Annotated in this window: 85 protein-coding genes (1 of these 85 running past the window's edge); 49 read left to right on the top strand and 36 right to left on the bottom strand. The window is 72.4% G+C overall.

From position 1 onward, the window contains the following. Together ACZ4Z5_RS08880 and ACZ4Z5_RS08875 are read left to right on the top strand one after the other, a co-directional pair. Positions 1-945 (top strand): cytochrome c oxidase subunit I (locus ACZ4Z5_RS08880; RefSeq protein WP_468258717.1); only part of this gene is annotated, 945 nt, incomplete at its 5' end. Beyond that, on the top strand, positions 942-1289 hold the full coding sequence (locus ACZ4Z5_RS08875) for a hypothetical protein (RefSeq protein ID WP_468258715.1): 348 nt from the start codon (positions 942-944) through the stop codon (positions 1287-1289). The genes ACZ4Z5_RS08880 and ACZ4Z5_RS08875, both read left to right, overlap by 4 nt. A gap of 81 nt (positions 1290-1370) precedes the next feature. Here ACZ4Z5_RS08875 and ACZ4Z5_RS08870 read toward each other — a convergent pair whose 3' ends face one another. Together ACZ4Z5_RS08870 and ACZ4Z5_RS08865 are read right to left on the bottom strand one after the other, a co-directional pair. Then, entirely contained in the window at positions 1371-1481 is a 111-nt protein-coding gene (locus tag ACZ4Z5_RS08870; RefSeq protein ID WP_468258769.1) for a universal stress protein, read from the bottom strand. A gap of 168 nt (positions 1482-1649) precedes the next feature. Continuing rightward, positions 1650-2639, bottom strand: coding sequence for a DUF6083 domain-containing protein (locus tag ACZ4Z5_RS08865; RefSeq protein ID WP_468258712.1), 990 nt, complete (start codon positions 2637-2639; stop codon positions 1650-1652). A 256-nt stretch (positions 2640-2895) separates the two neighbouring features. On the opposite strand from ACZ4Z5_RS08865, the gene ACZ4Z5_RS08860 reads away from it, so the two are divergent. Next, positions 2896-3351 (top strand): universal stress protein, encoded by a 456-nt coding sequence (locus ACZ4Z5_RS08860; RefSeq protein WP_468258709.1) that lies wholly within the window; start codon positions 2896-2898, stop codon positions 3349-3351. Between the two features lie 251 nt (positions 3352-3602). On the opposite strand, the gene ACZ4Z5_RS08855 is transcribed toward ACZ4Z5_RS08860, so the two are convergent. Both ACZ4Z5_RS08855 and ACZ4Z5_RS08850 read right to left on the bottom strand, forming a co-directional pair. Beyond that, the gene (locus ACZ4Z5_RS08855; protein WP_468258706.1) at positions 3603-4499 is read right to left on the bottom strand and encodes a universal stress protein; all 897 of its coding nucleotides are present in this window, start codon (positions 4497-4499) and stop codon (positions 3603-3605) included. Positions 4500-4550: 51 nt separating this feature from the next. Further along, entirely contained in the window at positions 4551-5060 is a 510-nt protein-coding gene (locus ACZ4Z5_RS08850) for a flavodoxin domain-containing protein (RefSeq protein WP_468258703.1), read from the bottom strand. Between the two features lie 404 nt (positions 5061-5464). Between ACZ4Z5_RS08850 and ACZ4Z5_RS08845 the strand changes: the two genes are divergently transcribed. Beyond that, on the top strand, positions 5465-5965 hold the full coding sequence (locus ACZ4Z5_RS08845; RefSeq protein ID WP_468258700.1) for a hypothetical protein: 501 nt from the start codon (positions 5465-5467) through the stop codon (positions 5963-5965). Between the two features lie 80 nt (positions 5966-6045). Here the strand turns inward: ACZ4Z5_RS08845 and ACZ4Z5_RS08840 are convergent, their stop codons facing one another. From ACZ4Z5_RS08840 to ACZ4Z5_RS08830, 3 genes are all read right to left on the bottom strand, one after another. Next, on the bottom strand, positions 6046-6471 hold the full coding sequence (locus ACZ4Z5_RS08840) for a DUF7144 family membrane protein (RefSeq protein ID WP_468258697.1): 426 nt from the start codon (positions 6469-6471) through the stop codon (positions 6046-6048). 227 nt (positions 6472-6698) lie between these two features. Further along, entirely contained in the window at positions 6699-7106 is a 408-nt protein-coding gene (locus ACZ4Z5_RS08835; RefSeq protein ID WP_468258695.1) for an SHOCT domain-containing protein, read from the bottom strand. 187 nt (positions 7107-7293) lie between these two features. Then, positions 7294-7491, bottom strand: a complete 198-nt coding sequence (locus tag ACZ4Z5_RS08830) for a hypothetical protein (protein ID WP_468258692.1) — start codon at positions 7489-7491, stop codon at positions 7294-7296. 180 nt (positions 7492-7671) lie between these two features. Between ACZ4Z5_RS08830 and ACZ4Z5_RS08825 the strand changes: the two genes are divergently transcribed. Both ACZ4Z5_RS08825 and ACZ4Z5_RS08820 read left to right on the top strand, forming a co-directional pair. Continuing rightward, positions 7672-8115, top strand: coding sequence for an RrF2 family transcriptional regulator (locus tag ACZ4Z5_RS08825; protein ID WP_468258690.1), 444 nt, complete (start codon positions 7672-7674; stop codon positions 8113-8115). 112 nt (positions 8116-8227) lie between these two features. After that, positions 8228-9442: a globin domain-containing protein gene (locus ACZ4Z5_RS08820; RefSeq protein WP_468258687.1), complete on the top strand. Its 1215-nt coding sequence runs from the start codon at positions 8228-8230 to the stop codon at positions 9440-9442. 124 nt (positions 9443-9566) lie between these two features. Here ACZ4Z5_RS08820 and ACZ4Z5_RS08815 read toward each other — a convergent pair whose 3' ends face one another. The 4 genes from ACZ4Z5_RS08815 to ACZ4Z5_RS08800 all read right to left on the bottom strand — a co-directional run bounded on the left by ACZ4Z5_RS08815 (position 9567) and on the right by ACZ4Z5_RS08800 (position 13596). Further along, positions 9567-10097, bottom strand: coding sequence for a GNAT family N-acetyltransferase (locus ACZ4Z5_RS08815; RefSeq protein ID WP_468258684.1), 531 nt, complete (start codon positions 10095-10097; stop codon positions 9567-9569). 96 nt (positions 10098-10193) lie between these two features. Further along, complete coding sequence (locus tag ACZ4Z5_RS08810; protein ID WP_468258681.1) at positions 10194-12281, bottom strand: SpoIIE family protein phosphatase; 2088 nt, start codon at positions 12279-12281, stop codon at positions 10194-10196. 385 nt (positions 12282-12666) lie between these two features. Continuing rightward, on the bottom strand, positions 12667-13020 hold the full coding sequence (locus ACZ4Z5_RS08805; protein ID WP_468258678.1) for an ArsR/SmtB family transcription factor: 354 nt from the start codon (positions 13018-13020) through the stop codon (positions 12667-12669). Between the two features lie 201 nt (positions 13021-13221). Continuing rightward, positions 13222-13596: a hypothetical protein gene (locus tag ACZ4Z5_RS08800; protein ID WP_468258675.1), complete on the bottom strand. Its 375-nt coding sequence runs from the start codon at positions 13594-13596 to the stop codon at positions 13222-13224. A 290-nt stretch (positions 13597-13886) separates the two neighbouring features. Here ACZ4Z5_RS08800 and ACZ4Z5_RS08795 point away from each other — a divergent pair, with 290 nt between their 5' ends. From ACZ4Z5_RS08795 to ACZ4Z5_RS08770, 6 genes are all read left to right on the top strand, one after another. Continuing rightward, on the top strand, positions 13887-16106 hold the full coding sequence (locus ACZ4Z5_RS08795) for an NADP-dependent isocitrate dehydrogenase (protein ID WP_468258672.1): 2220 nt from the start codon (positions 13887-13889) through the stop codon (positions 16104-16106). A gap of 203 nt (positions 16107-16309) precedes the next feature. After that, on the top strand, positions 16310-17035 hold the full coding sequence (locus ACZ4Z5_RS08790) for a FadR/GntR family transcriptional regulator (RefSeq protein ID WP_468258669.1): 726 nt from the start codon (positions 16310-16312) through the stop codon (positions 17033-17035). Further along, positions 17032-18414 (top strand): hypothetical protein, encoded by a 1383-nt coding sequence (locus tag ACZ4Z5_RS08785; RefSeq protein WP_468258666.1) that lies wholly within the window; start codon positions 17032-17034, stop codon positions 18412-18414. The genes ACZ4Z5_RS08790 and ACZ4Z5_RS08785 overlap by 4 nt, the downstream gene beginning before the upstream one ends. Then, complete coding sequence (locus ACZ4Z5_RS08780; RefSeq protein ID WP_468258663.1) at positions 18411-20297, top strand: GMC family oxidoreductase; 1887 nt, start codon at positions 18411-18413, stop codon at positions 20295-20297. Before ACZ4Z5_RS08785 ends, ACZ4Z5_RS08780 begins: the two co-directional genes overlap by 4 nt. Before the next feature lie 27 nt (positions 20298-20324). Then, on the top strand, positions 20325-21107 hold the full coding sequence (locus ACZ4Z5_RS08775; protein ID WP_468258660.1) for a DUF817 domain-containing protein: 783 nt from the start codon (positions 20325-20327) through the stop codon (positions 21105-21107). A gap of 157 nt (positions 21108-21264) precedes the next feature. Beyond that, positions 21265-22401: a phage baseplate protein gene (locus ACZ4Z5_RS08770; RefSeq protein ID WP_468258657.1), complete on the top strand. Its 1137-nt coding sequence runs from the start codon at positions 21265-21267 to the stop codon at positions 22399-22401. Positions 22402-22527: 126 nt separating this feature from the next. On the opposite strand, the gene ACZ4Z5_RS08765 is transcribed toward ACZ4Z5_RS08770, so the two are convergent. Beyond that, the gene (locus ACZ4Z5_RS08765) at positions 22528-23772 is read right to left on the bottom strand and encodes a glycosyltransferase (RefSeq protein ID WP_468258654.1); all 1245 of its coding nucleotides are present in this window, start codon (positions 23770-23772) and stop codon (positions 22528-22530) included. Further along, complete coding sequence (locus ACZ4Z5_RS08760) at positions 23769-24629, bottom strand: MerR family transcriptional regulator (RefSeq protein ID WP_468258652.1); 861 nt, start codon at positions 24627-24629, stop codon at positions 23769-23771. The genes ACZ4Z5_RS08765 and ACZ4Z5_RS08760 overlap by 4 nt, the downstream gene beginning before the upstream one ends. Before the next feature lie 306 nt (positions 24630-24935). On the opposite strand from ACZ4Z5_RS08760, the gene ACZ4Z5_RS08755 reads away from it, so the two are divergent. Both ACZ4Z5_RS08755 and hemC read left to right on the top strand, forming a co-directional pair. Continuing rightward, positions 24936-25223: a hypothetical protein gene (locus ACZ4Z5_RS08755; RefSeq protein ID WP_468258650.1), complete on the top strand. Its 288-nt coding sequence runs from the start codon at positions 24936-24938 to the stop codon at positions 25221-25223. 127 nt (positions 25224-25350) lie between these two features. After that, the gene (gene hemC / locus ACZ4Z5_RS08750) at positions 25351-26286 is read left to right on the top strand and encodes a hydroxymethylbilane synthase (protein ID WP_468258648.1); all 936 of its coding nucleotides are present in this window, start codon (positions 25351-25353) and stop codon (positions 26284-26286) included. 104 nt (positions 26287-26390) lie between these two features. Here the strand turns inward: hemC and ACZ4Z5_RS08745 are convergent, their stop codons facing one another. Genes ACZ4Z5_RS08745 through ACZ4Z5_RS08700 form a run of 10 tightly spaced genes read right to left on the bottom strand, consistent with a single transcriptional unit; the run spans position 26391 to position 35262 of the window. Then, the gene (locus ACZ4Z5_RS08745) at positions 26391-26522 is read right to left on the bottom strand and encodes a DUF6893 family small protein (protein ID WP_468258645.1); all 132 of its coding nucleotides are present in this window, start codon (positions 26520-26522) and stop codon (positions 26391-26393) included. Between the two features lie 5 nt (positions 26523-26527). Beyond that, positions 26528-27361 carry a hydrogenase maturation protease gene (locus tag ACZ4Z5_RS08740; RefSeq protein ID WP_468258643.1) on the bottom strand — a complete coding sequence of 278 codons (834 nt, stop codon included), beginning with the start codon at positions 27359-27361 and terminating at the stop codon, positions 26528-26530. Further along, the gene (locus ACZ4Z5_RS08735; protein ID WP_468258640.1) at positions 27358-28470 is read right to left on the bottom strand and encodes a hypothetical protein; all 1113 of its coding nucleotides are present in this window, start codon (positions 28468-28470) and stop codon (positions 27358-27360) included. Before ACZ4Z5_RS08735 ends, ACZ4Z5_RS08740 begins: the two co-directional genes overlap by 4 nt. Then, a complete protein-coding gene (locus ACZ4Z5_RS08730) occupies positions 28467-29192 on the bottom strand; it encodes a DUF6084 family protein (RefSeq protein WP_468258637.1) in 726 nt (241 codons plus the stop codon). The genes ACZ4Z5_RS08735 and ACZ4Z5_RS08730 overlap by 4 nt, the downstream gene beginning before the upstream one ends. Continuing rightward, entirely contained in the window at positions 29189-29395 is a 207-nt protein-coding gene (locus tag ACZ4Z5_RS08725) for a hypothetical protein (RefSeq protein ID WP_468258634.1), read from the bottom strand. Before ACZ4Z5_RS08725 ends, ACZ4Z5_RS08730 begins: the two co-directional genes overlap by 4 nt. Next, positions 29380-30057, bottom strand: a complete 678-nt coding sequence (locus ACZ4Z5_RS08720) for a DUF5947 family protein (RefSeq protein ID WP_468258632.1) — start codon at positions 30055-30057, stop codon at positions 29380-29382. The genes ACZ4Z5_RS08725 and ACZ4Z5_RS08720 overlap by 16 nt, the downstream gene beginning before the upstream one ends. Beyond that, positions 30054-30611, bottom strand: coding sequence for a NifU family protein (locus tag ACZ4Z5_RS08715; protein WP_468258628.1), 558 nt, complete (start codon positions 30609-30611; stop codon positions 30054-30056). Before ACZ4Z5_RS08715 ends, ACZ4Z5_RS08720 begins: the two co-directional genes overlap by 4 nt. An 11-nt stretch (positions 30612-30622) precedes the next feature. After that, the gene (locus ACZ4Z5_RS08710) at positions 30623-32407 is read right to left on the bottom strand and encodes a nickel-dependent hydrogenase large subunit (RefSeq protein ID WP_468258626.1); all 1785 of its coding nucleotides are present in this window, start codon (positions 32405-32407) and stop codon (positions 30623-30625) included. 33 nt (positions 32408-32440) lie between these two features. Next, positions 32441-33493, bottom strand: a complete 1053-nt coding sequence (locus ACZ4Z5_RS08705) for an NADH-quinone oxidoreductase subunit B family protein (protein ID WP_468258623.1) — start codon at positions 33491-33493, stop codon at positions 32441-32443. Continuing rightward, on the bottom strand, positions 33490-35262 hold the full coding sequence (locus ACZ4Z5_RS08700; protein ID WP_468258621.1) for a hydrogenase maturation protein: 1773 nt from the start codon (positions 35260-35262) through the stop codon (positions 33490-33492). The genes ACZ4Z5_RS08705 and ACZ4Z5_RS08700 overlap by 4 nt, the downstream gene beginning before the upstream one ends. Before the next feature lie 158 nt (positions 35263-35420). Between ACZ4Z5_RS08700 and ACZ4Z5_RS08695 the strand changes: the two genes are divergently transcribed. The 13 genes from ACZ4Z5_RS08695 to ACZ4Z5_RS08635 all read left to right on the top strand — a co-directional run bounded on the left by ACZ4Z5_RS08695 (position 35421) and on the right by ACZ4Z5_RS08635 (position 52593). Then, on the top strand, positions 35421-35819 hold the full coding sequence (locus ACZ4Z5_RS08695; protein ID WP_468258619.1) for a hydrogenase maturation nickel metallochaperone HypA/HybF: 399 nt from the start codon (positions 35421-35423) through the stop codon (positions 35817-35819). Continuing rightward, positions 35819-36766, top strand: a complete 948-nt coding sequence (gene hypB / locus ACZ4Z5_RS08690; RefSeq protein ID WP_468258616.1) for a hydrogenase nickel incorporation protein HypB — start codon at positions 35819-35821, stop codon at positions 36764-36766. The genes ACZ4Z5_RS08695 and hypB overlap by 1 nt, the downstream gene beginning before the upstream one ends. Beyond that, positions 36763-39138, top strand: a complete 2376-nt coding sequence (gene hypF, locus ACZ4Z5_RS08685) for a carbamoyltransferase HypF (RefSeq protein ID WP_468258614.1) — start codon at positions 36763-36765, stop codon at positions 39136-39138. The genes hypB and hypF overlap by 4 nt, the downstream gene beginning before the upstream one ends. Before the next feature lie 110 nt (positions 39139-39248). Continuing rightward, the gene (locus tag ACZ4Z5_RS08680; RefSeq protein ID WP_468258613.1) at positions 39249-39560 is read left to right on the top strand and encodes a HypC/HybG/HupF family hydrogenase formation chaperone; all 312 of its coding nucleotides are present in this window, start codon (positions 39249-39251) and stop codon (positions 39558-39560) included. Next, positions 39557-40690, top strand: coding sequence for a hydrogenase formation protein HypD (gene hypD / locus ACZ4Z5_RS08675; protein ID WP_468258612.1), 1134 nt, complete (start codon positions 39557-39559; stop codon positions 40688-40690). The genes ACZ4Z5_RS08680 and hypD overlap by 4 nt, the downstream gene beginning before the upstream one ends. A 97-nt stretch (positions 40691-40787) precedes the next feature. Then, a complete protein-coding gene (gene hypE / locus ACZ4Z5_RS08670) occupies positions 40788-41777 on the top strand; it encodes a hydrogenase expression/formation protein HypE (RefSeq protein ID WP_468258767.1) in 990 nt (329 codons plus the stop codon). A 329-nt stretch (positions 41778-42106) separates the two neighbouring features. After that, on the top strand, positions 42107-43240 hold the full coding sequence (locus tag ACZ4Z5_RS08665) for a leucine-rich repeat domain-containing protein (RefSeq protein WP_468258609.1): 1134 nt from the start codon (positions 42107-42109) through the stop codon (positions 43238-43240). Continuing rightward, complete coding sequence (locus ACZ4Z5_RS08660) at positions 43237-45030, top strand: ankyrin repeat domain-containing protein (RefSeq protein WP_468258607.1); 1794 nt, start codon at positions 43237-43239, stop codon at positions 45028-45030. Before ACZ4Z5_RS08665 ends, ACZ4Z5_RS08660 begins: the two co-directional genes overlap by 4 nt. Beyond that, the gene (locus tag ACZ4Z5_RS08655; RefSeq protein ID WP_468258604.1) at positions 45027-46223 is read left to right on the top strand and encodes an AAA family ATPase; all 1197 of its coding nucleotides are present in this window, start codon (positions 45027-45029) and stop codon (positions 46221-46223) included. The genes ACZ4Z5_RS08660 and ACZ4Z5_RS08655 overlap by 4 nt, the downstream gene beginning before the upstream one ends. Positions 46224-46233: 10 nt before the next feature. After that, positions 46234-47418: a vWA domain-containing protein gene (locus tag ACZ4Z5_RS08650; RefSeq protein ID WP_468258601.1), complete on the top strand. Its 1185-nt coding sequence runs from the start codon at positions 46234-46236 to the stop codon at positions 47416-47418. A 127-nt stretch (positions 47419-47545) separates the two neighbouring features. After that, positions 47546-47845, top strand: coding sequence for a hypothetical protein (locus tag ACZ4Z5_RS08645; protein ID WP_468258599.1), 300 nt, complete (start codon positions 47546-47548; stop codon positions 47843-47845). Positions 47846-48004: 159 nt separating this feature from the next. Beyond that, positions 48005-50140 carry a SpoIIE family protein phosphatase gene (locus ACZ4Z5_RS08640; protein WP_468258596.1) on the top strand — a complete coding sequence of 712 codons (2136 nt, stop codon included), beginning with the start codon at positions 48005-48007 and terminating at the stop codon, positions 50138-50140. Between the two features lie 2 nt (positions 50141-50142). Beyond that, complete coding sequence (locus ACZ4Z5_RS08635; protein ID WP_468258593.1) at positions 50143-52593, top strand: SpoIIE family protein phosphatase; 2451 nt, start codon at positions 50143-50145, stop codon at positions 52591-52593. Positions 52594-52695: 102 nt separating this feature from the next. Here ACZ4Z5_RS08635 and ACZ4Z5_RS08630 read toward each other — a convergent pair whose 3' ends face one another. Continuing rightward, on the bottom strand, positions 52696-53790 hold the full coding sequence (locus tag ACZ4Z5_RS08630; protein WP_468258591.1) for a hypothetical protein: 1095 nt from the start codon (positions 53788-53790) through the stop codon (positions 52696-52698). 116 nt (positions 53791-53906) lie between these two features. Between ACZ4Z5_RS08630 and ACZ4Z5_RS08625 the strand changes: the two genes are divergently transcribed. From ACZ4Z5_RS08625 to ACZ4Z5_RS08585, 9 genes are all read left to right on the top strand, one after another. Continuing rightward, on the top strand, positions 53907-56147 hold the full coding sequence (locus ACZ4Z5_RS08625) for a HAMP domain-containing protein (protein WP_468258588.1): 2241 nt from the start codon (positions 53907-53909) through the stop codon (positions 56145-56147). A gap of 6 nt (positions 56148-56153) precedes the next feature. Further along, on the top strand, positions 56154-57869 hold the full coding sequence (gene pgsB / locus ACZ4Z5_RS08620; protein WP_468258586.1) for a poly-gamma-glutamate synthase PgsB: 1716 nt from the start codon (positions 56154-56156) through the stop codon (positions 57867-57869). Further along, positions 57866-58348, top strand: a complete 483-nt coding sequence (locus ACZ4Z5_RS08615) for a poly-gamma-glutamate biosynthesis protein PgsC/CapC (protein ID WP_468258584.1) — start codon at positions 57866-57868, stop codon at positions 58346-58348. The genes pgsB and ACZ4Z5_RS08615 overlap by 4 nt, the downstream gene beginning before the upstream one ends. A 25-nt stretch (positions 58349-58373) precedes the next feature. Next, positions 58374-59456, top strand: a complete 1083-nt coding sequence (locus ACZ4Z5_RS08610) for an NlpC/P60 family protein (protein ID WP_468258582.1) — start codon at positions 58374-58376, stop codon at positions 59454-59456. Positions 59457-59784: 328 nt separating this feature from the next. Then, positions 59785-60714 (top strand): hypothetical protein, encoded by a 930-nt coding sequence (locus tag ACZ4Z5_RS08605; RefSeq protein ID WP_468258579.1) that lies wholly within the window; start codon positions 59785-59787, stop codon positions 60712-60714. Between the two features lie 97 nt (positions 60715-60811). Further along, on the top strand, positions 60812-61513 hold the full coding sequence (locus ACZ4Z5_RS08600) for a class F sortase (protein WP_468258576.1): 702 nt from the start codon (positions 60812-60814) through the stop codon (positions 61511-61513). 159 nt (positions 61514-61672) lie between these two features. Beyond that, positions 61673-62329 (top strand): lysophospholipid acyltransferase family protein, encoded by a 657-nt coding sequence (locus ACZ4Z5_RS08595; RefSeq protein ID WP_468258573.1) that lies wholly within the window; start codon positions 61673-61675, stop codon positions 62327-62329. A 124-nt stretch (positions 62330-62453) separates the two neighbouring features. Then, the gene (locus ACZ4Z5_RS08590) at positions 62454-63179 is read left to right on the top strand and encodes a molybdopterin-dependent oxidoreductase (RefSeq protein WP_468258570.1); all 726 of its coding nucleotides are present in this window, start codon (positions 62454-62456) and stop codon (positions 63177-63179) included. Then, positions 63163-63786 (top strand): cytochrome b/b6 domain-containing protein, encoded by a 624-nt coding sequence (locus ACZ4Z5_RS08585; RefSeq protein WP_468258568.1) that lies wholly within the window; start codon positions 63163-63165, stop codon positions 63784-63786. The genes ACZ4Z5_RS08590 and ACZ4Z5_RS08585 overlap by 17 nt, the downstream gene beginning before the upstream one ends. 124 nt (positions 63787-63910) lie before the next feature. Here ACZ4Z5_RS08585 and ACZ4Z5_RS08580 read toward each other — a convergent pair whose 3' ends face one another. Further along, the gene (locus ACZ4Z5_RS08580; protein WP_468258565.1) at positions 63911-65689 is read right to left on the bottom strand and encodes a S8 family peptidase; all 1779 of its coding nucleotides are present in this window, start codon (positions 65687-65689) and stop codon (positions 63911-63913) included. Positions 65690-65902: 213 nt separating this feature from the next. On the opposite strand from ACZ4Z5_RS08580, the gene ACZ4Z5_RS08575 reads away from it, so the two are divergent. The 6 genes from ACZ4Z5_RS08575 to ACZ4Z5_RS08550 all read left to right on the top strand — a co-directional run bounded on the left by ACZ4Z5_RS08575 (position 65903) and on the right by ACZ4Z5_RS08550 (position 74978). Continuing rightward, positions 65903-67336, top strand: coding sequence for an amidase (locus ACZ4Z5_RS08575; RefSeq protein ID WP_468258563.1), 1434 nt, complete (start codon positions 65903-65905; stop codon positions 67334-67336). Positions 67337-67994: 658 nt separating this feature from the next. After that, positions 67995-68897: a DMT family transporter gene (locus tag ACZ4Z5_RS08570; protein WP_468258561.1), complete on the top strand. Its 903-nt coding sequence runs from the start codon at positions 67995-67997 to the stop codon at positions 68895-68897. Between the two features lie 402 nt (positions 68898-69299). Beyond that, complete coding sequence (locus ACZ4Z5_RS08565; protein WP_468258559.1) at positions 69300-72701, top strand: winged helix-turn-helix domain-containing protein; 3402 nt, start codon at positions 69300-69302, stop codon at positions 72699-72701. A 102-nt stretch (positions 72702-72803) separates the two neighbouring features. After that, entirely contained in the window at positions 72804-73037 is a 234-nt protein-coding gene (locus ACZ4Z5_RS08560; protein ID WP_468258556.1) for a hypothetical protein, read from the top strand. Next, entirely contained in the window at positions 73034-74494 is a 1461-nt protein-coding gene (locus tag ACZ4Z5_RS08555) for a DUF2252 domain-containing protein (RefSeq protein WP_468258553.1), read from the top strand. The genes ACZ4Z5_RS08560 and ACZ4Z5_RS08555 overlap by 4 nt, the downstream gene beginning before the upstream one ends. Positions 74495-74567: 73 nt before the next feature. Then, positions 74568-74978, top strand: coding sequence for an SHOCT domain-containing protein (locus ACZ4Z5_RS08550; protein WP_468258550.1), 411 nt, complete (start codon positions 74568-74570; stop codon positions 74976-74978). A gap of 138 nt (positions 74979-75116) precedes the next feature. Here the strand turns inward: ACZ4Z5_RS08550 and ACZ4Z5_RS08545 are convergent, their stop codons facing one another. Beyond that, positions 75117-75734: a TetR family transcriptional regulator gene (locus tag ACZ4Z5_RS08545; RefSeq protein WP_468258547.1), complete on the bottom strand. Its 618-nt coding sequence runs from the start codon at positions 75732-75734 to the stop codon at positions 75117-75119. Between the two features lie 103 nt (positions 75735-75837). On the opposite strand from ACZ4Z5_RS08545, the gene ACZ4Z5_RS08540 reads away from it, so the two are divergent. After that, positions 75838-75999 (top strand): hypothetical protein, encoded by a 162-nt coding sequence (locus tag ACZ4Z5_RS08540; RefSeq protein ID WP_468258544.1) that lies wholly within the window; start codon positions 75838-75840, stop codon positions 75997-75999. 22 nt (positions 76000-76021) lie between these two features. Next, positions 76022-76303, top strand: coding sequence for a DUF4190 domain-containing protein (locus ACZ4Z5_RS08535; RefSeq protein ID WP_468258541.1), 282 nt, complete (start codon positions 76022-76024; stop codon positions 76301-76303). 15 nt (positions 76304-76318) lie between these two features. On the opposite strand, the gene ACZ4Z5_RS08530 is transcribed toward ACZ4Z5_RS08535, so the two are convergent. The 8 genes from ACZ4Z5_RS08530 to ACZ4Z5_RS08495 all read right to left on the bottom strand — a co-directional run bounded on the left by ACZ4Z5_RS08530 (position 76319) and on the right by ACZ4Z5_RS08495 (position 88394). Continuing rightward, positions 76319-78775, bottom strand: coding sequence for a SpoIIE family protein phosphatase (locus tag ACZ4Z5_RS08530; RefSeq protein WP_468258538.1), 2457 nt, complete (start codon positions 78773-78775; stop codon positions 76319-76321). A gap of 302 nt (positions 78776-79077) precedes the next feature. Then, positions 79078-79740 (bottom strand): response regulator transcription factor, encoded by a 663-nt coding sequence (locus ACZ4Z5_RS08525; protein ID WP_468258536.1) that lies wholly within the window; start codon positions 79738-79740, stop codon positions 79078-79080. Continuing rightward, the gene (locus ACZ4Z5_RS08520) at positions 79728-80858 is read right to left on the bottom strand and encodes a sensor histidine kinase (RefSeq protein ID WP_468258533.1); all 1131 of its coding nucleotides are present in this window, start codon (positions 80856-80858) and stop codon (positions 79728-79730) included. Before ACZ4Z5_RS08520 ends, ACZ4Z5_RS08525 begins: the two co-directional genes overlap by 13 nt. A 680-nt stretch (positions 80859-81538) precedes the next feature. Further along, positions 81539-82459, bottom strand: a complete 921-nt coding sequence (locus tag ACZ4Z5_RS08515) for a carbohydrate ABC transporter permease (protein ID WP_468258531.1) — start codon at positions 82457-82459, stop codon at positions 81539-81541. Next, the gene (locus ACZ4Z5_RS08510; protein WP_468258529.1) at positions 82456-83817 is read right to left on the bottom strand and encodes an ABC transporter permease subunit; all 1362 of its coding nucleotides are present in this window, start codon (positions 83815-83817) and stop codon (positions 82456-82458) included. The genes ACZ4Z5_RS08515 and ACZ4Z5_RS08510 overlap by 4 nt, the downstream gene beginning before the upstream one ends. A 10-nt stretch (positions 83818-83827) precedes the next feature. Then, the gene (locus tag ACZ4Z5_RS08505; protein WP_468258526.1) at positions 83828-85156 is read right to left on the bottom strand and encodes an ABC transporter substrate-binding protein; all 1329 of its coding nucleotides are present in this window, start codon (positions 85154-85156) and stop codon (positions 83828-83830) included. 77 nt (positions 85157-85233) lie between these two features. Beyond that, complete coding sequence (locus ACZ4Z5_RS08500) at positions 85234-86901, bottom strand: glycoside hydrolase family 13 protein (RefSeq protein WP_468258523.1); 1668 nt, start codon at positions 86899-86901, stop codon at positions 85234-85236. Positions 86902-87122: 221 nt separating this feature from the next. Then, positions 87123-88394 carry an ABC transporter substrate-binding protein gene (locus tag ACZ4Z5_RS08495; protein ID WP_468258520.1) on the bottom strand — a complete coding sequence of 424 codons (1272 nt, stop codon included), beginning with the start codon at positions 88392-88394 and terminating at the stop codon, positions 87123-87125. A 184-nt stretch (positions 88395-88578) separates the two neighbouring features. Between ACZ4Z5_RS08495 and ACZ4Z5_RS08490 the strand changes: the two genes are divergently transcribed. From ACZ4Z5_RS08490 to ACZ4Z5_RS08480, 3 genes are read left to right on the top strand one after another with little or no spacing between them, the layout of a single operon-like run. Then, complete coding sequence (locus ACZ4Z5_RS08490; RefSeq protein WP_468258517.1) at positions 88579-89094, top strand: PadR family transcriptional regulator; 516 nt, start codon at positions 88579-88581, stop codon at positions 89092-89094. Then, positions 89091-89846, top strand: a complete 756-nt coding sequence (locus tag ACZ4Z5_RS08485; protein WP_468258513.1) for an ABC transporter ATP-binding protein — start codon at positions 89091-89093, stop codon at positions 89844-89846. The genes ACZ4Z5_RS08490 and ACZ4Z5_RS08485 overlap by 4 nt, the downstream gene beginning before the upstream one ends. 3 nt (positions 89847-89849) lie before the next feature. Further along, positions 89850-92144: an ABC transporter permease gene (locus tag ACZ4Z5_RS08480; RefSeq protein WP_468258509.1), complete on the top strand. Its 2295-nt coding sequence runs from the start codon at positions 89850-89852 to the stop codon at positions 92142-92144. A 45-nt stretch (positions 92145-92189) separates the two neighbouring features. On the opposite strand, the gene ACZ4Z5_RS08475 is transcribed toward ACZ4Z5_RS08480, so the two are convergent. Beyond that, positions 92190-92753: a histidine phosphatase family protein gene (locus tag ACZ4Z5_RS08475; RefSeq protein WP_468258506.1), complete on the bottom strand. Its 564-nt coding sequence runs from the start codon at positions 92751-92753 to the stop codon at positions 92190-92192. Between the two features lie 310 nt (positions 92754-93063). Here ACZ4Z5_RS08475 and ACZ4Z5_RS08470 point away from each other — a divergent pair, with 310 nt between their 5' ends. Then, complete coding sequence (locus tag ACZ4Z5_RS08470) at positions 93064-93288, top strand: CbtB domain-containing protein (protein ID WP_468258503.1); 225 nt, start codon at positions 93064-93066, stop codon at positions 93286-93288. Between the two features lie 17 nt (positions 93289-93305). Next, positions 93306-94064, top strand: coding sequence for a CbtA family protein (locus tag ACZ4Z5_RS08465; RefSeq protein ID WP_468258500.1), 759 nt, complete (start codon positions 93306-93308; stop codon positions 94062-94064). A 120-nt stretch (positions 94065-94184) separates the two neighbouring features. On the opposite strand, the gene ACZ4Z5_RS08460 is transcribed toward ACZ4Z5_RS08465, so the two are convergent. Next, positions 94185-95453, bottom strand: the 3' portion of a protein-coding gene (locus ACZ4Z5_RS08460; RefSeq protein WP_468258764.1) for a SpoIIE family protein phosphatase. The gene runs 1431 nt beyond the window's last position; the window shows 1269 of its 2700 coding nt (coding positions 1432-2700); its start codon lies off the right edge, out of view; it ends in the stop codon at positions 94185-94187.

The following is a 95453-nucleotide window of genomic DNA, read 5'->3' as shown; positions in this document are numbered from 1 at the left end:
AAGTTCGGTGCGCACGTCTTCGACGCGGCCAACGGCGGTGCGCTGCTGTGGCAGCACCTGTTCTGGTTCTTCGGGCATCCCGAGGTGTACATCATTGCGCTGCCGTTCTTCGGCATCATCTCCGAGGTCGTTCCGGTCTTCAGCCGTAAGCCGATGTTCGGTTACATGGGTCTGGTCGGTGCGACGATCGCGATCGCGGGTCTGTCGGTGACGGTGTGGGCGCACCACATGTACGTGACCGGTGGTGTGCTGCTGCCGTTCTTCTCGTTCATGACGTTCCTGATCGCGGTGCCGACCGGTGTGAAGTTCTTCAACTGGATCGGCACGATGTGGAAGGGCTCGCTGTCCTTCGAGACGCCGATGCTGTGGGCGGTCGGCTTCCTGATCACGTTCCTCTTCGGTGGTCTGACCGGTGTCATCCTGGCGTCGCCGCCGATGGACTTCCAGATATCCGACACCTATTTCGTGGTGGCGCACTTCCACTACGTGGTGTTCGGAACGGTCGTGTTCGCGATGTTCTCCGGCTTCCACTTCTGGTGGCCGAAGATGACGGGCAAGATGCTGGACGAGCGTCTGGGCAAGATCACCTTCTGGACCCTGTTCGTGGGCTTCCACGGCACCTTCCTCGTCCAGCACTGGCTCGGCCCGCAGGGAATGCTCCGTCGCATCCCCGACTACCTGGCCTCCGAGGGGTTCACCGGACTCAACACCGTGTCCACGATCTTCTCGTTCCTGCTCGGCATGTCGATCCTGCCGTTCTTCTACAACGTCTGGAAGACCGCCAAGTACGGCAAGAAGGTCGAGGCCGACGACCCGTGGGGCTACGGCCGTTCGCTCGAATGGGCGACGTCCTGCCCGCCGCCGCGGCACAACTTCCTCACCCTGCCGCGGATCCGTTCCGAATCCCCGGCGTTCGACGTGCACCACCCTGAGGTCAGGTCGTGAACGCCGGGCCGCGGGAGACGGAGGCAGCAGTCAACGAGATCGAGGGATACCTCCTGTGGGAGGCGGAGAAGAGCCAGGCCGCGGCGCAGGCCCGCGACTTCACCGCACGACTGCCGTGGCTGTCCGGTGCCGAGCGGACCGAGGTGGAACGCCTCTACACCGAGGACCGGCTGCGGACGGCCAGAGAGTCCCTGGAACGCACAGCCGCCCGCAGTGTGGAGCTGCGCACCGAGTACCGCGCCCTCTACGGGCGGCTGCGCCGCCGGCTCGTCACGTCCTGCGCGCTCGGGGCCGCCGCGGCGACGGTACTCACGGTCTCGGCCCTCGTGAGCGGCGCACGATGAGGACACACGATGAGGACACGATGAGGAACCTCCTGTCCGCGTCGTTGTCGCGCATCGGTTCCCGTGGGTGAGTGCCGCCGCTCAGGCGTGCGAGACGACGGCCACGGGGCAGGGCGCGTGGTGCAGGGCCGCATGGGCCACGGACCCGACGCGGGTGATACGGACGGGGGAGCGGCGGGCCCGGCGGCCCACCACGAGCGGCCGCGCGCGACGCCGCGGACAGCAGCACCTGCCCGGCACTGCCGATCTCCACGTGCTCGATCACGCTCATGTCGTGGCACCGCATTCTCGTCGCGGGCTTCCCTATGGGCGCTGCCCGTCCGAGGCTTCCCCGTGAGTACTGCCCGCAAGCAGGTGCGATCAACGGTCGGGCCCCGGCGCCGGGGGCCGTCCGTGGCGGCGCCGGACCTGCTCGCGGCGCCTGCGCAGCTTCTCGCAGCGCCAGCACACCCAGCCTGCCGGCGCCTCGGTGAGCGTGGCGTTGGAGCAGTCGGCGGTGGCGCACACGGTGCGTGTCCCGGGCCCGTCGTGCACCACCATGACACCTTCCGGCCTGGGGCGTTCATACCCCGCCGGCTTCTCCGAGAGGATGAAGTCACCGTGCCGAAGCGGATGGAAGAGCACCAGCTCGTTCTTGACGTGGTCCGGCTCCGGGGAGGCGAAATGGGCGTGGCAGCGCTGCGCCCACCATCGTCTGAGCGCGTTGAAGTCACGGATGCACCATGCCCACATCGCACCGCCGGTCGCCGAGAGGATCGTCTGCCCCTGCCGGCCGGGGGCGTGCGGAACGTCGACGACCTCCCAAGCGCCCTCGTCGAGGTCGAAGACGCCGTTCTCGCAGCGCTGCCCGGTCTCGCGCTCGGTCGCGATGCACTGGAGCCGGTCGATCTCGCAGGGTGCGATGCGCAGCGTGCCGTGATACGCGATGACGTGCCGGGCCTCCTCCGCCTCCTCGGGGTCGGGGCCGCTGACCTCCTCCTCGCTGGCCGGCTCCACGTACGGGACGAACGCGCCCTGCTCGATCAGGGCGCGCATCCGCACGGCCAGCACCTGCACGACCTCCTGGAGTTCGTACGGCAGGTCCGGATGCTCGGCGGCCGGGCACACCGCGGGGTGGGGGATCCGGCAGTAGCCGCTGGCCGTGTCGGATCCCGGGTAGGCCACCCCGCTGTTCACGTGCCACTGCATCGTGGCCGGGATGCGCCGACCCGGGAATTCGGGGGTCAGCGGGATCCGCAGCGCGTCGTACCGCTCGAACCACTCGATCGGCGTGCCGCAGTACTTGCACCTGGCGGTGGCCCTGTGGCGCAGCAGCTTGGTCTGATTGGAGCGGTGCAGGTGCAGCGTCACGACGGCCCCCCTACGTCCACGGGGCCGCAGGCGCGCCCGGAGTGGTGCGAGAACTTTGGGGACACACTAGCGAGTTGGGGTCTCCGGTGTGGGATCGACGGAGGACCGTGCCGGTGGTGAACCGCATCGTGACGTGTGCGAACGGCCGTACGGGCCGTCGGTCGGCCGCGGCCCTTCGGTCCCCGTGCTGTGTGGCGGTTTGCGGGTGCGTGGCGCAGCGTGGTGGGGAGGAGTATCCGAGAAAGGGTGGTTGGGCATGGACGGGCAGGGTTCGGGTGGACGGGTGGTGGTGGGTGTCGACGGATCGCCGTCGTCGGACGCGGCGCTGCGGTGGGCGGTGCGGCAGGCACGACTCATCGGCGGCACGGTGGAAGCGGTGGGGGCGTGGGACCTGCCCGGCGCGCACGCCTGGTCGGCTCCCTCGGTGGACGTGGAATTCGACCGGGAGACCGCCGACCAGGCCATGACGGAGGAGATCGTCAGGGTGCTGGGCGAGGCCGGTGCCGCCGAGATCCATAAGCGCCTGGTCCGGGGCAATCCGGCGGACGCACTGCTGGAGGCGGCCGAGGGAGCGGAGGCGGTCGTGGTCGGCAGCCGCGGACGCGGCGGGTTCGCCCGTACGCTCCTGGGCTCGGTGAGCCAGCAGGTCGCGCTGCACGCGGCCTGCCCGGTGGTCATCGTCCGCCCGGAGGTCACCGTGAAGGACGCCTGAACCGGGCGCTTCCGGTTCGGCGGGGCCGAATCCCGCCGGCCTCGGCCATCGCGGGCGTCGTGCCGTGGGACCGTGCGCGGGCCGCCGGGTGCCCGGGACACGCAGGCCGCAGGTGGGACGGGACAGCGGCGAGCTCGTGCGGGCGCCCGCACGGATGCGGATGACCCGGACGGCCGGGACTCCGTCCGGTCCGCCGTCATTCCGCGCCCGTCATTCCGCGCCCGTCATTCCGCGCCCGTCATCTCCGCCCGTCATTCGTGGGCGACGACGGCGACGGGGACGGTCGCGTGGTGCATCACCGCATGGCTCACATGGCCGATGCGAGCCCCCGCCGCGGTGCGGCGGATGTGGCGGCCGACGACGACCAGGTCCGCGCCGACGGCGGAGTGCAGCACCTGCTGTGCGGGTGTGCCGTGGACGGACTGCTCGGTCACCGTCACCGACGGGTACTGCTGCCGCCACGGCCGCAACAGGTCGCCGAGGGCACGCGCGACCTCCTGTTCCACGGCGGTCCGGGCAGCGGGGTCCGAGGCGGCCTTCCTGAAGGAGAGCGGCAGCGTCCAGCCGTGCACGGCCCGCACACCGGTGCCGCGGCGGGCGGCCTCGTCGAAGGCGAAGGCCAGCACCTTGTCGCAGTTCTCGTGGATGTCCACCCCGACGACCACGTCCCGGTACGGCTCGTCGCCGGTGCCGCCCGTGTCTCCGCTGTGCGGGGGAGCGGACGACACATGGGCCCGTACCAGCACCACCGGCCGCTCCGTGGCGCGGATCGTGGCCATGCCGACCGAGCCGACGAGGAAACCCATGACGCTGCTCAGGCCGCGCGACCCCAGGACGAGCATCTCCGCCTCGGCAGCCTCGACCGCCAGCGCGGCGGCCGGCCGCCCGGAGAGCCGGCGGACGGCGATGTCCAGCCCGGGACGACTGCCCCGCAGCTCCCCGGCGGCCTCCTCGAGGAGCCTGTCGGCCCAGTGGCGGTGGTCCTCCCGGTCGATGGTCGGAGCGGCCACCGCCACCGTGAGCGGCCACTCCTCGACGTGGACGAGGCGCAGCTGCGCATCGTGCAGCACCGCCTCACGGGCTGCCCAGTCCGCGGCGGCCCGGCTCTCGGGATGGCCGTCCAGGCCGACGGTCACATGACGGCTCATGGTGCTGACCTCCTCGGCGCCGCTCCTCCGATACGGCAGGCGATTGGGCGCTCAGTGGTGCTCCGGTTCGATCGACAGGTCGGCGGCGATCCCCCGGGCCCAGGCGGCGATCCGCTCGAAGTCGCGGAAGTCGCCGCCGCGTCCCTGTTCGAGGAGCATGCGGGCGACCCGTCCCCGTGTCCCCGGCCTCAGCCGCCCGCCGAAAGTGACGTGCTCCTCCGCGCCGAGACGGCGTTCGGCGCGGTGGGCTGTGCGCACGGGCGGGATGTCCCGTTCCGACGCCGAGGAGTCGAGCGGGCCGCTGCTGAACAGCCACACACGGAGCTTCTTCAGAGCATGGTGGTGCCGGCGCGCGAAGCGCCGCGCGTCGCGGTGCCAGCGCCCCATGTAGAGCGCGCCGCCGAGGACGACGACGTCGTACGGCACGACGTCGTGGACCTCCGCGGCCGACCGCGCCTCGGCGTTCAGGCCCTTGTCGCGAAGGACGGACGCGATGAACTCGGCGATCTCCGCCGTCGAGCCGTTCTTGGAGCCATAGGCGACAAGCGCTGTGCGCGTCATGCGATCCCTCCTCGTCCCCGTCGCCCCTGTCGTGCCGTCCGTCTCCGCCGCCGTCCGTCTCCGCCGCCGTCCGTCTCCGTCCCTGTCCTGAGTCCCGCCTCCGCCGCTGTCCCTCCCGCTGCCGTCGCCGGTGGCAGAGAGACCGGCGCGGAGCCGGCCGTCGGCCGACTGCTGAGGACCGCGACCGGCGCGCGCCTGTGCGGCCTTCCGTTTCCAGCTTCGGTGTTCACGGCCGGAGCTGCATGTGACGGCGGGTTCGGCCGGGACGCCGCCTCCGGTCCGGGCCATCCGCTGCCGTGGCGGGGCAGGCGCTCCGGCCACCCGAATGCCGTAGCCGGACGGGCGCTCCGCCCGGGTCGCCGCCTTGACTGAGGTGACGGTGACCTTACGGAACAGGAGTCACGATGGCAGGGATATCCAGGCGCGGGGCTGCCGCGGCGATGGCTGCCGCGATCGTCGCCGGCGGTGCGGCGGGGTGCTCGAACGGCGGCGGTGACCGTGAACCCGGTTCCATCGCCTCGGCCGCCGAGTCTGCGAAGGCGGCGATCACGTCCGCCGCCGCCGAGGCCACGGGTGCCATCGCTTCCGCGACGGCAGAGGCGAAGCGGAAGATCGACGAGATCAAGGGAGGGGTGAACGCCAAGGACCAGGTGAAGCTCGGCAGCACGACGACGGGTAGCGACGGCAAGGCCACGACCCCGCTCTCCGTGACGAACACGGCCGACTCGCCGAAGTCGTTCCTGGTGCAGGTGAACTACAAGAATCCACAAGGGGAACTGCAGGACACGGTCGTCGTGACCGTCGAGAACGTCCCGGCGGGCGGTACGGGCGAGGCCACCGCCCGCAGCACGTTCAAGCTGTCGGGTGACATCACCGCCGAGGTCGGCACGGCCCTCCGGTACTGAGCGGCCGGTCCGCCGCCGGGCCACGGGTGTTGCCGGGCATCGGATGCCCGGCAACACCGGTCGGTCCCCGTACCCCGTCGTCAGCCGGTCATGTCCTCGGGCCGTACGACGCAGAGGGCCCAGATACAGAATCCGCACAGCGCGATGACGATGATCGACCAGAGCGGGTAGTACGGCAGGGCCAGGAAGTTGACGATGATGATCAGCGCGGCGATCGCCACCCCGGCCACCCGCGCCCACGTCGGTGCCTTGAAGAGGAACACTCCGACGACCACGGCCACGACTCCGAGGATCAGATGGAGCCAGCCCCATCCGGTCAGGTCGAACTCGAAGACGTAGTTCGGGGTGTGGATGAACACCTCGTCCTCGGCGATGGCCATGATGCCGCGGAAGATGTCGAGCACACCGATGATGACGAGCATCACCGCGGCGAAGACCACGAGCCCACTCGCCATCTGCAGGGTTCCCTCGGAGTGGCGACGCGGTGTCGACGATGTCTGTGCCATGACGATCTCTGCTCCCTCTGTATGCGCCGGGGATTCCGACGGCCGTTCTGCGCCGGGGATTCCGACGGCTGTTCTGCCTCGGGGGTTCGACGGCTGTGCTGCGCCGGGTGCCGAGCCGACGGTTGTTCGCGACGTTGTCCGCCAAGGTCCCGTTGCCGGACCGCTCCCGGGGCGTGCCCGTGGGACCGGACGGCCGCGGGCGTGCCCGTGGGACCGGGCGCCTCGGGTCAGCGCAGGAGCTTCTCCTTGGCCTTCTGGAACTCCTCCTCGGAGATGTCGCCCTTGGCCTTGAGCTCGGAGAGCCTGGTCAGCTCGTCCACGCTGCTCCCGGTGCCGGCCGTTGCGCGGATGTAGGAGTCCATGGCGGCCCGCTGCTCACGTGCGTGCTGGATCTCGCGCTTCCCCATGCCGGAGCCCCGGACGATCACATAGACCAGTGCGCCGAGGAACGGAACGATCAGCACGAGGATCAGCCAGCCGGTCTTGGCCCATCCGTTCAGGTCGTGATCGCGGAAGAGGTCGGTGAAGATGCGGATCAGAATCATGATCCACAACACCCACAGGAAGATCCACATCACGGTCCAGAAGGCGCCCAGAACGGGATAGTCGTACGCGAGGAGCGGGTTGTTCCCCATCGCTGTTCCTCCTGCCATTCACGGTGCCGTTCACGGCCGGCTGTCCGGCGTCCCTCTCGTGGCCGGGCGGGCCGGGTGTCCGGCGGTTCCCGATCTTTCCCAGGATTGGCACGTTCCCCCTCGGGGGCCATCACCCGCGACGGGTGATTCGTCTGTCCGCCGGGCGGTCCCGGGGCCGCGGCGCCGGTCAGTCCGGCAGTCTGCGCATCTCGACGACGTGCAGGCCCAGGTCCTGGAAGCGGGCGAGCAGTCCGTGCAGATGCGCCTCGTCGACGACCGCGCCGAAGAGCAGTGTCTGCGTCGGGGCGGACTCCCGCTCCAGCTCGGGGAAGGCCTTGGCGACGGCCCTGGAGAGACGGCCGGTGATGCAGAACTCGTATCGCATGTCGCACTTCCCATGCGCCGGGGGCCTCTCTTGCAGTGCTTGCCATGCTGGCCCGCGCGGGAGGGGACGGCATCACCCGGTTCAGGTGAATCGCCGCTGCCGTGCCCTGAGCCACCGGCTCGGGCGGAGAGGGGGACCCTGAATGTGCATTCGGGATGCATATTTTGATAGCCTGCGGTCGTGCGTTTGACGAGGTTCAGTGATCTGTCCCTGCGTGCGGTCATGCGGCTCGCTGTCCTGGGTGAGGGCGAGTCCCTGACGACACGCGAGGTGGCCGAGGCGATGGCCGTGCCGTATGCCCATATGGCCAAGGCCGTGGCCCGGCTGCAGCACCTCGGCGTGCTGGAGGCCCGCCGGGGCCGTGGTGGCGGCCTGGAGTTGACGGGTCTCGGCCGGGGGGCCTCGATCGGCTGGCTCCTTCGTGAGCTGGAGGGGGACGAGGAGGTCGTCACCTGCGAGGGTGAGGCCCCCTGCCCGCTGCGCGGTGCGTGTCGCCTCCGTGGCGCCCTGCGGGCCGCCCAGCAGGCGTTCTATGCATCGCTCGACCCGCTGACCGTGTCGGATGTGGTGACGTCCCCCACAGGGCCGGTGCTGCTGTCGCTCGCCGGGCGGGGTGAGGCCTGAGGTTCCGGGCCCGGGTGTCGGCTCCCGTCGCGCCTGTCCCGGCTTCCGTTTCCCGTTCGCGGGCAACGTACGCGCAAAAATACGAAGATCATCTACCAATTAGGAGGCAGGTGTGCTCTCAGAGCAGTCCGTACCCGTCGTCCGTGCCACCCTGCCCGTCGTCGGCGGGGCGATAGGCGACATCACCGACCGTTTCTACGCCAGGCTCTTCGCGGCCCACCCGGAACTGCTCCGCGACCTGTTCAACAGGGGCAACCAGGCCAGCGGAGCCCAGAAGCAGGCCCTCGCCGGAGCCATAGCGGGATTCGCCACCCTGCTGGTGGAACGGCCCGACGCCCGGCCGGACGTGCTGCTGTCCCGCATCGCCCACAAACACGCGGCGCTCGGCATCACCTCCGAGCAGTACAAGACCGTCCACGAGCACCTCTTCGCGGCGATCGTGGAAGTGCTCGGCGACGCCGTCACGCCCGAGGTGGCCGCCGCGTGGGACGAGGTCTACTGGCTGATGGCGAACGCCCTGATCGCGCTGGAGGCGCAGCTCTACGAGCAGGCCGGAGTCGCCGAGGGTGACGTCTGGATGCCGATGCTGGTGGTCCGGCGGCACGAGGAGACGGCCGACGTGGTCTCCTTCGGGCTTCGCAGGGCCGACGGCCGCCCCAACGGACGCTTCCTGCCAGGGCAGTACATCAGCGTGCAGGCCGAACTTCCGGACGGCGCACGGCAGATCCGCCAGTACAGCCTCTCCCGGGGCCCGGAGCACGAGGAATGGCGGATCAGCGTCAAGAAGGCCGACGGCGGCATCGCGGACGGGGCCGCCGCACCCGACGGCGAGGTCTCCGGCTGGCTGCACGAGCACCTGCGGCCCGGTGACACCGTCATGACGTCCGCGCCCTTCGGCGGGCTGACCCTGCCCGAGGGCGACCGGCCCCTGCTGCTGGCCTCCGCGGGGATCGGCAGCACCCCGATGCTGTCCATGCTCGACGCCCTCGCGGCCACCGGATCCACCCGCAGGGTGCTCGTCGCCCACGCCGACCGTTCCCCGGCGGACCACGCCCACCGCGAGGAACTGGCCCGGCTCGTGGCGGCACTGCCGAACGCGGAATCCCACATCTGGTACGAGACACCGGACGCCACGGCCCCCGACGCCCGCACCGGACACACGGACCTCGCAGAGCTGGACCTCCCCGACGGCCTGACCGCCTACCTGTGCGGCCCGCTGCCGCATCTGCGTGCCGTCCGCGGGGACTTGCTGCGCCGCGGCGTGCCGGCCGCGCACATCCACTACGAGGTCTTCGGCCCCGACCTCTGGTTCGGCCGGGACCAGTAGTGCTGTGTCAGGGGCGTCCGGCGGATCACCGCCAGGCTCCCCGGAGGCGTCCGGCGGGACCCGTGGCCCCGCCGGTCGAGCCCGTGGCAGAGTGCCCTGCCCTGCCATGGGCTCGTCCGTGCCGTCAGCCGACCCGCCGGGCCGGCACCTGTCCCGGCCAGTCCTCGGACAGGGAACGTTCGGTGGGGGTGAAGCCGTTGCGCTCGTAGTACGCGACCGGTTCGCCCCCGCCGCCCGCCCAGCAGTCGACCCGCAGAAGGTCCACGCCGGCCCGCCGGCTCTCCTCGACGGCGTGCCCCAGCAGCGCCGCGCCGATGCCCGGGCCGGCGTACCGGCGGTCGGTGACCAGCAGCCGGACGTACCGCTCGGGTTCCTCGGCCGGCGCGATCGGCAGCTGCGGGCCGGGCCCGGAGTCCAGCACGACGGCTCCGACAGGCGTTCCGTCCGACTCCGCGATGTACGGCGCGTTCTCGGTGGTGTACCGCTCGACCCGCTCCGGCCCACCGGGCCTCCGCGAATACGGTGTCGTGCCCCACTGCCCGGTGCTGCCGCGATCGTTCATCCAGACCACGGACGAGTCGAGCATGTCCGGAATGGCCGGTGCGCCGGCCGGGCCGCCGGGTCTGATCCGTATGCCAGGTGTGTTGTCGTTCACGGCAGAAGCCTGGGCACCGGCTGCGCCGGCCCGGCGCTTCGGCCCGGCCCTTCGCCCTGGTCGTCACCGGTGGCGACGCCGACGGCCGCACCCATGTCACCGCCGTCGGCGGACGGCTCGGGCGACCAGCAGGGCCACGTCGTCGTAGTCGCCCGGATGACGCATCGCGCGGAGCAGGCGCTCGCAGGTCTCGTCCAGCGTCCGGTCGGAAACGCGCAGGAGCTCCAGAAGGGCGTTGATGCCGACGTCGATGTCCTCGTCCCGCCGCTCGACAAGGCCGTCGGTGTAGAGGACGAGGCGGTCGCCCGGGGCGAGATCGACGCTCACTGCGCGGAACGGCACGCCCCCCACGCCCAGCGGGGCGCCGGAGGGCAGATCGAGAAGGTGCGGCCCGGAGCCGTCCCGGACCACGACCGGGGGCAGATGACCGGCCGCCGCGATGCGGCACTGCTCGCGCCGGGGGTCGTGGACGGCATAGACGCAGGTGGCGATGTACGGGTCCAGGCCGGCCGTGATCTCGTCCAGGTGCTGCAGCACGAGCGCGGGGTCGAGCCCGAGTCCGGCCAGGGTCTGCGTGGCGGTGCGCAGGCGTCCCATCGCGGTGGCCGCGTTGATGCCGCTGCCCATCACGTCGCCGACCACCAGGGCGGTCCGGTCCTCGGCCATCGGGATGGTGTCGAACCAGTCGCCCCCGACCTCCGTGAGCTCTCCGGCGGGCTGGTAGCGGGTGGCGACCTCCAGGCCCGGCAACGGGCCGGGCGGCTCCGGGAGCAGACTGCGCTGGAGGGTCAGGGCGACGTCCCGCTGCTGCCGGTACCAGCGGGCGTTGTCGATGTACACCGCGGCACGGGTGGCCAGCTCGGACGCGAGGAGCGTGTCGTCGTCGCCGAAGGGCACCGGATTGCGGGAGCGGAGGAGTTCGAGCGCGCCCAGGACCTCGCCGCGCGCGATCAGCGGGACCACCAGGCAGGAGTGCACCCCGGCCCGTTCCAGGAGCTCGGCCGTCTCGCCGTCGCGGGCGATGCGTGCCAGGTCGTCATGGACGGCGTGGTCGAGACGCAGTGGTTTGCGGCTGTTGATGCTCTCGGTGACGAGCCGGTCGGCCTCGTACCGGACGGGGCCGCCCGAGGGGTCCGCGGCCCGGACCGCGACGCCCGGATGCACGGCGGCCACGGCCAGGACGCGGAACAGCGCGGCCCCGTCGGGCGGGGGGACGGGACGGCCCTCCACCACGGCGTCCAGCACGTCCACCGAGGCCATGTCGGCGAGCTCGGGCACCGCGATACCGGCCAGTTCGCGGGCCGTCTGCTCCAGGTCCAGCGTGGTGCCTACCCGCACCGACGCGTCGGCCACCACGGCCAGGCGGTGCCGTGCCTGCTCGGCCTCGATGGCCGCACGGTGCCGGTCGGTGACGTCGATCGTGGAAGCGGCTATCCCTAGGACCCGGCCGCCCACGTCCTCCAGCCGGTACAGCGACACCGACCAGGCGTGCTCGACGTCCGGGTCGGCGGGGGTACGGCCGACCATTTCACGGTCCAGGACGGGCTCGCCGGTCGCGAGGACCTGCCGCATCAGGGCGTCCGCCTCCTCGACGTCCACGCCTGGCAGCACCTCGCCCACCCGCCGGCCGAGGTGCTCCTCGGCGGGAACGCCGTCGATGCGCTCCAGTGCCGGGTTCACCGCCACGTACCGCAGCTCCGTGTCCAGGACCGCGATCCCGATCGGGGACTGCCGCACCAGCCGCACCGACAGGGCGAGGTCGCGCTCGACCTCGGACAGCGTCGCCTCGTCCGTCGCGAGACCCAGGGCGAAGTGGTCGCCGACGTCGTCGAGCAGCCGCATGTTGCGGAATTCGATCAGCCGTGTGCTGCCGTCCTTGCGGAGTACCGGGAAGACCCCGGCCCAGCTCTGCCCCGTGGCCATGACCTGCTCGAACAGGTGCAGTACGAGGTCGAAGTGCTTCTCGGGGACCATCAGCTGGGCCGCGTACCGGCCGAGGGCCTCGTCCGCGGTGTACCCGAAGAGCTCCTCCGCCTGGGGGCTCCACAGGACTATCCGTCCGTGGGCGTCGAGCAGCACAGCGGCGACTCCCAGCACGTCCAGCAGCCCGCCCGGCGGGGACGGTCCCGCCGCCGGACGGCCGGAGGCGCCGGCAGGGGCCCGGAATGCCTCGGTGCCGCCCATCCCAGCTGCTCCTTCCCGCTCCGGGTGCGCTGCCTCACCGGCCGCCGGTGTCCGTCCCGCCCGCCGCTGGGCAGCGGACTCGCGGCCACGGGGGCGTCTCCATCGTCTCTCCCCGCCCGACAGCTCCGCAGCTCGCGACGGAACGGCTGCCGCGGTGCCGACGACGCGATGCCCGGCCGCAGGGGCCGGCGTCGACGAGCTGCCGCGGCCGCCGGGGGAGTGCGATGGAGTGCGATGGAGGTGCGATGACCGGCTGACTTCTCCCGGCGACGGGTCCCCACCGGGCGCTCCACGGGGAGGACTGCCCGGGGTTGCGCGCAGGATGCCTCCGTCCGCGGCCGCCCTCCGGCAGGCCGGCGACCGCCCTGCCGCAGGACGGCGCGGGTCATCGCGACGCGGCGCCCGACTTCACGTCCGCCTGCCGCAGTTCGGCGAGCAACTCGCTCTGGCCTACGAGGAGTTCGGTGAGGATCCGGCGCGCCGCGCGCAGCAGGTCGGCGACGTCGCCGCCCGCCAGGGCGTAGCTGACCGTGGAGCCGTCGCGAATGGACACCACGATCCCCGAGCGTCGCAGCACCGCCAGTTGCTGGGAGAGGCTGGAGGGCTCGATCTCGATCTCGCTGAGCAGATCCCGCACGGATACGGGGCCGTTCTGAAGGAGCTCCAACACACGGATGCGGACGGGGTGTCCGAGCATCCGGAAGAACTCCGCCTTGGCCTGGTACAGCGGTACCTGCATGGTCAACGCTCCTGCTGGGTTCGACGGCCGGCCGAATCTCTCGGCCTCGACTGCTGCCGCCGTGCCGGGGCGGTGCAGCACACACCGATCCTCCCGCCTCCGGGTGCCATGCTCCCAGGGGGTTCATCGCATCGGGATCTCACCAATTGAAGAAATCTTTAATTGGTGGGCGCACGGAGACGAGAGGACAGGGTTCGAGTGCTAGAGCTCCAGGTCGGACTCGATGCGCCTCAGTTGGTGCCGTGCCATGGCCAGGTTCGCATTGGCCTTGTCGAGCACCAGGTAGAGGAAGAGGCCGTTCCCGCCGCGGCCCTTGAGGAGCCGGATGAGGTGGTACTGATTCCCCAGCGTGATCAGGATGTCCTCGATCTCGTCCTTGAGATTGAGATGGTCCATGGTGCGGGTCTTGGCGCGGATCACATCGGTGTTGCCGGCCGCGGCCACGGACAGGTCGAGGTCCTTCCCGCCGCCGATGGTGCCCAGCGCCATTCCGCTGGTGTAGTCCACGAGTGCGGCTCCGACGCTCCCCTCGATCGATGTCATCGTCTCCTTGAGGGAGGTCTCCACGTTCGCCATGCCGGCGCTCACTCCTCTGTAGCTCTGCAGGGTCGGTTCAGGGCCCGCGACCGTTCGGGTTCTGCGGACCGTGAGGGCGAAGCTACCGATCGTGAACACATTCCAGATGAGTATGCCGATAATCGAACGGCGGACCGCCGGTTACTCGTAGGATGCGCGCCCGCACGGAGCGTGCCGCCGTCGTATTCCGTGCCGCCGCCGCATTCACGGGGCAGGGCCCTGTCGTGACGGGGACGATCACGAGATATCTTGATGTCGAGCAATGTTGCAGACGTGGAGCGGAGCACCCGGTGACTGACTCGACCATCATCTATACGCACACCGACGAGGCGCCGGCGCTGGCGACCTACTCGTTCCTGCCTGTCGTCCAGGCGTACGCCTCGGCGGCCGGGGTCACTGTCGAGACCCGCGACATCTCCCTGGCTGGCCGGATCATCGCGAGCTTCCCCGAGTACCTGGAGGAGGGCCAGCGCATCGGTGACGCCCTCGCCGAGCTCGGCGAGCTCGCGAAGCGGCCCGAGGCGAACATCATCAAGCTGCCGAACGTCTCGGCCTCGATCCCGCAGCTGAGGGCCGCCGTCGCCGAGCTCCAGGGACAGGGCTACGCGCTGCCGGACTACCCGGACGACCCGAGGACCGACGAGGAGCGCGACATCCGCGCCCGCTACGACAAGATCAAGGGCAGCGCCGTGAACCCGGTCCTGCGCGAGGGCAACTCCGACCGCCGCGCCCCCGCGTCGGTCAAGAACTACGCCAAGACCCACCCCCACCGCATGGGCGCCTGGACCCCGGAGTCCAAGACCGACGTCGCCACCATGGGCGTGGACGACTTCTGCTCCACCGAGAAGTCCGTGGTGATCTCCGAGGCGGGCTCCCTGCGCATCGAGCTGAAGGGTGACGACGGCTCCACCACCGTGCTGCGCGAGTCCGTGCCGGTCCAGGCGGGCGAGGTCGTCGACGCCTCCGTGATGCGCGTCGCCGCGCTGCGCGAGTTCCTGACCGCGCAGATCGCCCGCGCCAAGGCCGAGGGCGTGCTGTTCTCCGTGCACCTCAAGGCCACGATGATGAAGGTCTCCGACCCGATCGTCTTCGGTCACGTCGTGCGGGCGTTCTTCCCGAAGACCTTCGCGAAGTACGGCGACGTGCTCGCCGCGGCCGGTCTCACCCCGAACGACGGTCTCGGCGGCATCCTCAAGGGTCTGGAGTCGCTCCCCGAGGGCGCCGAGATCAAGGCATCCTTCGACGCCGAGCTGGCCGAGGGCCCGGAGCTCGCCATGGTCGACTCCGACCGCGGCATCACCAACCTGCACGTCCCGTCCGACGTGATCGTGGATGCCTCCATGCCCGCCATGATCCGCACCTCCGGCCACATGTGGGGTCCGGACGGCCAGGAGCACGACACCCTCGCCGTCCTCCCGGACAGCAGCTACGCGGGCGTCTACCAGGCCGTCATCGACGACTGCCGCGCCAACGGCGCCTACGACCCGTCGACCATGGGCACGGTCCCGAACGTCGGTCTGATGGCGCAGAAGGCCGAGGAGTACGGCAGCCACGACAAGACCTTCGAGATCCCCGTGACCGGCACCGTCCGCCTGGTCGACGAGGCGGGCAACGCCGTCGTCGAGCAGACGGTCTCCGCGGGCGACATCTTCCGCGCCTGCCAGACCAAGGACGCCCCGATCAGGGACTGGGTGAAGCTGGCCGTCACCCGCGCCCGCGCCACCGGCGACCCGGCCGTGTTCTGGCTGGACCGGAACCGCGCGCACGACGCCCGCCTGATCGCCAAGGTCGACGAGTACCTGTCGGAGCACGACACCGAGGGCCTGGACATCAGGGTCCTGTCCCCGGTCGAGGCGACCAAGCTGTCCGTGGAGCGCATCCGCCGCGGCGAGAACACCATCTCGGTCACCGGCAACGTCCTGCGCGACTACCTCACCGACCTGTTCCCGATCCTGGAGCTGGGCACCAGCGCCAAGATGCTGTCGGTCGTCCCGCTGATGGCGGGCGGCGGCCTCTTCGAGACGGGCGCCGGCGGCTCCGCCCCGAAGCACGTCCAGCAGCTGGTCAAGGAGAACTACCTCCGCTGGGACAGCCTCGGCGAGTTCTTCGCCCTGGTCCCGTCCCTGGAGCAGTACGCGAAGACCACCGGCAACGCCCGCGCCCAGGTGCTCGCCGACACCCTCGACCGTGCCACCGGCACCTTCCTCAACGAGGACAAGTCGCCGAGCCGCCGCCTCGGCGGCATCGACAACCGCGGCAGCCACTTCTTCCTGTCCCTCTACTGGGCCCAGGAGCTGGCCGGGCAGACGGACGACGCGGAGCTCGCCAAGGCGTTCGCCCCGCTCGCCCAGACGCTGGCCGAGAAGGAGCAGACGATCGTCGACGAGCTGATCGCGGTCCAGGGCTCGCCGGTCGATATCGGCGGCTACTACCAGCCCGACCCGGCGAAGGCCGCAGCCGTCATGCGCCCCTCCGCCACCTTCAACGAGGCCCTCGCGACCCTCGTCTGACACCCGGCAGGGACGTCACCGCACCGGTGACGTCCCTGGTCACCACCCGTTCCGCCCCGTCCGGACCTCGTCCGGCCGGGGCGGTTCCGTCTCCGCGGCCGCCGGTGTCGGCCGGATACGGGCCCCTGCAGGGTCTCTTGACGCGGCATCAGGCCAGTGGTTCCGTGGCTGAGCCACTGAACCACTGCCGTTGGAGCCCACGGATGACCCGGGTGGAAGCACTGCCGCGCGAGACGATCGTCGACGTCCTGGAGAACCGGCTGCGCGAGGACATCCTCGCCGGGCGCCATCCCGCCGGGAGCTATCTGCCGCCCGAACGCGAACTCGCCCACGGCTTCGGCGTCACCCGCACCACCCTCAAACACGCCTTCGGCCGACTGGTGCACGCCGGCCTGCTGGAGACCCGCCACGGAGTCGGCACCCGGGTACGCGACTTCGTCCGGCTCGGCGGCGCCGACCTGCTGCCCGTGCTCGTCCGGCACAGCCCGGACTGGATGGGCGAGATCTTCGAAGTGCGGCGCAGTATCGGTGCGCTGATCGCGGAACGCGCCGCGGACCGGGCCACGGCCGACCAGATCACCGAGCTCCGCACCCTGCTGGCCGCCGTACGGGCCGCCGACGGTGGCGACCCCGCGCAGCTCGCCGACGCAGAGGTGCACCGCGCCCTCGCCCGCGCCACCGGCAACCGCGTCTACGTCCTGCTCACCAACACCCTCTTCAACGCCTACCTGCCGGTGCGCGCCGCGCTCGCCGGACCGTTCCGGGACCCGCGGACCGCCCACGACCGGCTGGCCCCCGTGGTCGCGGCCGTCGCCGCCGGCGACGCGCAGGCCGCCCGGGCCGCCGCCGACGACTACCTGTCCACGACCGAACGCATCATGCTCGAAGGCCTCGCCCGCTCCAGCGGCCGCGGGGAGCACGACCGGTGAGCGCCCGGGGCACCGTATTCGAGGAGACCATGACCGGCCGCGTACGGCTGGCCGGCGAGGACCGCGACCGGGCCGTACGCCTCGACCTGCGGGTCCGCGCCGACCGGGTGATGCTGCCCCACCGCACCACCCCGGCACGGCTGACCGGCCGGGTGCGCATCGCGGGACGGGCCGACGACACCGCGGCGGAGGGCGAGCTCGAGATCTCGCCGCTCGCCCGCCGCAGGATCCGCTACCGGCTCGCCTTCCTCCTGGACGGACGGCGCGTCACCCTCGACGGCTGGAAGTCCGTGTCCCCGAAACGCCCGCTGTCCTCGACGACCGTCCTGCCGTACTCCCTCCACGAGAACGGCGAGCGGATCGGCGAGGGCACCCTGCGCTTCCCCCTCGCCACCGGCCTGCTGCCCTTCCTGGCCAGCTTCCGCTTCCCCAGGACCGCCGAAGGGCACCACACCCCGCGCTGGAGCGGGGCACCCGGGCGGACCGAGGTCTGGTACACCACCCTGACCGACCCGGCCACCGGCAGCGGAGTCTGGCTGCACCACGAACTGGTCGCACCCGCCGACGGCACGCCGCCCCATGCCCACGGCTGGGTGGCCGTCTTCCCGAAGGACGGACCCGTCGAGCACGCCCGCTTCGGCCCCGAACCCTGGCAGGGCGGATCCGAGGGCTACGACGCCGGGGGAGTCTCCGTCGCGCCGGGCCGGCTCACCGGCACCGCGGGCCCCTTCACCTGGTCGCTCACCGAGAAGCCCGAGGACGGACCCCTCTACACCTTCCCCCGCTGGTCCTGGCGCCGCCCCTGGCTCCCCGCCGCGCAGATGCTGCCCGCGTCCCGCGCCCTCTACAGCGGCATCCTGCGGCACGGCACGCACGAACTGCGGCTCGACCGGGCCCCCGGCGCCGGCGCCCGCATCTACGGCCACGGCAACGCCCGCCGCTGGGCCTGGCTGCACGCCGACCTCGGAGGCGGCGACGTACTGGAGGTCGTCGCTGCCGTGTCCATGCGCCCCGGACTCGACAGGCTTCCGCCCCTCGTCTTCCTGCGGCTGCGGAGGAACGGCCGCACCTGGCCGCGCCGCGCCGAGCGCACGGCCGTCGGCTGGGCGGGGCTCGGCCGGTTCCGCGCGGACATCGGACTGCCGGAGTGGCGGGTGCACGGTCGCGCGGGCCTCCGCCGGATCCGGGTGACGGTGACCCAGCCGGACGAGCGGACCCTGGCGCTCGACTACGCCGACCCCGACGGCACCCCCGCGGTCTGCCGCAACAGCGAGACCGCGGACGCGGTGGTCCGGCTGGAACGCTGGTGGGGCACCTGGCGCCCGGAGGCCGAATGGCGGCTGGCGGGCACCGCCCACGCCGAGGTCGGCCACCGGTGAGCGCGCGAACCGCCTCCGGTCTGGAGGGACTGGCCGCGGCCCTGCTCGCGGACGACGGGACGGCGCCCTGGACCGCCGCGGTGCCCCGCCGCCTGCAGACGGTCCTCGACTCGATGCCCGCCCCCGCGCGGGCCGCGGTGCGCGGCGCGGCCGCGGCACTCGACGCCTACGCTTTGGTGCGCACCGGCCGGAGGCTCCGAGCCCTCCACCCCGACGAGCGCGAGGGACTCATGGTCTCGCTCTCCTCCCGCCCCGCGCTCGCCCCCGTCCTGGACGCCCTGAAGGTGCCGCTGCTGCTCGCCGCCGGCACCGAGAGGATGCTCCACCTCGGCAGCCGGCCGGCCGTACACCCGCCCGACGACCCGCCACTGGACTGCACCCCCGCGCAGGACTGGCCCACCCGCTCCACCGCCGACGCCGTGATCGTCGGATCGGGGGCCGGCGGGGCCATGGCCGCCAGGACCCTCGCCCGCGCCGGGATGCGCGTGGTCGTCCTGGAGGAAGGGGACCACCACACCACCGCGTCCTTCGGACGCCGGGCCCCACTGGACCGCTTCGCCGAGATGTACCGGGACGGCGGGGCGACCCTCGCCGTCGGCAACCCCCCACTGGTCCTGCCCGTGGGCCGTGCGGTCGGCGGCACCACCGTCGTCAACTCCGGCACCTGCTACCGGACACCCGCACACGTCCTGGCCCGCTGGCGGGAGCGCTTCGGGTTCGAGGCCGCGGCGGACCTCGGTCCGTACCTCGACGAAGTCGAGCGCACCCTGCGGGTGGCGACCCAGCCCCTCGACGTCCTCGGCGAGAACGGGCTGCTCGCGCTCGCCGGAGCCGGGAAGCTCGGCTGGGCCGCTGCGCCGCTGCGCCGCAACGCACCCGGCTGCAAGGGGGCATGCCAGTGCGTCGTCGGCTGCCCCACCGGCGCCAAACAGAGCGTCCAGCTGTCCGTCCTGCCCGATGCGTGCGCCGCCGGGGCCCGTATCGTGACGGGCGCCCGGGTGCACCGGATCCTCACCGACCCGGACCGGCCCGGAGGCCCCCGCGCCGCGGGGGTCCTCGCCAGGCGACCGGACGGAAGCGAACTGGAGATCCTCGGCCCACTGGTGGTCGTCGCCGCCGGAGCACTGGAGTCCCCGCCCCTGCTGCGCCGCTCCGGCCTCGGCGGACACCCGCGCCTCGGCCACAATCTGAGCGTGCATCCGGCAACCAGTGTCGCGGGGCGCTTCAGCCGGACCGTCACCGCGTGGGAAGGCGTCCTGCAGAGCGTCGGAGTGGAGGAACTGCACTCCGACGGAATCCTCATCGAAGCCACCGCGACACCCCCCGGCATGAGTTCCTTCGTGCCACCGGGCATCGGACGCGAACTGCGCCGCGAACTGGAGGGAGCGGACCGGCTGGCGACCCTCGGCGCGATGATCGCCGACCGTCCGTCCGGCCGTGTCGTCGGCCGCGACCGCACCCTGCTGCGCTACGACCTCGCACCGCGCGACGCCCGCCGGCTGCTGCGCGCCGTGCGCGCCATGGGCCGGCTGCTATTCGCGGCGGGCGCGGAGGAGGTCCTCACCGGCATCCCGGCCGCTCCGCGCGTTCGCTCTCCCGAAGGCCTGGACGAGCTGCTGGGGAGGGTCACCGCGCGGCAGCTCCATGTGTCCGCCTTCCACCCCACCGGTACGGTCGCCGCCGGCGCGGACCCCCAGCGCGCGCCGGCCCACCCCGACGGACGGCTGCGCGGCGTGCACGGCGTGCTCGTCGTCGACGGCTCGGTCCTGCCCGGCTGCCCGGAGGTGAACCCGCAGCTGAGCATCATGGCGGCGGCGCTGGCCATCACCGAGCGCTTCGTGGAGGACCCCGGCCGCGGCACCGGCCCGGCACGCAAACCGTGACGGGGGTCTGCTGCGTCTGTCACGGGTATGGCGACGATCACGAGCGGGATACGGCAGCTGGTCCTCTTCGGCTGGCTGGAGGTGCGGTGCTGCGCGTTCGCGGTGGCACTGGTCGGCGGGATCGCCGTGTCGAGCCGGCTGCCGGACCTGCCGGTCGCCCGGTACGACCTGCTGCTGGTGTACGGGATCGGGCTCGCGGTACTGGCGAGGAAGGCCGGTTGGGACACCGCCCGGGACACCTGGGTCATCGCGGCCTGCCACCTCGTCGGCCTGCTCTTCGAGCTGGTCAAGGTGCGGCTCGGGTCGTGGAGCTATCCGGAGGAGGCGCTCACGAAGGTCGCCGGGGTGCCGCTGTACGGCGGATTCATGTATGCGGCCGTGGGGAGCTACGTGTGCCGTGCGTGGCGCCTGCTCGATCTGGGGCTCACCGGATACCGTCCGCGGGCGATGGCTGCGGTGGCTGCGGCCGTGTACCTGAACTTCTTCAGCCACCACTGGCTTCCGGACGCCCGCTGGGTGCTCGCGGCACTGCTGGTGTGCGTGACCGCCGGCACCTGGGTCGGGTTCACGGTGGGGAGCCGACGCTACCGGATGCCGCTCGCGGTCTCGTTCGCACTGATCGGGTTCTTCCTCTGGGTCGCGGAGAACGCCGCCACCTACGTGGGCGCCTGGAGCTATCCGCACCAGCTGGACGGCTGGGAGCCCGTGTCGATCGCCAAGGCAGTCGCCTGGGCAATGCTGATCAGCGTCACGTTCGTGCTGGTCGCGAGGCCGAGAGGACCGGGTGGCGGCACTCCGGAGACCGGCTGACACCGCCGGCGCGTCTCCGAGTGGTTGCGGAGCCGACGACGTTTCCAGGTGGGTGCGGCCGGTGTCCCGCCGTGCGGCGGCCCGGGGCGCCTGCACAGCCGTCGCCGGGCAACGGCATGATCGTGAACAGTCCCGTACCACCGCGGAAAGGAAGCACATGACTCCGAGCCGAGCGCCCCGGCCGTCCCGCCGTTCCCTGCTCTCCTGGACCGGAGCCGCGGCCCTCACCGCGGGAACCACGGCAGCCGGGACGGGCACGGCCGCGGCCGCGGCACAGCCGGCTCCCGGTGCGTCCCTGCTCGTCCCCTCGCCCCGCATCGACCTCACGGACGGCTCCGACCAGTACATCCGGGAGAAATACGCGCAGGACCGGACCGTGCTGCAGTCGTTCGGCTTCGACAACGTGAACGGCCGCATCTACATCGCCCAGGTCATGGAGGGCGGCCGGAAACTCGCCGGCGAGGCAGCGGCCGTCAGCAGCGCCGACCGCAGCGCACGGGGTGATCTGACCGTCACCCAGTGGGACACGGCGGGCGCCATCACGGGCCATATGTATCTGCGCGGCTTCGGGCACGGCGTCAACATCGGTGTGGAGCCCGTCGGTTCGGAGACCTGGCTGTGGACGGAGACGGACGCCGTACGGCAGTCGGACGGCACCAGCCGCGGCTCCCGGCTGTGCCGCTTCCGGTTCCGCAACTCCGACGTCCCGCTGGACAGCACCGACCCGGCCCTGCAGAAGTTCACGCCGGTGCCGGGCAGCACCATCAACACCGCCTGTGTGGACCCGGTGTACGGACGTCTCGTCCACCGGTACGCACTCGGCGGCAGGATGCACTACCGCGTCCACGATCTGGACCTCGCCCGCCTCGGTGTGTGGGACGCCCACCTCGCCGAGGTCGACGAGCCCGCCATCACCGTCGACACCGCCGTCCACGGCCGGCCGGTGTTCCAGGGCTACGCCGTCGCCGGGCGCCACCTCTACATGCTGCACGGCAACGCCTACGACACCTACCAGGACCTGGACGGGGACGGCACCGCCGAGACCGATGTGTCCAAGCCGGGCGAGGGCAACACCCATGTCACCTCCGTCGACCTGACGACCGGTGCGGTCATCGAGACCCGGCACACCAAGGCCGCCTATTCACTGGCCTACCGGGAACCCGAGGGGCTCGCCGTCCACATCCCGGACCCCACCGCGCCGGGCGTCTTCCGGCTCGCGATGGGCTTCGCCTCCGGCGCCTCCGGTGACCGGAAGGTCTCCCTCTACGGCAAGGATCTGCTCATCCAGCCCTGAGTCCGTCATCCTCGACGAGGAAGCGGCGTCGGCGCCGATGCGCGCGGAGGACGGGGTGGGGCATGAGGGCGATCGCGGGCGGACCCCAGGCGTGGCACCCGGCTCCTCCCCCATGCGAGGGTGCCGTCACACCGCCCCCGCGGCCCATGCCCGTCCGTCGGTCGTCAGCCGTTCCACCGCCTTCGCGACCTCGCCTGCGCCGTCCTCCCCGGCGATACGGCGGGCCGCCGCCCTCGCGGCACCGGCATGGGAGTGGTCCCGGACCCCGCGGCCCAGGGCCTCGGCGAGGCGTGCCGGGGTGAGCTCGCCGAACGGAATCGGGGCGGTCGCCGCGCCCAGCGCGGCGAGCCGGGCGGCCCAGAACGGCTGGTCCGCGGTCACCGGCACGGGGACGGACGGCACGCCGGCGCGCAGCGTCGCCGCGGCGGTCCCGGCGCCCGCGTGGTGGACCACCGCTGCCGTCCGTGGGAAGAGCAGGGCGTGCGGCAGCTCGCCGACCGTGAGGATCCCGTCGGCCTCCGCCTCCATCCCCGCCCTGCCGGACTGGAGGATCCCGCGGAGTCCCGCCGTGCGCAGGGCCGCCACGGCGAGCTCACCGAGGCGCCCGCCCTGCCCGGTCGCCATGCTGCCGAAACCGATGAACACGGGAGGTGGGCCGGCCGCCAGGAAGTCCTCCACGGCGGGCGGCAGCGGGCGGTCCGGGGCGTGATGGGGCCACCAGTTGCCCACGACCTCCAGCCCGGGCCGCCAGTCGGAGGGGCGGCGTACCAGAGTCGGGCTGAAGCCGAACAGCACCGCCCTGCCCTCCTCCTCGTGGCGTCGGCGCAGCACGGCTCCGGAGGCCGCGGGCAGTCCCAGCCGGCTGCGCAGTTCCGCCTCGGCCGCCGCGAAGATCCGGTCCACCATCCGCAGTGACATCCGGCCCGCCACGAGGTTCCCCCAGCGGCCAAGCGAGCGGGCGCCGCCGACCGGCGGCGGGAAGTCGCGGGTCGGCAGGTTCGGCTGCAGGCGGACGTCGAGACAGGGGATGCCCCGGGCCTCGGCCAGGTGGCGGGCCAGCGGTGCCGTGGTGGTCGACATCAGGAGCAGTTCCGTGCCGTCGGGCACTGCCTCGGCCAGGGCAGGACCGAGTGCCTCGGCGAACTCCCTTGCTTTGTCCATCAGTTGACGTCTTCCGTCGGTCGGGCCGCTCCGGGCGTGCGGATCCGCCGACAGTCCGCGGTACCCGAGTCCCGCCTCTCGTACGAGAGGGGCGAAGGAGTCGGGCGCCGCGACGACCACGTCGTGGCCCTCTTCCCGGAGCCGGGATCCCAGGCCCGTGTACGGCGCGACATCGCCGTAGGACCCCGCGGTGGTGATGACGATCTTCATCGGTCTGCTGCTCCTCGTGGTGAAGGGGGTGCACCGGGCCCGGGAGCCTCCGGTCCGGTAGCCGGGGCCGGGCTCGCGGGCCCGGCCCCGGTGAGAGCCGCGGCATTGGCGCGGACGGCGGTCCGCAGGTACGCCGCGAGTCCCGGCCGCTGCTGGGACGGAGGTACGACCAGCGCGAACGCACGCGGACCGGCCGCGAAGTCGTCGGCGATCCTCATGTGCATGTCCGGCGGACACGGAGTGAACCAGCGGGAGACGTGCCGGCGGTGTTCCTCGGCGAGCTCCCGCGCCCGCTCGCCGTCCGCTGGCTCCCCGTCGTCGAACGCGGCCAGCAGGTCCTTCCGCCAGGCCGCCGCCTCACCCATGAGCCGGGCCCAGTCCTCCTTGCTATGGGCGGCGGCGCTCGCCATCGCCTGCCTGTGGCCCTCGCTGTCACGCCACTTGAGCTGGGCCTCGGTGGCGTAACCGAGGTCGAAGGCGATCTCGCCGAACACCTCGAACCGTTCCTCCGGCGTCAGCCGCACTCCGGTCTGCTGGACCTCCATGGCCGCCTCGGCGACCTCCGTCAGCCGCTGGAGCCTGGAGATCTGTTCGACCAGCACCCTGTGCCGGGCGCGCAACTGCTCCAGGACGTCGGCCTCCGGGTCCTCGACCAGTGCCGCGATCTCGTCGAGGGAGAAACCCAGCTCGCGGTAGAACAGGATCTGCTGGAGCCTGCCCAGGTCGGCGTCGCTGTACAGGCGGTAGCCCGCGGCACTGCGCTGGGTGGGCGTGAGCAGCCCGGTCCTGTCGTAGTGGTGCAGCGTACGCACCGTGACCCCGGCGAAGCCGGAGACCTGGCCGACGGAATAACTCATGGATCTGCCTTTCGCTGCGGCGGCTACAGCCTGAAGCCTGACGTCAGGTCAGGGTCAAGCGGACACCGGGACCGGGGGAGCGGCGCGCGGGACGAGGCGAGCGGGCCGGCGAACGCGCCCGCGGACACGGTTGAAGGCGAAACCACCAACTCCGTCGGCGGTGTTCCCCGGTGCGGGGACGGGGATCGGAGCGGCCGCGACGGCCCCGGCATGCGGCATGCCCGCCTTCGGGGCACGCTGGTCGGTGGACAGGTCGGCCGTCCCGGCCGAGCGCCGCGAGGAAGGGGTGCTGCGATGTTCGCGAGGATGAGCACCTACCAGGGATCGCCCGTGCCCGCCCAGGGCGACGTGTCGCGCAGTTCTGAAGCGGTTGTCCAGCAGGTGAAGGGCGTGCCCGGTTTCCTGGGCGTCTACTACCTCGTCGACCGGGTCTCCGGGAAGGCCGTGTCGCTCACCCTGTGGGAGGACGAGCAGACCATGTGGGCCAGCGAGGACCATGCGAGCGTCATCCGCGAGCAGACCGCGCACCGTGAAGGCCAGCGGATCCTCTCCGTCGAACGCTTCGAGGTCGGATTCCGCCACCTCCGCCAGTGACGGGCCGCAGCCCCGCCCCCAATGATCCGTACGCCTGTCCGATCATTCCAACTTGCTGTCGACCAGGGCGAGATGGGAATCGCCTCAATGGACGGACGTACGGATCCGAAGGTCTATCGTGGGGCCCATGTCCACCCCTGAACTGATCCGTATCGTCTCCCGCGACTCGCCCATGGCCCTCGCCCAGGTGGAGCGTGTACGCACCGAACTGGCCGCGCTCCACCCCGGAATCGTCACCGAGGTCATCGGGGTCAGGACCACGGGCGACAAGTGGATGGGGGACCTCTCCCAGGTCGAGGGGAAGGGCGCCTTCACCAAGGAGGTCGACGCGGCCCTGCTGGCCGGAGAGGCGGATCTGGCGGTCCACTGCGTCAAGGACGTCCCGGCCGACCGGCCGCTCCCCGCGGGGACGACGTTCGCCGCCTTCCTCAAGCGGGACGACATCCGTGACGCCCTGGTCCACCCCGGCGGACTCACCCTCGACGAGCTGCCGGCCGGCACCAGGATCGGCACGTCGTCCGTGCGCCGCAGCGCCCAACTCGCCGCGTCCCACCCGCACCTGGAGTGCGTACCGATGCGGGGCAACGTCAACCGGCGGCTGGAGAAGCTCGCCGCGGGAGAGGCCGACGCGCTGCTCCTGGCGGCCTCCGGGCTGGAACGCATCGGCCGCACCGATGTGATCAGCGAGATCCTGCCGCTGGACGTCATGTGCCCGCCCATCGGAGCCGGCATCCTCGCCCTGCAGTGCCGCGAGGGCGACACCGACGTCATCGACGCCGTCAGCGGCCTCGGAGACCCCGGCGCCCATCGCGAGGCCACCGCGGAACGCATGTTCCTGCATGTCCTGCAGGGCCACTGCAACAGCCCGATCGCCGGGTACGCGAGGGCCGGACGCGGCGGCGAACTGTCGCTGCGGGCCTGTGTGTTCACACCCGACGGCAAGACCGTACTGAACGCACACGAGTGGGCCGGACCGCTCGACCCCGCCACCCTCGGCACGTCCGTGGCCGTCGCGCTGCTCCGGCAGGGCGCACGCGAGCTGATCGACTCCATCGCCCACTGACCGGGGAATCCCGGGCCCCGGCCCGGGAGTTCCACCCGCCGTGACCGGGCCGGCCACCTTTGGGTCACCACCGAATGCGCCGCGACCACACGGTCTTGCCGGGGTTACATGGTCTCCATCTTGTAGTAGCGCCAGGCTTCCGGCAGTTCCGTGATGACGACCGCGGCGACCGCCACGGCCAGTGCCCCGAGAGCGAGGCGCACCACGCGTGCCGGGATGAAGATGCCGTTGTTCATGGGAATCACCCTTTCTCGACCGAGCCGCCGCCCGGTGCGGCGGCGGGTTCCCGAGCCATGTCCAGCAGGTCGGCGACGACGGACTCGACGAGCGGCACGGCCCGGCCGACGGCCTCGCGCACCGGTTCGCTGAGTCCCACCACCACGTCCGGCTCCTCACCGGTCATCCGCACCTGCGGCTCACAGCCCAGCACCAGGACGCGCGGCAGCCGCCCGTCGCCCAGGCGCCGGGCCAGCGCAAGGACCTTCAGCGGGTCCATGGCGTGCGCCTCGGGCAGCGCGGACTCCGTGGGCAGGTCCGGTTCGATCACCGTGAGCGTGCCCGGGGCCTCGCCGCGCGGCGCCGCGTCCACGAACAGCGCGGCGTCGTACCCGTCCAGCAGGCGGTAGGCCAGGTCCATGCCGCGGATGCCGAAGTCCACCACATGGACCCCGGCCGGCATCGGGCGGTCGCGCAGCGCCGCGATCACCTCGGGCCCGAAACCGTCGTCGGCGAGGAAGAGGTTGCCGATCCCGGCGACCAGCACCCGGGGGCGCTCCGCCGCCGTCCGCTCGCCCGGCTCCACGGGCTCCACCTCCTCGGGGGAGAAGTAGAAGCGATGGCCGATCTTTCTGCTGGCGCCCAGATCCCGCCCGGGGTCGTCCTCCACGAGCACGGCGATGTGGATCTGCCCTTCGAAGTCCTCCTCGACGCCGTCCACTTCGGCGACCCGGCCGGCCAGGGCGAGGTCGAGGATGTCTGCCCTGCGCGACGGCCGCAGCCGGACCCTGCTGCCCCGTCCGACCACGACCCCGCCCACCAGGACGGTCGACACGGTGGGGGACGACTGCTCGTTCACGCGCCCTCCAAGGTGGTGCGGGGCGGCCGGAATTCACGCACCGCACCGTGCAGGGCGGCCATCTCGTCGAGGCCGAGCCCGGCGCAGCGGTCCAGGATCTCGCGGGCCCTGGGATCGCAGGCGCGGGCCTCGGCCTGCTCCTCCTCGGTCATGCTGAGCACGCTGAGCACGAGCAACTGGTCGATCTCCGTGCCGTCGAACAGGTCCCCGGGGCTCTCCGGCGCCACGGCCGGGAAGTCGTAGAGGGTGATCGGCGAGGCGAGCACCGTGTGCGCCCGCTGCTCGTCCCCGCCCTCGGCGGGGTCCCCGGCGAGGACCGGCAGTACCCCGCGGCTGACGCAGCCCGCCGCCGCGTCGCGCAGATGCTCCGGCGGGTCGAGCAGCGACACGAACAGCCCGTCGTCGCTGTCGAGGATCAGATGGGTGGACGCGAAGGCGTACGGGGCGGCGCGCTCGCGGGCCTGCCGGTCGTCCGGCCGCGGCGCGGGGCAAGGGGTGGTGTTCCGTACCCGCACGGTCAGCCGGGACACCCCGTCGGCCGCCGGCTCGGCCGCGCACTCCAGAACGCCGGTCAGCCTGCGCCGGCTCCGCACGATGCTCCCGACGCGGCGCCCCGAGGAGTCGACGAGGGCTTCGGTGTCCGAGCCCTCGGGAACGTCGACGGCTGTCGTACGCGGGGTGCCGGGGACGGTGGTCCTCAGCAGCACCTCACGCTCGGTCGCCTCCTGCCAGGCGAGATGGCGCTCACCGTCGACGGTCAGTTCGTCCACCGGCTCCGGTCCGCCCGGCCCGTCCCGCAGCAGCGACCGGTCCACGATCTGGAGGAACCGCAGCCGCACGGTCGCTTCGCACGGTGCGCCCGAGTGCTCCAGCAGCACCTGGGCCGTCACCGACTCCGGTTCGCCGAGCGTGTCCGCACAGTCGCCCCCGGGGAACACCCCGCCGAAGGTCCACCGTCTGGTGTTCTTCAGCGCCGATCTGCGGTAGGGCCACAGCAGATAGCCCTCGTACAGGCAGGTGCGCGCGATGGTGTCGACGGCGGTGGTGCGGGGGCTGCTCACGGCGCTGGTGCGGGGGGTGGTCGCGGTGGTCGTTCGGGCGGTGCTCATCGGGCTCCCGGTCGGTCGAGCGGGCGGGAAGGTTCGGGGCGATCGGAACGGCCGTACCGGTCGAGGAGACTGCGGACGGCCTCGTCCGGGCGGGCCAGGACGTTCCGGACGCGGTAGTCGTCGAGCAGGTCGTAGGTCTCCTGCGGCAGGCGCACCCAGGGCCCGGTGCCGTGGTAGCGCCCGATCAGTTCGTGCCAGAGGCCGGCGGGCAGAGGGTGGAAGGCCTCGGCGGACCAGGGCAGGTGCGCCGTGCGCAGGGGGCCGCCGGGATCCTGGTAGAAGACCGTGCCGTTGAAGAGGAATCCGAGCGGCACGTCCCCGTCCCGGACGGCACGCAGGTACCGGGTCACCGCCAGTTCCGCGTCGGTGCCGCAGGGCACCCGCACCGGGACGGTCGTACGGCCGTCGAACGGCGGCACCTGCACGGTCGCCTGGGCCCATGTGAGCGGCCGCAGCGTGCGGCCCCAGTCCTCGGGGAGCCCGAAGATCTCGGCCAGCGCCCGGTGCGTGCCGGGGCCGTAGCGGCGCCGGGCGACGTCGATCCGGACCGTGGTGGTCAGCGAGACCGCCCGGACCGGCCCGCCGTCCCCGCGTACCAGCTCCACGTCGAAGCGGAGCGTGGGGACGGCGGCGTGCGGCTCCGCGGCCGCCCCCGTGACCGCGAAGGTCAGCTCGGGGGCGGTGTCGGCGGGCACGGCGGGCTGCTCGCGCGGAACGGTCATGCGGGCGACAGGTTCGGCATGTCGGGCATGATCGGATCGCGATGGCCGGCGTTGATGCCGGTGGAGCGACGGGCCGTCGACGTGTCGTCGTTGCGGTGGCCGGGGTGGTGTTTCACGAGCCCCATGTGGCCGCCCCTGCGCACTCCTGGGATGTGCGAGGGCTTGTCGGGACGGACATCGGGCTTTCCTACGGTGATACCCATGACGCCTCCTCGGTGTCGGGTGCCTGGCCGGCGGCCAGTGCGCGGAAGAAGCTGTCGACCTGCTCCCACACCTCGTCGCCGCCGCCCAGTCCCTTCCAGTGTGCGCGCACCAGGGCGGCGAGGCGGTAGCAGTCGTCCAGCGGTACGAGCCAGTACCGGGGGTCGCCGTGGGCTCGGTTGACCAGCAGCGCCTGCACCTCGGGGGCCATGGCCGGCAGAGCCGGATGGGCGGCCTCGACGAGGGACCAGCTCTCCGGGTCGACGACGGAGCGCATGAGTCCGAGGGGGCTCGGATAGGCCGCGTTCACCTCGGACGTCGCCTCGGACCGGGTGAAGAACGCGAGACCGACCGGGACACCGAGCCCGGCCCACGTCATGTCGTCGACGGCGCAGCCGTCGAGACGACGTCTTTCGGACGGCAGCAGCCGGTAGTGGGCGCCGCCGGCGTCCTGGTGGTCGAACAGCAGCGAGCAGGCCGGGCAGGCGCAGGCGACCGCGCCTTTGCGCAGGTCCAGCAGATGTCGGTGCCCCGGCGCGAGCGGCTCGGCGCACAGATCGCACCGCTCGGCGTCCGTCGGCCCGTCCGCCGGGCCGGCACCGGCCGGGGAGCCGCGCCGTGCGAGGCTCCTCAACCGGTGGGCCGCGAATCCCGCCGTCGTCACCCCGCCCCCCGGCCGGCCGGTACGGGGCCGCGGAAGAGGGAGTCCACCGGGATGAGGGCCTGCGGCGGTGCAGCCGTCACGGTCTCGGTCCGGACCTGCTCGATCTCCGGGGCCCGCGCCAGGACGGCTTCCCGCACCACGGTGTCCGGTGTCTCCGGGGAGCAGCCGCAGCCACCGCCGCCCCCGGTGAGCCGGACCCGGACCACCGGTCCGTCGACGGCGAGCAGTTCGACGTCGGCGCCCTGCCGCCGGAGCAGCGGACGCGCCTCGTCCAGAGCCGCGGCGACCCGGGTCTCCACCGGGTCGGGATGCAGGTCGTGCACCAGCAGCAGATGTCCGACGAGTTCGTCGGCGGCGAGCCGCCGGACCACCTCGTCCTGGTCCGCGAGGTGGTCCATCACCCGCTGGAGGCATTCCCCGTAGAGGTCCACGAGGGCGTGCACGGCCTCGTCCGCGCGGGCCGCCGAGGTGTGGTCGGGCAGGCCGTCCAGCGCGGCGAGCAGTTCCTCGGCCCGCACCACGTGACGGCGGGCGAGTTCGTCGTCCCAGGGCACGTCCCGCCGCCTCAGTGGAGGGCGCCGAAGGTCGGCGAGTGTGACTGCGTGAGGGTGCGGCCGCCGCCCAGGTACATGTGGACGCCACAGGGCAGGCACGGGTCGAAGCTCCGCACCGTGCGCATGATGTCGATGCCCTTGAAGTCGTCCGGCCCGTTCTCCTCGAAGATGGGGCAGCCCTGCACGGCGTCCTCGTACGGACCGGGAGTGCCGTACATGTCCCGGGGGCTGGCGTTCCACGGGGTCGGCGGGTACGGGTGGTAGTTGGCGATCTTGCCGTCGCGGATCACCAGATGGTGCGAGAGCACCCCGCGGACCGCCTCGTGGAAGCCGCAGCCGATGCCCTCCTTGGGGACGGTGAAGTCCTGGAAGACCTTGGTGCGCCCGGCCCGTACCTCGTTCAGGGCTTGGTCCACGAAGTGCAGGGCCATGCCGGCGGCGTAGGCGACGAAGTACATGCGCGCGCGGTTGCGCTCGATGGTGTTGGGGAAGGCGGGCGGCTTCCACTCCAGCCGCACTTCCGGGCTGTTGGGCGTCTTCGGCAGGTCGATCTCGACGCTGCGCCCGGTGGAACGGACGTACGGGGTACGGACCTTGTTCGCCAGCGCGGTCGCCCACAGGCGTGCGATGGGACCGCCGCCGGTGTCCAGGGCGAGATGGTCGCCGGTCCGCTGGTCGTACCAGCGCGGGCTCATCACCCAGCTGTAGTTGCCGCCGTCCAGGTCGCGTTTCTGCGGCGCGGGCAGGGTGGTCTGGTTCCACGGGTGCCGCTTGTCGACCGCGTTGCCCAGCGGGTCCTTCTCGACGAAGGTCTCCTCGTTCGTCCAGTCCTCGTAGTACGAGCTGCCGAGCAGGATGCGCATGCCGAGGTTGATGTCGACCAGGTCGGTGGTGACCAGTTCGTTGTCGACGACGATGCCCGGGGTGACGAACATGGCGTTGCCCCAGACGTTCATCTTCTTGTAGTCGTAGTCGACGACCTCGGGGTCCTGGAAGGACCCCCAGCATCCCAGCAGCGTCCTGCGGCGTCCGACCTCCTCGTAGCCGGGGAGGGCCTCGTAGAAGAAGTCGAAGACGTCGTCGTTCATGGCGACGGCCCGCTTGACGAAGTCGAGGCAGCGGGTGAGGCGTACGAGGTAGTCCGTGAACAGCTGCGGGGTGGCCACCGTGCCCACACCGCCCGGGTAGAGCGTCGACGGGTGGACGTGCCGCCCCTCCATCAGACAGATCATCTCGCGGGTGAGCCGGCTCATCACGAGCGCCTCTTTGTACGTCGCCCCCTCGAAGGGGTTGTACGAGGTCATGATGTCGCCGATGGTGCGGTGTCCGTGCTGTTCGGCGTGCGGCGCCGGGGTGCGCTGGGCGCGCTCCCACACGCTGGGGTTGGTCTCCCTGACCATGCGTTCGCAGTAGTCGACGAAGACCATGTTGTCCTGGAAGATCGTGTGGTCGAACATGTACTCGGCGGCCTCGCCGAGGTTGATGATCCAGTCCGCGAGCGGCGGGGGCTTGACCCCGTAGGCCATGTTCTGCGCGTACACCGAGCAGGTCGCGTGGTTGTCGCCGCAGATGCCGCAGATGCGGCTGGTGATGAAGTGGGCGTCCCGTGGGTCCTTGCCCCTCATGAAGACGCTGTAGCCACGGAAGATGGACGAGGTGCTGCGGCACTCGACCACCTCGCGGCGAGGGAAGTCGATCTTCGTGTAGATGCCCAGGTTGCCGACGATCCTGGTGATGGGGTCGAACGCGACCTCGGTGAGGTCACGCTGCTCAGGCGGAATGGTCTCGCTCGACAAGGCGCGGTCCTTTCAGGGCGTCGGCTTCGGGTGTCAGCGGCGGGGCCAGCGAGGGGCGTAGCCGGTCGTCACTTCGGCGCGGTTGTGGCGCCACTTCGGTTCACGGTTCGCAGCCCGGTTGGTGATGGCCCGCAGCGAGCGGACGAGCGGGCCGTACGTGGAGCTGAGGATTCCGGACGAGAGGCCGCCACCGGGCGGCTCGTCCATGAAGGGCATGAACTTGTCGGGGAAGCCCGGCATGGTGCACCCGATGCAGATGCCGCCGACATTGGGGCACCCGCCGAGGCCGTCCATCCAGCCCCGCTTGGTCACGTTGCAGTTGACGACCGGGCCCCAGCAGCCGAGCTTCACCTGGCACTTGGGGGAGTTGTAGTCCTTGGCGAAGTCGCCCTGCTCGTAATAGGCGGCCCGGTCGCAGCCCTCGTGCACGGTCTTGCCGAACAGCCAGGTCGGGCGCAGCTGTTCGTCCAGCGGGATGGGCGGGGCCATTCCGGCGGCCTGGTACAGCAGCCAGGTCACGGTCTCCATGAAGTTGTCCGGCTGCACGGGGCAGCCCGGCACGTTCACGATCGGCATCCCGCCCGCCGACCGGAAGTCCCAGCCCAGGTAGTCGGCCAGGCCCATGGAGCCGGTGGGGTTGCCCGCCATCGCGTGGATACCGCCGTAGGTCGCGCAGGTGCCCACGGCCACGACGGCGAACGCCTTCGGGGCGAGCCGGTCGATCCACTCGTTGAAGGTGATGGGCTCGCCCGTCTCCGGGTCGTTGCCCATCGACGTCCAGTACCCGTCGCCGTTGATGCGTTCGTTGGGGATGGACCCCTCCACGACGAGCACGAACGGTCCCAGTTCGTCGCGCGCCGCCTGGCGGTACGGCCGCATGAAGTCCTCGGCGGTCTCGTAGGCCAGGACCTTGTTGTGCAGCACGACTTTCGGAAGGCCGGGGATCGCGCCCAGAACGACGTCCTCCAGGGCGGGGAGCGAGGCGGCCGTGACCGAGACCGAGTCCCCGTCGCAGCTCATGCCCTCCGAGGTCCAGAGGATGTGCACCTCGTCGACGGTGCCGGGAGCCTGGGCTTCCGTGGTCATGGCGCCTTCCTTCCTGCCGCCGGTAGCTGTGATGAAAGGCTGGCATAGAGATCGGAAATCCACATGTCGGACATTTTCCTGCTGCGGGTCACGGCGGAGACCGGCGGCTGCTGCTTGTGGACGAACGCCGACCGCAGAGCGTGATAGGGGGCCCGTGCATCGGTGAAGATCAGCCGCATCCGCTCCAGTTCCGCCGTCCGGTGGGCGCGCAGCGGCCTCAGGGCCTCGTCTTGCTCCCGAGCCGCCTTCTTCCGGCCCACCAGCGTCCGCAGCCGCCCGGACGAGGCGAGGGACTGAGCCGAACGGGCGACCTCGCTCGCGAAGTCCGCCGGAGGGCAGTCCAGCACCCGGTCGGCGAGTCCGAGGCGCAGGGCCGCCGCGGCACCCACCGGCGCTGCCTCGGCCATCAGCCGCCGCGCCTCCTCGGCACCCACCCGCCGCGGCAGGGTGTACGTCCAGTACTCCGACCCGGACAGCCCCATCAGCCGGTAGTGCGGGTTGAGCACCGCTCCCGCCCTGCACCACACCTCGTCCGCCGCCAGCGCCAGCATGACCCCGCCCGCCGCCGCGTTCCCCGCCAGGGCGGCGACGACCAGCCGGTCGGTGGTGGTGAGGACGGCCTCCACCAGGTCGTCCATCGCCCGGATGTTGGCCCACGACTCGGCGGCCGGATCCACGGACGCCTCGATCACCCCCAGATGGATGCCGTTCGAGAAGAAGTCCCTGGCCCCGCCCAGCACCAGGACGTCCACCGGCCGGGAGCAGGCGAACCGGTACGCGTCGAGCAGACGCCGGCAGTGATCGGTGCTCATGGCGCCGCCGGGGAACGAGAACCGCAGGAGGCCGACGGCTCCCTCCTCCTCGTAGCGGATGTCCGTCCAGGTGCTCCGGCCGGCCCGGGCGCCCTCGCCGACGGGCGGACACAGCGGCGCGGGCAGTTCCGGCACGTTCGGCAGCCGGTCGCCGAGGGCGAGGGCCGCGGGCAGCGGGTACGTCCGGCGCCCGCCGGGCCGCCCGCGCCGCCGCAACTGCGGGATCCACACCGCGCCGTCGGCTGTCGCGCGGCAGACCGCGCCGTGCCGGGTGGCCAGTACCCTGCCCGCCGGTCCGGTCAGCCCGTACTCCTCGTGCCCTCCGTGCAGGTACCACTCGCCGCCCAGGAAGGAGTCCAGGACCCCCGGACGGGAGTCCGCCGCGCGCAGTTTCCGCACCACGTCGGCGGTCGTGTCGCGATGCCAGTCGATCCGCCGCTCCTCCTGCCGCAGGAACGGGCGCAGCGGGGCCGGGCCGTCCTGTCCCTGCGGGACGAACGTCCCCGAGGCGAAACGTTCCACGGCCCGCAGGACCGCCCGTACCGCGGCGTCGGCGACCTCCCCGCGGTACACGTCGCTCTTGCCCGCCGACGGGACGTCGAAGTCCTCGGACGCCCAGACGGGCCCCGCGTCCATCGCGGCGACGGCCTGAAGGACCGTCACCCCCCACCGCCGTACGCCGTCCTGCACCGCCCGGTCGAGCGACGACGGGCCCCGGTCGCCGGGCGGCCCCGGGTGCACCACCAGACAGGTACGGGCCGCCCAGACCTCCTCGGGGATCGCGGTGGTCAGCATCGGCGCGACGACCAGGTCCGGCTCGTGGGCGGCCACCGCCTCCGGTTCGAGGCCACCGGCGGTCACCAGTTCGACCGTGACGGTGTGCCCGTACTCCCGCAGCTCGCACATGACCCGCTGCGACAGGCTGTTGAACGCGTTGGCGACCAGCAGAACACGCATGGACGTCTCCTCCGGGACCGGTTCCCCTGGCGATGGTCGCCCGTGCGCCACCGGGGCCCCGCCCGGCGCGCCGGGCTTGGGCCGGAGGAGGGAATTGGGCTCCGCCCCGCGTCCGCCGACCCGGGACGGCCCGTGTGACGTGCCTAGCGTGGTGAGCCATGCACGAACTGTCGATCGCCGCCGCCGTCGTCGAGAAGGCCGGGCACACCGCCCGCGCCCACGGGGCGGAGACCGTGGAGGCGGTCCGGGTCCGGATCGGCGAGCTGTCCGGGGTGGTCGCCGACGCCCTGCACTTCTCCTTCGGGCTGGTGGCGGAGGGCACCCCGGTGGCCGGCGCCCGGCTGATCACCGAGCATGTGCCCGCCCAGGCCAGGTGCGACGGCTGCGGCATCGACTTCCGTGTCGGGGCACCACCCCACCTGTGGTGCCCCCGGTGCGACCGCCCCGCCGCGGAACTGCTGACCGGGCGCGAGCTGGAACTGGTCGAAGTACGGCTGCCGGACGCCGGGACCTGCCCGGCCGCCCCCCACCGAGCGGGGCGAGGAGAGGACGAGTGATGTGCCGGAGCGTCGATGTGCGCCACGCCGTGCTGGCGAAGAACGACGGCCTGGCGGCCGCCCTGCGGGCCGATCTGGCCGCCGCGGGCGTGACCGTCGTCAACATGATGTCCAGCCCGGGCAGCGGCAAGACCGCACTGCTCGAACAGGTCCTGCGGCGGGCCGCCGCCCGCGGCGTCCCGGTCGCCGCGCTCACCGCGGACCTCGCGACCGAGAACGACGCCCGCAGACTCGCCCGGTCGGGCGTGCCGGTCAAGCAGGTACTCACCGGCGGGCTGTGCCACATGGAAGCCGCGCAGATGCGCTCCCACCTCGACGGATGGCTGCCGGACGGGGTCCGGGTGCTCTTCGTCGAAAACGTCGGCAATCTGGTCTGCCCCGCCTCCTACGATCTCGGTGAGACGCTGCGGGTGGTCCTGATGTCGGTCACCGAGGGCGAGGACAAGCCGGTCAAGTACCCCACGGCGTTCGGCCTGGCGAACCTCGTCGTCCTCACCAAGACGGATCTGGCGACCGCCGTGGACTTCGACGGGGCGCAGTTCACGGCCCACGTCGAAGGGATCAACCCCGGTGTGGAGGTGCTGCGCACCAGCGCCCGCACCGGGAACGGCGCCGACGCCTTCCTGGACCGGGTGCTGGCGGTGTGCGACGGGACGGAACCGCATCGCCCCCTGCTGGCGGCCCGGCACCTGAGTTCCCACGGGCACACGCACGACGACGACCCCGGGCACGCGCACGACGGCCACGGGCACAGGCATGACGGCCTCGGGCACGCGCCAGACGACCCCGGGCACAGCCATGACGACCCGGGGTACACGCACGACGGCCAGGCGCACGGGCACGCCGCCGCTCACGGGCACGGTGACCGTGCCGGGCATGGGCACCGTCACCACGTCGCGCACAGGCCCGACGACGCCGACGCAGTCAGCGTCGCCCCGGTGCGATGACCAGCATCGTCACCGGACCCCCGGAACAGGGGGAACTGCGTCGCCGGATCACGGTGCGCGGCACTGTGCAGGGCGTGGGCTTCCGCCCCTTCGTGCACCGGCTGGCCTCCGAACTGTCCCTCACCGGCTTCGTGCGCAACGGCGCGGACGGAGTCGTCGCCGAGGTCGAGGGCGCCTCTGCGGCCGTCGAGGAGTTCTGCCGTCGCGTACGGGAGCAGTCCCCACCGCTGGCGGACGTCCGCGAACTCGCCTACGAGACGGTGGACCTCCTCGGCGGGCGGGAGTTCACCATCGTGGCGTCGTGCACCGGGGGCGAGGGCGAGGGTGGCAGCGCCGCCATCCCGCCGGACACCGCGACCTGCCCCGACTGCCTTCGGGAGCTCACCGACCCGGCGGACCGCAGACACCGCCACCCCTTCATCACCTGCACCCACTGCGGACCCCGCTTCACCATCGCCACCGGCCTTCCCTACGACCGGGCCGGCACCACCATGGCGGACTTCCCCCTGTGCCCCCCGTGCGGCCACGAGTACGCGGACCCGGCGGACCGCCGCTTCCACGCGCAGCCGGTCGCCTGCCCCGACTGCGGGCCCCGGCTTCGCCTCAGCCGGGCCGGTGACACCGAGGAGGCGTCGGCGGAGGGCGAGGACGCCCTGGCCGAGGCCCGGGAACTGCTCGCCGAGGGGGCGGTCCTGGCGGTCAAGGGCATCGGCGGGTACCACCTGGCCTGCGCCGCGGACGACCCCGCGGCCGTGGCCACCCTGCGCGCCCGGAAGGACCGAGGCGGCAAACCCTTCGCCGTGATGTGCGCGGACCTGGCCGCCGCCGAACGGATCGCCGACGTCGGAGCGGCGGAACGCACGCTGCTGACCGGCCATCGCCGCCCCATCGTGCTGCTGCGCCGCCGTCCCGGCAGCGAGTCCGTCGGACTCGCCGAAGCGGTGTGCCCCGGCAGCCCCGACGTGGGCGTGATGCTGCCGTACACCCCCCTGCACCAGCTGCTGTTCGGCCTGCACGGCGATCGCCCGGGCCCCCGTGTGCTCGTGATGACCAGCGGGAACCGCTCGGGCGAGCCGATCGTCACGGACGACGCCGACGCGCGGTCACGGCTCGCCGGTCTCGCGGACGCCTGGCTCTGGCACGACCGGGCCATCGTCACGCCCTGCGACGACTCTGTGGCGAGGGTCCGTCCGGACGGCTCCGAACTGGTGCTGCGACGGTCCCGCGGCTACGTGCCCGCGTCCGTGCCGCTGCCGGTCCCCGTCCGTCCCGTCCTCGCCGTGGGAGGGGACCTGAAGAACACCATCTGTCTCGGCGACGGCCACGACGCCTGGTTCTCCCCCCACATCGGCGACATGGAGGACCTGGCGACCGTCCGGGCGTCCGGGCAGATCGAGCACCATCTGCGGACGCTCACCGGAGTCACCCCCGAACTGCTCGCAGCCGACCGGCATCCCGGCTACCGCTCCGCCCGCCGGGCCCGCGGCCGAGCGGCCGACGCGGGCGTGCCCCTGCGGCTGGTCCAGCACCACCACGCCCATGTGGCCTCCCTCATGGCGGAGAGCGGCCTCGACGGGGACACTCCCGTGATCGGTGTCGCCTTCGACGGCACCGGCTACGGTGACGACGGGGCGGTCTGGGGCGGCGAGGTACTGCTCGCCGACTACCGGAGGTACCGGCGCCTGGCCCATCTCGCGTACGCGCCCCTGCCCGGCGGCGACGCGGGCGTCGGCAACCCCTGCCGCACCGCGCTGGCCCGACTGCGGACGTCGGGGATCCCATGGGACCCGGACCTGCCGTGCGTCGCGGCCTGCGGCCCCGGCGAACTCGGTCTCCTCGGACAGCAGTTGGAGCGCAGCTTCGCCACCGTGCGCACCTCCAGCATGGGCCGGCTGTTCGACGCGGTGTCCTCGCTGCTGGGCATCTGCCACCGCGCGGAGTACGAAGCCCAGGCCGCCCTCGAACTGGAGGCGGCCGCGCTGCCGGCCTGGACCGGGGACCGGGAGGCGTACTCCTTCGGCGTGCGGCCCCCCGACGGTGACCGGTCCGGGGTGTTCGACCCGGCCCCCGCCCTGCGGGAGATGGTGACGGACCTCCGCGGCGCCGTCCCCGTCCCGGTCGTCGCGGCCAGGTTCCACCGGGCGGTGGCCGCCGCGGTCACCGACGTCTGTCTAGTGGCCCGCCGGGAGACCGGGGTGGGCACGGTCGGACTGACCGGGGGAGTGTTCGCCAACGCACTGCTGGACGAGGAGTGCACCGTGCGTCTGACGGCCGTCGGCTTCACCGTGCTGCGCCACCGCCGGGTGCCGCCGGGCGACGGGGGCCTCGCCCTCGGACAGCTGCTCGTGGCGGAGCACGCGCGCGACCGGTAGCCGGCCGGGACGGAGGACCACGGGCGGACGGCAGACGCAGCGGCGGACGAACGCACCTACGGACGAACGCACCCAGGACCAACGGACCTACGGACGAACGGAGAAGCACCATGTGCCTGGCGGTGCCCGGCAAGGTGGTCGAGGTAGGAGACCGGGACGGCACGCGCATGGCGCGCGTCGACTTCGGCGGGGTGGTGAAGGACGTCTGCCTCGCCTATGTGCCGGAGGCGGAGGTGGGCGAGTACGTGATCGTCCATGTCGGTTTCGCCCTGCAACGCCTCGACGAGGAGTCGGCCATGGCGTCGCTCCGCCTGTTCGAGGAACTGGGGCTGCTGGAGGAGGAGTTCGGCGACCCCTGGAGCCGCGCCGCCGCGGAGGCGGGCGTCGGCGCGGTGACGGACCCACAGGAGGGACCGCGGTGAAGTACATCGACGAGTTCAACGACCCCGCACTCGCCCGCAGACTGCTCGACGACATCCACGCCACGGCCACCCGCCCCTGGGCGATGATGGAGGTCTGCGGCGGCCAGACCCACTCGATCATCCGGCACGGCATCGACCAGCTGCTGCCCGAGACCATCGAACTGATCCACGGCCCCGGCTGCCCGGTGTGCGTCACCCCCCTGGAGATGATCGACAAGGCTCTGGAGATCGCCGCCCGGCCGGACGTGGTCTTCTGCTCGTTCGGCGACATGCTGCGGGTGCCCGGCACCGGCCGCGACCTGTTCCGGGTGCGCAGCGAGGGCGGGGACGTACGGGTGGTGTACTCGCCGATGGACGCCCTCGACATCGCACGCCGCCATCCCGAACGCCAGGTCGTGTTCTTCGGCATCGGGTTCGAGACGACCGCCCCGGCCAACGCGATGACCGTGCACGAGGCACGCCGCCTCGGCGTCCGCAACTTCAGCCTGCTCGTCTCGCACGTCCGGGTCCCGCCCGCCATCGAGGCCATCATGAGCGCTCCGCACTGCCGGGTGCAGGCGTTCCTCGCGGCGGGCCACGTGTGCAGTGTGATGGGCACGTCCGAGTACCCCGAGCTGGCCGAACGGCACCGGGTCCCGATCGTGGTGACCGGCTTCGAACCGCTGGACATCCTGGAGGGCATCCGCCGCACCGTCCACCAGCTGGAACGCGGCGAGCACCGGGTCGACAACGCCTACCGGCGTGCCGTGCGCGAGGACGGCAACCCGATGGCCCTGCGCATGATCGAGGAGGTCTTCGAGGTCACCGACCGCGCCTGGCGCGGCATCGGGGTCATCCCGGACAGCGGTTGGCGACTCTCGGAGGCGTTCCGGGAGTTCGACGCCGAGCAGCGCTTCGACGTGTCCTGGATGCGTACCTGCGAACCGGGTGCCTGCCGCAGCGGCGAGGTGCTCCAGGGACTGATCAAGCCGCACGAGTGCGAGGCCTTCGGCACCGTTTGCACTCCGCGCACCCCGCTCGGCGCCACCATGGTGTCCAGCGAGGGCGCCTGCGCGGCCTACTACCTCTACCGGCGCCTGGAAGCCCCGGCGCGGCCCGTACCCGCCGAGGAGGCGACCACCGTTGGCTGAGACCCTGACGGAAACGCGCATCGGGCAGCCGCCCGCCCCGGTGGATCCCGCGGCCTGGTCCTGTCCCGCGCCGCTGCGCGACCATCCGGTGATCGTGATGGGTCACGGCGGGGGAGGGGCGCTGTCCGCCGAACTCACCCGCCACGTCTTCGCCCCCGCCTACGGCAACGAGACCCTGGCGGGCCTCGGCGACTCGGCCGTGGTGCCGCTGGCCGGCGCACGGCTCGCGTTCTCCACCGACTCGTACGTGGTGCAGCCGCTGTTCTTCCCCGGTGGCAGCATCGGGGACCTGGCGGTCAACGGGACGGTGAACGACCTCGCGATGAGCGGTGCCCGTGCCGCCTACCTCTCCTGCGCCTTCATCCTCGAGGAGGGCGTCGACCTCTCCGTCGTGGGCACGGTGGCGGAGGCCATGGGGACCGCCGCAGCGGCCGCGGGCGTCTCCGTCGTCACCGGCGACACCAAGGTCGTGGAGTCTGGACACGGCGACGGCGTCTATGTGAACACCTCGGGGATCGGGATCGTCCCGGACGGCGTCGACATCCGTCCCCAACGGGCCGTACCGGGAGACGTGGTCATCGTCAGCGGCCCCATCGGCATGCACGGCGTCGCCGTCATGAGCGTGCGCGAGGGCCTGGAGTTCGGGGTGGACGTGGTCAGCGACACCGCGCCGCTGGCCGGCCTGGTGGAGGCGATGCTGGCCGTCACCCGCGATCTGCACGTGCTGCGCGACCCCACGCGCGGCGGGCTCGGCACCGCGCTCAACGAGATCGCGGCCGCCTCGGGCGCCGGCGTCGTACTCGTCGAACGGAACGTGCCCGTACCCGAAGCGGTCGCCAACGCCTGCGGGTTCCTGGGCCTCGACCCGCTGTACGTGGCCAACGAGGGCCGGCTGGTCGCCTTCGTCCCGAGGGCGGAGGCCGACGCGGTCCTGGCCGCGATGCGGGCCCACACCCTGGGCGCCGGCGCCGCGGTGATCGGGGAGTGCGTGGCCGAACACCCCGGAATGGTGGTGGCCCGGACGGGCCTGGGCGGCACCCGTGTCGTCGACCTTCCGCTCGGCGAGCAGCTGCCGCGGATCTGCTGAGCCGCCGTCAACCGGCGGCGGTCGCGAGCCGGCCGCCGCGGGACGCCTCGTCTTCCCGACACGCTCCTCCGCTTCCCGGACCCCCTGCCTCCATTTCCGGGAACAAGTGATCGACAACCGGGCGGGAGGCGCTATGATCTCGTGCGGCAAGGCTGTAGCGCAGAGGTCGTCGCGCCCTAGCATCAAGCTGGAGGACGTCGGTTCGAATCCGACCGGCCTTGCCACTTCTTGTCGTGAGGAGAGTCGGTGGCGTCGATTCGGCCTGGACGGGCGGGGGCCGAGGCCGCACCCGGCAGACCGGCCACCGGCGCAGGACCGGTGGAGTGGTGATGACGCAGCCGACGCCCGTACGCTGCCCCGCGATCGAGCACCCGGACATCCCGGCCGTCGACCCCGCGGGCCTGGACCCGTTGGTGACCCGGCTCGGGTCCGCGGCGCCCGTCGAGGCCGACGAGACCTTCCCGGTCGGCACCCTCCGCGCGGACGGCCGGGTCGACCTGTGCAAGCAGGGCCTCGGCCCGGCGGGAGCCGCAAGGCTGATGCCGGCCGCCGCCGCGTCCCCGCACGCCGTGCACGTGCTGCTCGGCACCAACGCCATCGGGGACGACGGAGCCCGGACCGTCGCCGACGCCCTCGTGGCGGGCCACGGCCTGCACACCCTCTACCTCGGCTGCAACCGCATCGGCCCCGGCGGCGCCGCCGCGCTCGCCGAGTCACTCGCGTCGGACGACACCGTTCGCGCCGTGTGGCTCAAGCGGAACCCCGTCGGTGACGAGGGCGTCCGTGCCCTGGCCGTGATGCTCCGCCACAACACCGCGCTCCGCACGCTCGATCTGGTGAACAGCGGGATCACCGCCGACGGCATCGACGCGCTGCTCGCCGTGCTCACCCGGCGGACCCGGCCGGTGGAACGCCTCTTCCTCGGCGGCAACGGCCTGGGCGCCGACGCCGCGCCCCTCCTCGCCGCCCTGATCCGGGAGGCGGGCGTGCGGGAGCTGTACCTCCCCGCGAACCACCTGGGGGACGAGGGCGCCGCCGTCCTCGCGGCCGCCGCGGACCCCGCGCGCCCGGTGCGCCTCGGACTGGGAGGCAACGGCATCGGCCCCGCCGGCGCACGCGCGCTGGCCGGTGCCCTCCACGGCATCGAGTCGCTCGACCTGGGACGCCCGCCCTCCGAGCGCAGCCTCGGAGCCCCGGCCAACGTCACCGGCGACGCCGGAGCCCTCGCACTGGCCGAGGCACTGCCCGGCAGCCCGCTGCGCCGCCTGGAGCTGTGCCACACCGGCCTCACCGGGCGCGGCGCCAAGACCCTCCTGGCGGCCGTCGGGAACGACTCGCACCTGGAGTACGTGGGACTGGGGCCGGGCCTGCCCCGCAAGGTCAAGCGGTCCTTCGCCCTGCGGCTGCGCCCGGCCGGCCGGACGCACACCGATCTGCGCGCGATAGGAAGTGTCTACCGTTGAGAACCCGGACCGGGCTTCGCAGCCTCCCGCCGGACGAGGCGGCGAGCCTGCGGCGGATCCGCCGTTACGCCGTCCCCCGGTGGATGATCGAGCGGGCGACCGCGCACCGGCTGGCCGGGGACTGGCGTGCTGCCTGCGCCACCGCGAACGTCGACGTCGACTTCGAACTCCGGGAACTCTCCGTGCGGTACGGCACGGAGGTCGCCGCCGCCGTCGAGGACGACCTGCGCCATCTCGCCCCGGATCTGGTGCGCTGGCACCTGCCCCGGATCCTGGGCGGGCGGACGACCCTCGCCACCGACCGCACCGTCGTCCTCGCCGACTACGGACCCCCGGGCCGGGCAGCCGGCCGCCCCGGTGCGCCGTACCTCTACGTCACCACGCCCCCGATGACCGACGGACCGCAGCGGATCACCCTGTCGTGCGGACCGCTCGCCGATGACCATCTGCCCGAGGGCTGGGCGATGCTGCGGCACCTCTGGGACGCCCGGCGGGCCGGTGAGCTGCGCGAACGGTGCGGCGGCGGGGCGAGGGCGCCGTTCTTCCACGCCGACGGCACCCCGCGGGCACCGCACGAACTGCCCACGGCCCGTCCCGGCGAGGACGACCCGGCCGCGCACGCCGAATGGGTCACGCTGCTCCAGGAGAAGGGCGAGACGGCGGAGGCCTTCGCTGCCGCCGGCATCGAACTGGACCTGACCATCACGGAGGACTCGGGGTGGTACCGGGTGGATCCGGAGGAGGTCCTCGAGGGACTCCCCCTGGACCTCCCGTGCCTGGAGGCGGAGATCGGACGCCTCGTGGAGGCCGGCGTCGCCGACCGGTTCCGGATCCCGCGTGGTTGGCGGAGCTCCGTGCTCCTGGAGCCGGCCGGCCGCGGTCCGCGCGGCGGGCTGCGGGCCCGCGTCGTCACGGGCGAGCAGGCGAAGGGCGCCGTCGTACTGCCCGAGGCCCTGTGGCGCCGCCTTCCGGACCTCGACCTGCTGCGGGCCGGCGGCGTCGCGCCGGAGCATCTGCACCCGCTGGTGACCGCGGCGCTGTTCCCCGCCCTCACGGTCGCCGACGGCTCCGCGGGGCCGCCCGGCCCGGCGGCCCCGGTGCCCGTCCCGGTCAGGTGCCGCGGCGAGTGGCACGAGGTGGTCTTCCGGGGCGGCACGCTCCACATGCCCCACAGCGAGGAGGAGCAGCAGCGCGAGCGCGCCATGCGCGCCTTCGGCGGAGCCGTCGCGGGCTGCTTCGCCGTGCAGCAGAGCTGCACCTCGGGAACCGGCAGACTGCCGAGGGCGCTGCGCGAGCAGCGGCAGGAGGTGTTCCTGCGGGCGCAGCACGGCGACACCCCGGGAGTGCTGGACCTGCTGGACGCGGGCGTCGACCCGCATGTCCGGGACGGCGGCCGGCGCACCCTGCTGCACGTCCTGCATCTGCTCGACCACGAGCTGCTGCTGCCCCGGCTCCTGACGGCGGGACCGGACATCGAGGCCCGGGACCACCGCGATCGCACCCCGCTGTACGTGGCGGTGCACGACGGCGGCTCCACGGCCCTCGTGGAGGCGCTGATCGAGGCGGGTGCCCGGATCGACGTGGTCGACGGGATGGAACTGTCCCTGGCACAGGTGATCCGCAAGTACAAGCGGACCGACCTGGCCTTCCTCGCGGAGCGGGTACGGACGGAGCATCCGGACGTCGGCGCCGACTGGTGGGACGAATGGATGGAGGAACTGGAGGAGGACGAAGCGGACGACGGCTGGTCGGAAGCCGGGAACGGCGAGGGGGAGGACGAGGACAAATGAGCGCCATGCACGGCGTCCCCGCGCCGCTGGCCGCGGCGGACGACCTCAACGGCAGACTCAGGGCCTTCCGCACGGAGCATGCCGCGAACCCCCGGCTGGCGGCGCTGGCCCTCGCCGTGACGGCCAATCAGCCCGTCCTGCTCTGGGGCGAGCCGGGCATCGGCAAGTCGGCCGGCATGGAGCAGCTCGCCGCCGGCCTCGGCCTCACGCTGGAGACCGTCATCGCCAGCGTGCACGAGCCGTCCGACTTCGCGGGCCTGCCGATCGTCGGTGACGACCCGGCCACCACAGGGGTGCCGATGGCGCCGCCGGACTGGGCCGTGCGGCTCGCCCGCACCGGACACGGCCTGCTCTTCTTCGACGAGCTGTCCTCGGCCCCGCCCGCGGTGCAGGCGGCGCTGCTGCGTGTGGTGCTGGAACGCAGGGTGGGCAGCCTGGTGCTGCCGGAGGCGGTGCGTATCGTCGCCGCCGCCAACCCCCCGTCGAGCGCCGCCGACGGCTGGCACCTCAGCCCGCCGCTGGCCAACCGTTTCGTCCATCTCCACTGGACGCACGACCCCCGGACGGTCGCGCGCGGTATGGCCGGCACCTGGCCGACGATGACCGTGCCGGTCGTCGATCCCGGCAAGGTGCCCGGCGCGGTCGCCCGGGCCCGTGGCGCGATCTCCGGCTTCCTCACCGCCAGGCCCGGTCTGGTGCACCACATCCCGGCCGACGCGGAGAGCCGCGGCCGGGCCTGGCCCTCGCCGCGGACCTGGGAGATGGCGCTGCGTCTGCTCGCGGCCGGATACGCCACCGGCGCCGGACCCGAGGCGCTGGCCTCTGCGCTGACCGGCGCCGTCGGCGACGGCGCGGGCATCGAGCTGGTCTCCTACCTGGAGCACCTCGATCTGCCGGACCCCGACCGGGTCCTCGCCGACCCGGACGCCTTCGCGCTCCCCGAACGGGGCGACCGGCAGCTGGCGTTCCTCATCGCGGTGGTCTCCGCGATACAGAGCGACCTCACCCGGAGCCGCTGGGAGGCCGGCTGGGCCGTGCTCGCGAAGGCCGTCGACGCGGGCGTCCCCGATGTGGCGGCCCGTGCGGCCGTGGACCTCGCATCCCTGCGCGACACCGACTGGCCCGTGCCGAGCGGCATCGACGGCTTCCTGGACCTGCTGCAGCTGTCCGGGGCCCTGCCCGGCGGCGGTTGAGGTTCCCGGCATGGCCGAATCCCGGGACGCCCTGGACATGACCAAGCTGCTCGCCGCCCGGTACCGGGCGGCGAGCGACCGGCCCTATCTCGCATCCGCGCTGTACGCGCTGACGGTCGTACCGTCGTCCGGCGTCCCCACCATGGGCGTCGACAGGCACTGGCGCTGCTATGTTTCGCCCGCGTTCGTCGACGCGACGCCCGTCGCGGAACTCGCCGGAGTCTGGGTGCACGAGGCCGCGCACCTGCTGCGCGACCACCACGGACGGGCCGGCCGGCTGCCCGCCGCGGACCAGCGGGACCCGCACCGGGTCAACGTCGCCCAGGACTGCGAGATCAACGACGATCTGCTCGCCGACGGACTGCTGCTGCCCTCCGGCCGGATGGAGCCCCGCCTGTTCGGACTGGAGACCGGGCAGCTCTTCGAGACGTACCTCGCCCAACTGCCGCCGCACGTACGGTCACACGACTGCGGCTCCGGCGCCCACGGCGGACCGGCGCCCTGGGAACTCGGCGATTCCACCGGTGCCTCGCGGCTCGGACCGGTCGAGGCGGAGGCGCTGCGGCGGCAGACCGCCGAGGCTATGCGCGCCCACCGGCGCATGCGCGGCACCCTCCCCGCGGGCTGGCAGCGCTGGGCGGACGAGACCCTGGAGCCCACGGTGGACTGGCGGCAGGCGCTCTCCGGCGCGGTCCGGGAAGCCGCCGCATGGGCCGGCGGTGCGATCGACTACACCTACCGCCGTCCCTCCCGCCGCACCCCGGCGCTGCGCGGAGTGGTGCTGCCGTCCCTGCGCCGGCCGCTGCCGCGGGTGGCCGTGGTCGTCGACACCTCGGGGTCGATGGGCGAGGCGGAGCTCGCGGCGGCCCTGGGCGAGGTCACCGGGGTGCTGCGCGAGGTCGGGGTGCGCGGGAACCGCGTGTCCGTGCTGGCCTGTGACGCCGACGTGCACGCGGTCTCCCGGGTGACGGCCGCCGGGCAGATCGAGCTGGCCGGCGGTGGCGGCACCGACATGCGCGTCGGCATCGACGCCGCGCTCGCGTCGCACGACCGTCCGAACATCGTCATCGTCCTCACCGACGGATACACCCCGTGGCCGGACGAGACACCGTCCTGCCGGCTCATCGCCGCCCTGATCGGTGCCCAGGCCCCGGCGCCGCCGAACTGGGTCGAGACGGTGCACATCGACGCCTGAGGGCCGCCGCCCCACCCGCGGCGGCGACCGGCACCGGCGTCGATATGCGGCCCGCGCCCCGCCGGGGCACGCTGGGCCATGGGCACATCCACCGTCCGGCCCAGCGCCGCGAGGAAGGGGTGCTGCGATGTTCGCGAGACTGAGCGTCTACCAGGGGTCGCCCGTGCCGGCGCACGGTGATCTTTCCCGCATCTCCGAAGCGGTCGTCCGGCAGGTCCAGGGCGCCCCCGGATTCATGGGCGTCTACTACCTCGTCGACCGCGCCTCGGGAAAGGCCGTGTCGCTGACCCTGTGGGAGGACGAGGAGACGATGCGGGCCAGCGAGGAACAGGCCGGCCGCATCCGCGAGGAGACCGCGCGCAGGGAGGGTCAGCGGATCGTCTCCGTGGAACGCTTCGAGGTCGGATTCAGCCACCTCCAGCAGTGACGGCGCCACCCGCACCCCCTCTCCGACGGCTGCCGGGGGAGGGCGGTGACGGCGGAGTCCCCTCCGCTCGCCCGTGCCAGTACGCCTCGGATAGTGTGATTTGTCAGGTATTCCAGCGGAACAGTCCGGATCCACCGGCCCCAGGGTGAGGTCGTTGCCTTGGACACGCACGAGTCGACGAGCCATGCGCCGGACCAGCCCCTCTCGGCGGTCGGGTACGCGGGTGTGCTCCGGGAACTGCTGCCCATCGCCCTGTGGAGGTCGGACGCCGCGGGGAACATCATCGAATGGTCGCTCGCCGCCCAGGACCTGCTCGGCTACCTCCCGGAGCAGGTCCTCGGCCGGGACGGCGTCCCGCTCCTGGTCCCCGAACGCAACTGGGAACTGGCCCGTCAGCTGTCGGAGAAGGTGGCCGCGGGCGAGGCGGTCGTCGGGACCCTCCCGGTCCGGCACCGCGACGGGCACCTGGTGCACATGGAGATGTGGATCTGCCCGGCACTGGACCACCTCGGCCGGCCGGGCCACCTGGTCATCGCCGTGGAGACCTCGGCGGTCCTGCGCATGCGGGACTCGCTGGCAGCCCTCGAAGGCCTGTTCGCCCAGTCCCCGATCGGCCTGGCCATGCTCGGCCCCGACCTGCGCTACCTGCGGGTCAACGACGCACTGGCGCAGATGAACGGCGTCGCCGCCGAGGACCACACGGGACGGCGGCCCACCGAGGTCCTGCCGGGGGTGAACGCCACGGTGCTGGAGACGGTGATGCAGCATGTGCTGGACCGCGGCAGGGCGGTGGTCGACATCCGGGGCGTCGGCCGCACCCCGGCCGACCCGGACCACGACCGGACCTGGTCCTGCTCCTTCGCCCCGCTGGTCGACAGCGCGGGCGGCAGCCTGGGCCTGGTCGCCTCCCTGATCGACATCACCGACGGCCAGCAGGCGCAGGTCCAGGTCGAGCGGGCACGGCAGCGCTTCGCACTGCTGGCCGAGGCCGGCACCCGCATCGGGACCACCCTCGACCTGCGGCGGACCGCCGAGGAAGTGGTGCAGGTGCTGGTGCCCCGGCTCGCCGACTCGGCCGACGTACAGCTGCTGGAGGAAGTGCTCGGCCCGGACGAGGCCACGGCCTCCACCCAGGGCGTGGTACGCCGCATGGCGGCCGCGTTCCCCGATCCGTCCGCCCCCACCGCGAAGCTGGCGGCGGGACAGACCTTCCAGATCCCGATCGGTTCGGTGTACGAGCGCGTCGTCACCGAAGGGCGCCCGATGAACCTCTACCGGTCCGACATCCCGGCGCTGATCACCGCACCGGAGGCGGAACCGCTGCGCCGGTACCTCAGCAGCCGCATCGGATCCGCGCGACTGGTCCCGCTGGTCGCCCGCGGCACGGTGCTGGGAGCCGTCGCCCTGACCCGGCTCCGCGGCCGCGAGCCCTTCGACGAACAGGACTGCGTGCTCATCGACGAACTGCTCGCCCGCGCCGCCCTGAACATCGACAACGCCCGTATGTACACCAGCCAGCGCGAGGCCGCCCTCACCCTGCAGCGCAGCCTCACCAACAACATGCTGCCCGAGGTGACGGGTCTGGAACTCACCGGACGCTACCTGCCGGCCAGCGACCACGAGGTCGGCGGCGACTGGTTCGACGTCATCGCTCTCCCCGGGGGCAGGACCGGACTGGTCATCGGGGACGTCATGGGACACGGCGTCCACGCGGCGGCCGTGATGGGCCAGCTGCGCACGGCCGTGCGCACCCTCGCCAGGCACGACGTGCCGCCCGACCGGATGCTCTGCTCCCTCGACGCCGCGGTAGCCGACCTGGGGGAGAACGAGATGGCAACCTGCGTCTACGCGGTCCACGACCCGGACAGCGGCGGCTGCGTGGTCGCCCGGGCCGGCCATCCGCCCCCGGCACTCGCCGACGCCACCGGAGCGATCGGCTTCCTGGACGGCCCGCCGGGGACGCCGCTCGGCGCGGGCGGCCAGGACTTCCCGACCGAGTACGTGCCGCTGCCCCCGGGCAGCCTGCTGGTCCTGTACACCGACGGCCTCATCGAGGCCCGCGACCGGGACCTCGACCAGGGCATGCATCAGCTCGCCCAGGCGCTGCGGCACCTGGACGACCCGCTCGAGGAGATCTGTGACGGCATTCTCGGCCGGCTGCTGCCGTCCGTGGCCCAGGACGACGTCGCCGTGCTCCTCGCCCGAACCCGGCGTCCACTGGATACGGTGGAAGAACGTTCCCGACGACGCCGTCTGCACCGTCCGACCGGGACCTTGCAGGGCCAGGGCTGGTAGCGATGGACACACCGGTGACAACCTTCAGCGAGGGACCGGACGACCCGTTCGCGCTGCGGAACGCGGCCTCGGCGGTGCTCGACGACCACGGGAGGATCGTCGGCTGGAGCGAGCGGGCCGAGAGACTGCTCGGCTACCCGGCCGAGGAGATCGTCGGCCGGCCGGCAGTGGGTGTCCTGGTCGCTCCCGGTGACTACGACGTCGTGATGGAAGCGGTCGACGCGTGCGTGCACGAGCAGGGATGGTTCGGGATCGTACCGCTGCGGAGCCGCACCGGGGACCGGGTGGAGCTGGGGTGCCGGGCCCGGGAGATCGTCAGGGGCGGGCCCCACACCGAGTGGTTCGTCGTCGGAGCCCCCGCGGAACAGGTCGTCCAGTGGGAGACCGACCGGTCCGTCCTCGACGGGCTGTTCCGCCGCTCCCCGATCGGACTGTCCGTCTTCGGGCCCGACCTGCGCATCCTTCGGGTGAACCGGGCGATCGCCAAGTGGAGCCAGATCCCGGCCGAACTCCACCGCGGCTTCCGTGCAGGGGACTTCCTCATCCAGCACGACTCCGACACCGTGGACCGCCAGCTGCGGGAGGTACTGGACACCGGCCGGTCCTCGTTCCTCGCCGAGCAGCTGTGCCGGCTGCGGCGGGACCCCGGCCAGGAACTCGTCGTCACCGCGTCGGCGTTCCGTATCGAGGACGCCGCCGGGCGGGTGCTCGGGGTGGCCCAGACAGTCGAGGACGTGACCGACCGCTACCGTGCCCGCCGTCGGCTGGCCCTGCTCAACGAGGCCAGCGCGCACATCGGGACCACGCTCGACGTGGCCACCACGGCGCGTGAGCTGGCCGAGGTCGCGGTCCCCGACCTCGCCGACTGCGTCTCCGTCGACCTCCTGGAACCGGTCGCACGCGGCGAGGAACCCACCGGGGAGACCCTGGGCACCGTACGCCGGGCGGCCCTCCGCAGCATCCTGCCGGACAGGACGGAGATGATGTACGAGGTGGGCCGGACGATCGAGGTCCCGCCGGAGAGCCTCCAGGCCCGGTGCCTCGCCGAACGCCGCCCCGTCTACGACATGGAGGGGAAGGGCCTCATCGGCTGGCTCGCCCGCGATCCGGAACGCGCCGAACGCGTTCTCAGCCTGGGCAGTCCCGCGCTGATGGTGGCCCCCCTCGTCGCCCGGGGCCTGGTGCTCGGCCTGCTCAGTCTCTGGCGCTGGCAGCGGAACGAGCCGTTCGAGGAGGACGACCTCACCCTCGCCGAGGAGTTCGCCTCCCGCGCCGCGGTCTGCATCGACAACGCCCGCCGCTACACCCAGCAGCACGGCACCGCGCTCACCCTCCAGCACAGCCTGCTGCCACACGATGTCCCCACGCACCCGGCGGTCGACATCGCCCACCGCTACCTGCCGGCCGACAGCACGGCCGGTGTGGGCGGCGACTGGTTCGACGTCATTCCGCTCTCCGGGCTGCGCGTCGCCCTCGTCGTCGGCGACGTGGTCGGCCGGGGCATCCACGCCGCGGCGACCATGGGCCGGCTGCGCACGGCCGTGCACACCCTGGCCAACCTCGACCTCACCCCGGACGAGGTCCTCTCCCACCTCGACGACCTCGTGGACCGGCTGGCCGCCGAACAGGAGTCGACCGGCGAGTGGCTGTCCCAGGTCGTCGGAGCCACCTGCCTGTACGCGGTCTACGACCCGGCGTCGCGGCTCTGCTCCTTCGCCCGGGCCGGGCATCCGCCCCCCGCCCTGGTGACCCCCGGCGGACAGGTGGAGCTCCTCGACGAGGTGCCCGCAGGACCGCCCCTCGGCCTGGGCGGGCTGCCCTTCGAGTCGGCCGAGCTGGAGCTGGCCGAGGGCAGCGTCCTCGCCCTGTACACCGACGGCCTCGTCCGGGCCCGGAAGCGGGACGTCGACGAGAACCTGGCGGATCTGTGCGCCGCGCTGGGCCACTCCTCCGGCTCACCGGAGGCGACCTGCGTCGCGGTGGCCCACGCGCTGCTGGAGAACCGGCCGACCGACGACGTCGCCGACGACGTGGCGCTGCTCGTCGCCCGCACCAGGGTGCTGGAAGCGGAGAAGGTGGCGGCGTGGGAGCTGCCCGCGGAGCCCACCGCCGCCGCGCGGGCCCGGACGCTGACGGCGGAGCGGCTCGCCGAATGGGGTCTCGACGAGATGGCGTTCACCACGGAACTGATCGTCAGCGAACTGGTCACCAACGCCTACCGGTACGGCGGCGGCCCGGTCGGCCTCCGCCTCATCCGCGACCGTCACCTCATCTGCGAGGTGTCCGACGGCAGCAGCACCTCGCCGCACCTGCGCCGGGCCCGCACCACCGACGAGGGCGGCCGCGGACTGTTCCTGGTGGCCCAGCTGACCGAGCGCTGGGGCACCCGCTACGGCCGCGAGGGCAAGACCATCTGGACCGAGCAACCGTTGCCGCGCTCAAGGCTGTTGTGAATGCGGCGCCTTTCCGTATCCGGGCAACTGCACTTCTTCCGAAGGGACCTGAAGCGCCATCCGAAGCGCCGTCAGGGTGCCTCGGAGGAAAGAGCTCTGAATTCACCGGCCCGTTGCCCCGATCCATTTTCGCGTCGCTTCTCCGATCGCGTCCACAGCCAATGCGAGACGTTTCCCATCGGCGCGGACACTACGGCTCAATTCAATGTGCAGGAAAGGGATCCGGAGTTCCTCGGCCGCCATTCCCTGCACATTGCTGCGACCTTCCAGCGGGCAGGCCCCGACCCACCCGCGGCACACGTCGAGGCCCCCGTCGCGCAGTGCGTCCGCCACCCCGCGGGCCTCCGGGGTGCCCCGGCTGCCCTTTCCGGTCGAGACGATCGCGTCGAAGCGGGGAGCGCTGTCGTCGGCGAAGCCGTGCACCTGGACGCCGGGCATCCGTCGTTCCAGGAGCTCCGCGGTGATCGCGTGGAAGACCGTGTCCTTCCGGTGCGCCACGTCGGCGGCGTCGCCCCCGCCCGCGTCCCGGCGGGCTCCGGCCAGCACCAGCACCCCGCCGCGAGCGGCCCGCAGCACACCCACGCCGACCCTCTCGCTGTCCTCGTCCGAGACCGGGTGGGGCACCTGCACCGTCCAGCGCGGCGTGCTGTCGAGGTCCACGTAGACGCGTCCCCACCCCCGTGACGCGGCCCCGCCGGCCTCGGCCACCTCCGCGAACCGTCGGCCGCCCGCTCGGTCGACGACCGTCCGCACGGTGAACCCGGCGTCGGCGAGCAGCCGCTCGGCCTCCCTCCGGCGGCCGTCGACGAGCAGCCCCACCCCCTCGGCCACCGCCCGGCGGTCGGCGCGCGACGGCTTCGCATACCCGTCGCGGGAGAAACCCGAAGTGAATTCGGTGACATTCTCGAGAAGATCGAATTTCTGCGGTGCGGTCGACGTGCGGACGTCCCGGGCCGCCGGACCAGGCTCTTCTCGCATGGTGCAGCCGGCCGCAACAACTGCCGGAAATGCTGCGACCAGCATTGTTGCCGCAATCGTTACCTGCATGGTGCGAACCGTCGTCATGGCTGTATGAAAATATCGCAGTGACTCCTCGCTCCCGCCATTGGTGCCCCCGCCGAGCCGCCGTCCGGTGCTTTCCCGGACCCGGCTCTCGTTCCGTGTGCCGGGGCGCGGCCCCCATGGCCGGCTGATCACCGCCCATGCACACGTACGCCGGGCCGCCGGCCTTGTCCCAGCCCGCGCCGGGAGCGGAGCCGCCTTCGGCCGCACCGCCGTCGAAGCGTCGGCACAAGGCCCGCCGCAGAGCCGACATGTCGCTCCTGGGCGGCATACGCCCGCCCATCGCCGTGCTCTCGGCGTGCCTTCTCGCCGTCGCCGCCCTGACCGCCCTCACCACCGGCCGTGTCTCCGACGAGGCCGTCCCCGAGGCGGTGCTGACCTCCCAGCAGCACTTCGCCGAGGACGGCGCCATCGCGCTGCGGGCGTCCATGGACGAGAGCGTCACCGACCTCAACCGGGCCGCAAGCCTGTTCAACGCCTCCGAGCCCGTCTCCGCCGACACCGTCCTCGACAAACTGGGCACGGTCTACCAGAAGTGGACGGGCACCGCCGTCGTCGAGGTCTCGTCGGGCCGGCTCCTCGCCGCCCGCGGCGAGAGCGTTCCCCTGCACACGATCGACCGCGCGAAACTGTCCGGCAAGGACGGACTGGCTCCCCGCATGGTCCGCTCCGCCGAGGGGGAGACCCGTCTCCTCTCCTTCGCGGTCCTTTCCTGGAAGGGCCGCCCGCAGCAGCTGCTCGTCACCTCCAGCGGTCTCTCCGTCCCCGGCATCAGCCTCGGCAAGGGCCGCGCCCTCGCCGTCGTCGACGACAAGGGGACCGTGCTCAGCAGCGACGGGGTCCCGGACACCGCGGGATCCGGCTCGGAGCGGCGCCGCGCGGACACCACCCGTTCCGCGGCCCAGCTGAAGACCTTCGCCACGACCGCCGCGCAGAAGGCACGTCGGCACCCCCTGAAGACCAAGGAGCCCGGCTCCGGCGGCTACCCCGGCGTCAGCGGCAGCCTCGTCGGCGACCGGGACCACGACGGCCGTGCGGTCGCCGGCTACGCGGAACTCGCAGCCCCCGAGCCCGACGGGGCGACCGTCGCGACGGGACTCGGACTCACCGTCGTCGCCATGGTCGAGGTCGCCCACCAGCCCTTCACCGCCGGGAACGCCGTCTTCGGCCTCGCCGCCGCCGGCGCACTCCTCGGCATCGGGGCCCTCGCGATCGCGGTGCTCGTCGGCACCCTGCAGCGGCCGCTGATCACTCTGTTCCTGGAGAGCCGCAGACTCACCCGCGGAGACCTGGCCCGGCCGGTCGGCACACCGAAGTTCGGTGAGCCCGCGCGCATCGGCACCGCTCTGGAACGGCTGCGCCGGCAGCTCCTCGAAGACCACGCGGACAGCGCACCCGACACCACCCGGACCGGCCGCCGCCGCGGACCCGGTTCCCGTTTCCTGCTCGGAGTCTGCGCCGTCCTGCTGCTCGCCTGGTCCGTCCCGCTGGTCCTGGTCCTGAACCGGGCCGAGGCGGCCGGCGCCGTACCGCGGCAGCTCGTCGACGACCAGCGGGAACGCACCGAGACCCTCAGCGACCGGGTCAGGCGTGCCCTCAACGAGGGTCACGCGGACCTGACCTCGGTCGCCTCCCTGATCGGAGAACGCACGCCTGCCGAACGGGTGACGCCCGTGCTGGAGCAGACACTCGTCCAGCACCCGCGCTACCAGTCGCTGTACCTCCTCGACGCGCGTGGCCGCATCGTCGCCCGCGCCGGCGGCGACCCCCGGCACCCGGAGGGCCGCCGCCCCGGCACCGCACCGGTCGAAGTCCTGGGCCGTGGCGGTACCGAACCCGTCGTCGCCGCCTACGCCGACGCCCCGGGACGCGAGGGCGCAGCCCTGGTCGGAGAGTTCCGCATCGACTTCCTGAACTCGCTGCTCAAGCGCCCGGGCCTCGGAGAGGTCCGGATCGTCGACGGCGGGCGCCGGGTGATCGCGGGCAACAGCGGGTACCAGGCCTTCCAGCCGCTGCCCACCCGCCGGCTCGACTCCCTCGTCCGGAACACCCAGCGCAAGGGCGGCGCCGTCCCCCGCCCCGTCGGCGTCGTGCACCGCGACGGGGGCGACCGGCGGATCGTGGCCGTCGCGCCCTTCGACGGGGGCGGTGCGGCGCAGCGGCTCGGCTGGACGGTCGTCAGCCGACAGCCGGTCTCGCACCTCGCGATCCCCGAGTACACCTTGCAGAACCGCACCGTCCTCGCCGGTCTGCTGGGTGTGACGGCAGCCGGGGCCTGTCTGGGCTGGCTCTACATCGTCGTCGTGCGTCCGTTGCGCGAGCTGGCCGTCCAGGCCGAGACGCTGGCCGGCGGCGACCTGCGCACCGTGCTCTACCCCCGCCATCACGACGAGGTCGGTGCCGTGGCCCGCAGTCTCGAGCTGCTGCGACAGAGGCTGCAGGAGCAGCGGCGGCGCGACGGCGCGGCACCCCGACCGGCTGGAAGGAACTGATCGGCTGTGCTCTTCCTGTACGCGGTGCTGATGGTGTGCAGTGCGGTGCTGCTCGTGGCGGGCATCGTCGAGCAGCGCCGGCATTTCGCGAACCTCCGGCGGATCCCGGCCAGGGTGCTTGTCAACGGGATCCGGGGCAAGTCCTCGATCACCCGCCTGTGCGCGGGTGCGCTGCGCGGCGGTGGCCTGGTGACGGTCGCCAAGACCACCGGCACCGCGGCGCGGTTCATCCATCCCGACGCGACCGAGGAGCCGGTCCACCGGAAGTTCGGGCTCGCCAATGTCGTGGAGCAGATCGGCATCGTGCGCCGCGCCGCCTCCTACGGCCCGGACGCCCTGGTCATCGAATGCATGGCGGTGATGCCGGCCCTGCAGGAGATCAACCAGTCCAAGCTCATCCGTTCCACGATCGGTGTGCTGTGCAACGTCCGCGAGGACCATCTGGCGGAGATGGGGCCGACGCTGGACGACGTGGCGCGGTCGCTGTCGAGGTCGATGCCGGTCGGCGGCATCTGCGTGACCGCGGAGAAGGAGCGCTTCGCGATCCTGCGGGAGGAGGCCGAGGCCAGGGACTGCGAGCTGGTCTACGCCGATCCGGAAACCGTCACCGACGAGGAGCTCCGGGGTTTCAGCTGGTTCACCTTCAAGGAGAACGTGGCGATCGCCCTGACCGTCGCCGGGCTGCTGGGCATCGACCGCGACACGGCGCTGCGCGGGATGTACGACGCGCCTCCGGACCCGGGTGTGCTGTCCGTCGAGCGCTACCGCACGCCGGACGGCAAGCGGCTGCGGTTCGCGAACGTCTTCGCGGCGAACGACCCGGCGTCGACGCTGATGAACATCCATCAGCTGCTGGACCTCGGAGCCGTCCACCGGCCGCTGAACGTCGTGATCAACTGCCGTCCCGACCGGGTGGAGCGCAACGGGCAGATGGGCGCCCTGATCGCCGAGCTGCAGCCGGAGCAGGTCTTCGTGATCGGCCATCCTGCCAAGAGCGCCATCGACGCCATCCCGGCGCAGTGGCGGCACACCGCGGTCGACCTGGGCGGGGATCGCCGTGACCCCGAGGAGTTCATGCAGGAACTCCTCGGCCGGCTCGGCCCCGACTCCTCCCTCGTCGCCATCGGCAACATCCACGGCCAGGGCGAACTCCTCCTGGAACACCTCGCCGACCTGGTACCCGACGACATCCCCGAACCGGGACCCGAGCCCGGCGCTGGCACCCGCGCAACCCCCGTCGTACCGGGCCAGTGGCGGGGACCGGACGAGGACACCCTCCGGCACGGGACCCCGGAGGCGGAGACCTTGCTGCTCCCGCACCCCGGACCCCGGATCGATCCCTACCGGGTGTACGCGTACACCCCGCCTGCGGGGTACCGGCCGTACCCCGGCACCGCGGCCGACGCGCCCCGGCACCCTGCGAACGCCCGGGACGAGGCGTACGGGACCCCTGCGTACCCGACCGGTCAGGAGCGCTCGTACCCGGAGCCGGTGTATGCGGTACCGCCGTATCCGGTGCCGTCGTACCCGGAGTCGCTGCATCCGGTACCGCCGCCCCTACCGCCGTACCAGCAGCCGCCGTACCCGGTGCCGCCGTACCCCGGCCCGCCGTATCCGGATGTCTCCGGGGAGCACCGCCCCCTGTGGCCGCCGCAGGGTTTCCCGGACATCCCGTACGACGACCGCGTGCAGAGTCAGTACCGACCAGGAGAGAACCGTTGATCCCCGCAGTCCTCACGCCCGAGATCGCCGCCATCGGCATCGCGCTCGGGCTGGTGTTCTCCCTGGTCTGCTATCTGACCACCAATCTCTCCCCGGGCGGCATGATCACCCCCGGCTGGCTGGCGCTGACACTGGTGGAGGACCTCCAGCGCGCCGCCATCGTGCTGGGTGTCACCGTCCTGACCTACCTCACCACCCTGCTCGTCCAGAGGCTGGTCATCCTGTACGGCAAGCGCCTGTTCTCCGCGGTCGTGCTGATCGGCGTGCTCCTCCAGGCCACCGTCATGATCGTGCTCCAGCTGGAGTTCCCGCTGATGTACTCCAACCAGACCCTGGGCTTCATCGTCCCCGGTCTGATCGCGTACCAGCTGGTCCGGCAGCCCAAGGGCGCCACCATCCTGTCCACCGGCACCGTGACCCTCACGGCCTACGTCGTCCTCACCGCCGGCATCCTGCTCGGCGCCCTGCCGTCCGCCTGACCCGTCCCCGACGAGGAGCCCAAGGATGACCGCCAAGACCACCCGCGGACCGCACCGGGTCCTGCACGCCCTCACCGTCCTCGTCATGCTGGCCGCGAGCGTCTACCTCACCGTGGAACTCCGCACGGAACAGCAGGCCAAGGCCCCCGTGGTGAAGACCGTCACCGACACCCCGGCGCTGACGTCGTCCGGCGCGGACCTCACGTCCGGTGAGCAGAGCTGGGAACGGCTTGAGCGCCCTGCCCGTACGGTCCTGCGCGGCGGGGACGGCGAGGTGCTCGCCACGTTCACCGACGGGGCCCGCACGGCGACCCTGAAGGGCCCCAGCCGAACCTTCGCCGAGTCGGCCGACACCAAATCCCGCGTCATCACCGACAGTTGGGTTCGGCTCCTGCCCGAGCGATGGACCAAGGGCGCCGAGAAGGAACAGTGGTTCAAGGAGTGGTTCCGTGAGTTCCACGGCAGCGAAGAGGACGACCTCTTCGCGATCGCCTTCCAGTACGTCGACCGGGCGGCGGTCAAGCGTGACGACGAAGGCGTCGCCTATGCGGGAGACGCGAACTTCGGCCCCCTGAACCCGAACGGCAGCGTCGGCGCGGACCTGCGGCTGGAGGAGTCCGACTTCTACGACTACCTCGGCATCTCCTACACCTTCCGCAACGGCACCACCCTCCACCCCGAGAGCATCCGCGCCCGCTCCATCGACTGCTCCGGCTACATCCGCACCGTCTTCGGCTACCGCCTCCGCTACCCGCTCAGGCCCACCGACGACACCGGCGACGGCCTGCCGCGCACCGCAAACGCCATGGCCCGGTCCGCGCTCGGCGCGGAGGTGATCCCCTTGACCGGTGTCGCGGCAGCGGACCGCCCGGCCGGCATCGACGTGCTCCAGCCCGGCGACCTGGTCTTCTTCAAACTCGACAGCCGCACCGGCGAGCGCCTCGACCACACCGGCATCTACCTCGGTCACGACACCGAGGGCCACAAGATCTTCATCTCCAGCCGCGAAGAGGCCAACGGCCCGACCATCGGCGACACGGGCGGCGTATCCCGTCTCGACGGCAACGGCTACTACGCGACGGCCCTGCGCAGCGCCAGGCGCCTCTGAACCCGTCGGCTCCGGTACGAACCCGTCGGCTCGGCTCCCCTCCCAGCCGGGGCCGACGCCGGTGCGCGTCGCCGGAGCCGCACCCCGCCGGAACCGAGTCGGACGGGAGCCGCACCGCGGCCGGGGCGCGTCCGGGGCGCCGTCAGAGTGCCGCCGGGCGGGTGATCGTAGGCTTATAAGCCACTCTAAGGGCCCAGTGTGTCCCCCCAATGCGACGTTCCCGAGTGGTGGCGAGTGTCGAATCGCCTGACGGTGGATCACGTCGCCACTGCGATTCGTTGAGCGGACGATGTGTCAGCCAGCGCAGTGCGGCGAAAGGAACGTATCCATGCGCTCTGCTCGCACCCTGATCGCCGCTGCGGCCGCGGCCTTCCTGGTCATCTCGGCCCCCGTCGCGAATGCCATCACCGTGACCGAGGACTGGGGGAACAGCTCCTCCAGCAGCGACTCCGGCCAGTCCGAGAAGGACCAGACCGCCAAGTCCGAGGGCTACGGCAAGCCCGCAGCCGACCCGAACGCCAAGTCCGAGAGCTCCGCCAAGTCCGAGTCCGGCCAGACCGCCAAGTCCGAGGAGTACGGCAGCAAGTCCGAGAAGGACGACAGCAGCAAGTCCGAGGACTACGGCAGCAAGTCCGAGAAGGACGGCAGCAGCAAGTCCGAGGACTACGGCAGCAAGTCCGAGGACTACGGCAAGGACGACAAGGAAGACAAGGGCGACGACAAGGAGGACAAGGACTACGGCAAGAAGGACGACCACGACAAGGGTCACCACCACAAGCACTGGGACAAGAAGGGTGACCACGACAAGGACGACTACGACAAGGACGACGACGACTACGACAAGCCCAAGGGCGGCGTTCACACCGGTGGTGGCGCCCTCGCCCTGAACCCGGTCGAGGACTACGACAAGTCGGACAAGGACGACTCCGACAAGGGTGACAAGGGCGACAAGGACTACGGCAAGAAGGACGACCACGACAAGGGCGACCACGACAAGGGCGACCACGACAAGGGCGACCACGACAAGGGCGACAAGGACTGGGGCGGCAAGAAGGGCGACTACGACAAGGACGACAAGGACGACTACGACAAGGACGACGACGACTACGACAAGCCCGACGGTGGCGTTCACACCGGCGGTGGCGGTCTGGCCTCGTCCGGCACCAACCTCGCCGGCGGTGCGGCCCTGCTGCTCGGCGGTCTCGGCGCCGGTGCGTACATGCTCCGCCGTCGCACCGCGAAGGGTGACGCGGTCTGACGGACGCGGACCAGCACCTGATTGGTGAAGTGTCGCGGCCGCCGTTCCTCGAGGACGGTGGCCGCGGCGCTGGTGTTTACGAGAAAGGCACGTTCCCATGGCCGCTCAGCAGCCACCCTCCGGTCCTCACCTGCACCGTGCGTCCAAGTCCCGCGGCACCGGCCGCGCCCTGCTGTGGCCCCTCGCGGCGGTAGGGCTGGGCCTCCTCCTGATCCACAACTCCGTCGACGTCGACATGGTCGGCGACACCCGGGCCCGCCCGGCGGCGTCCGCGTCCGCCGTCAGCGGGGAAGCGGCCGCTGCCAAGGCCGCTCGCGCCGGCGTCCTCGCGCTGCCGAGGTCCGTCCCGAAGCGCATCTCGATCCCGGACATCGGTGTCAACGCCCCCTTCACCCCGCTGACCCTCGCCACGACGGGACAGCTCAACGCGCCACCGGTCGACAACAAGAACCTGGTCGGCTGGTACGAGGGGGCGGCCAGCCCGGGCGAGCCGGGCACCGCCATCGTCGCGGGCCACTTCGACACCAAGTCCGGCCCGGCCGTGTTCGTCGAGCTCAGCGAGCTCAAGCCCGGGAGCAAGGTCGACATCACGCGTGCCGACGGCAGTGTCGCCACGTTCAAGGTCGACACGGTCGAGAGCTTCAGCAAGGCGAAGTTCCCCGACGACCGGGTCTACGCGGACACCCCCAACCCGTCCCTGCGCCTGATCACCTGCGGTGGTGATTACGACAAGAAGGCCAAGGACTACACGGAGAACCTGGTGGTGTTCGCGCACCTGGACTCCACCAAGCGTGCGTGAACCGGCGGGTGACGACCGCCCCGGCACCTGAGCCGTCGTCACCGCCGGCCACGGCGAATCCCCCGGGACGGGTGAGTAGGCGTACTCAGGCGGGCGGCGGCCCTCCGCGCCGACGATGGTGTGACACCGCACCACCACCGTCAGCAGGGGGATACTGCCGTGCTCAGCCGGATCGCCGCCACCGTCGTGCCCGTGTTCGGGCGTCTGACCGTCACGACCGACTCCTCGGCCGGGATCGCCCCCGGCAGCATCGTCGTGGCCAACCACACCTCGCTCAGCGATCCGGCGATCGTCCTGGCCGCCCTCCACCGTCTGGGCGTCCGTCCGGTCGTGCTGACCGCGGCCGGCCTGTGGCGCGTACCGGTCCTCGGGCGCGCACTCGAACGTGACGGACACATCGCCGTACACCGGGGCACCCGCCGGGCGGCGGAAGCCCTGGACGAAGCCGCCGAGGCTGTCGGAGGGGGCCGGGTGGTCCTCGTGTACGGAGAGGGCCGCATCCCGACTCGCAAGGACAGCAGCGACCGGGCGCCGGAGCCCTTCCGCACGGGCCCCTCCCGGCTGGCGCTGGCCACCGGAGCGCCGATCGTGCCGCTCGGGCAGGCCGGAGCCCGCAGGGTGAGCTCTGGCAGCCGCACCAAACAGCTGGCGGGAGTCCTCACCGCACCCGTGCGCCGGCCCGGACTGCACGTCCACGTCGGATCCCCGGCCGCGCCGGCGGGGGACGTCGCAGCCGCCACGGCACAGGCACACCGCCTGGTCACCGCGGCATGGCGGACCGCCGCGGACCATCTGGCCCGGTCCAGGGCCGCATGACGGCGTCACCGTCCGCTTCGGGGGGGATCGGGGGGATCGACCGTCTGCCTCCGCGGCGAGGTGCTCCCGCCTGTCCGATCATGCCGGTCTGGCTTCCCGCCGCCGCAGGTGTTCGAATCGTAGGGTGACCTCCGAACAACCCGAGGAGCACGGGACGCCCGTGGGGCGCCGCCTCGTGCTCGGCATGATCGGCCTCGGCGCCGTCGGCGTGGCCGCCGCGCCCGGGCTCCAGCGCGGTCTGGAGTCGTTCCTCGGCTACTCCGCCGACCGGGACCCGACCGGGCTGACCGGCCTGCTGCCCAACGGCGGCGGCTTCCGCTACTACTCCGTCGCCTCGTCCGTGCAGCCCAGGACGTCCGCGGACTACCGCCTCACCGTCGACGGGCTGGTCGACCGTCCGCTGACCTTCACCCTCGACCAGCTCGGTGCCCTGCCGCAGACCCGCCTGGTCCGCGACGTCCAGTGCGTGACCGGCTGGCGGGTCCCGGACACGCCCTTCGAGGGCGTACGGCTGTCGGTACTCCTGGACGCCGCTGGGGTGCGGCCGACCGCACGTGCCGTACGGTTCCGGTGTTTCGACGGCGTCTACAGCGAGAGCCTCACGCTCCGCCAGGCACGCAGGGAGGACGTCCTGGTCGCCCTGCGTATGCAGGACCAGCCCCTGAGCCACTCCCACGGTGGTCCCGTACGGTTGTACGTGGCGCCCATGTACTTCTACAAATCCGCGAAATGGCTCTCCGGCATCACCCTGACCGACCGTGTGCGGCCCGGCTACTGGGAGAAGCGGGGCTACGACGTGGACGCCTGGGTAGGCGCCTCGAACGGACGTGGAGATGCACCGACCACCTGAAGCGCCGGCACCGGCCGGCCGTGTGCACCGCTTCGGTCCGGCCCAGCGCTGGGTGCACCGCACCACCGCCGTCCTCATGGGCCTGTGCGTGGCGACCGCAGCCTGCCTCTACATCCCGCAGCTCGCCGAACTCGTCGGCCGCCGCGCCCTGGTGGTCACCGTCCACGAATGGTCCGGTGTGCTGCTGCCGGTCCCGCTGCTGACCGGCCTGGCCTCCCGATCGCTCCGCGCCGACCTGCGGCTCCTCAACCGCTTCGGGCCGCACGACCGGCAATGGCTGCGGGCGGTGCTGCGGCGTGACCACGGCCCCGGGTCCCGGCCCGCCGGCAAGTTCAACGCCGGTCAGAAGGTCTACGCGGCCTGGATCGCCGGAGCGGTCCTCGTGATGCTGGGCACGGGGCTGCTGATGTGGTTCACCCGTCTGGCGCCGCTGGTCTGGCGTACGGGCGCCACCTTCGTCCACGACTGGCTGGCCCTCGCCATCGGGATCGTGGTCGCCGGCCACATCGGCATGGCCGTCGCCGACCCCGAGGCCCGCCGCGGTCTGCGTACGGGTTCGGTCGACCGCACGTGGGCCGAACGCGAGCACCGCCTCTGGCGGCCGTGACCCCTGAGGTGCGCGACCCCGGCCCGTTCACCCGGCTGTCCGGACGCGAAGGGGCCGTCCCCGCCGCCGCGGGGACGGCCCCTGCCGGACCTCCGTCCCGAGGGCGTGTGCCTCGGGCGCGGACCTAGAAGGTGAGGTTCCAGGCGTCGATCCTGCCGGTGTCCTGGGAGGCGACGTCACGCACGCGCAGCTTCCACGTGCCGTTCGCCGTCTCGGACGAGGCGTTCACCGTGTAAGTCCTGACGACGTCGGCGGCGCTGTCGCCGTTCGGGAAGTCCTCGAGCAGGTACACCGTGCCGTCGGGCGCGACGAGCGACACCACGAGGTCACCGCGGTAGGTGTGCTTGATGTCCACGCCGACCTTGAGCGCGGCCGGGGCGTTGCCGCTCACGCCGGTGACCGTGAGGGGGCTCTCCACCGTGGCGTTGTCGTTGACGGCGACGTCGGCGGTGTTCTCGAAGTACTTGCCGGGCGGGGGAGTGCCGCCGACCGCCTTGAGCGCGTCGACCTGACCCTCGCCGAAGAAGCCGTTCCTGGCCGTGGTGCCCGTGCAGCGGCTGTCGGACGGGCAGGCGGTGTCGGTGGCCTGCTCGGCCAGCTTCGCCCGGATGTCCGCGGGGGTGTAGGAGGGGTTGACGCTCGCCAGCAGTGCCGCCACACCGGCGACGTGCGGGGAGGCCATCGACGTGCCGTTCATGTTGCCGTACTTGCCGCCCGGGAGCGTCGAGTACACCCCGGAGGCACCGTCGCCGCCCGGTGCGGCCACGTCGATGATGTCCTTGCCGAAGTTGGAGTACGACGCCTTGACGTTGCCGTTGCCCATTGCTGCCACGGTCACCACGCCCGGCAGTTCGGTCGGGATGTCGATGCAGGCGTTGGTGATGTTCCGGGTGACCGGGGTCGAGTCGTTGGGGCTCGACGTGTCGGTCCGCTTGTTCGCCAGGTCGTAGTTGGAGTTGCCGGCGGCGGCCACCTGCAGGGAGCCCTTGCTCTCGGCGTAGGCCTGGGCGCGCTTGACGCCCTCGATGATGGCGGCCTGGTCGGCGTCGTCCGGGCAGTTGAACATCCACGGATCGGTGTAGTAGCTGTTGTTGGTGACCTTGAAGCCGTGGTCACCGGCCCACATGAAGCCGCAGACGGTGTTCTCCGCGAAGAACATGCTGGAGTTCGGCTCGGCGATCCGGACGGAGGAGATCTTCACTCCGGGGGCCACACCGATGACGCCCTTGCCGTTCTTCGCCGCCGCGATGGTGCCCGCGACATGGGTGCCGTGGGTGCCGACGTCCCGCCACGCCCCGGCGCGGGTGTCCGCCTTGCCGTAGGCGCAGGACACCGAGTCGGCGGCGTTGAAGTTCGGGGTGATGTCCTGGTGCTGGTCGTCCACACCGGTGTCGAGCACACCGACCTTGACAGAGGCCGAACCGGTGGTCACGCCCCAGGCCTTGTCGGCCTTGATCTGGGTCATGTCCCAGCGGTTGGACTCGGTCAACGTGGTCGGGGTCTGCGCGGGGTTGGCCGGGAGGGCCGGGTTGTACGCGTCGGCCGGTACGTCGGAGGTCCGTGTCGCGCCGACCTGCTGGACGCCGCCGACGCCCCGCATCGTGGCAGCGAAGGTCGCCGATGTCGAGTGGGCCACGATCACGCCGATCGCGTCGTAGGCCGCGAAGACCGTTCCGCCGTTGTTCGTGACGGCCGTCCGTACGGACGAGGTGTCACCCGGCGCGGTGATGACCAGGTAGGCGCGCGTGCCCGCGGCCCAGGACGCCGAAGGCGCCGCCGCCGCGGACGGAGCCGACGGAGCCGCGCTCGCGGCCGCGGCGGGGGCCGCGAGAGCAACGGCCGCGCCGAGGACGGCGGCGGCCGCGATCGAGCGTCTCAGCCGGCTGGTTATGTGGGGAATCAATGCATCCTCCGAAAACCCGATGGTGCTGGTGGCACCACTCGGGTCATGTGATGAAAGGGGTGCACGCAAGATGACAGACAGATGGACCGGAATGGAAGTGCTCTATTTTCGGGGCGGCTTGATGCACGTCCACGTTGTACCCTTGGCGGTTACCGTCCAGTAGTGCGAGGATCGGGCCCAGTTGACGGGCGCTGCGGACGGGAGACGGGCGGCATGGCCGAACTGCACGATCTGACGGCTCTGGAGCAGGCGGACGCGGTGCGCACGGGCACGGTGTCGCCCGTCGAGCTCACCGAGCACTATCTCGGGCGCATCAGCCGCCTCGACGACACCGTCGGCGCGTTCCTGACCGTCACGGGCGAACTCGCGCGCAAGCAGGCGGCCGACGCGGAGGCCGAGGCCGCGGCCGCCCGGCGCGACGGGAGCCCGCTGGGCCCGCTGCACGGGGTGCCGGTGCCCGTCAAGGACCTCGCCTTGGTCGCGGGAGTCCGCTGCACCTTCGGCTCACACGCCTTCGCCGACCACGTCCCGGACGTCGACGACCATGTGGTCACCAGGCTGCGCGGCGCCGGAACGGTGATGCTGGGCAAGACCAACACCCCCGAGTTCGGACTGCCCTGCTACACCGAGAACCGCCTCGCACCGCCCGCCCGTACGCCCTGGGACCTCGAACGGTCCGCAGGCGGCTCCTCCGGTGGCGCCGCGGCCGCCGTGGCCGCCGGACTGGCGCCCCTGGCCCACGGATCCGACGGCGGCGGCTCCATCCGCATCCCCGCCTCGGTGTGCGGGCTCTTCGGCATCAAACCGAGCCGAGGCCGGGTGAGTTCGGGCCCGGTACTGCACGACGTGAGCGGACTCGCCACCTCCGGCCCTCTCGCGCGTACCGTCGCCGACGCGGCGGCCCTCCTGGACGTGCTCGCCGGGCCGATGCCCGGCGACCCCTACGGTGTCCCGTCCCTGCCGCCCGGCGAGACCTTCCTGTCGGCCGCACGCCGGGAGCCCGGGCCGCTCCGGGTGATCGCCCTGGCCACCCCGCCCGTACCGGGGGTGGAGGTGCATCCGGACTGCCGGGCGGCCCACGACGCGGCGGCCGGGCTGCTGCGCGACCTCGGTCACCACGTCGACGAGATGGAACTGCCGGTCGACGGCCGGGTCCGTGAGGCGTTCGGACACGTCTGGGCGGTGATGGCGGCCCAGCGTCCCGTACCGCCGGAGAAGGAGGAGCTGCTGATGCCGCTCTCCCGCCATCTGCGCGCCACGGGCCGTCGTGTGACAAGTGCTCAGTTCGCGGAGGGCCTGTACGTCTTCCGCGCCTTCGCCCAACTCGTCGCGGACGTCCTGCTGTCGGAGTACGACGTGATCCTCACCCCGACGCTGGCGCAGCCGCCCGCGCCGGTCGGGGAGCTCCGGGACGACGACGATCCGTCCGCGGAGTTCGACGGGATGGCCGCCTTCACCCCGTTCACGCCGTTGTACAACGCCACCGGCCAGCCGGCCGTCAGCGTGCCGCTGCACTGGACGGACGAGGGACTGCCGATCGGGGTGATGCTGGGCGGCCGCTACGCGGACGAGACCACCCTCATCTCGCTGTCCGCCCAGCTCGAAGCCGCCCGGCCATGGGCGCGGAAGCGGCCCGCCGTCTGGTGACCGGCCTCGGGCCGGCACTCCGCCGCCGTCGCACGGCGGTTGGGCGCCGGTCGGAGTGAGCCCGGAGAGAACGCGCTCCTGACCGTGCCGGCCGCGGCCCGGCACCTGCGGACACGGGCGAAGAAGGACATGAGGAGGTTGCGGCCCCGGCTTCCGCCGGGGCCGCACCCAATCGCTCGGAGAGCACCGTCCGGCCTCGCCCGTGAGCGGTGCGGACGACGGCGTCGCGCTGTACCGACGGCGGGGGTTGGCCCGGGCCGCACGGTTGGCCCGGGCCGCAGCGCGGGCGTGCGGAAGGGGCGGGTGACCCGGCGACGGACGGCCCGTCAGAGCCCGGCCTGTCAGAGCCCGACCCGAAGACGTGACGGGTGGACGCCGCGCACAGCCGTGAGCGCCGTGCGCCAACCCGCGGCATCACCCTCGTCACGGCGTCGGGTTCGCGCCCACGCCGACGTGCCGCCTTGGAGTCGCCCGGAGAGCCGTCGCCCGGCGAGCCCCCTCGAACCGGCACTCGGCGGGCTGCGTGCCGCCGAAGCCTTGGCGGGGCGGCGTCCGGGTCACACGAAGGCGGGCCGGGTCGGACCGTTGTCGCGGGCGACCGGCGCGGCACCATGGCGTATACCCGGCCGCGGCCGGCCGACGAGGGGAGTGACCAGACGTGGGATCCGTACTGCCGGTCCTCTTCGCGCTCTGCGCGGCGCTCAGCAATGCGATCTCCACCGTGCTGCAACGGCACGCCGCGCTCAGCGTGCCCCGCTCCGACCGGTTCCGGGCCGGGCTGATCGCCGACCTGCTCCGCCGCCCCGTCTGGCTCGCCGGAATCCTCACCGTCATCGCCGCCGCCGTCTTCCAGGCTCTGGCGCTGGCCACCGGTGCGCTGTCGATCGTGCAGCCGCTCTTCGTCCTGGAGCTGCCGCTCACCCTGCTCGTCGCGTCACTGCTGATGCGCCGGCATCTGCCGAGTTCCGGCTGGTGGGCGGTGGTGTTCGTGGTGGTGGGGCTCGGCGTCGCGCTCGGTGCGGCCGCGCCGACGGCCGGCATCACCCACGTCCCGCTGGACCGTTGGGTGCCCGCCGTCGTGGGATGCGGAGCCGCCGTCTTCCTGCTCTCCGCCGCTGCACTCAAACGCCCCGAGGGCCGGGCCCGCGCGGCGTGCCTGGGAACGGCCGCCGCCATCAGCTACGCGCTCACGGCGGCCCTGATGAAGGCGGCCACCCACATCCTCGACGATCAGGGTGTGGGCGCGTTCTTCACCGCATGGCAGACCTACGCCTTCGCCGCGGTCGGGGTGCTCGCCCTCTTCCTCCTGGAGAACGCCATGCAGGCCGGCCCGCTGGTCGCCTCGCAGCCCGCGCTGACCCTGGGTGACGCGATGGTGAGCCTGACGCTCGGCATCCTCCTGTACGAGGAGCGCGTCCGGGGCGGCTGGTGGCTGCTCCCGGCCCTGGCGGGCGTGGCGCTCGTCGCCTTCGGGGCGGTCTCGCTGGCCCGGCTGCCGTTCACCAAGACCCTGGTGGCGCCGACGGAGGCACCGACGGACTCGGCGCGCGAGCTTCCCTGAGACCGCGTGGGCGTCCCTGAGACACCGAGCCGGAACCCCGGCCGGTCGAAGCCGACGTCGAGGGCACCTGCGGTGGCGGACGGCGCGTGGACCCCACGTGATGCCCCTGCCCGTACCGAAGCGCAGGACGGGCCCACCGCGCGCGCCGCAGGACGGCGCGGCCTGCTCGTGCGCGTGGCGATCACCGGTGGCTCCTGTGAGCATGGAACCGGCTCTTCACGCCCACGGCCCGGCCGGCGATCCGGGCGGGCCACGGACGAGGAGCGCCGGAACGGCCGGAGCAACAGCCGGAGGCGGAGCCGTCGCAGTGGCCGGAACGGCCGGAATCCGCGGCGGACCGGCGGCAGACATCCGGCACGGACATCCGGCGGGCGTACGGCGGACATACGAACGGTGGTCGTCATGCCGCACAACACGGTTGCCGCCGAGGCGGAGGCGGAGGGGCCGGACCCCGGCGCGCGACACAGCCCCCTCGTCCGGAAGGACACTCCGGTCCCGCCGGTGAGCGGGCCGGGCGCCCGGCCGGACCCCGTGGCGCGGCCGCGGGAGGGCGCGCACCTGAATCCGAGCGGCGACCCATTGCTGGCGGCGAAGTTCTCGGTGCCCGCCGTGTCACGGACGCATGTCGGACGACAGCGGCTGCTGGACCGGCTGACAGCCGGTACCGCCGGGCCGCTCACCGTGATCACGGGACCGGCGGGCGCCGGCAAGACCACCCTGGCCGCCTCCTGGGTCCGCACGGGCCGCTCTCCGGGGCCCGTCGTGTGGCTCACCGTGGAGCCCGACGACAACGCCCCCGGCGTCTTCTGGGCGTACGTCCTCGGAGCGTTCCGGTACCACCGGGTGCCGTTGCCGCAGGAGGTGGGCAGTCCCTCGCGGGCCGAGGACGTTGAGCACTCCTTCCTGGTCCGGCTCGCGGCGGCGCTCGCCGGTCTGCCCCGGCCGGCGGTCCTCGTCCTCGACGGCCTGGAACGGACCTCGGCCCGCGAGGTGGCCTCGGGCCTGGACTTCGTCCTCGGCCATGCCGGGGGACGGCTGCGTCTGGTGCTGGTCAGCCGCGTCGACCCGCCGCTCGCGCTGCACCGGTACCGCGCCGAGGACCGGATCTGCGAGATCCGCGGAGCGGAGCTGGCGTTCGCACCGCACGAGGCGGCAGCCCTGCTGCGCCGCCACGGGCTGTCCCCGGCCGAGGACAGCATCGGAGTGCTGACGGGCCGCACCCGGGGCTGGGCCGCCGGGCTCAAGCTGTGCGCCCTCGCCCTGCAACGCGCCGACGACACCGAGGCGTTCGCACGGTCTCTGGCAGCCTCCCAGCACGCGGTCGCCGACTACCTGATGACCGAGGTCCTCGGCGCCCAGGCCGCCGCCACCCAGGACCTGCTGGTCCGTACGAGCATCCTGGACCGGGTCCATCCGCGCCTCGCCGACGCCCTGACCGGCCGCGACGACGCCGAAGGGATCCTGGCGGGCCTGATCCGGGCCAACGCCTTCGTCGAGCCGATCGGCGACACGGCCTGGTGCCGGTACCATCCGCTGTTCGCCGAGGTCCTGCGGGCCCATCTGCGCAGCAGCAGCCCCGCGCTCGTACCGCGGCTGCACCGGCAGGCCGCGCACTGGCTCGCCGGCCACGACCGGCCCGCCGACGCGGTGCAGCACGCCGCGGCCGCGGGCGACTGGGACTACGCCGCCGGCCTCCAGGTCGGCCATCTGGCGATCGGCCGCCTGCTGACCGGTCCGGACAGCCACCGGCTGGAGCGCACGTTCGCCGCGATGCCGGACGACGACGCCGGGGGGACCGCCCGGGCGCTCTGCGCCGCGGCCTGCGCGCTCGCCGACGACGACCCCGTCACCGCCCGGGCATGGCTCGATGCCGCCCGGGACCGGACGGACGGTGACGGAACGCCCGAGGAGCAGCTTGCGCACACCCTGCTCCGCCTGCTCGCCGACGGCACGGAGAACGCCGGAGCCGGCCTCCCGGCCGCCGAGGTCCTGGCCGAACGGGCCGCGGAGCTCATGCGACGGATGGCGCCCCGCCGGCTGCGGCAGCACCCCGAGATCGAGGCCCTGCGCCGCTACGGGCGGGCCCGCGCACTCCTGGCGGCCGGACGCGCAGGCGATGCCCGGCAGGCCTTCGCCGCCGCGGTGGCGGCCTCCACAGCTGATCCGGCCCGGACGGTCCGGCATCTCGCTCTGGGCCGGCTGGCCCTGGTCGAGGCCGTCGGCGGAGCACTGCGGGAGGCCGAGGCCCACGCCGAGGAAGGCCTCGGGACCACCGAGGAGTACGGGGCGACGCTGCACCCCCGTCCCGGCGTCTGCCATCTCGCGCTCGCCGTGGTGGCATGGGAACGCGGTGACGCCGGGACCGCGCGCCGTCGGCTCGACCGCGCCGAGGCCGCTTCGGGAACGGCCCACGATCCGCTCTGCGCGGCCGAGGCCGCGCTGCTCCGCGCTCGACTGGCGGCGGCGCGCGGCGACACGGAGTCGGCGTCGGCCGTGCTCGCCGCCGCGGTCGACACGGGTGCGGCGAGCGCGGGCCTCTGGACATCCGGTCGCATCGCCGAGACCCGCTCCGCCGTGCACCTGGCGCGCGGCGACCCGGCCGCGGCCCTGGACGTGCTGCGCGACGGGCCCTCCACGGCCTCGCACACGGTCGCCCTCGCGGCAGCCCACCTGGCCGCCGGGGACACGGGACGGGCCACACGGCTGCTGGACTCCGTCGACGGGGGCGGTGAGGCGAGCGTGGCCGACCGGGTGCGCAGCCTGCTCCTGCGCGTGGCGGCCACGGCGGGGGAGGGGAACCCCGCCGTGGCCGGCGGGTATCTCTCCCGCGCCCTCGACACGGCCCGCCCGGAACGGCTCCGCCGCCCCTTCGGCGAGGCCGGCCTCCGGCTGCGACCGCTGCTCGCACGCTCGCCGGAGCTCGCCGCCGCGCACCCCTGGCTCACCGGGCGCGCCGGAGCCGCCGACAGGGCCGTCGGCGCCCGCGGCACGGGTGCAGGCACACAGGGCGCCTCCGTACGCCCGTCTGCCGTCGACGGACTTACGGCCGGCACCGACGGACGTACGTCCGGCACGACAGGCCGCCCGCCCGGCGCGAAGGCGTACGTACCCGCTACCGACGGCAGCCCGCCCGGCGCAGGCAGCCGCAGAGTCGTCACGGCCGGACCTGCGACCCTCGCAGGCGTGGGTCCGTCCGGAGCCGACAGCCGCACGGCCGCCCTCGACGGCCGCGCAGCCACCCCGGGCGGTCGTGCGGCCGGATCCGCTGGGCGGGCGGGGCCCTATGGCGGGCGTGCGGCCGTCCCTGACGGGCATGCGGCCGGCTCCGACGGCGGTCCAGCGGCCCCCGGCAGCCGTTCGGCCGCATTCGACGGGCGGACGACATCGCTCGCCGGGCGTCCGGCCGCGCCCGGCAGTGCCGTGGCCGCCCCCGACGGACGGCGGCCGGGATCCCCGGCCGGGCGTGCCGCCGGGCCCACGGCCGGATCCGACGCACGACGGGCAAGCCCCGTCGGACGCAGCGCGGCGTCCGACGGGCGGACGGCCGCCCTCGACGGACGTACGGCCGGTACCGCCCCGGCCGACCGCACCGACGGGCAACCGGTGCTCGTGGAGGAACTCAGCCAGCGCGAGCACGACGTGCTGCGGTGCGCCGCGGAGATGATGTCCACCGAGGAGATCGCCGCCGAGCTGTTCCTGTCCGTCAACACCGTGAAGACGCACCTCAAGAGCATCCACCGCAAGCTGTCGGTCACCCGCCGCAGCGAGGCGGTCAGACGCGCACGGGAGGCCAACCTGCTCTGAGCCCGGCGTACCGGACGGCGGGTCACCTCATCCGGGTGATGCGGCACCGGCGCCTCCCGCGGAGCATGCTGGAAGAGGCCCCAAGCCCAGGGGAGTAGGCGCATGCGCTACGAGTTCCGCGTCACCGGCCGGCTGTCCGGGGCCCTCGCCGATGCGTTCCCCGAGCTGGAGAAGGTCGCGGTGCCCGAACAGACCCTCCTCTTCGGCCCGGTCACCGACGAGGCGCACCTGTACGGACTGCTCGGACGCTTCCACGACCTCGGCCTGCATGTCCTCGAGATGCGCCGGCTGCCCGAGGGACCCGCCCACGGCACGAGCGAGGAGGCGTCGCCATGACAGCGATGAGGGAGGCTCACGGCAGGACGTCACCGAGCGTGCCGCTGACGCCGGAGGAGCGGGCGGAGCGCGGCAAGGCGGCCCGTACCAAGGTGCCGCGGGCGAGCCACGCGCTGTTCGAACCACCCCCGGACCGGCCGGACCCGGTGGACGTCATCGAGCGCCAGTCCGCCATGCGAGTGCCGGAGCTCGTGCCGATCCGCTACGGCAGGATGCTGGAGTCGCCGTTCAGGTTCTACCGGGGCGCCGCCGCGATCATGGCCACCGATCTCGGCGCCATGCCGAACACCGGCATCGTGGCACAGCTGTGCGGGGACGCCCACCTGCTGAACTTCCGCCTGCTCGCCACGCCCGAGCGGCATCTGATCTTCGACATCAACGATTTCGACGAGACGCTGCCGGGGCCGTGGGAGTGGGACGTCAAACGTCTCGCGGCGAGCCTGGTCATAGTCGGCCGGGCCAACGGCTTCTCGGTCAAACAGCGCGGTGACTTGGTCCGCAAGACCGTGGAGTCGTACCGGGAGTCGATGCGCGCCTTCGCACGGATGCGAAACCTCGACGTCTGGTACACCCGGGCGGACACCGAGGCGATCCGGGCGATGATCCAGGACGAACTGGACCGGAGCAGCAGCGAACGCTTCGACGCGGCGGTCGAGAAGGCACGGGGCAGGGACAACCTCCAGGCCTTCGGGAAGCTCACCGAGATCGTCGACGGCAGGAGGCGCATCGTGCCCGATCCACCGCTCCTGTCCCGGCTGGAGGACCTGCTGCCCGATACCGAGCGGGACGCGCTGGAGCACCAGCTCGAGCACATCGTCCAGCGGTACGGCCGGACGCTCTCCTCGGACCGCAGACACCTGCTGGGGCAGTTCCACCTCACGGACGTGGCACGCAAGGTGGTCGGGGTCGGCAGCGTGGGCACCCGCTGCTGGATCCTGCTCATGCTCGGCCGGGACGACGAGGACCCGCTGCTGCTCCAGGCCAAGGAGGCGGACCGGTCCGTCCTCGCTCCGTTCGCGGGTGGGAGCGAGTACGACAACCAGGGCGAGCGGGTGGTGTGCGGGCAGCGGCTCATGCAGGCCGCCGGCGACATCTTCCTCGGCTGGGACCGGACCACCGGCATCGACGGGCGGGAACGCGACTTCTACCTGCGCCAGCTGCGCGACTGGAAGGGCATCGTCCGCCCGGATCTCATGACGCCGCGCCAGCTGCAGTTCCTCGGCCGGATGTGCGGCGCCACCCTCGCCCGTGCCCATGCCCGCTCCGGCGACAGGATCGCGATCGCCGCCTACCTGGGGCGGGGCCCGGTCTTCGATCGCGCGCTCGCCGAGTTCGGGGAGGCCTACGCGGACCAGAACGAGCGGGACTTCCGGGCGCTGGCCGACGCCGCGCGCACGGGGCGGGTCGAGGCCGTGGGCGATTCACCCGTCCCGGGTGAGCAGCCCGGCGGGGGATGAACCCAAGCTGGGGTGAGCGGACGCCCGGCATCCGGACGCCCGAAGTCCGAACGGAAGCGGCAGGAGGGCTGCCATGGACGGCAATCTGATCCTCGCGTACGACTACCCGGTCCTGGGGACCTTCTGGACCATCATGTGGTTCTTCCTCTGGTTCCTGTGGCTGCTTTTGCTGTTCCGGATCATCTTCGACATCTTCCGGGACCACGACATGAGCGGATGGGCCAAGGCGGCCTGGCTGTTGTTCGTCGTGATCATCCCCTTCCTGGGCGTGCTCGTGTACGTGATCGTCCGCGGCAGGGACATGGGCCGGCGCGAGATCGAGCAGGCCAGGCAGCAGCAGGCCGCCATGGACCAGTACATCCGGGAGACCGCGGGGACCTCCGGCAGCGGCGCCGACGAGCTGGCCAAGCTGTCCCAGCTCAAGGCCAAGGGGGACATCACCGAGCAGGAGTTCCAGCAGGCCAAGCAGAAGCTGCTGCAGTGAGGCACGCCGCTCCGCCGAGTCGGGCGGGCGTTGCGGTGCCGGCGGCCGTTGCGGCGGGTCCGGGCCGCCGGCCCCGCGCCCGGCCGGTGGGGTCGGTCCGGTCGGTCCGCTCGGTCCTGCCGGGCCGGCCTGGCCCGGTCAGTCCAGCCAGTGCCGCCGGCCCAGGCCGACGAGCCGAAGCCGGCGCCTGGCGAGTTCCATGACCTCCTGCTCCTCGTCCGGGCCGGCTTCCAGGAAGGCGGACGCCGTCATCACCATGAGGTCGACGTAGAGCCCGGCGAGCATCCGCAGATCCGTGTCGCTCCAGCCCGCCGAGCCGGGCTGGGCGGCGAGCTCCTCGGTCACCTCCCGGACGAACCTGTCCAGTTGGTCCTGGATCGCCTCCCGTACGCGCTGCACTCCGCTGTGCATCTCCCGGGCGGCGAAGCGGACATGGGCGGGATGTTCCCGCACGTGCCGGGCGATCAGGTCGACGGTCTGGGCGATGCGTTCCTCGCTGTCGCCGGTGGTGGCGAGCGTGGTCCGGATCATCCGGTGCAGGCCGCCGAGGACCTCCTCGACGAGTGCCACGCCGAGGTCGGCGGTGTCCCGGAAGTGCCGGTAGAAGGCGGTCGGGGCGATGCCCACGGCACGGGTCACCTCCCGCAGGCCCAGGCTGCTCAGGCTCTGGTCCTCCAGGAGTTCCAGCGCGGCGTCCAGGAGCGCCTGACGGGTCTTCTGCTTCTGGGCCTGTCGGATGCCGAGGGTGTGACTCATTCCATGAGTAAACAGCCGTTCTCTCGAATCCGAAAGACTAGACTGAGTAGTCAGTGAACAGTTGTAGCCATGGCTGTTCACCCAAGCTGCGAGAGAAGGCATCATGCTGTTCATCGTTGCCGCCCTGCTCCTGCTGGGCGTCGTCCTGGGCACGGTGGCCCATGTCCCGGTCGGCGTCAGCCTGGCCGCGGCCGTCGCCATCGGATGCTGGCTGCTCGGCTTCGCCGTGCGCGAGCGGTACGCCCGCCGTCGGTACGACCACTGAGAACCCCGTCGAGGAACCCGTCATGGATCTCACCGCATCAGCCCGTACCCGTACCCGCCCCCCGGCCGGCACCGCACAGGCCGACAGCATGGCCGTCGCCTCGTTCGTCTCGGGCCTGCTGGGCCTGCTCGTGATGAACATCTTCCTGGGACCGGTCGCCATCGGCCTCGCCGTCCTCGCCCTCAGGGCCGGCACCGCCCGGCGCGGACGGGCGTTCCTGGGGCTCGCCCTGGGCCTCTCGGACCTGGCCGTCCTCGCCCTGCTCTCCTGGGCGGACCGGACGGTGTCCTGGTCCCTGGGATAGCCCCCGGACACCCCCTTATGTGACCCGCCCCAGCCGCTCCCGCGGGGCCAGCGGGATCTCGCACCAGACCTGCTTGCCCCCGCTCAGGGGCACCGCACCCCAGGACGCCGTGGTCGCCTCGACGATGAGCAGGCCACGGCCGCCGGTCGCCTCCCAGTCCACGTCGGTCGGTTTGACGGGACTGCGGGGGGAGGCGTCGTTCACGGCGATCCGCAGCCGGTCCGCCGACAGGACCAGATCCAGGCCCACCTCTCCCTGGGTGTGCGCGATGGCATTGGTGACCAGCTCGGACACCACCAGCAGCGCGACGTCCAGCTCCTCCACCACGTCCCAGGAGCGCAGCGTGCGGGCCGTGAAGCGGCGGGCGTGCTGGACCGCGTTCGGCAGCCGCCACACCGTCCAGTGGGTGCGCAGCGGCCGGACCCGCGTCCCGTCGTAGCGGAGCAGCAGCACGGCCACGTCGTCGTCACGCCGGTTGGAGCTGCCGAGCAGTTCGTCCGCGACCCGTCCGGGATCGCTGGTGTCCGCAGCGGCGAGCATGGCGCAGGCCCGGCCCATGCCCACCTCGAGCGGGAGGTTCGCCGATTCCACCAGACCGTCCGTGAGCAGGACCAGCAGGGTGCCGGGGACCAGGCCGGCCTCCGTCATGGGGAACTCCGCGTCCGCCACGATCCCCAGCGGCGGGCCGCCCTCGACCGTCAGCTCCTCGGTGTTCCCTTCCGGATGACGCAACAGGGGAGGCAGGTGCCCCGCCCGGACGAACTTGGCGATCCCCTCCTCCATGTCCAGGTCCACGTAGACGCATGTGGCGAACAGATCGGTGTCCATGCCGACGAGCAGACGGTTGGCGCGCGCGACCACGACATCGGGCGGGTGGCCCTCCACCGCGTAGGCCCGCACGGCCGTGCGCATCTGGCCCATGATCGTGGCGGCTCCGGCGCTGTGCCCCTGCACATCACCGATGACCAGCGCCACGTGTCCGTCGGAGAGCGGGATGACGTCGTACCAGTCACCGCCCACTTCGAGCCCGACCGTGGCCGGCAGATAGCGGGCGACGGCCACGCCACCGGGCAGCGCCGGCAGCTTGCGGGGCAGCAGGCTGCGCTGCAGCATCCTGGCGAGTTCGTGTCCGGCGTCCAGCGCGTGGGCGCGCATCAGGGCCTGGCCCACCAGCGCCGCGCTGGCCGTCAGCAGGGAGCGTTCCTCCGGGCCGAACCGGTGCTGCTGGTCCCAGCCGACCAGGCACACCCCCACCATCCGGCCTTCGGCCGGCAGCGGCAGCACGGCGAGGCCACCGGGACCGATGCCCTCGAGGCCCGGCTCCAGCCGGGCGCCCGGCGGCCACAGGCTCACATGCCCCTCGCGCAGCGCGTTCTCCAGCGAGGGCAGGGCGTGACGCGAGGCGTCCGGCCACTCGGACCGCCATTCGGCCCGCCACGCCTCCGGCCAGGCGTCCGGCTCGGGAGGATCGAGGACCGTCACCACCAGCCGGTCCGTCTCCAGCTCGGCGACCGCGACCCGGCTGGCCTGCAGCGGTTCGCGCAGGGCCGAGACGACGGTGCGGCTGACGTCCCGGATGGTCGTGGCCCCCGCCAGCTTGGCGGACAGCCGCTGGACGATCGAGACCTCGTCGGCGCTGGGACGCAGATAGGAAGCGTCGGCGACCACGCCCAGCATGCGCTCCGGGTTGCCGTCGGCATCGGGCAGCACCCGGCTGCGCAGGCCCAGCCAGCGCTGTTCGCCGCCCGGCTTGCGGATGCGGAAGGCCAGCTGCTGCCCGTCGAGCGGAGTTCCCGGTTCCACGATCGCCATCAGCGCGGGCACGTCGTCCGGGACCGCGCACGCGAGCAGGGAGTCCACGTGGCCGTCGAACTCCTCCGGAGTGATGCCGATGAGCTCCAGCACCTGGGCGTCCGCTTCCATGGCGCCGGTCGTGAGCTCCAGGATGAACGCGCCGCCCTGCGAGGGCACCAGGGCCTGGCCGGCGCCCAGATGCGGGCGGGCCTCGGTCCGGGTGGTGACGCGGGCGGCGACCCCCTCGATGCCGGCGGCGACCTGGTCCGCGTACAGCTCCAGCAGCTTGCGGCGGTCGGAGTCGAAGCCGTCGGCGACCTCCCCCATCACGATCAGACAACCGAGCTCCTTGGCGCCCCGCAGCAGCGGCAGAGCACCCAGCGAGGTCTTCGTCGGCGCGTTCCGGGCGCTCTCCCGGAGCAGCACCGTGTCCGGACCGATGTGCGGTCCGGACAGACCGTAGGCAGCCAGGTCCTCCGGGCCCAGCCACACCGCCCGGCCCTCGCGCAGCGCGTCCGCGGCGGGGGAGGGCGCGTCCACCGCGAGGACCGCCGGCAGGCCGTACGAGGCCGCACGGTTCCCGACCACCTCGGCGAGGTGCAGTTCGTCGCCCCGCTCGGCGAGCACGTAGACAGCGGCCAGCTCGGCCCCGCAGAAGGCGAAGTGTTGTCTGCTCAAAGCCTGCACCGCCTCCAGACGCGGGACACGCTGCCCGGGCGCCACGGCGGTCGCGTCCGCGGAGCGGGCTCTCCGCACGGAGAGCGCGCTCCACGGACGAGCCGGCCTCCGGCGTCCACCTCCATGCTGCGACGCACCCGACCCCGGGAGCGAGTCAGGAGAGTGCGGAGGCGCCGCCGACGACGTCCCTGGGCCCGTAGAGTACGGCGTTTCCGGCCCGTCCGGACCCCGACCGGCGAGTAGGCCTCGGGACCTGTCGGCCGGAGGGAGGGGGAGCGCGGCGGGCGCCCGACAGGGCCGGATCACCCCGTTTCCGCGGTTCCCAGGCCGTCCTCACGCACCCGCAGGGCCAGGTCGATCTTCGTGTAGGCGGGGCGCCCCGCCTGCTGGTACTTCTCCTTGACCCGGTCGAGGTAGTACTTGGCGGTGTTCGGGGTGATCCCGGCGCGGCGGGCCGTGGCCTTGAGCGTCAGCCCGGACGCGTAGTCGCGGAGCACCTCCAGTTCCTTCGGCGACAGCCGGGGACGGGCCGGACCGGTGTCCCGCGCCCAGGCGAACGCCAGCTCGGGGGAGTGCGCCGTACCGCCTGCCGCGACCTCCTCGACCGCGCTCACCAGCGACTTCAGGTCGTTGTCCTTGGTCAGATAGCCGTCGGCGCCGGCGGCCACCGCGGCCACGATCCGGGCGTGCTCCGCGACCGTGCTGATGACCAGCACCCGGCTGCCGGCCGCCCGCAGCCTCCGGATGTTCCCGGCCGGCTCCGAGCCGTCGCGCAGCAGCAGGTCCAGGAGCACCACGTCCACGGCTCCTCCGGAACCGGCTGCGCCCGTCCCGGCCAGCAGGTCGTCCACCGTCGACACCGCCGCGACCAGCCGCACCGCCGGTACGTCGTGCAACCAGGCGCTCAGCCCGTCGAGCAGCATCCGGTCGTCGTCGACCACCGCCACCCTGATCACGCCGGCCATCGCAGTTCCACCCGGGCACCCTCTCCCGGGGTGCTGTCCACATCGGCCGTGCCGCCGATCTCCCGCATCCGCGCGCACACCGAACGCCGCAGCCCGAGACCCTGCGTCACTGCCAAGGGGTCGAAGCCGGCACCCTGGTCGACGACGGTCACGACCGCCCGGCCGCCGTCCCCCACCGCGGTCACGAACGCGTGTCCCGTACCGGCGTGCCGCACCACGTTATTGAGGGCCTCGGTCACGGCGTCACCCAGAGCGGCGGCGACGTCCACGGGCACCCTGGGCAGATCGTGGTACTGCGTGGTGACGCGCAGTCCGAGGCCCTCCGCGGACCGGACGGCGTCCTCCAGCGCAGCGGCGACGTCCGGTGGTGACTCCGGGGCGGACGTCGACTGGACCAGACGCCGCAGGTAGGCCGCCTCCTGGGCACAACGCCGTCGCATGTCGGGCGAGTTGGCGTCGACGGTGCCGCTCGCGATCGTGGTCAGGGTGGCGAGGACCGTGTCGTGCAGGGCGCGGTGGTGCGCGATCCGCTCGGCGTACCGGGCCCGCCGGGCCTCCGCGGTCATCGCCTGTTCGGTCGCGGCGTCCAGGAGGCTGCCCTGCCGGCGCAGGTACCACCAGAACACCCACGCCATGACCGCGGAGGCCACCACGGAGTTGAGATGACCGCCGACCACCGCCCCGGCGGCGCCGGTCAGCCGGTAGCCCAGGAAATGGGTCAGCCCCAGCAGCACCACCACCGCGACCACGGCCGACCGGCCCAGCGTCACGGCGGCGGCCGCGCTCGACGAGCCCCCGAGGAGCATCACCCAGGCCATCGACTCCGGTTGGCGCGCACCGCCCCACAGGTAGGCGACGAACGGCAGTGTGCAGCCGGTCAGCAGGACGTCGGACCACACGCACCACGAGGAGAACCAGCCCCGCGAACGGGCCGTGCCGTACACCAGGGCACTGCACCCGACGGCCGTACCGAGCGCGAGCCACGCAACGGGCGTGGTGCGCTGGTGCTGGAGGACGGCGAGCAGACCGACGGTGAGATGACTCGCCCGGTACATCATCGTGGCCAGGACCATGAACCCCTGGGCCCGTTGCAGCCCCGATCCGATCCCCACGCCCATGCCGCCGCACCCCATGTCCTGTCCCGCCCCGGCCTCGTTTGCGCAACCCCCCGGAACAGGCGGTACTGCCGACGGGCGGAGCCCGCTAGCTTCAGGTCCCGACGGGCAGCGCACACGGTGACGGGCGCGACGCACTCACCGCGTGCCCGTCACCGGCAATGAGATCACCGGGCCCTCGGATCGGGGAAGGAGCAGGCGAAACGTGGCTCGATTCCTGCGGCACGGTGTCCTGGCCGCCCCCGTGGAGCCGCTGCCGTCGGCTGCCCCCGCTGCCGCCGGCACACCCGCGAACGTGGCGGCCCGCTGCCCGGCCCCGCCCGACGCCCCGGCCGTTCACCGGGCCACGCCTCGGACGCCCGGCGGTGTCCACGAGCCCGTGGCGCATCCCGTCGCGCACCCGCCCAGGTGCGGGCACCCGGCCGGAACGTCCGCCGGGCCGACGTGCCCCGGTACCGCCATGGCGGCTTCCGGGGCTGACCGACCACCTTCAGGGGGAAACCGGGGGAGCGGTGCTGGTGCCCGGTGGCAGGGGAGGCCGCCGGGCACCCGCCCGCACGTCCGACCACCGGCCCGCGGTCTCGGCTACGGGGCCCCGGAACGGGCCGGGAGTCACGCCGCCCGCACGGTCCGCACCCCCGGGCGGCCGACTGCTGCCGCCGCGCCCGGCTCAGCCGGCCCCGTCACTTGACGGAGCCCGCCATCACCCCCTCCACGAAGTGCCGCTGGAAGACGAAGAACACCACGACCGGCACGATCAGGGAGAGGAAGGCCCCGGGCGCCAGGACATCGATGTTGCTGCCGAACTGCCGTACCTGCGACTGGAGTTCCACGGTGAGCGGCTGGCTGGAACTGTCGGCGAACAGCAGGGCCACCAGCATGTCGTTCCACACCCAGAGGAACTGGAAGATCGCCAGGCTGGCGATGGCCGGGCGGCCGACGGGGATCACCAGCCGGGTGAAGATCCGCCACTCGGTGCCGCCGTCCATGCGGGCCGCCTCCAGCATCTCGCGGGGGATGTCCGCGAAGTAGTTGCGGAGCAGGAAGACGGCGAACGGCAGTCCGTAGGCGACATGGAAGAGGACGACGCCGGGGATGGTGCCGAACAGGCCGAGCTGGCCGAAGAGTTTGGCGACCGGGAGCAGGCCGATCTGCACGGGCACCACCAGCAGGGCCACCACCATCAGGAAGAGCCAGTCCCGGCCGGGGAACTCCAGCCAGGCGAAGGCGTATCCGGCCAGCGCGGCGATGACGATCACGAGCGCCGTCGCCGGTACGGAGATCAGCACGGTGTTCCAGAACGCCTGGGTGATCCCGGCGTTGTCCAGCAGCGCCGTGTAGTTCTCCAGGGACAACTGGTTCGGTGCGGCCAGCGCGGTCCACCAGCCGCCGGACGCGTTCTCCTCGGCGGAGCGGAGCGAGGAGAGCAGCAGACCGGCGAGCGGGGTGATCCAGACCAGGCCGACGACGACCAGGAACGCCTGCACCACGGTGGTGCCCAGACCGCGGGTGAGCCGGCCCGCCACGCTGCCGCGGGGTGGCCGGGTGGCGGCGGGCGGGGGCGTCGGTGCGGTCTTCACGGGCCTGGTGACAGCAGTGCTCATGACTGACTCCTGCGGAAGCGGCGGACGTTGAAGACCATGGCGGGGACGACCAGCAGCAGGAGCAGCACGCCGAGCGCACTGCCGAGGCCCTGGTCGTTGCCGCCGCCGAAGGACACCAGCCACATCTGGGTGGCCAGGACGGTGGCGTCCTGCTGCACCGGGCCCGGAGCGATGATGTAGATCAGGTCGAAGACCTTCATCACGTTGATCACCAAGGTCACGAAGACCACGGTCAGGATGGGCGCGAGCAGTGGCACCGTGATCCTGCGGAACACCTGCCACTCGTTGGCCCCGTCCATCCGGGCCGCCTCCAGGGTGTCCCGGGGCAGGGAGGACAGGCCGGCGCCGACGAGGACCATCGCGAATCCGGTCCAGATCCACAGGTAGGCGCCGATGATGGCCGGGGTGACGAGGGCCGGACCGAGCCATGACACCCCCTCGTACGGCGGGGCGAAGTCCTCGGCGGGGAGCCGGAGGGTGTACGAGCCCGCGGGCAGGTCCGCGAGGCGGAAGGATCCGTCGGACGCGGTGGTGGCCGTGGCGACGGTGCGGCCGTCGCGTACGGCCTCGACCGTCATGCCGGGCAGTCCTCGTTCGCCCCGGTCGACCTTGCCGGGCGTCCCGGCGCCCGCCGGGGTGAAGTCCAGGTGGACGACTCCGCGCAGCTCGCGGGCGCCGGCCGTCGCGGCGGCCGCGTCGTACGCCGGCCGTGCGCCGGCGGGAAGGTCCTTGACCGGTACGCCGACGAGCCCGAGGGCGACCGTGCTGCCGGGTGAAACGGCCCGGGCCGTACGGAGGGACCCGTCCTGGTCCTTGGTCAGCCCCTGCCCGTCGCGGGCACGGGCGGTCGGGTACGACGTGGCGTTGTCGAAGGCGTCGTGCACACCGACGACCGCGGCGTTGAGCACGCCCTTGTCGGGGTCCTCCTCGTAGGCGAGCCGGAAGATGATCCCGGCCGCCAGGAAGGAGACGGCCATCGGCATGAACAGCAGCAGCTTGAACGCGGTGGCCCAGCGGACCTTCTCCACGAGCACGGCGAGTATCAGTCCGAGCCCGGTGAGCAGGGTGGGCGCCACCACCACCCAGATGGTGCTGTTGCGGATGGCCCGCAGCGTGGCCGGGTCGCGGAACATCTCCAGGTAGTTCTCGCCGCCGACGAAGCGGGTGCCGGTGGCGTCGAAGAGGCTGCGGCCCACCGAGAACAGCACGGGGTAGACGACGAGCGCTCCCAGCAGGAGCAGTGCGGGAAGGATGAAGATCACGGCGGTGACCCGCCGGCGTCGCTGTGCGCGACGCCGGGGGTCTGCCGTCCCCCGCCCCGCGGCCGGGGCGGGTGCGGGGGCGATGACAGTGGTCATGACGGTCGCCTCAGCCCTTGTACGCCTTGGCCGCCGCGTCCTCCAGCTGTGCCGCGGTCGCCTTCGGGTCCGAGGGGTCGCGCAGGAAGTCCTGGAGGAGCTTCCACTCGCCGGCTCCCTTGGTGCCGCCGAACGCGGCGGGGGCCTGGTCGGACATGTCGAAGCGCACCGAGTCGCCGGCCTCGATCAGCGACGCGGCGGTCTTCCGCGTGGTGTCGTCGCCGTAGGCGGCCGGGTCGAGCTTCTTGTTGGGGGAGAGGAAGCCGCCTGCCCCGGCCCAGACCGCGGCGGCCTCGGGGGTCGCCAGGTACTCCAGGAACGCCATGGCCGCCTTCTGGTTCTTGCCGTCCTTGAGGACGACCGCGGCGTCACCGCCGCTGACCACGGGGGCCTTCCCACCGGCGACGGCCGGGAACGGGAAGAAGTTGGCGTCCTCACCGATCTTCTTGCCGAACTGGTCCTTCGCGATCCCGGCCACGAAGTCGCCCTCGTAGACCATGGCCGCCCCGGGGCGGGGGCCGAAGACCTTCTCGACGGAACCGGGGAAGTCGGTTCCGAGGGCCTCCTTCTGGCCGCCGGCGACCAGCGTCTTGTCGGAGAAGAGCTCGCCGAGGGTGGTGAGGGCCTTCACCACGGTGGGGTCGGTCCACTTGATCCGGTGCGCGGCGAGTTCGTCGTACTTCTCGGGCCCGGCCTGCGACAGGTAGATGTTCTCGAACCAGTCGGTGAGCGTCCAGCCGTCCTCACCGGCGACGGAGAAGGCCGGCAGACCCGAGTCCGAGACGGTCCGGCCGGTCTTCAGCATCTCCTCGAAGGTCTTCGGGGGCTGGGCGCCGGCCTGGGTGAGCGCCTCCGGGCTGTACCACACGGTCGACTTGTGCGCCGCCTTGAAGTACAGGCCGTACAGGGTGCCGTCGACGGTGCCGTACTGCTTCCAGACACCGGCGAAGTTGGCGTCGACCGCCTTGACGGTCGTGTCGGACAGCGGCTTCAGCCACTTCTGCTTCGCGAACTGCTGGAGCACACCGACCTGGGGCACCATGACGACGTCGGGGGCGTTGCCGCCCTCGATCTTGCTGCCGACGACGGTGGAGACGTTGTCACCGGTGGAGACGAACTGGGTCTTGGCACCGGTCTTCGTGGTGAAGGCGTCCAGCACCTTCTGGAAGTTCTTCTGCTCGGCGCCGGACCAGACGCCGGCGACGGTGATCGTCTGGCCGGCGAGTTCCTGGCCGCCGCCACCGCCGGCGGCGGTCACCGGACCGCCGCCGCAGGCGGTCGCACCGAACGCGAGGGTGAGGGCGGAGCAGCCCGCGAGTGCCATGCGTCGTCGCATCATTGTTGACATCCCTTCGGGGACAGGGGGGGGTGGAGTCGGGCTCGGGAGAGGGCTCGTACTTCTTCGGGGACGGGGATTCAGGGGGCGGTGCCGTCGGTGATCCACCAGGCGGCGGTCGAACCGGGCAGGACACCCGGCGGACAGGGGGCGCTGGACAGCAGCGGGGCGCCGTGGACGGGCGCGGGCTCGGGGGTCGTGCCGAAGTTGACGGCGCAGACCAGCCCGTCGCCGCGGGAGAAGGCGAGCACACCGGGCGCGGAGTGCAGCCACCGCAGCGTGCCCTCGCCCAACTGCGGGAGACCACGCCGCAGTTGCAGCGCGTCGCGGTAGAGGTGCCAGAACGAGCGGGTGTCGGCGAGGGCCCGGTCGGTCGCGTGCTCGGCGAACCACCCCGGCTGCGGCAGCCACGGCTTGACGCCCTCGGCGCCGGAGGTGAAGCCGAAGGGGGAGGCGTGCCCAGACCACGGCAGCGGCACCCGGCAGCCGTCCCGGACGCGCGCCCGGCTGCCGGTGCGCCGGAAGATCGGGTCGGTGAGCACCTCGTCGGGCAGGTCCACGACCTCGGGCAGGCCGAGTTCCTCGCCCTGGTAGATGTAGGCGGCGCCGGGCAGCGCCAGCATCAGCAGCGCGGCCGCGCGGGCCCGGGCGGCGCCCAGGCCGCTGCCCTCGGTGCCGGACTCGCCGTACCGGGTGACGGTCCGCACCTGGTCGTGGTTGTTGAGGACCCAGGTGACGGTGGAGCCGGTGCCGGCGATGTCCTGCATGGCGTCGGAGACGACCTTGCGGAACGCCTCGGCGTTCCAGGGGGCGCCGAGGAGGTCGAAGAAGAAGGCCTGGTGGAGCTCGTCGGGGCGTACGTACAGGGCGTGTTCGCGGGCGGTCGGCACGGACACCTCGCCGACCAGCAGCCGCTCCCGGCCGTCGCGTGCCGTGTACTCCTCGCAGACCGACCGCCAGTGCCGCCACACGTCGTGGACCTCGGGCTGGTTCCAGGCGAGCGGGTTGACGGAGTCGCGGGTGCGGGCGTCGGCCTCGGGGTCGGGGGAGTCCGGCAGTTCGGGGTGCTTGAAGAGCCCCGCGGCCACGTCGATGCGGAATCCGTCGACGCCCCGGTCCAGCCAGAAGCGGAGGACGTGGTCGAAGTGCGCTCCGACCTCGGGGTTGCGCCAGTTCAGGTCCGGCTGCTCGGGCGTGAACATGTGCAGGTACCACTGCCCGGGGGTGCCGTCGGGCTCGGTGACGCGGGTCCAGGCGGGGCCGCCGAACATCGCGTGCCAGTTGTTCGGCGGTTCCGAGCCGTCGGGGCCGCGGCCGTCCGCGAAGTGGAAGCGGGCACGGGCGGCGCTGCCGGGCCCCGCGGCGAGGGCCGCGCGGAACCACTGGTGGTCGCTGGAGCAGTGGTTGGGGACGACGTCGAGCAGCACCTTGATGCCGAGCCGGTGTGCGTCCCGGACGAGCAGGCCGAACTCGGCGAGGTCGCCGAAGACCGGGTCCACATCGCAGTAGTCGGCGACGTCGTAGCCGTGGTCGTGCTGCGGGGAGGGGTAGAAGGGGCTCAGCCAGATGCCGTCGACGCCGAGCTTCTTCACGTACGGCAGTCCGGCCCGGACACCGGCGAGATCGCCGATTCCGTCACCCGTGCTGTCCAGGAAGCTGCGGACGTAGACCTGGTAGATCACTGCGTCGCGCCACCAGCGCTGCGTGTGGCGGTGCGAGAGGCCGTCTCCGGCCGTGGCTGTGAGCATCACCCGTTGACCTTGTTTCTGCGTGAAGGGTGCGCGTGCCCGAAGAGGTGGGCTGCGGTTATGCATGCATGTTAAGTAGCGATGACGAGAGAGTGTCAACGGTGATGCAGAAAACGCTCATTAGTTGGGGTGGTATGTACCGTTTTGTCGCGCACCATGATGAAGGCCCGCCTACTTAACAGGTAAGTAGGCGGGCCCTGGAGGTGAAAGGGACGCGTGGTTCAGTCGTGGCGGGCGACGGCCGCCAGCTCCGCGGCGAGCCGGCGCACGGCCTGCGCCGGCGTCTGGTGCTGCGCCATCGCGTCGTGCACCACGGCCTGCACCACCAGGCTCACCTGCTCGTAACGGGGGCTCTTGGGCCGTGGCGCGGCCGCCAGCACCCCTGAACGCAGCACGGGCAGGTACGGGAACCTCCGGACCAGCTGCGGGTCCTCGTACAGCGCCGCCCGTACCGGTGGCAGCGCCCCCTCGGTGAGCACCTTCCGCTGCACCGGGTCACTGGTCAGATAGGCGAGCAGATCGTTCGCCGACTCGCGGTGCCGGGCGTGCGAGCTCACCGCGAGATTGGACCCGCCCAGCATGCTCGTGCCGGGCCCGTCGGGCCCCGGCAGCGGGACCGCACCGAACTTCCCCGCCACCTTCGACTCCTTCGCCGAGGCGCCCGCGTAGGCGTACGGCCAGTTCCGCAGGAAGAGCAGCCGGCCGTTCTGGAAGGCCTGCCGCGACTCCTCCTCCTTGTACGTGAGCGCCTCCCGGGGGATCCACCCGTCCCGCACGCCCCGGGCGAGGAAACCGATCCCCTCCCGGGCCGCCGCGGAGTTCACGGTCACCCGCTCGCCCTCGTCACCCAGCACCGTGCCCCCGGCCGAGTAGACCGCCTCCGACGCGTTCACCGTCAGCCCCTCGTACGGCAGGAACTGGCCCGCGTAGCCCCCGATGCCGTACTTCGGCGCGACCGTCCGGGCCTGCCGTTCCAGATCCGACCAGGTCCGCGGCGGCTGCTCGCGCTCCCGGTCGAGCAGGTCCTTGCGGTAGAAGAGCATGCCCGCATTCGTCACGTACGGCACGGCGTAGAGCCGGCCGTCGTACGTCGCCGTGTCCACCACGGGAGGCAGGAAGCTGCGCAGCGGGAAACGGTCCGGCTCCAGCGCGGAGATCCAGCCCGCCGCCGCGAACTCCGAGGTCCAGGCGACGTCGATGTTGAGGATGTCGAAACGGCCGCTGCCCGACCGCAGTTCGCTGACCATCTGCGCACGGGTCTCGTCGGCCGAGTCCGGCAGCTCCACGAGGGTCACCCGCTCGCCGGGACGGCTGCGGTTCCACCCTTCGAGCAGCGGGCCGAGATAGCCCGTGAGATCGCCCGCCGTGGCCAGCGTCATCGGGCCCCGGTCGTCGTCGGGCGCCCTGCCCATGTGCCCGACGGACGCCGCCTGCCCGGCCAGGAGAACCGCCGCGACCAGGAGACCCCTACCCGCGGCACGTATCCACCGCATAGGTTCCTCCCAGTGCACCTGCGCCGGGCACCCTCGCCCGGCGACACGGGCATGTATACCTGTTAGGCATGGGCGATACTAGAGCCCACCGCACTTTACGGGGGCGATCCGGGCCACAACAGCCACGGTCCGTGCCGCCCTCGGGCAGACGAGCAGGCGGACGACGCCGGGGAGGAGAGCACGAGTGCGCCTGGCCCTCCTGGCCCTCCTCGCCCGCGGCCCGGCCCACGGCTACGAGCTGAAGCAGGACCTTGAGCAACTGCTGGGGTCCGCGTACCCTCAGCCGAACGTCGGCCAGATCTACGTCACCCTCGGCCGGCTGGAGAAGTCCGGACTCATAGTGGGCGAGGAAGTCGCCCAGTCGAGCCGGCCCAACAAGAAGATCTACCACCTCACCGAGGCCGGACGGGAAGCGCTCGCCGCCTGGTTCGAGGACACGGCGGACGAGCCACGGGTCCGGGACGACTTCTTCATGAAGCTCGCCCTCGCCCCGCGGACCGGACTCGCCGACCAGATCGCCCTGATCAACAAACAGCGACGCGAGTACCTCAACACCATGCGCAATCTGTCGAAGCTGGCCGCGACCGAGAACCGGGACAACCGCATCGCCCACCTACTGATCGAGGGAGCCATGCTGCACCTCCAGGCCGACCTCGACTGGCTGGAGCGCTGCCAGGAGGAGCTCGAGGAGCTGCGATGAGCGACACCACCGACTCCGTCCCCCTGCTGCGCGCCGAGGGCCTGGTCAAGACCCACCACGGCGAAGGCGCACCCGCGCACGCCGTGCGCGGCGTCGACCTGTCCGTACGCCGCGGCGAGTTCGTGGCCGTCACCGGCCCGTCGGGCGCCGGGAAGTCGACACTGCTGCACCTGCTCGGCGGCCTCCAGCGCCCCGACGGCGGCACCATCCGGCTCGACGGCGAGTGCACCGACTCCTGGAGCGAGGCCCGCTGGGCGGTGGAACGCCGACGCCGGATCGGCATCGTCTTCCAGTTCTTCAACCTCGTGTCGAACCTCACCGTCGCCGACAACGTCGAACTGCCCGCCCTCCTCGCCGGGACCTCCGCACGCCGGGCCCGTGCCGAGCGGGAGCAGCTCCTTGCCGACCTCGGCCTGGAGGGCAAGGAACGCAGCATGCCCGGCGAGCTGTCCGGCGGTGAACAGCAGCGCGTCGCCCTGGCCCGGGCCCTCGTCAACCACCCCCGGCTGCTGCTCGCCGACGAACCGGCCGGCAGCCTCGACAGCAAGGGCACCCGCGAGGTCATGCGGCTGCTCTCCCGGTTCCACCAGCGCGGCCAGACGATCCTCCTCGTCACCCACGACGCGCGCATGGCCAGCGCCGCGGACCGGGTGATCAGCTTCTTCGACGGACGGATAGCCGACGACGCCGAGCTCGGCGGCACACCGGCCGGCGGCAGGGGCCTGTCCGGCGTCCTGGAACTGAGGGACTGACCCGTGCGGGCCACTCTGCGCTGGGCACACGCCGACCTGCGCACCCACCGCGGCGAGGCGCTCTTCATCGTCCTCGCCACGGCCGGGATCATCGCCTCGCTGCTGCTGGCCGGCGCGCTGTTCGGCTACGCGACCAACCCCTGGCAGCGCGTGTTCGCCCAGTCCCACGGGGCCCACGTCTGGATCCACACCCTGTCCTCCGCCGACACTGACCGGCTCGCCGGCCTCGACGGCGTCGAGGCCGTGTCCGGTCCCCACCGCACCGCTTCCGCCGCCCTGGAGTCACGCGGCGCCCGCGCCACCGTGGAACTGCGCGCGGCGACCGGCCGGCCTCCCGCGACCGGCCGTCCCCTGATCGCCGCCGGCCGGTGGCTCGACCCCGGCACCCCCGACGGCGTCGTCCTCGAGAGCAGCCTCGCCCGGGCCCTGGTCGCCGCGCCCGGCGACGTCCTCACGCTCCCCGGCGGCGGCCCCACCCTGACCGTCGTCGGCGTCGCGGACAGCGCCGAGCCCCGCTACCGGCCCGGCGAACGGTCCGGCACCGTGTGGGCGCTGCCGCCCGTGGTGCAGCGGACGCACGACCGGCCGGGACAGGTCGTCGGCCTCCGCCTCACCGATCCCGCCGACACCGACTACGCGGTGCAACGCGCCGTCACCGCTCTCGGCGCGGGAGCCGTCACCGACGTCAGCGACTGGCGGCAGGCCCGCTCCGAGGCCCAGGACGACACCAGGCTGCTCGGCCAGGTGCTCGGAATCTTCGGACTCGGCGCACTCGTCGCCGCCGCCCTGGCCGTGTTCGGTGCCATCGGCACCAGGGTCCGCGGCCACCTCAGGGACATCTCCGTCCTGAAGGCCGTCGGATTCACCCCGGGCCAGGTGGTCCGCGTCTTCCTCGTCCAGCACCTGGCCCTCGCGGTGCTCGGGGCGCTGTTCGCCACGGTCCTGACACAGATGGTGGGCAGCAGGCTGCCCGGCCGGCTCGGTGACGCCGTCGCCGTGTGGCAGGGCATACCGGGGTACACCGCGACCCTGGTCACCGTGCCCGTCGCCGCGGTCCTGTTCATCGGCGGGACCACCTGCCTCGCCGCCTGGCGTGCCGGACGGGTGCCGCCCGTCCCCGTGGTCCCGGCGGCCGCGCCGGCCGGCGGACGGCTGTCCGGCCCGGCGCGCAAGGCCCTCGGACGCGGCCTCCCGCCGGCCCTGGTCCTCGGCTGGCACCGGGCCTTCGCCCGCAGCCCCCGGTCCCCGGCGACCATCGCCCGCCTCGCACTGCCCCTGCTGCTGATCACTGTCGCCCTGAGCGCCTGGACGAGCATCAGCCGCTTCGAGAGCACGCCCGAAGAGCTCGGCCGCGCAGCCGAGCTCACCGCCCGCGCGGACAAGGGCCTCGACGACCGGGAGGCACGGGCGCTGCTCGCCCGGGATCCCCGTGTCGCAGCCGCCCACCCCGGTGTCGAGGTCGCCGCCCTGGTGCCCGGCCAGACCGGCACCATCGCGCTGCGCGGCCTCGGTACCCGCCAGGAGCCGTACCCGTTCACCGTCGCCGAGGGCAGGGCGCCCCGCGGACCCGACGAGGCGGTCGCCGGACAGGGACTCCTCGACCTGCTGGACGTCCGCGTCGGCGACTGGGTGCGCACCACCGTCGGCGGGCACCCCCAGGTCCTGCACATCGTCGGCCGGAGCATCGAGCCCGACAACGGCGGCCGCGTCATCTCCGCCTCACTCGACACCCTCCGAGAGAACGATCCGGCGCTCCGGCCCACCCTCTATCGGCTCCGGCTGGACCCAGGTGCGGAGGGCGGCAAGGTCGGGGCCGCGCTGACGGACGCCTCGCGGGGGAGGCTCGACGTGCACGAGGTGCCCGACCCCGCCGACCGGTTCGCCCCGATGCGCGGCGTCGTCGTCGGACTGATCGCCGTACTCGCCCTGATCGGCCTCATCGAACTGTCGACCGCGATCGGCGGAACCGTACGGGAAGGCGAACGGGACCTGCTGGCGCTCAAGGCGATCGGACTGTCCCCACGGCAGATCACGGCCGTCACGGTCACCGCCGTCGGCTGCACCGCCCTCGCCGCCGCGGCCGTCGGCGCGGCGCTGGGCGTGCCCCTCGCCCGCTGGCTCATCGACACCGAGGGCCGGCTGAGCGGGGTCGGTGCCGGTATCGCCCATGCGCCGTCGGCTCTCCACCTCCTGTTCCTGACCGTGGCTGCGGTACTGGGTGCGGTCGCTTTCTCGGCGCTGCCCGCCGCTCGCGCCGCGCGCCGCAGGCTCGCGGACAGCCTGAGCGCCGTCGCCTGACTCCGTACGCCCCCGCGAGCCGGGTCCGGGTCGCCTTGGCGCCGGTCAGCTGCCGAGCGGACCGGCCCGGAGGTTCCACCGGCCGGTACGCCCGGTCAGTGTCACAGCCGAGAGCGGAGGCACGTCGATCCGCCAGAACGCGGACGGCGGCGCCTCCAGCGCATGGGCGACCGCCGCGCGGACCACGGCGGCCTCGGTGACGGCCAGCACCCGGCCGGTGTCCTCCGGCAGCCCGGTCAGCCAGCCGCCGACCCGCGCGATCAGGGCCCGCGTGGACTCCCCGCCATGGGGAGCCGCGTCCGGGTCGGTCAGCCACGCCATCAGCGACTCCGGCTCGGCGGCCGCCACCTCGTCGAGGGTGCGGCCCCGCCACCGCCCGAAGTCGCAGTCGCGCAGGGCGCTCTCGACCGTGGCGCCGAGCCGCAGGACCTCGGCGGTCAGCCGGCACCGCTCCGACGGCGCCCGCAGCACCCTCGGAACGGCGGACACCGCCTCCGCCAGCGCCCGGGCCTCCCGCAGACCGCGCTCGTCCGGCGGCCCGTCACCGAACCGGGCGTCCCGAACGGCCGGTCCCGCCGCCGCGCAGAGCAGTGTGAGCCGGATCGTCATGGCCGGATCCCTCCCCTCGGCCCCCGGCCGATCGCCGGAGGTGCACCGTGATGCTACGAGCACACCCCGCAGCCGGACTCCCGGTGATCGCTGGTCACAGCAGGTATTGGCGACGGGCACCGACACCGGTAACCTCTCCCCGACAGAATGACGGCGCTGCGGAAGACCGGTGAAATCCCGGCACGGTCGCGCCACTGTGTGCCGCACGGTGCATCCCGGAACCACGGGGGCCCGCGTGGTGAGTCAGACCCGCAGCCGTCGTCGCGTGCTCCACCCAGAGCGGGACGCGTGTTCCCGAGGAGGTACCGCCGTGGCCCAGTCCGCCATCACGCCCGTTTCCGTCCCCGACTCACCTCCGGTGACCCAACTGCCGATCCGGGCGATCCTGCCCTGGGCGGCCTTCTTCGGCCTGCTGATGCTCATCCTGCTGCACTTCGTCGGAACCGAGCAGGGTGCCCTCTCGGTGATCTCCGGCGAAGGTGTCCACGAATGGGTGCACGACGGCCGGCACCTGCTCGGCTTCCCCTGCCACTGAGACGGGGCGACGCACCGATGAACTCCGTATCCGTTCGCTCCCTGCTGCTCCGCGGCATGCTCGCGGGAGTGCTCGCCGGGCTGCTCGCCTTCGGCTTCGCCTACCTGGTCGGGGAGTCCCCCGTGGACGCCGCGATCGCCTTCGAGGCGGCGCACTCCCATGAGCACGGCGGGGAGGAACTGGTGAGCCGCGCCGTGCAGTCGACGGCGGGCCTGGCCACCGCGGTACTCGTCTACGGCACCGCCCTGGGCGGCATCGCCGGGCTGGCCTTCTGCTTCGCCCTCGGGCGCATCGGCCGCTTCGGCGCCCGCGCCACGGCGGCACTCGTCGGTCTGGCCGGGTTCGTGACCGTCGCCCTGGTGCCGTTCCTGAAGTACCCCGCCAATCCGCCCGCGGTCGGTGACCCGGCCACGCTGAACCAGCGCACCGCGCTGTTCTTCCTGATGATCGTCCTCAGCGTGCTGCTGGCGGTCGGGGCGGTACTGTTCGGAAAGAAGGCCGCTCTGCGCTGGGGCAACTGGAACGCCACCGTCGCCGCGGCGGGCGCGTTCGTCGTGGTCCTCGCCCTGGCGATGGTCTTCCTCCCGGCAGGGGGCGGACTCCCCGAGGGCTTCCCGGCCGATGTGCTGTGGGAGTTCCGGCTGGCGTCCATCGGGACCCAGGCCCTCCTCTGGGCCGGTCTGGGCCTGATCCTCGGAGAGCTCGCCGAGCGCGCTCTCGCGGCCGGGACATCCCCGGCAGGGGCTCCGGCGGAGCCGGCGGCCGCAGCCCACTGAGGCACAGCGCGAAGAGGGACCCGTCGGGGGCGCGCCCGGCGGGTCCCTCGCGTCTGCACGGCCCCGCCTTCGGTCGTCCGCAGACCACGGAACCCTCGGCCGTCCGCAGTCGGCGGACGGTCAGAGCAGGTCGTCGTCGGTGAACCCCAGCAGCGGGATCCCGTCCGCGTGCTTGGTCGATCCGCTGAGGGTGTGCTCGGCCCAGATGATCTTGCCTTCAGGGGTGTACCTGGTGCCCCAGCGCTCGGCGATCTGGGCCACCAGGAACAGTCCACGGCCGCCCTCGTCCGTCGTGGCCGCGTACCGCAGATGCGGCGAGGTGCTGCTCGCGTCGGCCACCTCGATGGTCAGCCCCTGGTCGTGCAGCAGCCGCACCCGGATCGGATCCGATCCGTAGCGGATGGCGTTGGTGAGCAGCTCGCTGAGGATCAGCTCGGTGCCGAAGCACAGCCCGGTGAGGTTCCATTCGTCCAGCTGCCTGACCACCGCGGCGCGCATCCCGGCGACGGCGCTGGGATCACTGGGCACGTCCCACTCGACGACCCGGTCCGGTCCGAGCACCCGGGTGCGGGCGATGAGCAGCGCCACGTCGTCCTTCGGGCGGGTCGGCAGCAGGGCCTCCAGCACGGCCCGGCAGCTGTCCTCCGGCGGACGGTCCGGGTGCGCTAGCGCCTCCCGCAGCAGATCGATGCCGACGTCGATGTCCCGAGTGCGGTCCTCGATCAGGCCGTCGGTGTAGAACACCAGCTGGCTGCCCTCGGCCAGCTCCAGCTCCGCCGTCTCGAACGGCATACCGCCCAGCCCCAGGGGCGGGCCCGCCGGGAGCTCCGGGAACTCGACCTTGCCGTCCGGGTGCACCAGCGCGGGCAGCGGATGCCCCGCGCGGGCCATGGCACAACGCCGCGACACCGGGTCGTAGACCGCATAGAGGCACGTGGCCCCGGTCATCCCGGAGGCGCCGGCGGCGCCCGGCTCGTCCTGGTCGATACGTCCGACCAGATCGTCCAGGTGACCGAGCAGCTCGTCGGGCGGCAGGTCGAGCGTCGAGAAGTTGTGCACCGCCGTACGCAGCCGTCCCATGGTCGCGGCCGCGTGCAGGCCGTGTCCGACGACGTCCCCGACCACCAGGGCGACCCGGCTGCCCGGCAGCGGGATCACGTCGAACCAGTCGCCGCCCACGCCCGACTGCGCGGGCAGATAGCGGTGCGCCACCTCGACGGCGCTCCGCTGGGGAAGGGTGCGGGGGAGCAGGCTGCGCTGCAGCGTCACCGCGAGGGCGTGCTCACGGGTGTAGCGGCGGGCGTTGTCGACGGACACGGCCGCGCGGGCGACCAGCTCCTCGGCCAGGGACAGGTCCTCCTCCTCGAACGGGCCGGGCTTCTCGGACCG

The organism is Streptomyces sp. NPDC030222 (genome assembly GCF_055573115.1).
The sequence above is the reverse complement of the archived record's forward strand: the minus strand, read 5'-3'. Positions and strand labels throughout refer to the sequence as shown.

What these genes read in the sequence shown, in the direction of transcription:
- ACZ4Z5_RS08845 (WP_468258700.1), top strand. Translation starts at nt 5,465, where the DNA reads ATGGCAGGGATATCCAGGCGCGGGGCTGCCGCGGCGATGGCTGCCGCG.
- ACZ4Z5_RS08810 (WP_468258681.1), bottom strand. Translation starts at nt 12,281, where the DNA reads ATGGGCGGCACCGAGGCATTCCGGGCCCCTGCCGGCGCCTCCGGCCGT.
- ACZ4Z5_RS08535 (WP_468258541.1), top strand. Translation starts at nt 76,022, where the DNA reads ATGGATCTCACCGCATCAGCCCGTACCCGTACCCGCCCCCCGGCCGGC.
- hypE (WP_468258767.1), top strand. Translation starts at nt 40,788, where the DNA reads ATGGGTCACGGCGGGGGAGGGGCGCTGTCCGCCGAACTCACCCGCCAC.
- ACZ4Z5_RS08790 (WP_468258669.1), top strand. Translation starts at nt 16,310, where the DNA reads ATGACCCGGGTGGAAGCACTGCCGCGCGAGACGATCGTCGACGTCCTG.
- ACZ4Z5_RS08680 (WP_468258613.1), top strand. Translation starts at nt 39,249, where the DNA reads ATGTGCCTGGCGGTGCCCGGCAAGGTGGTCGAGGTAGGAGACCGGGAC.
- ACZ4Z5_RS08555 (WP_468258553.1), top strand. Translation starts at nt 73,034, where the DNA reads ATGACAGCGATGAGGGAGGCTCACGGCAGGACGTCACCGAGCGTGCCG.
- hemC (WP_468258648.1), top strand. Translation starts at nt 25,351, where the DNA reads ATGTCCACCCCTGAACTGATCCGTATCGTCTCCCGCGACTCGCCCATG.
- ACZ4Z5_RS08830 (WP_468258692.1), bottom strand. Translation starts at nt 7,491, where the DNA reads ATGCGATACGAGTTCTGCATCACCGGCCGTCTCTCCAGGGCCGTCGCC.
- ACZ4Z5_RS08585 (WP_468258568.1), top strand. Translation starts at nt 63,163, where the DNA reads ATGCACCGACCACCTGAAGCGCCGGCACCGGCCGGCCGTGTGCACCGC.
- ACZ4Z5_RS08495 (WP_468258520.1), bottom strand. Translation starts at nt 88,394, where the DNA reads ATGCGGTGGATACGTGCCGCGGGTAGGGGTCTCCTGGTCGCGGCGGTT.
- ACZ4Z5_RS08515 (WP_468258531.1), bottom strand. Translation starts at nt 82,459, where the DNA reads ATGAGCACTGCTGTCACCAGGCCCGTGAAGACCGCACCGACGCCCCCG.
- ACZ4Z5_RS08800 (WP_468258675.1), bottom strand. Translation starts at nt 13,596, where the DNA reads ATGGCGAACGTGGAGACCTCCCTCAAGGAGACGATGACATCGATCGAG.
- ACZ4Z5_RS08505 (WP_468258526.1), bottom strand. Translation starts at nt 85,156, where the DNA reads ATGATGCGACGACGCATGGCACTCGCGGGCTGCTCCGCCCTCACCCTC.
- ACZ4Z5_RS08500 (WP_468258523.1), bottom strand. Translation starts at nt 86,901, where the DNA reads ATGCTCACAGCCACGGCCGGAGACGGCCTCTCGCACCGCCACACGCAG.
- ACZ4Z5_RS08765 (WP_468258654.1), bottom strand. Translation starts at nt 23,772, where the DNA reads ATGAAGATCGTCATCACCACCGCGGGGTCCTACGGCGATGTCGCGCCG.
- ACZ4Z5_RS08565 (WP_468258559.1), top strand. Translation starts at nt 69,300, where the DNA reads ATGCCGCACAACACGGTTGCCGCCGAGGCGGAGGCGGAGGGGCCGGAC.
- ACZ4Z5_RS08545 (WP_468258547.1), bottom strand. Translation starts at nt 75,734, where the DNA reads ATGAGTCACACCCTCGGCATCCGACAGGCCCAGAAGCAGAAGACCCGT.
- ACZ4Z5_RS08695 (WP_468258619.1), top strand. Translation starts at nt 35,421, where the DNA reads ATGCACGAACTGTCGATCGCCGCCGCCGTCGTCGAGAAGGCCGGGCAC.
- ACZ4Z5_RS08770 (WP_468258657.1), top strand. Translation starts at nt 21,265, where the DNA reads ATGACTCCGAGCCGAGCGCCCCGGCCGTCCCGCCGTTCCCTGCTCTCC.
- ACZ4Z5_RS08655 (WP_468258604.1), top strand. Translation starts at nt 45,027, where the DNA reads ATGAGCGCCATGCACGGCGTCCCCGCGCCGCTGGCCGCGGCGGACGAC.
- hypB (WP_468258616.1), top strand. Translation starts at nt 35,819, where the DNA reads ATGTGCCGGAGCGTCGATGTGCGCCACGCCGTGCTGGCGAAGAACGAC.
- ACZ4Z5_RS08735 (WP_468258640.1), bottom strand. Translation starts at nt 28,470, where the DNA reads ATGAGCACCGCCCGAACGACCACCGCGACCACCCCCCGCACCAGCGCC.
- ACZ4Z5_RS08725 (WP_468258634.1), bottom strand. Translation starts at nt 29,395, where the DNA reads ATGGGTATCACCGTAGGAAAGCCCGATGTCCGTCCCGACAAGCCCTCG.
- ACZ4Z5_RS08575 (WP_468258563.1), top strand. Translation starts at nt 65,903, where the DNA reads ATGGCCGAACTGCACGATCTGACGGCTCTGGAGCAGGCGGACGCGGTG.
- ACZ4Z5_RS08850 (WP_468258703.1), bottom strand. Translation starts at nt 5,060, where the DNA reads ATGACGCGCACAGCGCTTGTCGCCTATGGCTCCAAGAACGGCTCGACG.
- ACZ4Z5_RS08465 (WP_468258500.1), top strand. Translation starts at nt 93,306, where the DNA reads ATGAACTCCGTATCCGTTCGCTCCCTGCTGCTCCGCGGCATGCTCGCG.
- ACZ4Z5_RS08625 (WP_468258588.1), top strand. Translation starts at nt 53,907, where the DNA reads ATGTCGCTCCTGGGCGGCATACGCCCGCCCATCGCCGTGCTCTCGGCG.
- ACZ4Z5_RS08540 (WP_468258544.1), top strand. Translation starts at nt 75,838, where the DNA reads ATGCTGTTCATCGTTGCCGCCCTGCTCCTGCTGGGCGTCGTCCTGGGC.
- ACZ4Z5_RS08510 (WP_468258529.1), bottom strand. Translation starts at nt 83,817, where the DNA reads ATGACCACTGTCATCGCCCCCGCACCCGCCCCGGCCGCGGGGCGGGGG.
- ACZ4Z5_RS08840 (WP_468258697.1), bottom strand. Translation starts at nt 6,471, where the DNA reads ATGGCACAGACATCGTCGACACCGCGTCGCCACTCCGAGGGAACCCTG.
- ACZ4Z5_RS08525 (WP_468258536.1), bottom strand. Translation starts at nt 79,740, where the DNA reads ATGGCCGGCGTGATCAGGGTGGCGGTGGTCGACGACGACCGGATGCTG.
- ACZ4Z5_RS08520 (WP_468258533.1), bottom strand. Translation starts at nt 80,858, where the DNA reads ATGGGCGTGGGGATCGGATCGGGGCTGCAACGGGCCCAGGGGTTCATG.
- ACZ4Z5_RS08600 (WP_468258576.1), top strand. Translation starts at nt 60,812, where the DNA reads ATGGCCGCTCAGCAGCCACCCTCCGGTCCTCACCTGCACCGTGCGTCC.
- ACZ4Z5_RS08805 (WP_468258678.1), bottom strand. Translation starts at nt 13,020, where the DNA reads ATGCAGGTACCGCTGTACCAGGCCAAGGCGGAGTTCTTCCGGATGCTC.
- ACZ4Z5_RS08775 (WP_468258660.1), top strand. Translation starts at nt 20,325, where the DNA reads ATGGCGACGATCACGAGCGGGATACGGCAGCTGGTCCTCTTCGGCTGG.
- ACZ4Z5_RS08730 (WP_468258637.1), bottom strand. Translation starts at nt 29,192, where the DNA reads ATGACCGTTCCGCGCGAGCAGCCCGCCGTGCCCGCCGACACCGCCCCC.
- ACZ4Z5_RS08550 (WP_468258550.1), top strand. Translation starts at nt 74,568, where the DNA reads ATGGACGGCAATCTGATCCTCGCGTACGACTACCCGGTCCTGGGGACC.
- hypF (WP_468258614.1), top strand. Translation starts at nt 36,763, where the DNA reads ATGACCAGCATCGTCACCGGACCCCCGGAACAGGGGGAACTGCGTCGC.
- ACZ4Z5_RS08650 (WP_468258601.1), top strand. Translation starts at nt 46,234, where the DNA reads ATGGCCGAATCCCGGGACGCCCTGGACATGACCAAGCTGCTCGCCGCC.
- ACZ4Z5_RS08700 (WP_468258621.1), bottom strand. Translation starts at nt 35,262, where the DNA reads ATGCGTGTTCTGCTGGTCGCCAACGCGTTCAACAGCCTGTCGCAGCGG.
- ACZ4Z5_RS08635 (WP_468258593.1), top strand. Translation starts at nt 50,143, where the DNA reads ATGGACACACCGGTGACAACCTTCAGCGAGGGACCGGACGACCCGTTC.
- ACZ4Z5_RS08665 (WP_468258609.1), top strand. Translation starts at nt 42,107, where the DNA reads ATGACGCAGCCGACGCCCGTACGCTGCCCCGCGATCGAGCACCCGGAC.
- ACZ4Z5_RS08605 (WP_468258579.1), top strand. Translation starts at nt 59,785, where the DNA reads ATGCGCTCTGCTCGCACCCTGATCGCCGCTGCGGCCGCGGCCTTCCTG.
- ACZ4Z5_RS08485 (WP_468258513.1), top strand. Translation starts at nt 89,091, where the DNA reads ATGAGCGACACCACCGACTCCGTCCCCCTGCTGCGCGCCGAGGGCCTG.
- ACZ4Z5_RS08705 (WP_468258623.1), bottom strand. Translation starts at nt 33,493, where the DNA reads ATGACCACGGAAGCCCAGGCTCCCGGCACCGTCGACGAGGTGCACATC.
- ACZ4Z5_RS08855 (WP_468258706.1), bottom strand. Translation starts at nt 4,499, where the DNA reads ATGAGCCGTCATGTGACCGTCGGCCTGGACGGCCATCCCGAGAGCCGG.
- ACZ4Z5_RS08760 (WP_468258652.1), bottom strand. Translation starts at nt 24,629, where the DNA reads ATGAGTTATTCCGTCGGCCAGGTCTCCGGCTTCGCCGGGGTCACGGTG.
- ACZ4Z5_RS08755 (WP_468258650.1), top strand. Translation starts at nt 24,936, where the DNA reads ATGAGCACCTACCAGGGATCGCCCGTGCCCGCCCAGGGCGACGTGTCG.
- ACZ4Z5_RS08645 (WP_468258599.1), top strand. Translation starts at nt 47,546, where the DNA reads ATGTTCGCGAGACTGAGCGTCTACCAGGGGTCGCCCGTGCCGGCGCAC.
- ACZ4Z5_RS08560 (WP_468258556.1), top strand. Translation starts at nt 72,804, where the DNA reads ATGCGCTACGAGTTCCGCGTCACCGGCCGGCTGTCCGGGGCCCTCGCC.
- ACZ4Z5_RS08610 (WP_468258582.1), top strand. Translation starts at nt 58,374, where the DNA reads ATGACCGCCAAGACCACCCGCGGACCGCACCGGGTCCTGCACGCCCTC.
- ACZ4Z5_RS08835 (WP_468258695.1), bottom strand. Translation starts at nt 7,106, where the DNA reads ATGGGGAACAACCCGCTCCTCGCGTACGACTATCCCGTTCTGGGCGCC.
- ACZ4Z5_RS08475 (WP_468258506.1), bottom strand. Translation starts at nt 92,753, where the DNA reads ATGACGATCCGGCTCACACTGCTCTGCGCGGCGGCGGGACCGGCCGTT.
- ACZ4Z5_RS08860 (WP_468258709.1), top strand. Translation starts at nt 2,896, where the DNA reads ATGGACGGGCAGGGTTCGGGTGGACGGGTGGTGGTGGGTGTCGACGGA.
- ACZ4Z5_RS08745 (WP_468258645.1), bottom strand. Translation starts at nt 26,522, where the DNA reads ATGAACAACGGCATCTTCATCCCGGCACGCGTGGTGCGCCTCGCTCTC.